Source organism: Candidatus Bathyarchaeia archaeon, assembly GCA_035283685.1.
GTDB lineage: Archaea > Thermoproteota > Bathyarchaeia > Bathyarchaeales > Bathyarchaeaceae > DATETJ01.
The window spans coordinates 457,842-573,184 of sequence record DATETJ010000009.1 but is presented as its reverse complement, the minus strand read 5'-3'; the positions used below and the strand labels follow the sequence as shown (position 1 = coordinate 573,184).

Annotated in this window: 114 protein-coding genes, 3 tRNA genes, 1 rRNA gene and 1 pseudogene (2 of these 119 cut by a window edge); 64 read left to right on the top strand and 55 right to left on the bottom strand. The window is 47.7% G+C overall.

Annotated elements, in window-relative coordinates; all coding sequences use genetic code 11:
* From VJ249_09625 to VJ249_09585, 9 genes are all read right to left on the bottom strand, one after another.
* Positions 1–738 carry the 5' portion of an acyl-CoA dehydratase activase gene (locus VJ249_09625; protein HKZ94818.1) on the bottom strand. Its footprint begins 153 nt before the window's first position, so 738 of the gene's 891 nt are visible here — the first part of the coding sequence; the start codon lies at positions 736–738; its stop codon lies beyond the left edge, outside the window.
* Positions 739–745: 7 nt separating this feature from the next.
* Positions 746–1,531, bottom strand: coding sequence for an acyl-CoA dehydratase activase (locus VJ249_09620; GenBank protein ID HKZ94817.1), 786 nt, complete (start codon positions 1,529–1,531; stop codon positions 746–748).
* 11 nt (positions 1,532–1,542) lie between these two features.
* Complete coding sequence (gene bzdO / locus VJ249_09615) at positions 1,543–2,892, bottom strand: benzoyl-CoA reductase, bzd-type, subunit O (GenBank protein HKZ94816.1); 1,350 nt, start codon at positions 2,890–2,892, stop codon at positions 1,543–1,545.
* Between the two features lies 1 nt (position 2,893).
* Entirely contained in the window at positions 2,894–4,033 is a 1,140-nt protein-coding gene (locus VJ249_09610) for a 2-hydroxyacyl-CoA dehydratase (protein HKZ94815.1), read from the bottom strand.
* A gap of 68 nt (positions 4,034–4,101) precedes the next feature.
* The gene (locus tag VJ249_09605) at positions 4,102–4,941 is read right to left on the bottom strand and encodes a nucleotidyltransferase domain-containing protein (GenBank protein HKZ94814.1); all 840 of its coding nucleotides are present in this window, start codon (positions 4,939–4,941) and stop codon (positions 4,102–4,104) included.
* Between the two features lie 10 nt (positions 4,942–4,951).
* Entirely contained in the window at positions 4,952–6,067 is a 1,116-nt protein-coding gene (locus VJ249_09600) for a DUF763 domain-containing protein (GenBank protein ID HKZ94813.1), read from the bottom strand.
* 48 nt (positions 6,068–6,115) lie between these two features.
* Positions 6,116–6,604 carry a pantetheine-phosphate adenylyltransferase gene (locus VJ249_09595; GenBank protein ID HKZ94812.1) on the bottom strand — a complete coding sequence of 163 codons (489 nt, stop codon included), beginning with the start codon at positions 6,602–6,604 and terminating at the stop codon, positions 6,116–6,118.
* 7 nt (positions 6,605–6,611) lie between these two features.
* Positions 6,612–7,544, bottom strand: coding sequence for a pantothenate kinase (locus tag VJ249_09590; GenBank protein HKZ94811.1), 933 nt, complete (start codon positions 7,542–7,544; stop codon positions 6,612–6,614).
* A 12-nt stretch (positions 7,545–7,556) separates the two neighbouring features.
* Complete coding sequence (locus tag VJ249_09585; protein ID HKZ94810.1) at positions 7,557–8,321, bottom strand: hypothetical protein; 765 nt, start codon at positions 8,319–8,321, stop codon at positions 7,557–7,559.
* A 203-nt stretch (positions 8,322–8,524) separates the two neighbouring features.
* Here VJ249_09585 and VJ249_09580 point away from each other — a divergent pair, with 203 nt between their 5' ends.
* The 5 genes from VJ249_09580 (at position 8,525) to VJ249_09560 (ending at position 12,677) form a co-directional block, all read left to right on the top strand.
* Positions 8,525–9,595: an aminopeptidase gene (locus VJ249_09580; GenBank protein ID HKZ94809.1), complete on the top strand. Its 1,071-nt coding sequence runs from the start codon at positions 8,525–8,527 to the stop codon at positions 9,593–9,595.
* A 147-nt stretch (positions 9,596–9,742) separates the two neighbouring features.
* Entirely contained in the window at positions 9,743–11,422 is a 1,680-nt protein-coding gene (locus VJ249_09575) for a methylmalonyl-CoA mutase family protein (GenBank protein HKZ94808.1), read from the top strand.
* A gap of 53 nt (positions 11,423–11,475) precedes the next feature.
* A complete protein-coding gene (locus tag VJ249_09570; protein ID HKZ94807.1) occupies positions 11,476–11,751 on the top strand; it encodes a peptidylprolyl isomerase in 276 nt (91 codons plus the stop codon).
* A 75-nt stretch (positions 11,752–11,826) separates the two neighbouring features.
* Positions 11,827–12,126 (top strand): glutaredoxin family protein, encoded by a 300-nt coding sequence (locus VJ249_09565; protein ID HKZ94806.1) that lies wholly within the window; start codon positions 11,827–11,829, stop codon positions 12,124–12,126.
* Positions 12,127–12,131: 5 nt separating this feature from the next.
* Positions 12,132–12,677 (top strand): ferredoxin-thioredoxin reductase catalytic domain-containing protein, encoded by a 546-nt coding sequence (locus VJ249_09560; protein HKZ94805.1) that lies wholly within the window; start codon positions 12,132–12,134, stop codon positions 12,675–12,677.
* Positions 12,678–12,693: 16 nt separating this feature from the next.
* On the opposite strand, the gene VJ249_09555 is transcribed toward VJ249_09560, so the two are convergent.
* Together VJ249_09555 and VJ249_09550 are read right to left on the bottom strand one after the other, a co-directional pair.
* A complete protein-coding gene (locus VJ249_09555; GenBank protein HKZ94804.1) occupies positions 12,694–13,233 on the bottom strand; it encodes a biotin/lipoyl-containing protein in 540 nt (179 codons plus the stop codon).
* Positions 13,234–13,263: 30 nt separating this feature from the next.
* Positions 13,264–14,805, bottom strand: a complete 1,542-nt coding sequence (locus VJ249_09550) for an oxaloacetate decarboxylase subunit alpha (GenBank protein HKZ94803.1) — start codon at positions 14,803–14,805, stop codon at positions 13,264–13,266.
* 502 nt (positions 14,806–15,307) lie between these two features.
* Here VJ249_09550 and VJ249_09545 point away from each other — a divergent pair.
* Both VJ249_09545 and VJ249_09540 read left to right on the top strand, forming a co-directional pair.
* Positions 15,308–15,457, top strand: coding sequence for a hypothetical protein (locus tag VJ249_09545; protein ID HKZ94802.1), 150 nt, complete (start codon positions 15,308–15,310; stop codon positions 15,455–15,457).
* A complete protein-coding gene (locus tag VJ249_09540; protein ID HKZ94801.1) occupies positions 15,454–15,840 on the top strand; it encodes a hypothetical protein in 387 nt (128 codons plus the stop codon). Before VJ249_09545 ends, VJ249_09540 begins: the two co-directional genes overlap by 4 nt.
* Here VJ249_09540 and VJ249_09535 read toward each other — a convergent pair.
* The 3 genes from VJ249_09535 to VJ249_09525 form a co-directional block, all read right to left on the bottom strand.
* Positions 15,837–17,396, bottom strand: coding sequence for a carboxyl transferase domain-containing protein (locus tag VJ249_09535; protein ID HKZ94800.1), 1,560 nt, complete (start codon positions 17,394–17,396; stop codon positions 15,837–15,839). The genes VJ249_09540 and VJ249_09535 overlap by 4 nt on opposite strands.
* A gap of 144 nt (positions 17,397–17,540) precedes the next feature.
* On the bottom strand, positions 17,541–17,831 hold the full coding sequence (locus VJ249_09530; protein ID HKZ94799.1) for a hypothetical protein: 291 nt from the start codon (positions 17,829–17,831) through the stop codon (positions 17,541–17,543).
* Positions 17,832–17,872: 41 nt separating this feature from the next.
* Positions 17,873–18,244: a hypothetical protein gene (locus tag VJ249_09525; GenBank protein ID HKZ94798.1), complete on the bottom strand. Its 372-nt coding sequence runs from the start codon at positions 18,242–18,244 to the stop codon at positions 17,873–17,875.
* Between the two features lie 140 nt (positions 18,245–18,384).
* Between VJ249_09525 and VJ249_09520 the strand changes: the two genes are divergently transcribed.
* Positions 18,385–18,699: a GIY-YIG nuclease family protein gene (locus VJ249_09520; protein HKZ94797.1), complete on the top strand. Its 315-nt coding sequence runs from the start codon at positions 18,385–18,387 to the stop codon at positions 18,697–18,699.
* Here the strand turns inward: VJ249_09520 and VJ249_09515 are convergent.
* Positions 18,700–18,777, bottom strand: a tRNA-Glu gene (locus VJ249_09515).
* A 113-nt stretch (positions 18,778–18,890) separates the two neighbouring features.
* Between VJ249_09515 and VJ249_09510 the strand changes: the two genes are divergently transcribed.
* A tRNA-Lys gene (locus VJ249_09510) sits at positions 18,891–18,990 on the top strand.
* A gap of 253 nt (positions 18,991–19,243) precedes the next feature.
* Here VJ249_09510 and VJ249_09505 read toward each other — a convergent pair.
* Entirely contained in the window at positions 19,244–19,690 is a 447-nt protein-coding gene (locus VJ249_09505; GenBank protein HKZ94796.1) for a hypothetical protein, read from the bottom strand.
* A 352-nt stretch (positions 19,691–20,042) separates the two neighbouring features.
* Here VJ249_09505 and VJ249_09500 point away from each other — a divergent pair, with 352 nt between their 5' ends.
* Positions 20,043–25,061, top strand: coding sequence for a S8 family serine peptidase (locus VJ249_09500; protein HKZ94795.1), 5,019 nt, complete (start codon positions 20,043–20,045; stop codon positions 25,059–25,061).
* A gap of 178 nt (positions 25,062–25,239) precedes the next feature.
* On the opposite strand, the gene fen is transcribed toward VJ249_09500, so the two are convergent.
* Positions 25,240–26,316 carry a flap endonuclease-1 gene (gene fen / locus VJ249_09495; protein HKZ94794.1) on the bottom strand — a complete coding sequence of 359 codons (1,077 nt, stop codon included), beginning with the start codon at positions 26,314–26,316 and terminating at the stop codon, positions 25,240–25,242.
* A 121-nt stretch (positions 26,317–26,437) separates the two neighbouring features.
* Positions 26,438–26,848 carry a GNAT family N-acetyltransferase gene (locus tag VJ249_09490; GenBank protein HKZ94793.1) on the bottom strand — a complete coding sequence of 137 codons (411 nt, stop codon included), beginning with the start codon at positions 26,846–26,848 and terminating at the stop codon, positions 26,438–26,440.
* A gap of 108 nt (positions 26,849–26,956) precedes the next feature.
* On the opposite strand from VJ249_09490, the gene VJ249_09485 reads away from it, so the two are divergent.
* The 5 genes from VJ249_09485 to VJ249_09465 all read left to right on the top strand — a co-directional run bounded on the left by VJ249_09485 (position 26,957) and on the right by VJ249_09465 (position 31,287).
* Positions 26,957–27,060: transfer RNA gene (locus tag VJ249_09485), tRNA-Gln, on the top strand.
* A gap of 56 nt (positions 27,061–27,116) precedes the next feature.
* Positions 27,117–27,662 (top strand): Lrp/AsnC family transcriptional regulator, encoded by a 546-nt coding sequence (locus VJ249_09480; protein HKZ94792.1) that lies wholly within the window; start codon positions 27,117–27,119, stop codon positions 27,660–27,662.
* Between the two features lie 127 nt (positions 27,663–27,789).
* Positions 27,790–27,966: a hypothetical protein gene (locus VJ249_09475; protein HKZ94791.1), complete on the top strand. Its 177-nt coding sequence runs from the start codon at positions 27,790–27,792 to the stop codon at positions 27,964–27,966.
* A 389-nt stretch (positions 27,967–28,355) separates the two neighbouring features.
* Positions 28,356–30,293, top strand: a complete 1,938-nt coding sequence (locus VJ249_09470; protein HKZ94790.1) for a 2-oxoacid:ferredoxin oxidoreductase subunit alpha — start codon at positions 28,356–28,358, stop codon at positions 30,291–30,293.
* Positions 30,283–31,287 carry a 2-oxoacid:ferredoxin oxidoreductase subunit beta gene (locus VJ249_09465; protein ID HKZ94789.1) on the top strand — a complete coding sequence of 335 codons (1,005 nt, stop codon included), beginning with the start codon at positions 30,283–30,285 and terminating at the stop codon, positions 31,285–31,287. Before VJ249_09470 ends, VJ249_09465 begins: the two co-directional genes overlap by 11 nt.
* Here the strand turns inward: VJ249_09465 and VJ249_09460 are convergent.
* Both VJ249_09460 and VJ249_09455 read right to left on the bottom strand, forming a co-directional pair.
* Complete coding sequence (locus VJ249_09460) at positions 31,271–32,641, bottom strand: radical SAM protein (protein ID HKZ94788.1); 1,371 nt, start codon at positions 32,639–32,641, stop codon at positions 31,271–31,273. The two genes, VJ249_09465 and VJ249_09460, sit on opposite strands and share 17 nt — an antisense overlap.
* Before the next feature lie 8 nt (positions 32,642–32,649).
* Complete coding sequence (locus VJ249_09455) at positions 32,650–33,483, bottom strand: hypothetical protein (protein HKZ94787.1); 834 nt, start codon at positions 33,481–33,483, stop codon at positions 32,650–32,652.
* 68 nt (positions 33,484–33,551) lie between these two features.
* On the opposite strand from VJ249_09455, the gene VJ249_09450 reads away from it, so the two are divergent.
* Both VJ249_09450 and VJ249_09445 read left to right on the top strand, forming a co-directional pair.
* Positions 33,552–34,001 (top strand): hypothetical protein, encoded by a 450-nt coding sequence (locus VJ249_09450; protein ID HKZ94786.1) that lies wholly within the window; start codon positions 33,552–33,554, stop codon positions 33,999–34,001.
* A gap of 135 nt (positions 34,002–34,136) precedes the next feature.
* Positions 34,137–34,526, top strand: a complete 390-nt coding sequence (locus VJ249_09445) for a hypothetical protein (GenBank protein HKZ94785.1) — start codon at positions 34,137–34,139, stop codon at positions 34,524–34,526.
* Positions 34,527–34,707: 181 nt separating this feature from the next.
* On the opposite strand, the gene VJ249_09440 is transcribed toward VJ249_09445, so the two are convergent.
* Complete coding sequence (locus VJ249_09440; protein HKZ94784.1) at positions 34,708–35,913, bottom strand: MFS transporter; 1,206 nt, start codon at positions 35,911–35,913, stop codon at positions 34,708–34,710.
* A 108-nt stretch (positions 35,914–36,021) separates the two neighbouring features.
* On the opposite strand from VJ249_09440, the gene VJ249_09435 reads away from it, so the two are divergent.
* The 3 genes from VJ249_09435 to VJ249_09425 all read left to right on the top strand — a co-directional run bounded on the left by VJ249_09435 (position 36,022) and on the right by VJ249_09425 (position 39,297).
* Positions 36,022–37,485, top strand: coding sequence for an FAD-binding oxidoreductase (locus tag VJ249_09435; protein ID HKZ94783.1), 1,464 nt, complete (start codon positions 36,022–36,024; stop codon positions 37,483–37,485).
* A 3-nt stretch (positions 37,486–37,488) separates the two neighbouring features.
* Positions 37,489–38,727: a (Fe-S)-binding protein gene (locus VJ249_09430; GenBank protein ID HKZ94782.1), complete on the top strand. Its 1,239-nt coding sequence runs from the start codon at positions 37,489–37,491 to the stop codon at positions 38,725–38,727.
* 105 nt (positions 38,728–38,832) lie between these two features.
* Positions 38,833–39,297 carry a flavodoxin domain-containing protein gene (locus tag VJ249_09425; protein ID HKZ94781.1) on the top strand — a complete coding sequence of 155 codons (465 nt, stop codon included), beginning with the start codon at positions 38,833–38,835 and terminating at the stop codon, positions 39,295–39,297.
* Here VJ249_09425 and VJ249_09420 read toward each other — a convergent pair.
* Complete coding sequence (locus VJ249_09420; protein ID HKZ94780.1) at positions 39,290–39,610, bottom strand: hypothetical protein; 321 nt, start codon at positions 39,608–39,610, stop codon at positions 39,290–39,292. The genes VJ249_09425 and VJ249_09420 overlap by 8 nt on opposite strands.
* Positions 39,611–39,770: 160 nt before the next feature.
* On the opposite strand from VJ249_09420, the gene VJ249_09415 reads away from it, so the two are divergent.
* Entirely contained in the window at positions 39,771–40,046 is a 276-nt protein-coding gene (locus VJ249_09415) for a hypothetical protein (protein ID HKZ94779.1), read from the top strand.
* 7 nt (positions 40,047–40,053) lie between these two features.
* Positions 40,054–40,461 (top strand): PIN domain-containing protein, encoded by a 408-nt coding sequence (locus tag VJ249_09410; GenBank protein ID HKZ94778.1) that lies wholly within the window; start codon positions 40,054–40,056, stop codon positions 40,459–40,461.
* 12 nt (positions 40,462–40,473) lie between these two features.
* Here VJ249_09410 and VJ249_09405 read toward each other — a convergent pair whose 3' ends face one another.
* Genes VJ249_09405 through VJ249_09390 form a run of 4 tightly spaced genes read right to left on the bottom strand, consistent with a single transcriptional unit; the run spans position 40,474 to position 43,560 of the window.
* Positions 40,474–41,100 carry a DUF116 domain-containing protein gene (locus VJ249_09405; GenBank protein HKZ94777.1) on the bottom strand — a complete coding sequence of 209 codons (627 nt, stop codon included), beginning with the start codon at positions 41,098–41,100 and terminating at the stop codon, positions 40,474–40,476.
* Between the two features lie 36 nt (positions 41,101–41,136).
* On the bottom strand, positions 41,137–41,550 hold the full coding sequence (locus tag VJ249_09400; GenBank protein HKZ94776.1) for a Zn-ribbon domain-containing OB-fold protein: 414 nt from the start codon (positions 41,548–41,550) through the stop codon (positions 41,137–41,139).
* Complete coding sequence (locus VJ249_09395) at positions 41,547–42,704, bottom strand: thiolase domain-containing protein (protein HKZ94775.1); 1,158 nt, start codon at positions 42,702–42,704, stop codon at positions 41,547–41,549. Before VJ249_09395 ends, VJ249_09400 begins: the two co-directional genes overlap by 4 nt.
* A 52-nt stretch (positions 42,705–42,756) precedes the next feature.
* Positions 42,757–43,560, bottom strand: coding sequence for an enoyl-CoA hydratase-related protein (locus VJ249_09390; GenBank protein ID HKZ94774.1), 804 nt, complete (start codon positions 43,558–43,560; stop codon positions 42,757–42,759).
* A 189-nt stretch (positions 43,561–43,749) separates the two neighbouring features.
* Here VJ249_09390 and VJ249_09385 point away from each other — a divergent pair, with 189 nt between their 5' ends.
* Positions 43,750–44,148 (top strand): YkgJ family cysteine cluster protein, encoded by a 399-nt coding sequence (locus VJ249_09385; protein HKZ94773.1) that lies wholly within the window; start codon positions 43,750–43,752, stop codon positions 44,146–44,148.
* 60 nt (positions 44,149–44,208) lie between these two features.
* On the opposite strand, the gene VJ249_09380 is transcribed toward VJ249_09385, so the two are convergent.
* Positions 44,209–45,492, bottom strand: coding sequence for an NDP-sugar synthase (locus tag VJ249_09380; GenBank protein HKZ94772.1), 1,284 nt, complete (start codon positions 45,490–45,492; stop codon positions 44,209–44,211).
* A gap of 279 nt (positions 45,493–45,771) precedes the next feature.
* Here VJ249_09380 and VJ249_09375 point away from each other — a divergent pair, with 279 nt between their 5' ends.
* A complete protein-coding gene (locus VJ249_09375) occupies positions 45,772–46,020 on the top strand; it encodes a hypothetical protein (protein HKZ94771.1) in 249 nt (82 codons plus the stop codon).
* Between the two features lie 128 nt (positions 46,021–46,148).
* Here VJ249_09375 and VJ249_09370 read toward each other — a convergent pair whose 3' ends face one another.
* Positions 46,149–46,619 carry a hypothetical protein gene (locus VJ249_09370; protein HKZ94770.1) on the bottom strand — a complete coding sequence of 157 codons (471 nt, stop codon included), beginning with the start codon at positions 46,617–46,619 and terminating at the stop codon, positions 46,149–46,151.
* 176 nt (positions 46,620–46,795) lie between these two features.
* On the opposite strand from VJ249_09370, the gene VJ249_09365 reads away from it, so the two are divergent.
* The 3 genes from VJ249_09365 to VJ249_09355 all read left to right on the top strand — a co-directional run bounded on the left by VJ249_09365 (position 46,796) and on the right by VJ249_09355 (position 47,596).
* Complete coding sequence (locus VJ249_09365; protein ID HKZ94769.1) at positions 46,796–47,011, top strand: hypothetical protein; 216 nt, start codon at positions 46,796–46,798, stop codon at positions 47,009–47,011.
* 72 nt (positions 47,012–47,083) lie between these two features.
* The gene (locus VJ249_09360; protein HKZ94768.1) at positions 47,084–47,290 is read left to right on the top strand and encodes a hypothetical protein; all 207 of its coding nucleotides are present in this window, start codon (positions 47,084–47,086) and stop codon (positions 47,288–47,290) included.
* Positions 47,291–47,452: 162 nt separating this feature from the next.
* Positions 47,453–47,596 (top strand): hypothetical protein, encoded by a 144-nt coding sequence (locus tag VJ249_09355; GenBank protein HKZ94767.1) that lies wholly within the window; start codon positions 47,453–47,455, stop codon positions 47,594–47,596.
* A 430-nt stretch (positions 47,597–48,026) separates the two neighbouring features.
* Here the strand turns inward: VJ249_09355 and VJ249_09350 are convergent, their stop codons facing one another.
* Positions 48,027–48,179, bottom strand: coding sequence for a ribbon-helix-helix domain-containing protein (locus tag VJ249_09350; protein ID HKZ94766.1), 153 nt, complete (start codon positions 48,177–48,179; stop codon positions 48,027–48,029).
* 305 nt (positions 48,180–48,484) lie between these two features.
* On the opposite strand from VJ249_09350, the gene VJ249_09345 reads away from it, so the two are divergent.
* Complete coding sequence (locus tag VJ249_09345) at positions 48,485–48,652, top strand: hypothetical protein (protein HKZ94765.1); 168 nt, start codon at positions 48,485–48,487, stop codon at positions 48,650–48,652.
* A gap of 98 nt (positions 48,653–48,750) precedes the next feature.
* Here the strand turns inward: VJ249_09345 and VJ249_09340 are convergent, their stop codons facing one another.
* Positions 48,751–48,921: a chorismate-binding protein gene (locus VJ249_09340; GenBank protein ID HKZ94764.1), complete on the bottom strand. Its 171-nt coding sequence runs from the start codon at positions 48,919–48,921 to the stop codon at positions 48,751–48,753.
* 470 nt (positions 48,922–49,391) lie between these two features.
* Between VJ249_09340 and VJ249_09335 the strand changes: the two genes are divergently transcribed.
* Positions 49,392–49,583, top strand: coding sequence for a hypothetical protein (locus VJ249_09335; GenBank protein HKZ94763.1), 192 nt, complete (start codon positions 49,392–49,394; stop codon positions 49,581–49,583).
* Positions 49,584–49,637: 54 nt separating this feature from the next.
* On the opposite strand, the gene VJ249_09330 is transcribed toward VJ249_09335, so the two are convergent.
* Positions 49,638–49,787 carry a hypothetical protein gene (locus VJ249_09330; protein ID HKZ94762.1) on the bottom strand — a complete coding sequence of 50 codons (150 nt, stop codon included), beginning with the start codon at positions 49,785–49,787 and terminating at the stop codon, positions 49,638–49,640.
* 366 nt (positions 49,788–50,153) lie between these two features.
* Between VJ249_09330 and VJ249_09325 the strand changes: the two genes are divergently transcribed.
* Positions 50,154–50,546 carry a zinc ribbon domain-containing protein gene (locus VJ249_09325; GenBank protein HKZ94761.1) on the top strand — a complete coding sequence of 131 codons (393 nt, stop codon included), beginning with the start codon at positions 50,154–50,156 and terminating at the stop codon, positions 50,544–50,546.
* Between the two features lie 166 nt (positions 50,547–50,712).
* Here VJ249_09325 and VJ249_09320 read toward each other — a convergent pair whose 3' ends face one another.
* From VJ249_09320 to VJ249_09310, 3 genes are all read right to left on the bottom strand, one after another.
* A complete protein-coding gene (locus VJ249_09320; protein ID HKZ94760.1) occupies positions 50,713–51,528 on the bottom strand; it encodes a hypothetical protein in 816 nt (271 codons plus the stop codon).
* A gap of 151 nt (positions 51,529–51,679) precedes the next feature.
* Positions 51,680–51,817: a hypothetical protein gene (locus tag VJ249_09315; protein ID HKZ94759.1), complete on the bottom strand. Its 138-nt coding sequence runs from the start codon at positions 51,815–51,817 to the stop codon at positions 51,680–51,682.
* Between the two features lie 11 nt (positions 51,818–51,828).
* Positions 51,829–52,155: a hypothetical protein gene (locus VJ249_09310; GenBank protein HKZ94758.1), complete on the bottom strand. Its 327-nt coding sequence runs from the start codon at positions 52,153–52,155 to the stop codon at positions 51,829–51,831.
* 917 nt (positions 52,156–53,072) lie between these two features.
* Here VJ249_09310 and VJ249_09305 point away from each other — a divergent pair.
* A complete protein-coding gene (locus tag VJ249_09305; protein HKZ94757.1) occupies positions 53,073–53,639 on the top strand; it encodes a hypothetical protein in 567 nt (188 codons plus the stop codon).
* 54 nt (positions 53,640–53,693) lie between these two features.
* Here VJ249_09305 and VJ249_09300 read toward each other — a convergent pair whose 3' ends face one another.
* Complete coding sequence (locus VJ249_09300; protein HKZ94756.1) at positions 53,694–54,089, bottom strand: hypothetical protein; 396 nt, start codon at positions 54,087–54,089, stop codon at positions 53,694–53,696.
* A gap of 463 nt (positions 54,090–54,552) precedes the next feature.
* Between VJ249_09300 and VJ249_09295 the strand changes: the two genes are divergently transcribed.
* Both VJ249_09295 and VJ249_09290 read left to right on the top strand, forming a co-directional pair.
* Complete coding sequence (locus VJ249_09295; GenBank protein HKZ94755.1) at positions 54,553–55,371, top strand: methyltransferase domain-containing protein; 819 nt, start codon at positions 54,553–54,555, stop codon at positions 55,369–55,371.
* Between the two features lie 963 nt (positions 55,372–56,334).
* Positions 56,335–57,833, top strand: a 16S ribosomal RNA gene (locus tag VJ249_09290).
* 622 nt (positions 57,834–58,455) lie between these two features.
* Here VJ249_09290 and VJ249_09285 read toward each other — a convergent pair.
* The 7 genes from VJ249_09285 to VJ249_09255 form a co-directional block, all read right to left on the bottom strand.
* Positions 58,456–58,866: a cytoplasmic protein gene (locus VJ249_09285; protein ID HKZ94754.1), complete on the bottom strand. Its 411-nt coding sequence runs from the start codon at positions 58,864–58,866 to the stop codon at positions 58,456–58,458.
* A gap of 58 nt (positions 58,867–58,924) precedes the next feature.
* A complete protein-coding gene (locus VJ249_09280) occupies positions 58,925–59,479 on the bottom strand; it encodes a DUF3368 domain-containing protein (protein HKZ94753.1) in 555 nt (184 codons plus the stop codon).
* A complete protein-coding gene (locus VJ249_09275; protein ID HKZ94752.1) occupies positions 59,476–59,796 on the bottom strand; it encodes a UPF0175 family protein in 321 nt (106 codons plus the stop codon). Before VJ249_09275 ends, VJ249_09280 begins: the two co-directional genes overlap by 4 nt.
* A 231-nt stretch (positions 59,797–60,027) precedes the next feature.
* The gene (locus tag VJ249_09270) at positions 60,028–60,543 is read right to left on the bottom strand and encodes a DUF4184 family protein (GenBank protein ID HKZ94751.1); all 516 of its coding nucleotides are present in this window, start codon (positions 60,541–60,543) and stop codon (positions 60,028–60,030) included.
* A gap of 398 nt (positions 60,544–60,941) precedes the next feature.
* Positions 60,942–62,216, bottom strand: a complete 1,275-nt coding sequence (locus VJ249_09265; GenBank protein HKZ94750.1) for a helicase C-terminal domain-containing protein — start codon at positions 62,214–62,216, stop codon at positions 60,942–60,944.
* An 88-nt stretch (positions 62,217–62,304) separates the two neighbouring features.
* Positions 62,305–64,587 carry a hypothetical protein gene (locus VJ249_09260; protein HKZ94749.1) on the bottom strand — a complete coding sequence of 761 codons (2,283 nt, stop codon included), beginning with the start codon at positions 64,585–64,587 and terminating at the stop codon, positions 62,305–62,307.
* On the bottom strand, positions 64,588–66,300 hold the full coding sequence (locus tag VJ249_09255) for a helicase C-terminal domain-containing protein (protein ID HKZ94748.1): 1,713 nt from the start codon (positions 66,298–66,300) through the stop codon (positions 64,588–64,590).
* A gap of 327 nt (positions 66,301–66,627) precedes the next feature.
* On the opposite strand from VJ249_09255, the gene VJ249_09250 reads away from it, so the two are divergent.
* The 4 genes from VJ249_09250 (at position 66,628) to VJ249_09235 (ending at position 72,375) form a co-directional block, all read left to right on the top strand.
* Positions 66,628–68,751: a hypothetical protein gene (locus VJ249_09250; GenBank protein ID HKZ94747.1), complete on the top strand. Its 2,124-nt coding sequence runs from the start codon at positions 66,628–66,630 to the stop codon at positions 68,749–68,751.
* A gap of 416 nt (positions 68,752–69,167) precedes the next feature.
* Positions 69,168–71,027 (top strand): beta-propeller domain-containing protein, encoded by a 1,860-nt coding sequence (locus VJ249_09245; protein HKZ94746.1) that lies wholly within the window; start codon positions 69,168–69,170, stop codon positions 71,025–71,027.
* Between the two features lie 18 nt (positions 71,028–71,045).
* The gene (locus VJ249_09240) at positions 71,046–71,186 is read left to right on the top strand and encodes a hypothetical protein (protein HKZ94745.1); all 141 of its coding nucleotides are present in this window, start codon (positions 71,046–71,048) and stop codon (positions 71,184–71,186) included.
* 133 nt (positions 71,187–71,319) lie between these two features.
* Positions 71,320–72,375, top strand: coding sequence for an NAD(P)-dependent glycerol-1-phosphate dehydrogenase (locus tag VJ249_09235; protein HKZ94744.1), 1,056 nt, complete (start codon positions 71,320–71,322; stop codon positions 72,373–72,375).
* A gap of 5 nt (positions 72,376–72,380) precedes the next feature.
* Here VJ249_09235 and VJ249_09230 read toward each other — a convergent pair whose 3' ends face one another.
* The 8 genes from VJ249_09230 to VJ249_09195 all read right to left on the bottom strand — a co-directional run bounded on the left by VJ249_09230 (position 72,381) and on the right by VJ249_09195 (position 82,928).
* Positions 72,381–74,393, bottom strand: a complete 2,013-nt coding sequence (locus VJ249_09230) for a sodium-translocating pyrophosphatase (GenBank protein HKZ94743.1) — start codon at positions 74,391–74,393, stop codon at positions 72,381–72,383.
* Positions 74,394–74,806: 413 nt separating this feature from the next.
* Positions 74,807–76,261 carry a Ni/Fe hydrogenase subunit alpha gene (locus tag VJ249_09225; GenBank protein HKZ94742.1) on the bottom strand — a complete coding sequence of 485 codons (1,455 nt, stop codon included), beginning with the start codon at positions 76,259–76,261 and terminating at the stop codon, positions 74,807–74,809.
* The gene (locus tag VJ249_09220; protein ID HKZ94741.1) at positions 76,258–77,238 is read right to left on the bottom strand and encodes an oxidoreductase; all 981 of its coding nucleotides are present in this window, start codon (positions 77,236–77,238) and stop codon (positions 76,258–76,260) included. Before VJ249_09220 ends, VJ249_09225 begins: the two co-directional genes overlap by 4 nt.
* Positions 77,235–78,113: a CoB--CoM heterodisulfide reductase iron-sulfur subunit B family protein gene (locus VJ249_09215; protein ID HKZ94740.1), complete on the bottom strand. Its 879-nt coding sequence runs from the start codon at positions 78,111–78,113 to the stop codon at positions 77,235–77,237. Before VJ249_09215 ends, VJ249_09220 begins: the two co-directional genes overlap by 4 nt.
* Complete coding sequence (locus tag VJ249_09210) at positions 78,110–78,649, bottom strand: 4Fe-4S dicluster domain-containing protein (protein ID HKZ94739.1); 540 nt, start codon at positions 78,647–78,649, stop codon at positions 78,110–78,112. Before VJ249_09210 ends, VJ249_09215 begins: the two co-directional genes overlap by 4 nt.
* Positions 78,642–79,079: a hydrogenase iron-sulfur subunit gene (locus VJ249_09205; GenBank protein HKZ94738.1), complete on the bottom strand. Its 438-nt coding sequence runs from the start codon at positions 79,077–79,079 to the stop codon at positions 78,642–78,644. Before VJ249_09205 ends, VJ249_09210 begins: the two co-directional genes overlap by 8 nt.
* Positions 79,072–82,089, bottom strand: coding sequence for a CoB--CoM heterodisulfide reductase iron-sulfur subunit A family protein (locus tag VJ249_09200; protein HKZ94737.1), 3,018 nt, complete (start codon positions 82,087–82,089; stop codon positions 79,072–79,074). Before VJ249_09200 ends, VJ249_09205 begins: the two co-directional genes overlap by 8 nt.
* A 32-nt stretch (positions 82,090–82,121) precedes the next feature.
* Entirely contained in the window at positions 82,122–82,928 is an 807-nt protein-coding gene (locus tag VJ249_09195) for a DUF2096 family protein (GenBank protein ID HKZ94736.1), read from the bottom strand.
* A gap of 112 nt (positions 82,929–83,040) precedes the next feature.
* Between VJ249_09195 and VJ249_09190 the strand changes: the two genes are divergently transcribed.
* The 16 genes and pseudogenes from VJ249_09190 to VJ249_09115 all read left to right on the top strand — a co-directional run bounded on the left by VJ249_09190 (position 83,041) and on the right by VJ249_09115 (position 100,368).
* On the top strand, positions 83,041–84,072 hold the full coding sequence (locus VJ249_09190) for a PhoU domain-containing protein (protein ID HKZ94735.1): 1,032 nt from the start codon (positions 83,041–83,043) through the stop codon (positions 84,070–84,072).
* 216 nt (positions 84,073–84,288) lie between these two features.
* Entirely contained in the window at positions 84,289–84,777 is a 489-nt protein-coding gene (locus VJ249_09185) for a 4Fe-4S dicluster domain-containing protein (protein HKZ94734.1), read from the top strand.
* 14 nt (positions 84,778–84,791) lie between these two features.
* Complete coding sequence (locus tag VJ249_09180) at positions 84,792–85,661, top strand: CoB--CoM heterodisulfide reductase iron-sulfur subunit B family protein (GenBank protein HKZ94733.1); 870 nt, start codon at positions 84,792–84,794, stop codon at positions 85,659–85,661.
* 13 nt (positions 85,662–85,674) lie between these two features.
* Positions 85,675–86,970, top strand: a complete 1,296-nt coding sequence (locus VJ249_09175; GenBank protein HKZ94732.1) for a CoB--CoM heterodisulfide reductase iron-sulfur subunit A family protein — start codon at positions 85,675–85,677, stop codon at positions 86,968–86,970.
* A 3-nt stretch (positions 86,971–86,973) separates the two neighbouring features.
* The gene (locus VJ249_09170) at positions 86,974–88,755 is read left to right on the top strand and encodes a CoB--CoM heterodisulfide reductase iron-sulfur subunit A family protein (GenBank protein HKZ94731.1); all 1,782 of its coding nucleotides are present in this window, start codon (positions 86,974–86,976) and stop codon (positions 88,753–88,755) included.
* A gap of 1 nt (position 88,756) precedes the next feature.
* Complete coding sequence (locus tag VJ249_09165) at positions 88,757–89,188, top strand: hydrogenase iron-sulfur subunit (GenBank protein ID HKZ94730.1); 432 nt, start codon at positions 88,757–88,759, stop codon at positions 89,186–89,188.
* A 20-nt stretch (positions 89,189–89,208) separates the two neighbouring features.
* Positions 89,209–89,634 carry a hydrogenase iron-sulfur subunit gene (locus tag VJ249_09160; GenBank protein ID HKZ94729.1) on the top strand — a complete coding sequence of 142 codons (426 nt, stop codon included), beginning with the start codon at positions 89,209–89,211 and terminating at the stop codon, positions 89,632–89,634.
* Positions 89,635–89,638: 4 nt separating this feature from the next.
* A complete protein-coding gene (locus tag VJ249_09155; GenBank protein ID HKZ94728.1) occupies positions 89,639–91,552 on the top strand; it encodes a CoB--CoM heterodisulfide reductase iron-sulfur subunit A family protein in 1,914 nt (637 codons plus the stop codon).
* 19 nt (positions 91,553–91,571) lie between these two features.
* Positions 91,572–91,973, top strand: a pseudogene (locus tag VJ249_09150) (hydrogenase iron-sulfur subunit).
* Positions 91,974–93,200, top strand: a complete 1,227-nt coding sequence (locus tag VJ249_09145; protein ID HKZ94727.1) for a (Fe-S)-binding protein — start codon at positions 91,974–91,976, stop codon at positions 93,198–93,200.
* Positions 93,197–94,516, top strand: coding sequence for a CoB--CoM heterodisulfide reductase iron-sulfur subunit A family protein (locus tag VJ249_09140; protein HKZ94726.1), 1,320 nt, complete (start codon positions 93,197–93,199; stop codon positions 94,514–94,516). The genes VJ249_09145 and VJ249_09140 overlap by 4 nt, the downstream gene beginning before the upstream one ends.
* Before the next feature lie 2 nt (positions 94,517–94,518).
* On the top strand, positions 94,519–96,282 hold the full coding sequence (locus tag VJ249_09135) for a CoB--CoM heterodisulfide reductase iron-sulfur subunit A family protein (GenBank protein HKZ94725.1): 1,764 nt from the start codon (positions 94,519–94,521) through the stop codon (positions 96,280–96,282).
* Between the two features lies 1 nt (position 96,283).
* Positions 96,284–96,721 carry a hydrogenase iron-sulfur subunit gene (locus VJ249_09130; GenBank protein ID HKZ94724.1) on the top strand — a complete coding sequence of 146 codons (438 nt, stop codon included), beginning with the start codon at positions 96,284–96,286 and terminating at the stop codon, positions 96,719–96,721.
* Positions 96,718–97,995, top strand: a complete 1,278-nt coding sequence (locus VJ249_09125) for a CoB--CoM heterodisulfide reductase iron-sulfur subunit A family protein (GenBank protein HKZ94723.1) — start codon at positions 96,718–96,720, stop codon at positions 97,993–97,995. The genes VJ249_09130 and VJ249_09125 overlap by 4 nt, the downstream gene beginning before the upstream one ends.
* A 13-nt stretch (positions 97,996–98,008) precedes the next feature.
* Positions 98,009–100,009 carry a CoB--CoM heterodisulfide reductase iron-sulfur subunit A family protein gene (locus VJ249_09120; protein ID HKZ94722.1) on the top strand — a complete coding sequence of 667 codons (2,001 nt, stop codon included), beginning with the start codon at positions 98,009–98,011 and terminating at the stop codon, positions 100,007–100,009.
* A gap of 20 nt (positions 100,010–100,029) precedes the next feature.
* Positions 100,030–100,368 (top strand): winged helix-turn-helix transcriptional regulator, encoded by a 339-nt coding sequence (locus VJ249_09115; protein ID HKZ94721.1) that lies wholly within the window; start codon positions 100,030–100,032, stop codon positions 100,366–100,368.
* A gap of 10 nt (positions 100,369–100,378) precedes the next feature.
* Here VJ249_09115 and VJ249_09110 read toward each other — a convergent pair whose 3' ends face one another.
* A complete protein-coding gene (locus VJ249_09110; GenBank protein HKZ94720.1) occupies positions 100,379–100,663 on the bottom strand; it encodes a hypothetical protein in 285 nt (94 codons plus the stop codon).
* 36 nt (positions 100,664–100,699) lie between these two features.
* Positions 100,700–101,221, bottom strand: coding sequence for a hydrogenase maturation protease (locus VJ249_09105; protein ID HKZ94719.1), 522 nt, complete (start codon positions 101,219–101,221; stop codon positions 100,700–100,702).
* A gap of 105 nt (positions 101,222–101,326) precedes the next feature.
* On the opposite strand from VJ249_09105, the gene VJ249_09100 reads away from it, so the two are divergent.
* The 5 genes from VJ249_09100 (at position 101,327) to VJ249_09080 (ending at position 106,307) form a co-directional block, all read left to right on the top strand.
* On the top strand, positions 101,327–102,178 hold the full coding sequence (locus VJ249_09100; protein ID HKZ94718.1) for a CBS domain-containing protein: 852 nt from the start codon (positions 101,327–101,329) through the stop codon (positions 102,176–102,178).
* A gap of 218 nt (positions 102,179–102,396) precedes the next feature.
* Complete coding sequence (locus VJ249_09095; protein ID HKZ94717.1) at positions 102,397–102,744, top strand: hypothetical protein; 348 nt, start codon at positions 102,397–102,399, stop codon at positions 102,742–102,744.
* A gap of 145 nt (positions 102,745–102,889) precedes the next feature.
* Entirely contained in the window at positions 102,890–103,291 is a 402-nt protein-coding gene (locus VJ249_09090) for a hypothetical protein (GenBank protein ID HKZ94716.1), read from the top strand.
* Between the two features lie 12 nt (positions 103,292–103,303).
* A complete protein-coding gene (locus tag VJ249_09085; GenBank protein HKZ94715.1) occupies positions 103,304–105,853 on the top strand; it encodes a PAS domain S-box protein in 2,550 nt (849 codons plus the stop codon).
* Positions 105,840–106,307, top strand: a complete 468-nt coding sequence (locus VJ249_09080) for a response regulator (protein ID HKZ94714.1) — start codon at positions 105,840–105,842, stop codon at positions 106,305–106,307. Before VJ249_09085 ends, VJ249_09080 begins: the two co-directional genes overlap by 14 nt.
* Before the next feature lie 69 nt (positions 106,308–106,376).
* On the opposite strand, the gene VJ249_09075 is transcribed toward VJ249_09080, so the two are convergent.
* Complete coding sequence (locus VJ249_09075; protein HKZ94713.1) at positions 106,377–106,634, bottom strand: hypothetical protein; 258 nt, start codon at positions 106,632–106,634, stop codon at positions 106,377–106,379.
* A gap of 122 nt (positions 106,635–106,756) precedes the next feature.
* Between VJ249_09075 and VJ249_09070 the strand changes: the two genes are divergently transcribed.
* Entirely contained in the window at positions 106,757–106,996 is a 240-nt protein-coding gene (locus VJ249_09070) for an Lrp/AsnC ligand binding domain-containing protein (protein HKZ94712.1), read from the top strand.
* Here the strand turns inward: VJ249_09070 and VJ249_09065 are convergent.
* Positions 106,993–107,310 carry a hypothetical protein gene (locus VJ249_09065; protein HKZ94711.1) on the bottom strand — a complete coding sequence of 106 codons (318 nt, stop codon included), beginning with the start codon at positions 107,308–107,310 and terminating at the stop codon, positions 106,993–106,995. The two genes, VJ249_09070 and VJ249_09065, sit on opposite strands and share 4 nt — an antisense overlap.
* A gap of 259 nt (positions 107,311–107,569) precedes the next feature.
* Here VJ249_09065 and VJ249_09060 point away from each other — a divergent pair, with 259 nt between their 5' ends.
* On the top strand, positions 107,570–108,472 hold the full coding sequence (locus VJ249_09060; GenBank protein ID HKZ94710.1) for a methyl viologen-reducing hydrogenase: 903 nt from the start codon (positions 107,570–107,572) through the stop codon (positions 108,470–108,472).
* Positions 108,473–108,485: 13 nt separating this feature from the next.
* Positions 108,486–109,931, top strand: a complete 1,446-nt coding sequence (locus tag VJ249_09055; GenBank protein HKZ94709.1) for a Ni/Fe hydrogenase subunit alpha — start codon at positions 108,486–108,488, stop codon at positions 109,929–109,931.
* A gap of 22 nt (positions 109,932–109,953) precedes the next feature.
* Here the strand turns inward: VJ249_09055 and VJ249_09050 are convergent, their stop codons facing one another.
* The gene (locus VJ249_09050; protein ID HKZ94708.1) at positions 109,954–112,326 is read right to left on the bottom strand and encodes a hydrogenase iron-sulfur subunit; all 2,373 of its coding nucleotides are present in this window, start codon (positions 112,324–112,326) and stop codon (positions 109,954–109,956) included.
* Positions 112,327–112,537: 211 nt separating this feature from the next.
* Between VJ249_09050 and hdrC the strand changes: the two genes are divergently transcribed.
* From hdrC to hypF, 3 genes are all read left to right on the top strand, one after another.
* Positions 112,538–113,074 carry a CoB--CoM heterodisulfide reductase subunit C gene (gene hdrC / locus VJ249_09045; protein ID HKZ94707.1) on the top strand — a complete coding sequence of 179 codons (537 nt, stop codon included), beginning with the start codon at positions 112,538–112,540 and terminating at the stop codon, positions 113,072–113,074.
* A 16-nt stretch (positions 113,075–113,090) separates the two neighbouring features.
* Positions 113,091–113,972, top strand: coding sequence for a CoB--CoM heterodisulfide reductase subunit B (gene hdrB, locus VJ249_09040; protein ID HKZ94706.1), 882 nt, complete (start codon positions 113,091–113,093; stop codon positions 113,970–113,972).
* A gap of 92 nt (positions 113,973–114,064) precedes the next feature.
* Positions 114,065–115,343, top strand: partial view of a carbamoyltransferase HypF gene (hypF, locus tag VJ249_09035; protein ID HKZ94705.1) — the 5' portion only. It continues 1,016 nt past the right edge of the window; 1,279 of the gene's 2,295 nt are visible here — the first part of the coding sequence; it begins with the start codon at positions 114,065–114,067; its stop codon lies off the right edge, out of view.

The window sequence follows — 115,343 nt, the reverse complement described above, 5'->3', positions numbered from 1 at the left end:
GCCTGTGATGACAAAATCCTTTTCAACGCCAACTCGACTCAGCAGGTCAACGATTCGGTCAGCCATAGCCGCGTGATAGGCAGCTGCAACCTTCTCTTTAGACCAGCCTTGGCGTAAGAGTGCAAGCGCCTCGGCTTTAGCGAATATGACGCATGTATTGCTTACGGGCGGCGGCTCTTGGTCAACGTTCAGTGAAACCTTGCCCACATCTTGAATGGGCACGCTGATTAGATCGGCGAAGACTTCCAAACCTCGACCTGTACCCGCAGCGCATTTGTCATTCATGAGAAACGATACCACTTTACCTTTGTCGTCGCAGCGTATCGCTTTGCAGTCCTGTCCACCTATGTCGAGGACAGTGCGCACGGTTGAACCGTAAATGTAGTGTGCTCCTCTTGCGTGGCAGGCTATTTCGGTGATGGTCTTCTTGGCAAACGGAACATTAACTCGACCGTAGCCTGTTCCTACAACGTAATTTAGCTTTCCTACCTCCAATCCAGTGCCTTCCAGAGCCCAAGCGATTGCTTTGACCGCTGTTGCTTCGCTTACGCCGCCCGTTCTCATTGCAGCGTAGGCATAGAGTTCACCGTCGGCAAGAACTGCTGCTTTGCTTCCAACTGAGCCGATGTCCACGCCAGCTGTCAACGCGCTTGCGTTGCGCCAATCTCTATCAGGAATAGTCTGTCTGTACTCGGGCCACCGCCAATACTCTTGCGACTTTGCTTCAGTTTGTGCCATCTGGCTTTCACCTTGCTGTGTTAGCCGCTATTGCGGCAGCTCCTAGCGCGCTCACGTACTCAGGATAGTCGGGAACTATTATGTTGGCTTTAAGCTCCTTCTCTAACGGTGGTTTGAACCCTGGGTCCAGCGCGACGCCGCCGATGAGGACAACATCCTTTTCCACCCCAACTCTCAAGACCATTGAGCTGATTCGTCCCGCAACGGCGTCATGAATAGCCTTCGAAATGTCTTCTTTGGAAATCTTTGAATGAATGAGCGATACTACTTCCGACTCGGCGAAGACACAGCACTGCGCATTCATGGGTATGGTGTTAGCTGACTTCAGTGCCAGCGGTCCCATTTCTTCAACCTTGACTTCTAGGGCTCGGGCCATAGCCTCGATGAAGGTTCCAGCTCCTGCTGCGCAGCGTTCGTTGATAACGAAGTCTCTAACTTTGCCGCCTTCAACTTTGATTCCTCTGCCTTCTTCGGCACCTACATCGATAACAGTCTTTGTCGTGGGCACAATGTAGTATGCGCCTGCAGCAGCGGACACTACTTCTGAAACCGCCTCATCCGCGTTAATTGGCGGCTTCTGAACAACAGTATTTCTGCCCATGCCAGTAGCCACAACTCTCTGTATGTCTCCTCGTGAGACTCCTGCTTCTTTCAAAGCAGTCTCAAAAACATCTGTGGCGGACTTTAGAAGGTCAAATCCCACAAGCGCCTTAGTTCTAGCCACTACTTGCCCGTCCTTGAGAACTACGACTTTGGCGTATTTTGCTCCGACATCAACTCCAGCAGTTATCATTGCTTTTCAATTCACTCCTTTAGTTTCTTCAGTCCCATGCTTTCAAAGAACGTTGTCAACCGCGCCATGGTTCCTGTCAAATCGAAGTCCCGTTCGTCGCCCATGTTGCCCTCAAACGGAAACACTGGAACCCTTCCTTGCATTAGGCCAAGTCTGTTTTCCGCTATGTGCACGCTCAAGCCTTCACAACCTCGGTTGTAATGAAGCAGTACTGCGTCAACTTTCCACTGCTTGGCAATGCTCTCCATCATCTTAGTCTTCAATTCAGGCTGGTAGAAATGCGCCCACTCCGGCTTGTGCATTGTCCAACGCACAATGGCTTGCAGAGCTTCATCTCGTGTTAGAGGCTTCTTAGGCGGCACGGGTTTGGGTGTCCATGTACCGTCTGGCAAGTATTGCCACATGCCTATCAAGCCGAATGTGTATAGAGAGCCGACTGACACGGCGCCGTATTTCTCCATTTCCCTGAAGATTTTTAAGAAACCCCATGGAGGCTGCGTATCAGTTATGACTCTGAACCGTTCCGTTGAAACTGCAGCGATGCCGCGTTTAATGCGATCTTTGACTTCGTCGCGTAAAGTCTGATAGAAAGCTGCGCATTCAGGTCTGTGCTTCATCAATGTACCCATAACATACAACGAGTACATGGTTTTCTCGTCTAGCGGTGCGGGCACAGCTTGGTTCAAAGCGCAGACTTCAGCCCACAAAGCTGTTGAGTTCATTTCGTTCCAGACGGCATCACAGAGCAAGTGGTCGTCGTATTTGCGTCCAGTCACTTTTTCAAGCCATTCAATGCCATCGCTGAGTTGCCCCACAATGTAGTCCACTTTGTAGTCTTCTTCAGGTGTGAAATCTGATGGATAGCCTACTGAAACGTCTACGCAGTACATTGGCACGTCTTTGCCTCTTTTCTTCTCTAGCCATTTGACAAGCTGATACCACTTGCCGTGACTGCAGCAGATGTGGTCTTGCCAGATGAAGTCTGGCGGCGGATAGCCGTCAATCACTGTGCCATCTGTTAGTACGTATTTGTCGAGTAGGATTGAGCCCCAATAGTTGCGCATGTAAGCACACAAAGTGCGCGGAAAACCCGCGGCTTCAGTCGCGTCATGGCATTTAGCCGCGAAGTCTTTAAAGAAAGCAATCGTCGCACCATAGGGTTCACCTGTTAAGCAGTAAACGTCTTCACCTAACCCTGCTGGTATGCTGCTGAACGACCAAGCGCCTCCAGCCCAACGCAGGCCACCCTTCTCGTGCGCGTGCAAGTAATCCTCGTAGTAATTTTTGCGCAAGTTCTTGGCTTGGTCCCAGCATTTCAAGGGTTCGCTTGGGTATTCTTTCACACTGACTGTTGATGCCAATTTAGAACAACTCCTCCAATCCAGTTAATGTTTCAAGAAACGCTTCCACTCGAGTTCGGAACTGGCCCCACGGCACGGTGACATCGAACTCCAGCGGATATGTTTGCACTCCAACCTCGTCTAAAGCATCTTTCAATGGCGGAATCTCGATGCCATGGGGGTCGCAGAATTTGTTCTGAATAATCAACGCGCCATTAACGTTGTATTCTTTTGCCAAGTTAACTGCATGCTGAATTCGAGTGAGTTCAGGCCAATCTTTGCTCGGACAGGGCACACGATTGACGTATCGCGTTGCGATTGCTGCAAGCCGGTCTTCCTGTGGTGTAACATTGTCCCAATAGTAGCGAGTGCCTGTGCAGTGTTCATCCACGACAAAGGTAGCGCCCAGAGCTTCTACGTTCTTCATAAAAACACGATCATCGTCTTCGCTGCCAATTATCATAAGGCGGATGTCTGACTTGCGGTCAAGCTGACGGTTTGGAAGCTCCTGCAGAAGCTGCTCCAAAAGCTTATTGTGCTCTCTTTTGTCAACCATTTGGCTGGCAAGCGTCATCTCCATGGCTTCTAAACCGGTCAGTTTCGGCGGGTTCAACTTTCTGAACTCAGTGATTTTTCTCATTAGTTCTCGGTTGCGGTTGAGAATCTGAATCCCTTTGTCTAAATCGTCATTTGTGATGGCTTTGCCTGTCCATTTCTCAAGGCCCTGCTTGAATTTGTCCAGCTCCTTTGTGAAATATGGTATGGCGCGCTTTGTCTGGATCCCATGAGGCACGTAAATGTAGTAAGCATAGTCGATGGGTATGTGTAGCCGCCAAGCGTTGAAAGCCTGCCGCAGGTGAAGACACGACTGACCCTCGATTATTCCGTCTAAGTACTCGAATCTGCCCTTGAGTCCTTGGGCTAAGCAGTCGCGGCAAAAGTGACAGTACATGGCAAATATGTAGGGCTCCGTTACCGTCGGCGGCTCGTGGCTGCCTAAGATTCTAACAGGCAGAACATCTGCTGCGTAAAGGATTTCCTCGGGCACATAAGTGCACAAATAGCCAGTGACCTTGCCTTGATTCTTCTCTTTCCAGGCTTTTGCGTACTCATGCCTCTTGTCAATCCACTCTCTGAATTGCTGAAATATCCCATCAATCACGGTGAAGCCTTCTTCGTCACATATATATTTGGTATATAACTCATCGGACTTCAAATATAAAAGACTTCTCACTTATATTTGGCGGCACGGACACGAAGTATCTTTTCAACGAAATACTCAGACAGTTCCTCCATCGTCAACCCAGTTACATCTCTAATCTTGGGCACAACACCATGCCACAACTCTCGTAAGGCTCTTAACCTGAATTCCAGCTCATCCGTCGAGAAATCCGTGGCTTTCATCGCATCTTTGATGAGCTTCGAAAATCCCTTTGGCAACCACTTCAGATTATATGAGTAGAAAAGTCGCCATTTTGGAGCAGGTAAATGCTCCTTATTCAACGTAAAGACAACCTTCAGCACAAGATCGACAGCATAATTCAGGCAATAATGTGCAGAAAGCAAGTCGCCTCTGTCAACCCAAGTTTGGGCAACGGTTCCCACGTTTTCTTTGGGTGGGCAACAGTACCATTTCATATACTCGGCGAGCAGTGCAATTCGTTTGGTCCAAAAATCCTTGGGCTGCTTCAGCTTCTCTCTAAAGACTCTTTGGACCACTCCCTCGGGATCGAACACGATTTTGACTTTGGAAAACTCCCATCTGTCGATCTCGTCCCATTTCTGCCCTTTGAAATCATCGATGAAATGAACCTCTAGGTCCACGTCTACGCCAGACACTCTTGCCACATCTGAGCTCAAATCATAAAATTGCCTTCTAAGCTGCTCATCTCTCCTAGCCAGCAAAACTATGATGTCCAAATCGGAGTATTTGTCAGCAAAGCCTCTTACCAAGCCCCCGATGAAAGCGATGCCAAGTACACCCTCAAATGAGGATAGTCTGGAAGTCAGTTTTTTGGCAACTTGCTTGAATTCCCTAATTCGATTTTCTCCGCGCAGTTTTTCTGTCATCTTCGCTCGCTCAGACCGAATTATATCTATGAAGTCTCTGAAGCGACTTCAGCCTCTCGTCGCTGCCCATCTTGGCGTTTCTTATAGCGTTCTCGAGGATTTCTATGGATTGGTCCATGGCTTTTCGATCAACGGGATAAGGGGCACCGTCTTTTCCACCGTAAGCGAATGAATACTTGACTGGATCTTTCCAGCTGGGAGATGCTCCGTAGACAAGTTCAGCTATGAGAGCCAAGCCTCGAACTGTGGCAGGACCAACCCGTCTCAAGCTAAGCAGTTCCTCATAGTCCTTGGGATGGAACTCGTAGAGCCTTTTTGCCAGTTTCCAGTTGAGAGTTTTCGGCATCGAAATCCATTCTACAGAATGGCTCTTAGTCCTATCCTCTGACATCCATTTGTGCAGCGATGTTTGACGGGCAGGTCTGATCGACCCTAGCAACCGCATAAGTTTTTCAGGCTTCTCCTTAGCAAGATCGGTTGAGACTTTTCTGCAGTTTTCGCTCTCTTTAGCTGTCATGTTCAAAGCCGCGTCTCGTTTGGCGTCACCCACAATGGCGTCATGCGGTTCCGCCACAAAGCTCTGAACATGTTCACTGAGCCAGTGATAACGCCTCGCAGTTCTGTCGTGGGCGCTCATGCCCTGTTGCACAACTGCCCACTCGCTGCTTTCAGCCACAAAAAAAGCGTGATGATACAACTGATAGCCAGCTTGAATCGCCGTGTTGTCCACTTTGGCACTCATTCGACTCGCGTACTGCAATGCTTCAGCAGTGCTTGTTAGTAAGTTAAAGAGATCGCTAACTTGAGCGATTTCCTCTGGTGCCTTGCGCGAGGTTTTGCCCTTGCCGCCGCACACAGCCAATCCGTGCGTGTCGGGCTTCATCGCGCTTTTGAGAACTCCTGTCAAAACCGTTGTGACACCTGAGGAGTGCCAATCATAGCCAAGTACACAGCCCAAAGCTTGAAACCAATAGGGATCGGAGATCCGCCGAAGAAGCTCGGCTCGGCCGTATTCATCGATGATTATTGTTGTGATTTCGTCGGCTAGCTTGATCATTCGTTTTACGAGCCAATGTGGTGCCCGTCCATGATGCAGCGGAAGCTGTGCAACGCCTGTTTTCTGCACTCCTGTGCACCTGTAATAAAGGGTATAGTATGGAGTCCCCAAACTGTATTAAAGATGCTCTTTGTGCAGTTTCAAGTGGCCTTCTCGGTCGATTTCTCCGCGTCGAATCCTAGTTGTTGAAATGGGAACGCGGTCTTCAGCTGGCACCATGTTGATGACGATTAGCTCTAACGGTTTTAGTCCGCTTGCTTTTCGCTTCCTGTTAATGTCTATGCCAACAGGCTCGGTTTCTTGGCTCAAAACCAATGCGTCGGCTATGGTTGTTGACAAGGTTACGCCATAGGATGTGTCCAACGGGACGATTTTGGCTCGCTCAAACACACCCAATTTCTTCAAGAACCTTCTCAATTCCTTGAGCCGCACTTCGTAGGTCGCGATTTCATGGTTTTTCCTCAACTCTCGAGCCAGCGGATCAGAGGACAAGCCGATCATGACGCGTTCTGCCGCTTCAAAAGCAGTTGTAATCAAGGCTCTGTGCCCTTTGTGAAATTCGTCGAAGGTTCCGCCTACGAGCACCGTGCTGAATTTTCTAGCCATGCTAGGTTCACGTTACCAGTTGAGCGCCGCTCAGGCTGACTTCCGCCACAACGATTTTGTCGGGTGGAAGAACCCTTTCAAAAGCAGAAAGAACACTTTTAACCTTATCCCTTTCAACCAAAGCATGTACAGCTTCACCAAGCATGTTTTGAGCCGCGCCGACAGCACCAGCGTTTTCCGCCGCATGCATGAGCTTAATGACTCGTTTTGTCGCCAAACCTGTTTTTTGGGCAAATTCCTTGCAAGAGTGAAGAAAATTCTCCAGTGAGGGTTCAGCAAGAATGCGCTCTAAAGTTTTCTGGCCCACCTTGTTGATTATCACTCGTCTTTTTGTTGATTTGAGAAACTCGCTGGTTAGGCGAGGCTCGAAAACACCTGCGACTACGTGATGGTCAGGTGGGATGGGTATGGAGTCAACTGATCCATGATTTGGCGCGCCTGGCTCTAAGACGATGACGCATCCGCCTCCATACAGAATGCCGCTAACCGTGCCAAGTCCGGTCTTACATTTCACTTCTGCCACATGAGCGATGCGACCAATCTCATGAAGGGTGAGATTTACGTCCAGAGCTTTGGACAAAGCTAGTCCGGTGGTTAAGGCGCCGCCTGCACTTGCTCCAAAGCCGGCTCCAATCGGCACTTCAACCCTGTGCTGAACTGTGACAGTGCACGGCTTGTCAACCTTTTCCAGTAACATGTCTACAACTGTATGTGTCGTCAGTGCCTCAGGTGCAAGTTTTCCATTTATGAAAATCTCTATAGTCATCCGTCTTGATCTGGCAACAGTCACGTTTGTGAGCACGCCTTTCTTTAAGCCGAAGCCGCCGCCGCGAGCCCCAACTCTCTTCAGATCTGTGATTGGTGCTCCATCAGGTTCAGTGTCGCAAATCTGAAAGAAACTCGATATGCCCGCTGGGCTGAAAGCACTGGCTTTTCTCACGAAAGTTTTGCCTCATTGCTCTTTAGGCTTCAAAGATGGGAAAGCTCGATAACAGGCTTTGAGTATTGGCGGACCAAGTATCATTAGGAAGGGAATCTCTGTCGTGAATGTCCAGACGAACCAGAGTGCACTGAAGTAGAAGGGAACCTTAGACAAGCCGAATATTGTGAAGAGCTGTGTGAACGCCCATAGCCCTATGCCAATTATGGCGCTTCCAACCGCTAAGCCGATAACTGAGGCGACTTCGTAGCTTTTCCATTCAGGCCACAGGGCAACTGCGACTATTATGAGCGCGTAGCTTCCGCCTACTGCCCCCAGAAAAAGAATGGCGCTATCGGTTTGTGACAATCCTGTGAATCCGAAGTTCTCCGGCAGGAACATGATTGAATAAAGGCCTATCACGATGATCAGAACGCCCAATATGAGAACTGGCGCAAGTTTCCTCAAGTCTAGCCTTTTCTGCGCGATGTAACCCACTAAATAGAAGCCGATGAAGTTTGAAGTAACACCGACCGTTACGCTGAGAAGTGCATTGCCGTGGACAAACATGTCGCTTACGAAGATGCCAACAGCCGCACCTATTCCGCCAACCAACGGGCCAAAAAGCGCAGCGAAGACGCCTGGGATAATCACCACAGGCCAAAATCGAACTGTTCCTATTGGTGGTGGTGCAAAGATGCCCAGACTGGTAGCCAATCCAATAACTGCATAAAGAGCAGCGTTAATAGCCGTCATTGCGATCTGTAAAGGACCGAATCGGATTCTAGGCTTTTCCATGATGTATTTCACGCCTCTATTTGGGAATTCTCAACATCAACGAGGCTATGGTTAAATAAGAATTTCGTATATTTTGTCTAAACTCCTATAAATCCCAGAGAAACGCCTCGGAAAGTTTCATTTCAGAAAATTTAATAGGCACACGCTATGCTTAAATGCCTAGCTTATGTTTTATCCACAAAGTATCTGCGGGTGCATCTGAAATGGTGGACGAGAGAACGGTTGAAGTGGCCAAGCTTCTCATCGATTACTCTACTAAGACCAAGAGAGGCGACCGTGTTTTAATTCGAGCGGATGCTTCTGCAAGAGATCTCGCTCTAGAAATCTATAAGCAGGCTCTTTTACGTGGCGCGCATCCATGGATTCGACCTGAACTGCCAGGAGCAAGGTATGCTTTCTTTAAGCACGCCAGCGATGAGCAGTTGAGTTTTGTCCCTGAACATGACATGGTTGAGATAAAGAGCACTGATGTCTACATTTCGTTGGGTGCGCCGTCGAACGTTAAAGAACTTTCAAGCATCGACCCGACAAGAATCAGCGCCAGAATGAAAGCATTGAAGGCGGTGAACGACTGGAGAGTTGAAAAAACGCGCTGGGTCATTTTTGCTTATCCAACTGAAGCCTTCGCTCAGGAGGCTGAAATGTCGTTGCCGGAGTTTGAAGACTTTGTGTATAACGCGTGCCTGATCGATTGGTCAGAAGTGTCAAAGAAGCTTCACATCCTCAAAGAGAACGTGGATGCCGCGGATAAGGTTGAAATAGTGAGTTCCGACACTCGGCTGGAATTCAACGTTAAAGGCAGAAAAGGCGTGGCTGCCAGCGGTGACAAGAACATGCCTGATGGTGAGTTTTTCACAAGCGTTGTTGAAGACAGCGTTAGCGGCAGTATCCATTTTGACGTGCCAGCGGTGTGGTTTGGAAACGTGGTTGAAGACATCACCCTGACTTTTGAAAAGGGAAGAGTCGTAAACGCCAAAGCAGCCAAGAATCAGGCTTTCTTGGAGAAAATACTATCAACGGATGAAGGCGCTAAGAGAATCGGCGAGTTCGGCATAGGTCTCAACTACGGCATCGCAAGAGCAATCAAACTCATACTGTTCGACGAGAAGATCGGCGGCACAGTGCACTTTGCCTTGGGGAGAGGCTATAAGGAGACATTGAGCCAAAACGACTCAGCGGTTCACTGGGACATGATCAAAGACCTGCGCAGAGACGGCGAAATCTACTTCGACGGCAAACTGGTCATGAAGCACGGAAAATGGCTAGACATTTGACTTCTATTGTTCAGCACTCGACATCCTAAGCATGGGGCAACCACTTCCTTGGCGCATTAAGACCCGAGTTACGTTGTTGACAACATTTTAAAGCACAGCCGAGCACTACAAACGCTCAGTATTCCACTCACGAAGAGATGGATCAGTATGTTCAACGAAGAGCAATTTAGACGTATTCAGGTGCAGGAAGAAAAATGGAAACGAGAGATACTCGCCAAGACTCTTGAAAGGTTTGCTGAACGCAAGAAACAGTTCGAAACGGATTCTAAGTTGCCGTTGGAACGGGTTTACTCTCCCCTACACATCGAAAAAGTCAATTACACGAAAGAAGTGGCTTTTCCGGGCGAGTATCCGTTCACGCGTGGCATTTACCCGACTATGTATCGCGGTCGACTCTGGACCATGAGGCAGTACGCTGGTTTTGGAACGGCTCAGCAGACGAACAAGCGGTTCAAGTATCTGCTTCACCATGGGCAGACAGGGCTTAGCGTGGCTTTCGACTTACCCACTCAGATGGGTTTCGATTGCGACCAAGCTCTCGCTCGGGGTGAGGTCGGTAAGGTGGGCGTCAGCGTAAGCAGCCTCAGAGACATGGAAATCCTGTTCAACGGCATTCCATTGGACAAGGTTACAACTTCAATGACGATTAATGCGCCTGCCACGGTGTTGCTAGCCATGTACGCAGCTGTGGGTGAAAAGCAAGGAGTGCCACAAGCGAAACTGGATGGAACGGTTCAAAACGACATATTGAAAGAGTATGTTGCCCGCGGCTTGTACATCTTTCCACCAAAAGCTTCGATGAAGTTGGTCACGGACATTTTCGAATACTGCGCCAAAAACATGCCGAAATGGAACACCATAAGCATAAGTGGCTACCACATTCGCGAAGCAGGCGCCACAGCGCCCCAAGAGATAGCTTTCACATTAGCCAACGGCATAGCTTATGTTGGCGCAGCGACAGAGCGAGGGCTAAACTTGGACGAGTTTGCTGGTCGCTTGTCCTTCTTTTTTGCAGCCCAGAACAATTTCTTGGAAGAGATAGCGAAGTTTCGTGCGGCTCGTCGTTTATGGGCAAAAATAATGCATGAGAGATTCAAGGCTAAGAATCTGGCTTCGTGGCAACTGCGTTTTCACACCCAGACTTCAGGAGTGGCTCTGACCGCCCAGCAGCCACTTAACAACGTGATACGCGTGACGTTGCAAGCATTAGCTGCTGTTCTGGGCGGGACTCAGTCTCTGCACACGAATTCGTTTGATGAAGCTTATGCCACGCCTACTGAAGAAGCCGTAACGATCGCTTTAAGAACACAGCAGATCATAGGCTACGAAAGCGGTGTAACGGACACTGTTGACCCCCTAGCTGGCTCTTACTGCATCGAGTCTATGACCAATCGAATTGAGGAAGAAGCGGTTAAGTACATCGACAAAATCGATGAAATGGGAGGCGCTGTTGCAGCCATCGAAAAGGGGTACATGCAAAGGGAAATTGTTGAAAGCGCATATCGACATCAGCGAGAAATTGAAGCAAACGAGCGAGTGGTAGTGGGCTTGAATCAGTTCGCAACTGAGAGGAAGACACTCCTAAAGACTCTGCGGGTCAACCCAGTAGTGGAGGAGAAACAGGTGGAAACGCTGAAGACGCTAAGACGAAAAAGGGATAACCGAAAGGTTGACGCCGCTTTGGATCGATTGCAAAAAGCAGTGAACCGTGACGATAACCTAATGCCGATTATAATCGGGGCAGTTAGAGAATACGCCACCTTAGGAGAGATTTGCGAAGTATTGCGTCAAGTCTATGGAGACTATCGAGCACCTACAATTTTCTAGCCTTCGCCCATCAAGGGAAACGTTATAAAGAGTCTGGGCTTTCATTCTGCGGTATGCCCGACAAAGTTCATTGTTCCCACATACTTGTGAAGACCGAGACAGAAGCAAGGAAAATACTAGAACGCTTGGGGAAAGGCGAGAAATTTGCCAACATTGCTCGGGAAGTTTCATTGTGTCCTTCTGGGAAACGTGGCGGCGATCTTAGCACTTTTGGCAGGGGACAGATGGTGAAAGAGTTTGAGACAGTTGCCTTTGCGTTGCAGAAGGGTCAGCTTTCATCCATTGTTAAGACGAAGTTTGGTTATCATGTCATCAAGCGGCTGGAATAGCCGTCTTTTGAGTTTAGTGTGGCAAGCCGAAGACCTTTAATAACAAATACCTTGGTTATACGTGAGGTTCAGTCTATGACGCCTGCCAAGCTGAAGACCGTCAAAGTTTCGGGCACAAACAAGAAGCACAAGATCCTTCTCTACGCCTTAAGCACATGCGCTTGGTGTAGACTCGCAAAGCGCTACTTAAGCGAAAACAAGATTGAGTACGAGTACGTTGATGTTGACCTCTGCACCGAAAAAAACCGTCAAAACATCAGAAACGACATTTCAGAGCGAGGCGGCGAACCAAGCTATCCCACCATTATCGTCGACGATAGGATTGTGATCACCGGATTTCGCAAAGACAAGCTAAGCGAGGCTTTAGGCGTTTGATCACCTTGGAGCAAGCGCGAACACGGGCTGAAGCCGACGCAAGAACTAGCGGCTGCTTTCTAAATCCGGACAAGGAATTCCTCAACAACCTTCTCGAAGGACTCAAAACCAACGAGGAACGCTACGGCTACCCATCATGCCCATGCAGACTTGCCTCTGGAAAATTCGAGTTTGACAGAGACATAATCTGTCCCTGCGATTACCGAGACCCAGACGTTGCCCAATACGGATGCTGCTACTGCGCGCTTTTCGTGAGAAAAGACGTTTATGAAGGCAAGACGGCTGTACAGCCAGTTCCAGAGAGGAGGCCTGTAGAGAAACAAAACAGAGCCTACCAAGCCAGCGCAGACGCCACGACTACTGAAGCACGTGCGGCAACTACTCCCAAAGTGGTCAAGGCGCCTTCTCAGGTACGGATGAAAATGTGGTATTGCAAGCAATGCGGCTACGTCTGCTTCCGCGAGGAGCCGCCATACATCTGTCCAATATGCAAGGCTAAACGGGAATTCTTCTCAGAAATAACCATACACTCTGAGCCGAGAACATCATAGCGACGGCTTTCATGCCTTATTTCAGAATCACTAACGCGTCGCCTTCGTTGACGGCTTTGCCTGCTTGAACCAGAATCTCTTGAACCGTTCCGCTTTTTGGCGCTGTAATCTCGTTTTCCATTTTCATGGCTTCAAGCACGCAGAGAATCGTGCCCATCTTGACTTGGTCGCCTTTCCTGACTTTAACCGACACGATCTTGCCCGCCATAGGCGCGACAACAGCTCCTTCCACAGCGGTCCTTGTTGATTTCGGAATTTCCATCATAACAGGATGGGGAGATGCAACAGTGATTCTCGGCGCTGAGGATTTTATTTCAACCTTGAAAGGTATGTTGTTCACTTTGACTGAAAAAGGCGTGTTTCTCAGAAGGGTCGGCAGCTCAATCAAGTAAGATTCCTTGTCGATTCTCAAATTGAAACTTTTCTGGTTGAGTTCATGTTCCAGAAGCACTTCACGGCTCTTGTCGTTGACCTTAACCTTAAATGGCGAGCCAATTGGACAATCGGTTACTTCAACTTCGTACCGTCTTCCATCAACTGTAATTTCGCGTTTCAAATTGCGGGCACCTGTTTCTGTCTCTCAGCCCTAGCCTCGCAGGTTCGTCAGTTCTTGTCTCCCTGCAAGGCTCCACGGGGAGGATCTGCCACTCTTTCTGGTCGGAATTACTGCTGCTATTTCCTCTCTGCCCTTCAGATAAGATGCAATCACGGTTGACACTGCGGCGATTTCCTCGAGTTCTTGGCGTAGCTGAGGAGGTAGCAAACTTGCGGGGCTTTCTTTGATCATGGTTTTTCTCTTCCTGAAAAATTCGAGCGCTGCCTGAGGAAATAGCACGTAGGTTAGGGCGTCCTCCTCTTTCTCAAAGAACTGCTTTGTCTCTTCAGATATGGTGTTGAGTTCTGGTTTGAGCAGGTCTGCTGGTCGCTGGGTTATGACCTCCTCGTCTCCAATAATCTTCTTCTTAACTTCCTCGTCGATGTGTGCAGGTGATTTGCCGTACAATCCTCTTACGTAGTCCTTGACTTCTTTGGGCACGATGCTGTAGCGTTTCCCAGATAAGACGTTGAACACTGCTTGGGTTCCAACAATCTGGCTTGTAGGCGTAACCAGCGGCGGGTAACCCAGTTCTTTGCGCACTCGGGGCACCTCTTTCAAAACTTTTTCAAGCTTGTCCGATGCGTTTTGATCTCTTAATTGCGAGATCAGATTGGAGAACATGCCACCGGGAATCTGATGCACCAGAATTCCCGTGTCGATGCGCTCAGCCATCGGATCTATCAAGCGAATTGGGTCAAAATACTTCTCGCGCAATCCTCTGAAATAATCTGCGACTTCGACCAAAATTTCCATGTCAAGTTTCGGGTCACACGACGTGTTGCGCAACGCAGCAACAATAGTTTCAACCGGAGGCTGAGACGTGCCACCCGCGAGGGAAGAAAAAGCGGTGTCAAGCACATCAACATCAGCGTCGCAGGCGCGCAGATAAGTCATCAGCGCCATCCCGCTTGTGTAATGACAGTGCAGCTGTACAGGTAGGCCTGCTTCCTTCTTGAAAGCCTTGATCAAATCGAAAGCATCCTTGGGAGAAAGCAAGCCAGCCATATCTTTAATGCAAATGGAATCACATTCAAGTTCAGCCAAGCGCTGCACGATTCCCAGATAATGCTTCACTGTGTGAACAGGACTAAGCGTGTAGCAGACAGTGCCTTGCGCGTGCGCGCCTACCTTCCTGACCATCTTAACAGCTGTTTCCAGATTGCGGGTGTCATTTAATGCGTCGAACACTCGGAATATGTCGACTCCGTTCTTTGCGGCTTTTTCAACGAATTTTCTGACTACATCGTCCGGGTAGTTGCGGTAGCCCACGAGGTTTTGCCCGCGTAGAAGCATCTGCAATGGCGTTTTCTTGATGTACTTCTTTAGTTGGCGCAAGCGTTCCCACGGGTCTTCATTCAAGAAGCGAATGCAAACGTCGAATGTGGCGCCTCCCCACGCTTCTAGGCTGTGAAAGCCTACTTGATCTATTTTTTCAGCGATGGGCAGCATGGAATCTGTGCGCATGCGTGTTGCCATCAAAGACTGATGGGCGTCTCGAAACGTTGTGTCGGTTATCTTGACAGATTTCATGGGCGTTCGTGGCTCGCTGGGTTGAAGATGTAAAGAAGCATTTTGAGGCTCTATTTTAAGTTAGCTCATAATCAGTTTAGACTGCGTAATAATGTCAGCATTGAGGAGGTTTCCTTAGCTGTCCCGTTTTTAGCTTTTTCTTGGGGTTTCAGATACTCGTATACAATCATAGAGCCGGGGATCATGATGGCGGCAAGAAATAGCAGCGCAATCTCAGTGTTTCCCATTGAAGCAAAACTAACGAAGGCAAAACCACAGCACGCGCCAGCCAAAACGAGCAGACTTTTCGCGACGCATCCCAGAAAACCCAAAACTCCCCCTTCCTGCCAACTGATTGCGTCATGTTATGAAAAGTGTTGTGAACAAGGAATATTGATTGTAGGATTAGACCTGACGCTTGCTCTACTGCTGACTGTTGCTTAAATGCTTGGTTCCCAATAATAGAGCCTCAAAGCGAAGGAGATCGCTCTCAGATGAATGAACAATGCTTTTGTGATTGTGGATGCGGTTCACATCAACGCCCAAGAGGAGTGGGGGCACGTGCAGCGAAGACGCTCTTGACAAAGCGGAGAAGATTGGGAAACTGCAAAACTATGCTGAGGAAATCAAGAAAGAGCCTGTCGCGGAAACCTTAGGAACTGCTCTGAAATGAAACGAATAAAAATGATTATTCACGAGCCTTCAGTTAACAAGATCATAGGGAGAGAACTTGAACTCTCGCTTCCCGATAATGCTAACATTATCGATGCTATAGGCGAAGCTGACAGGTTGCTAAAATGCAAAGGCGGCTTTCCCATACCAGATTATGGAAGTCTCGCACACATGGTCTACAATCCAATTGAAAACCGATTCTACAAACAGGTCGCGGTCTTGACCTATGATGAAAAGAACCAGATGTTTCACGTACGGAGTGAACCCAAGACAGCGCTTCCTGATAGAACAACTGTTGTCCTTATACCCGCTGGTGGCTGCATCAGCGAGTGGGAAGAAGCCATAGACTTCGAAAGGTTTTCCAGAGCAATGCAAGGCGGTTAGAGCGGAATATTTGCGTGCTTCTTGCCCGGTCTAGGCTCCCGTTTAGTGCTGAGCATTTCCAATGCTGATATCAGTTTGGGTCTCGTGTGACTAGGCTCGATTACGTCATCGATGTAAGCCTTCTGCTGTGCAATGTAAGGATTAGCGAACTTCTCCCTGTACTCTCTGACTAGCTCGGCACGTTTCCCAGCTGGATTCTTGGCGGCTCGTATCTCTTTTCGGAATATTATGTTAATGGCGCCTTCAGGCCCCATAACCGCGATTTCAGCTGTTGGCCAAGCATAATTGATGTCACCGCCTGAATGCTTGCTGCCCATAACGACGTAAGCTCCGCCATACGCCTTACGCGTGATAATCGTGATTTTTGGCACTGTGGCTTCGATGTAAGCATAGAGGAGTTTTGAACCGTGGCGGATGATGCCACCGTGTTCCTGATCAACGCCTGGCAGGAAGCCTGGGACATCGACAAAAGTGATGACGGGAATGTTAAAACAGTCGCAGAAACGCACAAAACGTCCAGCTTTCGTTGACGAATGAATATCTAGGGTGCCCGCATAGTATTTTGGCTGGTTTGCCACGATGCCTATTGAGCGTCCGTTCAATCTTGCCAAGCCTATGACGATGTTTGGCGCCCACAAAGGCTGAACTTCTAAGAAGTCTCCGATGTCAACTACGCTGAGTATGATTTCCTTAATGTCATATGGCTTGTCTGGATCGTCTGGTATGACTTCAGCTAGGTGTTCGTCCACACGACTCGGATCGTCCCCTGTCTCGACTATTGGAGGGTCTTCCAAGTTGTTGCTGGGCAAGTAGCTGAACAGTTTCTTGATTATGTGAATTCCCTCTTCCTCGTTGCTTGCCATGAAATGCGCGACCCCGCTGGTTTGATTGTGCACTCTCGCTCCGCCTAACTCCTCAAACGAGACCTCTTGAGCCAAGACTGTCTTGATGACCTCTGGACCAGTTATGAACATGTGACTTGTCTTATCAACCATAACAATGAAGTCAGTTAAGGCCGGAGAATAGACCGCGCCGCCAGCACAAGGACCCATAATGGCTGAGATTTGCGGAACAACGCCCGACGCCAGCACATTGCGGAAGAAGATGTCGCCGTAACCTGCAAGACTGGCCACGCCTTCTTGAATACGTGCGCCGCCAGAATCGTTTATTCCAATAACTGGCGCGCCTGCCTTCATGGCCAAATCCATGATTTTGCAGACTTTTTTGGCAAACATTTCACCTAATGAACCGCCGAACACCGTGAAGTCTTGGCTGAAAACGTAAACGAGTCTGCCGTCAATCGTTCCGTAGCCCGTGACTACGCCGTCGCCTGGGGTTTTTCTCTCACCCATGCCGAAGTCGGCGCAGATATGAACAACGTATGGGTCGAGTTCCACAAACGTGTTGGGGTCAAGCAGCTTTTCTATTCGTTCACGCGCGGTTAACTTGCCCCTTTTATGTTGTTCTTCAATGCGTTCTTTTCCGCCGCCTAACCTTGCTTGATCACGTAATTGGCGCAGTTTCTGAATCTTATCCTTGACTGTGGGTTCCCGCATCTTAACCATGTTGAAACTGTCCGCTCCACGCTCTGTTCCACGAGGCTTCATTGTGGTAGAATACATTACATAGTAGAATCTTTCGGTTGAAGGACCCTGAACATCGAACATTTGCAGGAAAGATAGCAAAGAAGACAGGTTCAACTACTGTTTAATAGCCCGTTTCTTATTGCCTCGTTGACTGCGACCTTTTCTGTTTTTGTAATCAGAAACACCTGATTCATCTAGCCTTCTAGTAGCCAAGAAGAAAACAAGCCACACGATCAAGCCGTAAGTTATTCCATTAGCTAATGCGCTGACAAAAGGCGCGTAGGAATCCACGGTCAAGCCGAACAAAGTGTGAATTATGCTGCCGGGAAAGAGAGGAACTGGCACAGCCAGAGACGCTAGTGTAAACAGTAGGAAGAACGCCAGAAATACTGCTCCGCCTCGCACCCACATCCCTCCCTTAACTCATTTTCAATCTTGTAATCGCGCTATACTATGCATTGCAGAATCTTCGGGCATGTTAGGCAAGTATCGGGAACAGCTTGATCTTTAGAGCGGGTTTTCAAGTAGCCCACTTGATGAGGACAATCCGTGGCAGGAGCTTCTTTGCCAATCTCCTTCAGAGCTGCGCTTTTCGTGTTCCTGCGTAGGCTGTCGTCAAGGGCGATTTCATGGCTTCCATGTCTGAGTCGTAGCCCTCCAGCGACATCATGTTCACACTCGTCCATTTTGGAGAAGCAGTATGGGCATGCGTAATAGGTTTCTGAGCGAGGCCTGTGGGACAGATCGGTTAGGCGTACAGGTGCAGTGAATGATTTGCCGCACCTTTCATAAATGCACACGTGAAGACTTTCAATCAAGGTTGCTCAAGCCTCTGGCCATCAAGACTATATGGAATATTAATATTTAATAAGTTTTTTCGTACTATTGTCCTACACTCATACACATTGAAACCCCACATGAAAAATCTAAAGAAGTGATGGCGCTCTAGTTCTGCTGGATGCCCTACTACGTCTACGTCATTCAATGCGACGACGGCAGCTTCTACACAGGGTACTCCAAAAACTTGGACAAGCGAGTGAAACTGCACACGAATGGAAAAGGCGCTCGCTACCTGAAAATTCACAAACCGCTAAGGGTTGTTCACGTTGAGGAATTCGATTCAAGAGCTGAAGCTATGAGAAGAGAACGAAAAATCAAACTGTTAAGCCACGTTCAGAAACTCAAACTGAAGAAATCTAGGCTACGCTCAAGGCGCCATACAACACAGATCAGAACGAACAAGAAGAAAGCAAAGAAGAATACGGTTGTTTGATGGTGCTCCGGGCGGGATTCGGACCCGCGTCTCCGGCTCGAAAGGCCGGAATACTTGACCGGGCTATACTACCGGAGCGCTCAATTCGGGTAACACTGCAGATATTTGTTCTTGTGTTTTAAGCTTTCCACCAGCTGCGAGAGCTTTAAGAAATAGTCTTAAATCATGCTTCTTAAACCAGAGTAGGCGGAGGGTCCGTAGCTCAGCAAGGACAGAGCACCGGGCTTTTACGCATAGTGCTATCTTTGCGAAGAAACCCGGGGGTCCCGGGTTCAATTCCCGGCGGACCCGCCTTCTACTGAGCGGATTTGCACAGCTGTTTCTTGGCGTATGAGGTCTCTGAGAGCTCTGCTTAGGATTTCGAGTTGGCTGTTTTTTCTTTCTTGGAAATCAATTATGGTTTTGTGTGGTTCGGTCAGGGCTTCTCTTGTTAGAATTTTCTCTGGGTTGAGTCCCCGAGTTCGGATTATTTCTTTTAGGGCTTCTAGAATAGCGCGCTCTATTGGCTTGTGAACGTAAAAGAAGAATAGTTGATTGCCATATACTACGGGATGTAAGGTAGCTCTATGATGGCGGTGATAGGTAAGACTTGTTCGCGAGTGTTCGCAGCCTGCAACCTAACAGAAATTGTGTAGTTACCCACCCGTACATTACTGGTCACTTCTAGACTTAGGGTGTCTCCTCTGCTCTCCCCGCCTCTAATGGCTCCGTACTCCTTTTGCCATTGAGTTGTGCTCCCAGAAGCCGAGAAGCCTTCAGGCAGTTCAATTGTCACACGAACATCCTTTGCCGTTGCAAGGGTCCAAGCGTTGTTTTCAACTCCTAGGTCTATTTCAAGAGCTTCCAAGGGCCTTAGACGCCACGGAGGCGCAGGTTCAAAAGCAAGCTTGAGGTCGGGTTCTCCGAGTGAGATGAGACCAGAGTAGGCGACAGCAACCACGGTCCCAATGGTCAAAAACGTGACAATAGCGATTATCAGAATTCTTCTCATGGATGCCCCCGCATATCTTGCAACTAGAATTCGTTCGCTCTTATATTATCGCTGATTGTTTGCGAATCTGCAATAAAGCATTTCAAATTGCCTTTTTTAAATCGTGTTGCTGCTTTGACTTCAAAATCCAGTTTACGATTGTCTGATTTTGGACATTTTCAATGTTTAAATGATGCGTTTTCTCTTGGCGAGATGGACTCCTTGCAATTCTACGGATAGATGTATGAATTGAATGGTTAGGTCGCGTTTTTCGACGTGTATCTGTTAAAGGCAATCTTATTTCTTATGTTTCACTCTGACGATTATTGACACCCTTTAAGGTGTCTTATACGCAATCGAGGAGAGAAGAAAAGTGGAATCTAAGAGGTTAACAGGGGCTATTGTTATTGCCATTTTATTCGCATCGATTCTGGTGACGCTACAACCTCAACAGTCTATTTCAGCTGAAGCTTTGGCTAAAATTGATCCAAACTTGGTAAAGCAAATGGAAGCTGGAAAAGCAAACGAGGATGGAAGTTTCACAGCCTTGGTTAAGGTTGCATGGGACGTGGACCTTGGATCCATCAAATTTGATCGTGATAACGTGATTAGCCTGCTTCAAACTGAGGCTGCCCGAACTCAGGAGCCCGTGATAACTTACCTCAGGCTGAAAAGGAACACTGAAATCCTTAACACTTTCTGGCTTGCCAACTTGATTCTGGTCAAAGCTGACGTGGACACGATAAAAGAAGTAGCAACATTGTCAACTGTTGAAAAGGTTCTTATGAACTTTAGGATAACTGTGCCAGAGGATCAAGGTACAAGGCAGATTGACACCAACAATCCAGCCATGGCGACTTGGAACATCGAAAAAGTAAGAGCGCCAGACGTATGGGAACAACTGGGAATCACTGGTGAGGGCATGAAGTTTGCAACAGAGGATACAGGCGTCGACATTACCCATCAGGATTTGGCTGACACCCTATTCACGGCTGACCCAAATGACCCGACCTATCCGGGTGGATGGGCGGAATTCGACAGCAATGGGTACTGGGTGTCAGGGTCGGTTCCACACGACACTTGGATTCATGGAACGGCAACCTACGGTCTTATTGTAGGCGATTCTAAAGGACCATTTGGCGCTGTGGGAATGGCTCCAGGCGCTAAAGGTCTCGGCATGCACGCTCTAAGCTTGCCCGGAGGCGGCGGATCATTCCCGCAAGTGCTAGCGGGACTCGAATGGATTCTCGACCCGTACGATGAATATGGTAACCATTACCCGATGCCACGAGTTAGTAGCCACAGTTGGGGTGCATTCGGATATCGCACTGAACTGATTGATGTTGTGCGAAACATATACTTTGCAGGACACTTCATCATTGCGTCAATCGGTAACGGCGGCGAAGGATCAAGTGGCAGCCCAGGTAACTATCCTGAGACGTTCGGTATCGGTGCCACAGATGTAAATGATTATGTTCCAAGCTGGAGCAGCGGCGAAGTCATTCAAAAGACCGATTTTCCAACAGCCCCAGACGACTGGCCTGACCAATGGGTAAAGCCGGATGTTTCGGCTCCAGGAGAGAATGTGATAGTTCCAGTCCCTGGAAATCAATACATCTACTGGGGAGGGACGAGCTTTTCGTCGCCTCATGTTGGAGGTGCAGCCGTTCTGATGCTGTCTGGAAACCCAACGCTCAATCCTGATGAATTGAGAACAGCCTTGCAAGACACTTCGGTTTGGTATGACACCTACTATCCGAGCAAGCCTGACACTCGATACGGCTGGGGCAGAATAGACGCATTTGAAGCCACGGTTATGGTAGCTCTTCCTCAGGGCATTGTGGGAACAGTAACTGATACGACCACTGGTCAACCTGTCTACAAGGCGCAAGTACAGGTTGGCACTCGCAAAGTATTGACAGACGCAAACGGCTACTATCAGATTCGTCTGCAGCCGGGAACATATGGTGTAACCTTCTCAAGATTCGGCTACTACGATAACATTGTGACAAACGTTGTTGTGAACCCCGATCAGTTCACAACACTCAATGCTGCATTGACGCCGGTCCCGCCTGGATACGTTGCAGGTCACGTTCGCTTTGAACCAACTGGAATCGGCATCCCAGGAGCATTAGTTGAAGCGCTCGATGTTCCTGTTCCAATCAGAGATGAAACCGACTACGACGGCTACTACATGATCACGATTCCGCCTGGCACCTACGACTTCAAAGCATCAGTCTATGGATTCGCAGGTCAGACTGCAACCAGCATAGCGGTTCTTGAAGGACAAACAACAACGTTAGACTTCAGCCTGGAACAGCCACCCGCAGTCGCAGTTGTCGGAGACTACAATAATAAGGTTTCAGACTTCCTGACACAGAGAGGTTACCTGGTAACCGCCTTCGATAGGATGTCGCAGATAATTTCAGACGTGCCAAACTATCAAACAATAGTTGTGAACTTCCCTGGCTACTGGGAATATGTTGACTTCATGACGTTCCAAGACTTCATCACGGCAACTGACACTAATGGTGTGGGCGTCGTATGGCTCGATCAAGGCTGGGTGTCGCAGACAGGAGGCTATCTGCTTTGGAATTATCTAGGATGGCCAACAATGAGATTCGAATCCTATGCTTGGGACGCCGAATACAATTACTACAAACTAACAGCAACTGACGATGATCTCGCGCCCGGCAGGAACATAGGAGACCAAATCATCCATGATACAGGCAGTTACTATAAGACGCACGCGTACTACATGGGCGTGACCGACGGCTACACAGCAAACATAGGAACAGTCAAAACGGTGGCTGGGGTCGGGTACCGTGCGTGGGGATTCGACAACGACTACATGGATTCTCAAGGTATAGTGAAAGTCAACAGGGACGCAGGCAACAAATGGGTTCTGCTCTCAATGCACGCAAACACTTACTACACTGACTTTTCCTACTGGCACGATGATGCTGAAGCCATGCTTGTCAACTCAGTCAACTGGGTAGCTAAGATTCAAGTTCCTCATCCCAAGTTCGTTGCCTGGGACTTGACGGTTGACCCAGTGGTTGGTTTATGGTACGTTGATCGCACTGTTTCAGCTGGCATAAAGAACGTAGGCTGGATGCCAGGAACAACAACTGTGCAAATGTATGTCAGTGGAGCCCTCGAAGGTTTAAGCGATGTTACACTGGCGCCGGGAGAGTACACTTACCTATCGTGGATAGTGAGACGGTTCGATGTTGGCACATACAAAGCGACTGTCAAGAACCTACAGGCATCCTTCAGGGTGAGAGCTCCAACAATAACACTAGATGTTTATGAGTACAACAGCAATAAACCGTTGGCAGGAGCAGATGTCTACGGCTTCTACAGAAAATACATGGGACCTGGCTGGCAGGCACAGTGGAGCCAAACCTATGGAGGCTACGGACATTCACAGATGGCGCAGCCCATAGGAGACCTTGACAAAGACGGGATAAACGAGGTCATAGTTGGTGGCTACGAAACCCCTGGCAACGGCAGAGCGCGCATCTTATCGTACAACCGCGCATTAGGCACCTACATCGAAGAGTTCAGCTGGACCGAAGGAGGAGGCTCGATGAACTCGCCATCGGGAGCAACCATGCTGGACCTTGATGGAGACGGCCAACTTGAACTGGTTATGTCATGGGCTTATTCAGGGTCAAACGATGGAGTCTGGGCATACAAATGGGATGGCACAAACCTCTCGAAGCTTGAGCATTGGTTCGGCGGCTTTGTCTTTGACGTATACACGGGTGATTACGATGACGATGGAGTCGGCGAGGTGCTTGTGGCAAATGCTCCTTGGGGAGGCACACCGTATCATGTCATAGCGCTCGGTTGGCAGGCTGGTCATTTCGTCGAAGAGGCTCGATGGGCTCTCTCAGGCTTCGAATGGATGGAGAATCCGATGGTGTGGAGCGGAGACATCGACAACGACGGAAAAACTGAAGTTGTGGCAGTGATTTCAAGCAGCGCTTACAACACGTCTGGAGTCTGGGCACTGCACTGGGATGCACTGCTTGGACAATGGCAGCAGGAGCTGGTTTACGGTGGTCCATTCTATGGCACTCCTTATGGCGTTGTTGTCGGAGACCTCAATGGTAACGGCACTCCAGAAATCGGCGTAGGCAACAACTACCCAGGCTACGTTGGAGCAGCAGCATATCTGTTCGAATGGGATGGACTGATGTACAAGAAAGTCTGGGAAGGCAAATGGCCCGCGGAGTACAGCGTCATAGAGGCGGTGGACATGGGCGATGCTGACAATGACGGAACCGTGGAATTCGTGGCTGGAGGCGGCAACGTACACATTATCACATGGACCGGGACAGGATACGCTGAAGAAGCGACGATAACTGAGACAAAAGGCATGTTGGCGGGAACAATAATCGGAGACACTGATACTGATGGCAAGAATGAGATAAAGTCATGCGACATCATAGGTCTTGGACCGGGCAGCGAATGGATATTCAAGCATTCACCAGCGCCAACACCCGAACCCCAGTGGAGGTTCAAGAAGCTTGGCACAACAAACGCCGAAGGCAAGCTGGTATTCGACTTTCCAGTCTCAGTAGCAGATGTGTACCTGTTTGTACACCGCGGCGACAAGACAATGCTAGGCTACCAGTACTTACTAACAAAATACGAGTACGTCTGGACCGACACCTCAGTAGCCTACGCACCAAGGTCCACAACAGAAGCAATTGTGAGCGCCAAGCCAAACTCACGCGGACTTGAACTACTTCAACACCTAGGAGTTGTGTGGCTGCAGGAAAATGGACTGCCGATACTTTGGCCATTCTCAGCATTCAAGACTAACCCAACTAAGATAGTGGTCACACCAGAAACCTATGCTTTCAGACACATGCTAAACCAGATTGACGCATTCGGCTCATGGTGGTACTACTTCATGCAACCAGACCGAGTAGCAATGCTGACCGCAGGACAAACCTACACGTACTCGTTTGCAGGCGCGATAACAGGATACATAAAACACACGCAGACTGAAAGCTTAGTGAAACTAGACTGGAACGTCTGGGACAGCTATGGCCACCAGATAACAGGAATCAGCCTCGACGAAGTAAGCTGGCTCAGCAAAGGAACCACACTCTACACACCAGTATCCATAAAACCATCAATGCTGGACGACGTAGTCGCCGAAGCAGGCCAGTCAGTTAACTATTGGCCGGTAATTGTGCTCTATGACACCAAGAAGAAGATGATACTATCAGGCTACGTGCAGTGGTATGAGAAATCCGCCCACACATCAACCACAAAAGCAGTCTACTATGCTGAACTAAGCTTCGTGTCTGGACCCTACGGCAACCCGAACACCAAAATGGCAGTCACAGTGATAGTTGAGCCTACGGCATAAAACAGATGCAGCTTCGCCCCCCTATCTTCCCTTTTTTTGCCTGGTCATCAAATCAGGAGTTTCACGTATTCTGAACCCTTATCTTCAGGTGAACCAACCACTGACGATGGATCCGTCGTTGGATTCTAAACAGAAAAAAGGGAGTTTGTTGAGGCGAATCGAATTCATCGCGAGGGGCTTAATTCCCGGTGGAGCCGCCAAAAATCAAGTTCTTAGGCTGACTTGTCTTGAACCACTCTCTCAGGTCTGCTTGCCTTTTCCTCGTGTAGAATGCTTTCATTCTTTGAATTACTGTTTCGACTCGGCTTGGTGAAAAGTCTCTTTGTTCGCAGAGAAACTTGTGCAACCCGTGTTCGTCCATTTCAGTGTATTTCAAATCGTAGTCCGAGGTGACCTCTGGTTGCTGGAAGAAGCTTCGGGCAGCTTGGTAGTTCTGTTCATTTAGCTTCAGTTTGATGTCATCTGGAAGGTGCTCTATGGTGCCGTGTTTTTGGATTAGGCTCAGAGCCGTCTTGGGTCCGATGCCTTTGACTCCTGCGTTAAAGTCAGTGCCGATTAGAAGCGCAGCGTCGATGAGTTGTTCACGGTTTATGCCATAGCCGCCTAGAAACTTGTCGAGTTCAATGAGTTCGGGTTTCAAGGGGCGGCTTATGCCCTTGCTTGGGAGGAACTCGCGACCTGAGATGGTCAAGTACCGTAGTAGGCGTGGCGCGCCAAACAAGAGTGAATCGTAGTCTTTGCTACTTGCGGCCCAGACGTCACCTTTCATCGCCATGTCTGCAGTTTGCGCTTCGGCTTCGCTTGGGGCTTGCACAAATGGTATGCCCAGCAGCGATAGCAGGTGTTTGGCATCTTCGACTAGTGGCTGAGTTAGACGGCTTGTCATAACTGCCTTGGAGAAGGCTGTTGCATAGTCGCCTTTTTTCAGCGCGTCCTGCCATTCAATAGTTGCCTTTTCTCGCATCTTGCGGCGTTTCACGATTTCGTTGTGCTTAAGTTTGGGCGGAAGCCCGTCGAAAACGAAGATTAACCGCATGTCGTAGTCGTGCATGAGGCGAGTTGAACGAAACATGAGTCCCGTTAAATGCGATGTGATGTTGCCATGCGAATCCTGCAGAGGCGTGCCATCCGGCATGCGGATCAACGATAAGAACTGGTAGAGGTAGTTGTTGGCGTCAACTGCGAAGCTTCTGCCTCTCAAATCATCCAATCTGAGCACTGTCTTAACGATAATCGGCGTGAGATTGACTCCCAAACATGAAACCTACGCAATAGTCTACGCTAAGGTGGAAATTATAAACCGTTCCAACCGGTCAGGCACATAGAAGTTACGGTAACTTGGTTGTGGCGACAACTTTCACGTAGAAATGCTGCGGTTAAGATGGCTTCTGCATTGTGACTAGGCTTTCGCCAGTCTCGGTCACTTCAAAACCGAACAGTTTGAAGAAGGCTATGTTGCCAAGCCCGGTGCACAGTGTTACTGTCTTGGTTTGGTCTAGGCTGAGCACGGCTTCCATCAAGCTGCGTGCGTGGCCTCTTCCCCTGTGCTCTGGCTTCACGAATATGCCATGCAATCGAATTCCGCCTTCGCATTCAGAGACTACGGCTTCGCCTAGCACCTCGCCTAGCTCATTGTCGGTCAATCTGTACACGGTTTGCACGCCCTGAGTCTCTTTCTGCATGTGCAAAGGCTTGGGTCTCCATGGCGAAGATTCGGCAAACAGAAGCCTCCGACTGCTATAAAGGTTTCCGAAACAGTCTTCTATATTCAAAATCCATGTGTTCACGATGGAGTTGAAGCTTGATCAAAATCCGATCACCCGATCCAGTGACAGAAACGAAAAGCTAAAACCATAAGAACGAGACAACCCATTTTCGTTTGGCTAGCCCGGGAAAGCCCGGTGGAGGGAAGAGGAAAAACCTTTCCGCCGACTGTAGTGGACAAGCATGGCGGGCTTTGGACCCGCCGACGGGAGTTCGAATCTCCCCCGGGCTACCAATACGAAAAACATAAGTTCGTCAGTTCTCATGGAGCACGAAAATGAGGGCTTCAGAATGAAAGAAAGAGTTAGGGATATTGCGCTGAGGGTTCTCTCCGAACTTATGATTAATGGGCGGATAAGCGATAGGGCGCTTGCCAAGAAGATCGGTGTCTCTCAACCCACAGTAAGCAGAATCAGGACGAAACTGGAGAAAGAGGGATACATTAGGGAATATACGGCTATGCCTGATCTTGCCAAACTTGGATACGAGCTTCTTGCATTGACTTTCGTCAAAATCAAGAATGTATCAGATGAGAAGACTGAGTTAGCCAGAAAGGTGGTTGAGGAAAGCTTTGGGAAAGGTCCCTTCAACGTTGTTATGTTTGAACGAGGAACTGGCTTAGCTTATGATGGAATGCTCGTTTCATATCACGAAGACTATTCGTCCTACGTGGCGTTAGTTAAATATTTGAAGCAAACTGAGTTCTTGGAAGTTGACAAAATCGAACACTACCTCATAAGTCTTCGGGACCCAGTTCGCTACAGGCCTTTGACTTTCAAAACCTTGGCTAAGCACATATTGACACGTGGGAAAGCCTCGGAGAAGGATGCAAGATGAGCAAGGCAGTCAATATTGAAAATGGGAGTTCGAATCCCCTCGGGCTACCAAGACCTCTTCGACTTTTCTAGACGGAACAGAGATAAAGGCAAAATCGTCATACTTGATCTAAAGAAAGGAGTTTTCATTGGTTAAAGAAAGGAAGGTCGATAGTAAGACCATATACCTCTGTGAGGAATGTGGTCTCGGCTATTCAGACAGAGAAACCGCTGTGAAATGCGAAGAATGGTGCAGAAAAACTGGAACCTGCTCAGTTGAAATCACCAAGAAAGCCGTATTTTTTCCAGAGCCGTTCAAGAAATAAGCCACAGAAATTATAGTCAACCCAGCTAATTATGAGTAACAGATCAAGGAGCGAGTGACGCGGTATTTTGAAAGACCCGACTTTGGCTGTTTGAGAGAAAGGGGCACTTGAACCTCTTGTCTGACCGATGCTATGATACGATTTGAAGGTTGGGAAAACTATTTAACCAATGTATGTTGTTGAGAAATTGTTGAGGAGGAACTTGGGTTGTCTGAAGTTGAATGCGAGCTTTGCGGTTATCCCATTGACAACTGCGAGTGTCGATGTCCTTACTGTGGCGAAACGACTAGTTGCGAGTGCTGCATTGGAAGTCGAGTTACCACAGGTGGATAAAGGGTTCGCCACTCCTCGTTTCAGTGAAAAATGCGTATAGGTGTTGATGCGATGTGTTGAAGGACGAGTTAGTATGGATGGCGGGTGGACCGCAGGGAAGCGGCGTTGACTCTGCAGCTAATATTTTTGGCAGAGCGTGTTGTTACGGTGGACTCCATGTTTATGGAAAAAGGGAATACCATAGCAACATCAAAGGGTTGCACAGTTACTTCCACATTAGAGTTTCTAAGAAAGAAGTCGTGGCTGATGTCGACCGTGTTGATTTGCTTTGCGCTTTTGACGCTGAAAGCGTTGTTCGCCATATTTGGGAGGTAGCACCCGGCGGAGGCGTAATCTGTGATGCAGAAGCGTTGAGCACAAGGATATTTGATATACCAACATGGCCTCAGCCATTTATAGATGAATTCAGGAGAACTCTCGACGCAAAGGGCATTAAACCTGAAACAGTGGGCGACCTTCTCAAAGAAGCTGCAAAAAGCAATGTGCGCACTTACGCGGTTCCGTATATGGATTTGCTGAAGGAAGTCGCCTCAGAAGTTGGGGAGGAGAAACTTAGCAGACTAACGCGCATGATAAACGTTCTCGCCTTAGGCGCATCTTTCGGATTGATCAGCTTCGACAAAGCACCCGTTGAGAAAGCTATCAGAATGATATTCGGCGACAAACCAAAAATAATCTCGATGAACTTGCTAGCCTTGAACAAGGTCTACGAATACGCCACACAGAAGTTTGATGACTTCGGGCTCAAACTGGAAGCAGTTCCTACTCACGAGAAGCGCATTTTCTTACAGGGCACTCAGGCTGCTGCCTTAGGCAAGCTTGTAGGCGGCTGTCGACTGCAAACATATTATCCTATTACGCCCGCAGCTGATGAAAGCGAATACTTGGAAGAAAACGAAAACCTTCAACTTGAACAGTCTGGGGTTGGACAGGCAGGCGGCTCGATACTAATAATGCAGACAGAAGATGAAATTTCAGCCATCAACATGGCGTCAGGCGCAGCTTTAACAGGCGTTAGGGCTGCAACAGCCACCTCTGGTCCAGGCTTTTCGTTGATGGTTGAAGGGCTGGGCTGGGCTGGCAACAGCGAGGTCCCGGTTGTAGTCACATACTATCAGCGAGGCGCTCCAGCAACAGGTTTGCCTACTCGCCATGGACAAGGTGACCTTCGATTTGCACTTCATGCGGCTCACGGCGAATTCCCGCGCATCATTTTGAGTTCAGGAGACATCGAGGAATGCTTCTATGACGCTGCGCGAGCCTTCAACTACGCCGAACGCTACCAGACACCTGTCATACACTTGATTGACAAAGCTTTGGCTAACAGTAACAAGAGCTGCAAAGTGTTCGACCAGAGCCTTATCAAGATAGAGCGAGGGCAACTGCTCGCCGAAGCCGACGTTCAAGGAAAAGAGTACAAGAGGTATCTGATTACAGAGTCAGGCGTGTCTGACAGGTTGCCGCTGGGGACTCCAAACATAGTCTTCTGGAACACAGGCGACGAACATGACGAACTCGGGCATATCAGTGAAGAGCCAGTGATGAGAGCCCGCATGTACGAAAAACGCATGAGAAAACTGGAAACCGCAGACAAAGAGATTCCTGTGCATGAGCGAGTCAGCCTCTTCGGAGACGCAGAAGCAACTACGACCGTCGTTAGCTGGGGTTCACCCAAAGGCGCAGTATTAGAAGCTATGGAAAGATTGCGTCAAGAAGGATACAAAATGAGTTTCCTCCAAGTGCGCATGCCTCACCCATTGCCCAAAGAATACATTGCTGAAGGGCTGAATAAAGCCAAGAAAAAAATCATGGTTGAAGGCAATTACACCGCTCAGTTGGCTGGCATCATCGCAGAAAACACCGGCATAAACATGGATTATTTTGTGCTCAAGTGGAACGGCAGACCAATGTCCAGCGACGAGGTGTACGAGGCTCTGAAGCTAATTATGCAGGATAAAGCGCCCAAAAGGCAGGTGCTAACTAATGGCACTTAAACTCACAGATTACCGCACTCCGGTCTTTGTTGATTGGTGCCCAGGCTGCGGAGACTTCGGCATCCTTTCAGCGCTTCAAATGGCGCTGGTTGACTTGCAGTTGCCACCTTCGAAGGTAGCCGTATTTTCAGGAATTGGATGCCACGCCAAAACACCCCACTTCGTTAATGCCTACGGCGTACACACATTGCACGGACGAACACTGCCCTTCGCCATCGGAGCCAAACTAGCCAGACCTGACTTGGAAGTTATCGCTGTCATGGGCGACGGAGACGGCCTCGGCATAGGCGCTGGACACTTTGTCAACACTGGCAGAAGAAACATCGACATGACCGTGCTAATTCACGACAACGGTGTGTACGGTTTGACAAAAGGGCAAGCATCACCCACATTAAAGCTTAACCTACGAACGAAGTCACTTCCGAAACCGAATATAAACGAAGGCATAAACCCGATCGCTTTGGCACTGGCAGCAGGCTACACCTTCATTGCCCGAAGCTACGCTTACGATGTTCGCCATCTAAAAGACACGATCAAAAAGGCAATTCAGCACCATGGTCTAGCCGTCCTCATCATTCAGCAGCCCTGCCCCACCTACAATGATATCAACACCAAAGAATGGTACGGAGGCGAAGACCGCGTCGACCCGCAGACCGGCAAACCCACGCCCAGACTATACAAGCTTGAAGACACGGGCTACGATGGAATGGTGCATAAACCAGAAGAAGCCTTCGAAAAGTACATCTCAGCGTTGACCAAGGCACAGGAATGGGATGACAAGATACCAATGGGCGTTTTCTACCAAAACGAGCTGGTGTCCACCTACGAAGAAAGGATATCCAAACGAATCCCGACATACATGCAAAGTCCACCTGCAAAGCAACCCATCAGCGACGCCGAAGACAGACCTATTACAAGCATAAGAAAAATGCTCGAAGAACTCCAAGTAACAGGCTTCGAAACTGAGAAGAAACCGGTCACCGCAAAAGCCTGAAAGCATAATCTGTCAAATGCTCAAGAGGCGCCCCAAGAAACCTGTAGCCTCTATCGCCTAACTTTTTTCTCAGTTTAAACTGCGCCGAACCCTTAACAATCGCCAACTTCAACTTTGCCTCGGAAAAAGAAGATCTGTAGATCAATTTGTGATCGGTCACGCTTAGATGCTTTGGCTGATTTAGATCTTCAAATTCAATGCTGTCTTTCACCCTATCGTAAAGAGATGTACCCGGGATAGGGTAGGGCACGCTGAATGACAGATAGTCCAGGGGTAAAGAAGAAGCAAAACGTAAAGTATCCAGAATTGTCTCGTCGGTTTCCCCTGGGTAGCCGACTATGAAGAAGGCTCCAACTTTTATTCCTGCGGTCTTTGATGTCAGCACCGCCCTTTTTGCTTCCTTGACTGAGGCCCGCTTATGCATCAGCTTCAACACAGCGTCATTTCCAGATTCAAGTCCGAAGAACACGCGGACGCAGCCAGCACGTTTCATCTTCTGCGCTGTTTCCATGTCTATTGTGTCAACTCTTGACAAGCATTCCCACTCGATGTCCAATCGGCGGCGAATTAATTCGTCGCATATGCTCAGCAACCGCTTCTTGTTGAGAGTAAAACAGTCATCGGAGAACCATATTCGCTCATAGCCGAGCGACTTTACATCTTCCATCTCGTTAACAACGTTCGCCGCGGATCGTGTCCTGAATTTGTGTCCAAAAACAGCTCTGCTGCAGAAGTCGCATTGAAAAGGGCAGCCGCGAGAAGTTATTACCGATGTTACAGTGTAGCCGAATTTCTCCTTGTAGTGTTTCATATAAGCGTCGTTGTCAAACTGGTCCCTAGCTGGAAAGGGAAGCCCATCCAAGTGTTGAATGAACGCTCTTGCTGACATGTGCACAATGCTGCTTTCGCTGGCTCTTTCTTTCTTGTAGACAATTCCCTTGATAGTTGAAAGAGAACGACCCCCCTCAACTGCTTCAGCTAACTCTAGCATAGTTTTCTCACCCTCGCCGACTCCGGCAATGTCAAATTCCTCCATGAAGTCTTCTGGGCGAAGAGTTGGAAGAGGACCACCAGCCACAAGCATCTGACAGTGATCCCTCAGAAGTCTGGCCATACGCAACGCCGGAGTCTTCATTGAAAACATGGAGTAAATGCCAACAATCTTCGGCTCTGAGTTTCGTACACGATCAACAGCTTCATTCTCTGTAAGGAACGTGCAGTCAACAAGACTAGCTGAGACTCCGTGGTGTCTAAGATACGACACAATATATGCCGGACCTAAGGGAGGAAACCTGAAAATCGACTTGTCAGGGCTTGGACGAAAAAAAGGATACACCAACGTGACAGTAGTCATTGTTCAGGCTACCTCCTGACCAGCTCGATATCGTATTCAAAACACGTAGTTCCAGGGTTTGCCTCATAATCCAAGCCGACCCAATCAAAAATGCCATCAAGGAACTCTCTTCCTTTGTACAAGGTGGCTTCTTCAAGTTTCCACAAACGAAAGCCAACTTTGTCTTCAACGCTGTGAACGCATGCCCAGTCTGCGTTGACGATTTCCCAAGCGCCTATAGCTTTATCAAATAGAACTGTGCCAGTTGAATCCGAGTATTTTCTAAAGTGCTTTGAACCCTGTTCATTTAGGAGGTAGATTTTCTGAAGCCCACTTTGATGGGGAAGCTCGAACTCAGCCTTTATTTTGATGCGTGACCGGGCAATTCGGTATGTCATCGTGGCAGTTCCCGCCGGCGTGGTGTGCACAAAATCTGTCTTCACACCAATGTGCCTGAGCAGGTTTTCAATCATTAACAGTCTGAGATGTTTATGTTTCTTGTACAACTCTGCGAAACTTCTTCCTATTCTGCGATAGGTCGCAGTTTCAACATGGGTGCTTCTGAGGATTCTCTCAGAAATCAAGTCTAGGGTGAACTTCTTTATTGCTGTTGCATGAGTGCGTGTCTGCTCGAACTTCACTGAAGACGAGCCTGAGAAGTAAGTTCTATTTCGGTACCGTACCGCGGGAACTCCGAGTCCGATTCCTTCGCCTACTAGTTCTTTTCGGTTTGACACAAGAATTAAGCCCTTCTGGAGGTTGGTTATTAAATGGTGACGGGGCCTTGTGTCGGCATACAGACGCACCCAAACCTCGTCTGAAATGGGCGTTGTCCACCCTGCGTCTACAGTTTGAATCTGCAACCCTTTCACCATTTCAAGATCAGATGACTGAAGTGACATGAAAGCAGCGAAGATAACGGAAATATTTTATGACAATGAGGCTTATATCGATAGTTATGTCAGGGCTGTTCGGAACTCGTGCATCTGTTCTTTCCGACTTGAACTTGCTGCTTCAAATTGCTCTCCTAGTAATCTTGCTTGCTGGATTCAGATCTGGAAAGAAGAAAACTGGAAGCAGTCTGAAGTTTCATGGTCGTCTTATGACTGTTCTTGTTGCATTGAATGCAGTGTCACTCTTGCTCGTTATGGGTCCCTCGTTATTCTTGAACTGGGGTGCCGCCGTTAACGAAGCTTCTGCCATTGGCTTTCCTTTGACGTTGGTTCATCATTCTATTGGCTTGGTTGCCCAAGTGCTAGGCGTTGTGCTTGTGTTCCGCAAGTTTGGCAGTGTGCGCACTTGGATGCGGATAACATTCATGTTGTGGTTGATTGCTTTGGTGACTGGAATAGGTTTCTACATTAGGTATTTTGTCGCTTAGCCTTTAGCCTCGAGAGCCGGGGAGGGGCTCACAAAGTTTTTATGGGTTTTGAGAGCTGTAGTGTTGTCTTAACAAAAGGGGAAAATGATCATGAAAACAGGAATATCTGTCAACGAGCTTGTTAGGAGACAGAAATTGTCTGAAGAAAGCATGGTGAAAGCTGTTCAGGCTTTGGAAGAGAAAGTGCACAACGAAGCTGCTAGACTTCTGTTGTCAGAATTGCGCCTTGACTCAACTAAACATGCGCAGATTTGCGAGCTGATCTTGAAGATGGTTGGAAGTGAGAAGCCAGAGAGACTTTGGGATGCCAGAATTGAAAGTTACGTTGACATGCAGGTTATGCGAAAGGAGCTTGAGAGACACATCAAGCTGGAGGAAGTCATGCTGAAGGATGTTGAGAAAGTCATAGCCACAACCAACGATGAAGCCATAAAACTGCTGTTTACTCACATTGCTGAAGACGAGAAGAAGCATCACAAGAACGTGAAGCTTGTAATCCAAAAGTCTTATGCGTTGACTCCGTAGGCAAAGAGCAACGCAACTTTCCCTTTTCTCTCAATAATACTTAGGGCGTGGGACGACGTGCCGTGTTCTTGTGCCATGACGTATGGCATAAAGCTTAAGTATGCCGCATGACATAGTTTCAACGCTCAGATATCACGGCACTGTAACAACCGCGAGTAAAAACTCGTCAACAATTATTAAATCATTTTGAGGATCTACTGCTTTCCTTAACGAACAAGAGTAAGAGACTTGCAGTTGCTGTTAGAACTAAGGAGAGGTAGAACGGAGCAAAATTGCTGACGGTAACCCACAGCAAGCCTGCCACGAACGAGGCAGGAAGTGCAAACAAACCAGTGGTCATCTGAAAAGCGCCCAAAGTACTTGCTCGGTATTGAGTAGGCGACAGTTCAGAAACCAAGGCTTTCTGCGACGGTTCAATTGCGCCTTTGTGTAAGCCGTAGAGCGCAAACAACGCTGCAAAAGTGATGAGCGATGTCGCATAGGGAAAGCCGAAGCAAACTACAGCCCAGAAAACGAAAGAAAAGAGTAACACAGTTTTTCTGCCCATTTTGTCTGCTAGCCATCCAAAAGGCAGGGAGGCAATTGAGGCTACCACAGTAAACAGTAGATAGAGCAGAATTTGGATAGTGAATAACGGTAGAAACGGTGTTTCCAAGCTGCGGCTTCCAACATAGATTAGAAGAAATGAGTAGCTGAATGAGCCAAGCGAAAAAACAGCGCTCAAGAATAGGAAGAGTCTGAAATTGAAACTGAAGTCCTTCAGTGATAGTCCCTTGAAGATCTTGTTGGTCTTCCTGTCCTTGATGAATACGAACACGAGTGTGGCGCCGATGAGAGACGGCACTGAAGCGATCAGGAGCAGGTTTGGCAGGAATTCCAGGCCGTAAAGGCTCACTAGGATGAGACATGTTACTATGCCGAAGACTGCGCCTAAATTGTCCATTGCTCTGAGTAAGCCGAAGTTTCGTCCTCTATTTTGGTTTGTGGAGACGTCGGCGATTATGGCGTCTCTGGGCGCGCCGCGCATTTTCCCTGACCTGTCTAAGACGCGAAACGGAATCAGATACTGCCACGCACTGATCACTCTGGATAGGGCGTATCCGAGGCGGCTGGTTCCTCCGAACAAGTAGCCTAGCCACACAAACACTTTCCTCTTCCCAATCTTGTCAGATAAGTAGCCTGAGCCCGCTTGAGAAATTGAGACAATGGCGTCGCCTAGGCCGTCGATGAAGCCAAGGATCGCCATGTTTACTCCGGGGAAGCCGATTACGAACAGTGGCCAGATCGGGTAGAGCATGTCTGAGCCGAAGTCGTTTAGGAACGACGCTGCAGAGAATACCGCCATGAATCTTCGAGTTTCAGTTGGGCTTGATTCTGGCGATGCCATTGATGACACGCTCTTTGAAACCTTGTTTCAGTTGCGTTTTTAAGTAACATTCACCACATAAAAACTCTTCACACTGTCATCAAAGCCCTATTTGGGGAATCGTTGAAAATGGATCCGAGCATTGTTAAAGCCTTAGTCGACGTTGTGGGCACAGAGAATGTTTCTGACGCCAATCCCGTTATGCAAGCTTATGTGACTCGAGCCATAATGGACGTGAGTTCGCAGGCGCCTGCGGTTGTGGTCCGCCCGAAAAACGTTGAGGAAATCCAGCAGATTCTTAAACTTGCCAATCAGCGTAGGATTCCTGTGGTGCCTCACTCGGGCGGCTTAAGCGGAGGCGAAGCCACACCAACGGTTGAAAACGCGATTCTGATCGATCTTAGACGCATGAACCAAATCATCGAAGTCAACGTCAACGCTCGTTACATTGTTGTGGAGCCAGGCGTAACGAGTGCTCAAGCTTGGAAGCACATGCAAGATAATTATCCTGATTATCGACCCGGTGTTCCTGATGGGGCGCCACCTTCAGCCACTATTGTGGGCGATCATCTTGACCGAGGCTTTCACTTCATGTCCACGAAGTATGGGCCTGCGGCAGACGCTGTACTCGGTTTAGAAGTTGTTCTGCCGACCGGTGAAGTGGTGCGCACAGGCGCTGGGGCTTTGCCCGCATCCAAGTGGTTTTATAAGTGGATGTTTGGTCCCGACTTGACCGGCTTGTTCCTAGGGGCACAGGGCACACTGGGCGTTGTCACGAAGATGGCTGTGAAGATTTATCCGTTGCCCAAGTTCAGGGATGTTATGGCTTTTGGCGCCAGCAGCTGGAACTACTTGATCGAACCGTGCCTCGAGGTTTTGAAGACTGAGCTGGTGGATTTGGCGCAGGGAGGCAACTACACTTTGGCAACTACTCGCAGGGCGAGGTATCAGTGGCCGCCAGCGCCGAAGCCGAAGTTCCTGCCCAACGTGTGGATGAATTTTGAGTTAGGTGCCGACTCACCTGAGCAGCTGAGCCACATCAAAGAGAGGATTATTGAGATCCTCAGAAAACATCAGCAGAACTATGGAGAGCAGAACCTGTTTGAGTGGAAGCTGGACATGAAGAATATTATTGCTCGGTTGACTAAGCCGAACAGGATTTCTGTGCCATATGCAGGGCATAAAGGCGGCGGCTTACTCTTCATTACTTGGTACATGCCGTGGCAGGAGTCGGGCAAATTCTGTGAGGCAGCTGAGAAGCTGATGGAGAGCTACAAGGTTTCGCCTGTTGTTTGGTTGGCTGCGGTTGACCACGGGCGTCAAGCCTTAGTCATGCCCATTGTGCTGTTTGATCCCAAAGAGCCTGAGGAGTTCAAGACGGTTGAGGAACTTGATCGAAAGATGACTGAGGAGTTTTTGGGCATGGGTGGCATTCCATACCGTCCTAACTTGAAGATTCATGCGCCTATGGCTATGGCTAAGGCTGAAGGTTACTTTGACTTGCTCAAGAAGGTTAAGCGGGCGCTTGATCCCAACGGCATTATGCATCCTGGCAGGCTTGGGCTTCTTGCGTCTGGGGAGGAGTTGAAGTAGACGATGGCGCCTCGAAATATTGCGAAGTATAAGGAAGATGCCTACAACTGCTTGCATTGCCGTCTCTGTACTTTCACGTGGGCTTGGCCGAATCAGAAAGGCGTCTGGCCGAAGGGCAGTTTTCAAGCTACGTGTCCATCCGGTGAGAAGTACAAGTTTGAAGCATTTTTTGGGGGCGGCAGATCATGGCTGGCTAGGGCAGTGTTAGAGGGCAAGGTTGACATTAAGGATCCAGCGATTCTTGATGTTATCTTTGCGTGTCCAACGTGTGGTAGTTGTCAGCAGCAGTGCACGTTGGAGGAGCCTGAAGTTGGCTACCGGCATCGCATCATGAATCTGATTGAGGCTATGAGAGCTGACGCTGTGCAGGCTGGAGTCGGTCCTCTAGGCAAGCACAAGGTTTTTGGAGAGTCCATCGGCAAGGAGCACAACCCGTATTTGGGGCAGCATAAGGATCGGCTGAGCTGGTTGCCACCAGACGTCAAATTGCCAGAGAAGTCAGAGACGGTTTACTATGTGGGTTGCACTTCGTCTTATCGGGAGAAGCAGCTGGCAAAATCCACGGTTGAAGTGTTCAGGAAGATAGGTTTGGACTTCACAATAATGCAGGATGAGTGGTGTTGCACGTCGCCGCTTCTGCGCACGGGACAGTGGGAAACAGGCTGGGTTTCAGCTAAAGACGTGGCTCAGCATAACGTCAAAGAAGCAGAGAAACTGGGAGCGAAGACAATTGTTACAACGTGCTCGGGCTGCTACCGCGCTTGGAAGAAAGACTACATGGAAGAGTACGAGGATATTTTAGGCGCGAAGCACGGCTTCGAAATCTTGCACACGACGCAGTTGCTTGAACGCCTGCTGAAAGAGGGAAAACTGAAGCCGACTAAAGAGGTTAAGATGCGGGTGACGTATCATGATCCGTGCCATCTTGGACGCCACATGGGCGTTTATGATGCGCCTCGAGCGTTGCTTCAAGCTATTCCAGGCATAGAGCTGGTTGAGATGCCGCGTAACAGAGAGAACGCGTGGTGTTGCGGTGCAGGCGGGGGCGTCAAATCGGGCTATCCAGAGTGGGCGGTGGAGATCGCATCTGAGCGCGTGAAGGAAGCTGAAGATTTAGGCGTTGAAGCCACAGTTTCAACGTGTCCTTTCTGTGAGCGCAACCTAACCGATGCTATGACGAAATGCGGCTCTAAGCTGAAAATATACGATGTGACGGAGCTGTTGAATCTGTCTCTCGAATGAGTTGGCTTCCCATATTTGTCGCATCGGCATCGTGGCGTGTCTGGTTAATGATGTGAAACGATATTAGCTGCTAGGTAAAGGATTTGATGGAGAGGGTGTCTCTTGGTGAAGGTTTTCGTTGTTTATGACACGAAGTATGGCAACACGAAGCTTGTGGCAGAGAAGATCGTGGAGGGTTTGAAAGAGGTCGAAGGAATAGAGGTTGCTATTAGCGATGTCGAGGGGGTTGACCTTGCGAAGGTAGCTGGTTCTGATGCGATTTTGATTGGGACGCCGAATCATGTGGGTAGACCTGCTCGCCCTATTACCAAGTTTATCGATCAGTTGGGTGAGCTTGAATTGAAGGCGAAGTGGGTTGCTGTTTTCGACACTTATATGGGGCGAGATTTTGAGAAGGCCGTGAAGAATATGGAGACGCAGTTGGGTGAAAAGGTTCCTAGGCTGAAGCTGATCACTTCTGGTTTGTCAGTGAGGGTTGGGGGAATGGAAGGTCCTATCGTTGAAGGGGAGCTTCCGAAGTGCAAGGATTTCGGGAAGAAAATAACTGCTCAACTTGTGCGGGCTAGATGAGTTCTTCTGTTTTCAGCCATCTTCGTGTTGAGTTGAGTAGGTTTTTGCAGTCGTTGCGGGTGAAGTCGTAGTCATCGGTGTCAGGTTGTAGGTTTTTGAGTTTTGTTGAGTCTTGTTTGAGGTGTTTCATGGCTTGTTCCAGTACTTCGATGTCGTGTGAGGATGGGGTGTTTTCTTTCTCTTTTTGGATGGCTTTGAGCGCTTCGGATGCGAATTGTTCCAGTGCGTTTGGGTCTAGTTGGTCAAGGCTGTGCTTTTTTTTAGAGTATAGTTCGGCGACTTTTTTCTTGAATTCTTTTGATAAGGTGGCCATTTTTGGTTTCTCCTTGTAGTAGAGGCAATGGTGTTGAGGGCTTTTATGTTTTCTGAGTTGATGTCTTTTCACTTCTTGCGATATTTCATGGTTTTCATGAGGGGAGTCTGGGTGGAAAGGTATATTAGTAGACTTTTATACTTGTATATTGGTGGCGTAGTTGACTACAACCATTAAGATGGAGGATGCCAAGAAAGAAAAGCTGGACAAGTTTCTCGCTTCTCTGTTGCTTAAGGAAGGAGTGAAAATAACTCTGCAGGAAGCCGTGGGTTTGATGGTTGATTACGCCTTGGAAAACGAAGAAGACATAGTTAGGAGGCTTAAGGAGTTGCCTGCCTTAGAAGATGATCCCGCATGGAAACGCCTGAAGAATCCGATGCATTGGGGTGTGAAAGACTCTTCGAAGAGGATAGACGAATATCTCTACGGGGGATAATAGCGCCGTGGCTGTGTTTGTCGACACCGGCGTTTTTGTTGCGTTGCGAAACGCTGACGACGAGTTGCATGCTAGAAGTAAGGATTTGATGAGTCGGGCGTTGAAAGGTGATTTCGGCAGAATCTATACATCGGATTATGTGATAGACGAGGCAGTAACCACTGCTTTGGTTAGGACAAGAAGGCATGACCTCGCCGTCGACGTTGGTCGCTACATCATAGATTCTCCGCGGATTACGAAGCTTTGGACGACGAAAGACATTTTCGACGTTGCTTGGGACAAGTTCAAAACGTTCAAGGATCATCCACTGAGTTTTTCAGACTGCATATCGCTGGCGCACGTAAAGAAAAATGGTATAAAGCAGATGATGAGTTTCGACTCGGGTTTCGATGGGCTAGCTGAAAGACTGTATTAGATGCTGAGGTCCTTACCGATTTGTTGATAGAACGGTTTCTAGGCTTTTCAAGCTGAAGCTGGTGTTGCTGCATCCGTTCTTGATTAGCGGTATTGCTTGGCCGCTCCAGTCTGCCTTCTTGATTGCTTCTCCGCCGAGTTTGAGTTCTTGTCCGCAGGCTACTCCTACTGCGCCTTCATAATGGTACTTCTTCATTATTTGGTGGATGCATGAGCCTCCGGGTACTACGTAGACGTCGTAGCCTTTTTTCTCGCCTATTGTTGTGGCTAGGTTGACTTGGCAGTCTTCTGAGCAATGCCCACATTTGTAGGATGGGATGTCTGGGTTGAAGACCGCGTGGCATCGGTTGTCCATGTACTTTCGTGAGCAGTGGGGCAGGAAGAGGGCTCGGTTTTGTGTTTTTTCGAATCGTGCCCGTTCGGAAGCGTTTCTGACCTGAACGTCAACTAGGTCTTCGACTAATTGTAGGGCGTCGGGTACGTCTAAGCCTGTTATTTCGCTTAGGTGAAATTTTTCTGCCAGATGTCTGGCGCTGACGCCTAAGCGCTTGTGGAGTTCTTTTTCTCTGGAGATTCTGGCTAGTTCTCGGAAGAAGGATTTGCTGATTTTTGTTAGGTCGAAGCTGAATCCGTAGGGCATGGGAGTATTCTGATTCAAACGGCATAATAAAGGTGACTACAAGGGTTTGAATTTGTAGGCGATGCGGTCTTCTGCTATTTGATGCGGCACGACTTGGACTGGTAAGCCAACCTTGAGTGTTGTTGGGGTTACGCCTGTGATTTGGGCTAGTAGGCGTGTGCCGTCTTCCAGTTCAGCTACAGCCACGATGTAGGGGGCGTATTTTGCCATGCTGTCCGGTGGATAAGTAATCATGGTGTATGTGAAGAGTTTGCCTCTGGTGGGGGCTTCGTACCATTCGATTTCGGTTGAGCCACATTTACAGTGTTGCCTAGGTGGCAGGTGTTTGGTGCCGCATTTCGGGCATTTTGTGCCCATCAGTTTTCCCTGTTTCAATGCTTTGAGGAATTTTGCTATGAATTCTGTTTCGGGTAGCCATGATACGTAGCCGAATTTCACTTTGCTTTTCACCTCTTGTAGATGTGCACCATGCAGTATTGTCCGGTTTCGCCTACGTTGTGTGTGAGTCCGATTTCGGCGTTGGGCACTTGGCGTTTTCCTGCTTCGCCGCGTAGCTGCCTAGTTATCTCGACGGTCATGGAGACGCCTGTGGCGCCTAATGGATGTCCTTTTGATTTCAGTCCGCCGTCCACGTTGACTGGTACCTTGCCGCCTATGTAGCTTTGTCCTTGTTCGATGTATTTGCCGCCTTCGCCTTTTTTGCAGAAGCCTAGGTCTTCGTAGCTCATGATTTCGGCGATGCTGAAGCAGTCGTGCGTGCACGCGACGTCGATGTCGTTCGGTGCTACAGCTGCCATTTTGTATGCTTGTTCTGCGGCTGTGGTGGTTGCGGCTAGTCCGACTAGGCTGGGTCTCTCAGCTATCATCATGGTGTCTGAGCCTGCGCCTAAGCCTTCCATCCAGACGGGTGTGTCTGTTATTTTTTTGGCTTTTTCTTCGCTGGCTACGATGGCTGCGGCTGCGCCGTCGCTGATGAGGCAGCAGTCGTATAAGTTAAGCGGCTGACAAACGGGCACGGATTTCATTGCTTCTTCTAATGTGACTTCTTTTTGTAGGTGGGCGTAGGGGTTCATGGCGCCGTATTTGTGGCTCTTCACCGATACTGCGGACATTTGCATGCGTGTGGTGCCGAATTCATGCATGTGCCGAGTAGCCATGAGCGCGTAGAAGCCTGGAAACGTGATGCCGAACGGGTATTCCCAGCGTGTGTCTCCAGCTCTCGCCATCCATTCTGTGGCTACTGGCGTGCCGACCCATGTCATTGTTTCTGCGCCTACTACGAGGACTACCTCAGCTAGTCCTGCTTTGATTAATGACCATGCGGTTCGGATGCCTGCGCTTCCCGTGGCGCATGCGGCTTCTACTCGGAATGTGGGTTTGTTGCCCATGCCCACGTACTCGTGGATGAGTGCGCCTGGCGAGCCTTGAGCGGCCCAAACATCTGCGGCGACTCCTACGACTGAAGCGTCTATTTCAGCTGTTGTGAGTTTGGCGTCTTCCAAAGCTGGCTTGACCGCTTCAAAGGCTAGTTCTCTTATTGTGACGTCGGTTCGTTTGCCGAATTTGGCGTGTCCGATGCCAACAACGCCTATTCTACCGGTCAAGTTTGGAGTATCTCCTTGATTGAAAAAGAAATGAAAGGAAAGGTGGTCTTATTTATTTTCCCTTGAATTGCGCTGCTCGTTTCTCGAATATGGCTTTGACGCCTTCTTGAATGTCTTCGCTCTTGTAGCAGATCAGGCAGCTTTCTAGCATCATTTTGTTTCCTTCTTCCATGCCCATCTCCATAGCCCTGCTCAAGATTTTCTTAGCCTCTTTAACCGCAATGGGCGCTCGACTGGCGATTGTGCCCGCTGCCCACATGACAGTTGAATTCAGCTCGTCCGCTGGAACCGTCTTGTTGACCAAGCCGATGCGTTCTGCTTCTTTGGCGTCGATTTGCCCACCTGTGAGTATAAGTTCGGCTGCTTTGCCTTTGCCCACGATTTTTGGTAGCCTAACGGTTCCGCCCCACGCTGGAATCAAGCCTACTGCGACTTCGGGGTTGCCGATGCGGGCGTCTTCAGAAGCTATTCGTAGGTCGCACGCCAAAGCCAGTTCAACGCCGCCGCCCAAAGTGAAACCATTAAGCGCAGCAATCACAGGCTTGTCAAAATTCTCAATCTTGTCGAATAAGCGTTGTCCGGATTCAATGAAGCTCTGAACTCCAGCTGGGTCAAGTTTCTGTGCTTCGCGTAGGTCGGCGCCGACGCTGAAGGCTCTTCCTGCGCCTGTGATGACGGCGACGCGGATTTTTTCGTCTTTGGCTACTTCGTCGAGTAGAGTGTTGAGTTCGTTTATGAGTTCGAGGTTGAGGGCGTTTAAGGCGTCGGGTCGGTTCAGGGTTATGACGCCTATGTTGGCTTCTTCAGGCGCCAAGAAACTTGCTTCCTTGCTATACGTGAGGGTCTTATGAGACACGCACACATCACCAGACCCAATATTACGCTTCAGAGCGTTTTTATCATTTTCCAGAGAGAAGCCGTTCCTTGTCAGCCTCTCATTTCTGACCTTGTTCGCTGCGAGACTCTTAGAGGAAGTGTGCGGGAAGTCTTCTTAATCTGCGAGCTTGAAGCCACCAAAACAACTATAATTTAGCCGTCTTTTGTTATGACTCGCACGGGGAAGTTTGCTTCTTATCGTTGTTCCAATTGTGGAAAGTGCTGTGAGGATACTGAGATGGAGCTTTCAAGTGACGACGTCAGAAGACTAGAGGGAGCGGGTTATCACCGAGACCAGTTTTCGGTTTTGGACAATCTTGTGATTCGACTCATGAACGTTGGCGGATGGTGCTATTTCTACAGTCTCGCTGAGAGGAATTGCCGAGTCTATAGGAAAAGACCCTTGGGATGCTATCTTTATCCGGTTGTGTATCAGGTAAATGAGGGTCCAGTAGCTGATGAATTACGCCTGATGGGACACACGGTTTCAGAACGGGAATTGAGAACAAAAGGAAAAACCCTTGCCAAACTCTTGAAAAAGATGGATAGTGAAAGAAAGTGTGAATAGAACCCTGTTTTTTTTGTCTCTCTCCTCCTCTAATACTTCTGAGCCATTTTGCAAGCTCTGTTAGGATGCCAATTTAGCGACGTCTTCGTAGTTTTGCAGGAACTTATCAATGTATGTCATGCCTGGTGGAATTGCTAAACCATAGTTGACCCTAGTTCTTATGAGCCTGCAACCCTTCCTGATGTGGACAGCGTTGCCAATCACCGAAGTTGATTCAATGCGTACGGGGTTCTCACGGGTTGATTCAACAACAACCTTCCTGCCTAGAATGCTGTCTGACACATGGGCGTAATCTCCAATCTTTGCAGCGTCCATAATCGCTGACCTTTCTACGTTTGCGTGTTCACCGAGGATGCAGAAATTGTCGATGTTTGAATCCGCAATCTTGGAATAATCGCCTATTCTGGGGTATCTACCAATCAGAACGGCGCCATCTAGTGACAACCTATTTTCTTTATATTTTTTAGCAATCTCTTTCCGTCTCTTAACAGACTCCTCGCTGAATCCCTGAACCCAAACGTTTCTGTCCGGTAGAATTCTTTCTTCTAGGACTCTTATGTTCAGCTTTCCATAGAGAACGTCATGCATAGCCTTAAGATAGCTTTCTGGATCTCCGACATCGTACCATACTTTCAGTTCATAACCATAGACGGGAAATCCTTTATCCACTAGGTAAGGAATGAGATCAAAACCGAAATCGAGCCTCCTCCTTTCCTCCATTATCTCCTTTACTTCTTCGCTTTCAACTATCCTTCTCACTTCTGGAGAAAGCAAATAGATGCCAGCGTTGGCAAAATTGCTTGGTGCTCTTTCCGCTGGAGGCTTTTCGACAAACCTCTTAATTCTCAGATCTTTATCTAACTCGGCTATGCCATATTCTTCTACCCTTTGCACCCTCGTTAAGGCAATGGTCATTATTGCCCCCTTTTCCTCATGTCTTTTGACGAAGTCGTTTAGATTGATGTCGAAGAGGCTGTCTCCCTGTACAACAAGGACCGGATCATGGACATCATAGTATTCCACGTTTAGCCTATAAGAATCGGCGCTTCCCAAGTCGTCAAGGTTGGGCTGATGTTTGATGTGCACCCTCGGCTCGATCCTATACTTTGCTGAGAACCCAACCCCTTCTCCATACTGATCGAAAAGGTTCAGATAGTTGGTATAACCGTACTCTCCGAAAATGAAGTCCCTCACACCTTGCTCAGCCAGCGGCGCCATTGAGAATTCGATTAACGGCCTGTTCAAGAACCTAACACAAGGCTTTGATACGTCGTGCGTCAGAGGTCTTAACCTTTTAGCCTGACCACCGACTGGAATAAAACATCTCAGTTTGTCTATATTCACGCTTCAGTTTAAACTGAAACGAGAATTTATATTTATGTCATTTACCGTACGATTCTGCAACCACAACGGTTGAAACGGAACAAAAATTGAAGTCATCAATAAGTTGCGCGCCTCTCTCCTCCTCAATTTGCGCGCGTACATCTTGGCTTATTGAATCACTCAAGCTTTATTATGAAAGAAAAGACTTAAACTCATTGTTTGTTGACAATTGAATCTAAAACAATATGCAATGTGTGAGAGCGCTCGTCAGCTACCACAAAAGGAAGGCGTCGTAAAAGGTTGGTGAAATATAGAATTCCAGAACCACGTCAATGCCTCAACTGTGGCGCAAAAGCATATGCTCGGAAATGGTTCTCAAGCACCACGCCTGGGCGCGACTACGGCGGAGATGTGGTCAAGGTTTCTTGGCAGTGTTCTCAATGCGGGAGACGCTTTGAATCCGTAGAACACCTAGACTCCATCATGATTGAAGTCGACAAACTGCCTGAGATCAGCTACCCAATTACATACCGTGAAGTGGAAGAATGACTTCTTCTGCAACTTCCCAAACGTGCTTGCATGGGCTTGTCAGCTTTTATGGAACAAGGCTTTGACTACGTAACGGAAATGGAAGGGCTAAAGCTGTTTCGAAAATGCCAGCAACTGGTTCAAATCCATCATTTCTTTGGATGATAACGCGAGTTGGTACAATCAGCGCAGATTTCTTTATTCGGTCCGCTGTCTTCATGACCCAGCTTACAAGGTTGATATTCTTCATTATTCGTTACAACATGAAAGTTACAGGGTTCACAGCATCCTTTAGAGTGCGTCGACGCTTGGCTCAAAACTTCTTCGAATATTCTAGCGCGCTCGCTCTGTCTAGCGCTCTCAACCCTACCTTTTTCAGCTATTTCAGCCTTATCTTGAACTTTTCTAGCTTTCTCAGCCCTATCTTTCTCAGTCCTATCAGTCTTCTCTTGGACTTTTCTAGCCGTCTTAGCCCTGTCTCCTTCAGCCTTCTCAGCTTTCTCCTGAACCTTTCTAGCGGTCTTAACCCTATCTTTTTCAACCTTTTCAGCCTTTTCTTGGACTTTTCTAGCTTTCTTAACCCTATCTTTTTCGTTCTTCTCAGCCTTTTCCCTACTCATTTAATCACCCAATCTTATCTTAGTAGAAGAAGGTTTTAAAACCATTGTTTATTGGCAATCAAACTAAGAAGGGTATGCAATATGTGGGCGAGATAGAAAGCGGCAAATATGGTCGGCAGGTAAACATAAACGGCTTGAAAAGAGTCAATTTGTTGACGTTATTGATAATGTAGGTTATGGATTTGGATCGGTTTTCGGTTAGAAAGGAGATTTTGGTAGATGATGCTGGGTGGGGGGACTTTATCTTAGGCGTGGTGATAGGCGTCCTCAAACTTCCAGACCGCAGGTATCTGGAACATAGGATTCCGGTTTCCTCTTTCCAGCCGCCTAATTTTGAGAATAAGCAGTATTTGGATGACGCCGTGAAGATTGCCGATGACCCGCACGCATAAAGACAATTGAAACCAAAATCCCTGCAGAGCTTTTTAATAAGTACTTAGTATAACTGAAAAGAGGGAATTTGAATGGCCAAATGTCCTAACTGCAAGGAAGAGCTCACTAGACCCAAGAAAACATGGAAATACAGCCAATTTACGGTCCAAGCTTACTTATGCAGCAACTGCGGCACAGACTTCAGAGAATACTTCAAGGCGGGAAAACACAGTTTCACCCTGAAAAGGGCAAAGAGAGCTGGAGGCAGATTCGTCAAAGTCCATTTCAAGACTAACTGAATAGCGCACGCTCCTCGCCCGTAAGAAGCCAGAGACAATCGGATAAGCGATCGTAAACCTGCATAATAGAAAACCCCTCACAGCAGGAGGAGCTCGCGTTATGATTTCGTGGCAAGTTTTATTCGGCAGTGAAAGCAATAGGAAATTGAGTGTGAAAAGTACTTGTCGGAAATAGAAAAATCGATTAAAGCCTTCGTGGAGACAGCTTCAGAAAAGGAAAAGAAGCAGTTGAAGTTGCTTCTTGAACATTCAACGGGGAAGATTTCAACCGAAGAGTATTTTAAGGAATCCAAAGCATTGGGGTAGGAAGCACATGATTTCTATACCGCTTGCATTCTCGCTGTTCTAACGAAATCCGTTGTTTCGCTCGAAAAGAAACTAACAGGAATTGAGAGCAAATTAGAGAAACAGGCGGGTTTCTCCGGTGAAAAAAAGGCTTAGAAGATAATGCTCGAAAGCTCTTTCTCCGCTTGCAATGCTATCGCGCTCGTTGGCCTTTCCATTAAAAACACCCAGACAATGATCGAACAATAAACTTTCTAAGAGGGGTGATTCTAGGAAAGGCATAGTCATTCCATACCTTGCTTACAAAAAACAAGTGGCCATGATGCCCAAACGGTCGGGCTCTCCGGGCGCTTCGGTGAATCGCGGCTAATCGCCGACTGCAAAGCGACCTTGAGCCACCCCGCGCGCTATACCGAAAAAAGAGAGGCGGCGCGCGCTCTTGTTCACGCATCTATTTTTCTTCGGCAACCCATGTTTTCACGGCTTCTTCGACAGCTCTGGATAGGTCGCCCTTTTTCCCGCCAAATCTCTCAATCGTCTTGAACCTGAGCTTCTTTTCCAGTTCATCTGACAGCTCTACGCTGATTCGTCCCATTTCAATCATCAACTATTGTCATACACGATTCGCACGTGTTAGACGTTTTTCCAATAAGCAAATTCTCTGACGCCACGCGTCACTTTTGTCTTTGTTGTCATTTTCCATCCACCTTAAATTTGCTTATCCACATAACATGTTATATGCTTACCGACTTATAAGTGTATTGGCGTATTGGTGTAAGCATTTAATCGCTTAAATGCTTAAGTGCTAAAGATATGATCGGTGCGCGACTATTTGGACAATAGGTTTTTTTGGAAAGGCCACTATTGACAATTGAGAGGTGAAATGATAGAAAATGAGTACAAGAGAAGATGCCCGTAGAAAAACGGAATGGAAAAAACAGAGGGGCCATCAAACAAGAAGAACTCGTGGCGGAAAGAAACAGAAAAGAAGGTAATGCGCGCTACGCTAAATTACTAATGCGGGTTGATACAAATAGGAATCAAGGCAAACCAAAAGAGTCAATCAAAAAATGGTAGCTGCCTAGATTTCCAGGCGCCCATGCGCTTGGGTAAAGCGGAATGAAAAAAGGAGATGAGTGCTGCTAGAATTCCTTTGTTATCAGGGCGCGTCGGACTCATATTTTTCGTTTGCTTAAAGCGACTCTGAACTTACTGTGACATTTTGGACACTCGAAGAGACCGATTTCCAGCTGCATTCTCTTGCCTGTCTTGTCGGGTCGTCCAGTCATTTTCCATCTTTTCTTCGGTGAGCCAACTTCTGCTCCACACTTAATGCATTTAGCCATGTAGTTTACTCACTACCGTTCATTGCGTTGCGAACTTGGTGGATAAAAGGTTTATGATGGAAGCGCAGGCATGCACACCGTGCGTGTATTGGAACTTCGCAGTATGGGGCAAAGCTGAAATCTTCAAAAGACTAAGACTTAACTGGGCAATGAAGAAATCGAGGTAATTTGACTGGGGACATTTGGATGATGTCTGTACCCCCGACTGAGTCCGACTTTTTCTGAAACAAGGACAGGCTAGATGAGACAAAACAAGCTGTCATACGGGCGCAGACTAGAGTTCTCGCCGACTGTTTCAGCAGCTGCGCGCCCCTATTGTAGACGTGCTCACATATCTTAATATGCGGCGAAGCGCATTATATCAGCAGGTAGAATTCTCGTAGAGAAGAATACTGACAAAACGGGTTCTGAACGTTCTTTGTCATTTTTTCTTGATCATTCTACTGCAAACAAAATGAGAGGTGAAAGGTATGGAATTAGTAGAAAAGCAGATGAGCACCGCGGCCCAATCGTGGAGCAACAGAGTGGACCGAAGACAGCCGACGAAAACGGATTATTCTTATGAACTGAGAAGCTGGGTGCAACGTGCCATATTAGAAGCGGAAGAGATGAAAGACTTCAGCAAGAAGGGTAAGCTCTTGAGCCTTCTGAAAGATCTTTAGACTTGTCCATGTGTGGATGCCCGCCTGTGTTGGCTTCTTCAGGCGCCAAGAAACTCACTTCCTTGCTAGTGCGCGCTCTTTGCATATGTCGTAGGTTGCTTGTGGGTCTTGGAGGACGGGTGTGTGGAATATGGCTTTGTTGAGTTTGGCTTCACGTCCCTTGAACACTTGTAGCTTGATGGCTGAGGGTTTGCTCTTGGGCACATGCAGCCTCGCCTAAAAGCCGGTAAAAACCCTCTAATTCCCCAGAAGCAGTTTATCACGTTAATCAACACGTTCCTGTACTTCTAAACCTCGGCGATAACGTTTAAGGGACTCCTAAACGTGCTAGTCGCGAAATTTTGCTGAGGCATCTATTTAAACGGAATCTGCATTTTCATGAATAAAACGGGGGCTGAAGGTCGCTTAAGGCAGGTGTTTTTGCGAGGGTTTTTAGGGCGACCTAAACGTTTTCACGGGGGGGGCCTTTCGGCGGTTTAGCTTCCTTTCCGGATAGTGCGCGGATCCATATTTCAGATTCATAACCAATAATAGAAGATCAGATCCATTGAGGAAATTCAGGTGCAATAAATGGGGCATATTAGCAGTTACCGTAGAATGCTCGTTTGGGGCATAGGAACTGTAATGGCTATTGCAGGGGCAGCCAAAATTTCGCTATTGTTGTTCGCGCCTGCAGCTTTCACCCAAGGTGAAAGCCCAACTAACATGTTGTTGTACATATTTCTGTTTTTTGGCGGTGTCGTTGCTATCGTAGTCAATGAAACTGTTTTCAGTGTCAGGAAAACAGGGTTGGAAATAGACAGAGATGAAATAATCAAAGGCGTAGGTGAAAGACATCCGCATACGCCAATGGTTCTGGCCATTTGTCCACAGTGTAAGAAACGAGTTCCCTCTGATTCAAAATACTGCCTAGAATGTGGAGCAGACCTTCAACTCCAGACACCAACACCAAGTGTCCCCTAAACGTAACGGCTTTCTCACTTACGTTCTCTTTACATCCAGCGTGAGCCCTAAAGGTTCTTGCAGACTCGGGCTTATTTCATCGCTTGTCTTTTTCTGTTGGCGCTGGGTATTCATATTGTGAACAGAAAGAAAGGTGTGTTCGATTCTAGGCGGCTTTCGCCCCGGGTTATCTAGCCGCAAAGAAGACAGTTGTAGCTACGAATATCAACGTTGTTGTAATGAATATGTAGCTCAAGTTCCTAGTGGAAACCAGTTCACCGACTAGAGCATCATAACTTGTTGTCAGGTTGCTGTTGTTTGATTTCAGCGAATTATAGTCTGACTCCAATCTATCAAAGTTTGTTTTCAGAGAATCGTAGCTTGCTTGTAAACCGCCATAGTTGTCTGTCAGCTCATCATAAGTAGAATTGAGAGAACTATAGTGTTTTGCCAAGGAATCATAGCTTTTGAAGAGATTATTGTAGTTTGTCGATAATGAATTGTAATCAGCTAGTAAGGCAGTATAATTGACAAACAGCGAATTGTAGTTGGCTAAAAGATTGGTGTAGTTGCCAAGTAGCTCATAGTACGTAGCATTCATAGCAAGATATTCAGGGCAAGGAAGATACTCTGTAATTGTGAAGTCAAATGTTGCATTGATAAACATCGTGCCTCTACCAGCATTCCAAACTTCGAAGTAGACGGTATGGTTTCCTAGTGCAGAATAACTTCCGCTGTTCGGTGGGGAAAAATGAGTGTCAAAGTAATGATTGTAAGTTTGAGAATTGTCAGGGAATGTTCCAAGCAAAATATCATCCCAGAAAATATAGAGATAGTAAACCTCGTAGAAACCAGTACCAGGTAACCCTCTTATTTGTAGAAATATATCTGTATTAACATTGCCTTCAGTAGGATAAACTGCGAAATACGGTTGCGCATTAACCCTAGGCACAGTGAGAACCAAACTCAACAAAACGAAAATTCCAACAAATATTGCTTTCATCGCACTACACCACAAACTCAACTGTAGTCTTCTAAGATTTAAAAGACATGCAGCCTGTGAAGCGCGCGCCATCCACTATCCATGCACACGCGTTAATCGTTTCGCCCTTCATTCTGTTGGTTTTGCTTCTATGATTAGGTTGTTTGCGCGCTCATTTGAGAACCTTTTTTCCTCCGTGTTCGTTGTTCTCATGGTCAATAACAACCCTGTAGTCTTCATGCGTGAAGTAGCACCAACTGCAGTGCCACCTGCCATCCATAGATGTTCTGTAAACCACGAACACAACCACTCGTTGAGAACCTACAAGTTTTCTCCAAATCTTTCTGCAGGCTTAGCCCTTATGATCAACGTGTTATCTTCTTGTTTTGCTTCGACTTGTAGGTCTTTGTTCATGAAGGCTTCAACCAAATCTTTGTATTTGGCGGGTATGGTTAGTTCGTAGCGACTGCACTTGTAAACGGCCTTGTTGAGGTAGCGGGATCTCGTCACTTTGCGCCTGATTCTTACGATGTGGTGTTCGGGGTATGGGTTCATGTTAGTCTTTCTCCGCATTTGGGGCATTTCCAACTCGTGTAGTAAGCGCAGGTGAAGCAGTAATGCACCCCACATTTCTGGCACGTGTAGCATATGCCGTTGATTTCCTTAGCACATTCGCCAGCGCATAACTAGCCAATAGCAAACTCGCCCAACAAACACAGCTCCTAAGACAGCAAAAGCAAGCCCTTAGGCTTCACCGCATTTAACGTTGGTTCCGCAAAAGAGGGGAGAAAGCAGGGAGACAAGAACGAAAGTAATCAACAACAAAGAAGCGGAAGGCGGTCTGGTAAATATAGCGTGCGCGTTTCCGCGACACGCCTAGAGTTCAAATGATGTGCTCGACCGTGCTATCCTGTCGCTGAAAACCTAGACACCTTGGTCATCGAGAACAACAATGGACTCGAATCTGGTTTGTGATTATAGGTCACTAGTCTATATAGGGCAGCTAGGCAATGGAGTGCCGCTCTCAAGTTTGCGCTTTCTTTGGCTTTGTATTTGTCATGTTTAAGAGAGTTGTAGACATACCAAGATGTTTGACAGTTTCCCGAGGAGCAGCTACCCAGGTCTCAAGACAATCGAGGATTTGCTCACAAACATCAGTAATCAACGATGACAGTTTGGGTGAGAACACAGTGAGGTTCTTCTTGACCAAAGGTACGTATCCAAGAAAATCAAAGAAATCGTCTTTGAACCTGCAATATTCGGTATATGCGAAATGACGGCGTTCCTCAAAATCATTCGTTCCGAGAGTGCCCAAAACACAAACCACAACTGTAGATTACCCAAGAAATATTAAAGCAATCGGCTCTTCGGCAGTGACCACTTCTGGTGGCGCAGCTACTCGCCACAACCCATGATGATTAGTCGCATCCTAAAGCAGTTTGCACCCCCGTTTCTTTAAGGTAACGGGAAGATTCTCTGATCAAGCTGTGTGCTAGTAACACGCATATATAGAGAAAACAATCTACTAACGTCGGTAGGATTGCGGAGAAACTGGGGAGTTACCTTTGAATGAAAACAACGCTCTAGTTTCGAAAGTTTCCAAAACCATCAGTGAACTTGAGAATAAAGAAATATTGCGTGATATAGAGCTTACTCAAAAAGCCAAGAACCTGATTATACAATCAAAAGGTGACAAGGAGAGGACAGAAAAACTTCAACTGGGCTTGGACGATATTGAAAAGCGACTTTTAGGTAATCTGCAAACAAGAATTCCCGGATATAGCGAACTCAAAAGTGACAAAGACGCTCTCGATGAAAAGAGAGAGCGAATTAGAACTCAAATAAAGACATGGGAGGGTTTAGCCTTAATCAAAGAAACAAGCGAGTACATAGAAAGAATTCAAGCCTCCGAGGCACAGCTAAAGGAGTTAGACGAGCTTGTTCAAAAGACCAAATCAGCAATAGAGGCTTTTGAGGAACGTGCTGGAAAGCTCTCTAATCTGCCTCCGCAAGTGTGCGAGAACCTGAAGCACCCGGGGAAAAAGAAGAGGCCTGTGCAGGGCAAACGGGGAGAAACGTTTGACCGCTGGTATTGCGACATCTGCAAGAAATTTGTGGATAACCCTATTTAACTGTGCAAGGTGTGCGCGTACGCTCTAAATGAGAATTTTAGCGCGCGCGAAACTCTATTCGGAACACCAGAAGAGATAGACTTTTTTCTGAAGTAGCATACCGCAGATGCCAGTCAGTTTAGAGAGTTTTTCAAGGTCTGCGTTTTCAACCGCCCTTCTGTAGAACTTGCTTCTGCCGCAAGAATCGTGGAAGCTGAATTCCTTCATGAAGCGTGGATGCTTGTTTTCCAAGAAGGTTGTCTTGAGCATGCTTAGCTCTTGGGTGTTCAGATTGGCGAGTTTCCTCAGCACGTATTTTGGGCTGCATAAATAGGTGGCGTTGAAACTTAGTTTATTGAGCACTTCTATGATTCTTAGAGTCTCTCTGACCGGTTTGCTTTCAGCTATTTTGCGCATGCCTGCTCTCTCGAAGAAGGGATTGTACTTGGCCATGACGGCTACTGTTTCCACGTATGGTGTGCCAGCATGCGCTAGGGTCTCTCGGGCGAGTTTGTGACTAGTCCGATTGTCCTATACCTAGGATGAACTACTACTCGGCTGATAATGCTGAGTTTCTCATTCAGCTCTCGCATGCTCATTCTTGGCAGGACCATTCTTCGTCCAAAGCATGCTGCAGGCAGATAAGAATAGACAACTACTCCGCAGAGTTCTTCGCCGCGTTTAAGAGAGAAGATCTTGCAGATGCCTGCTACTTTGTAGCTGCGGTAATGGAAGCCTGCGAGCGATAGTAGTCTTGCCTTGAGCCCTCTAAAACGTGCATTTCTTTAACTAGGGAACATTCTTTGTTGATTTCGTTGGGATAGTATTTGACTTCATTTCTTTGCCTATTCTCTTGCGCACATCACTTAAGGCTCCTCAACAGTGTTCACATCACTTAAGAGCCAACCAAACATATTTTCCCGATGTGACCGATATGCCGAAGACTAGTGTTGAAGAGATCTTCGACAAGTATGCGAAGGGTTATTCTTCTAATGCCTTTGCGCCAACGAGATATGACACTGCACGGGCTGCCATGAGCTTCGCCGACGACATCACATGGCACTTCCTAACCAAATATTTGCCAAAACGCAAATCCATCACGATACTAGACGCAGGCGGCGGAGACGGCTACTGGGCACAAAAGCTAGTAGAACTAGGCTACAAAAACATCGTAATAGCCGACATCTCACAAGGAATGCTAGACGAAGCAGCAAAACGCTTCGCCAAACTCAAAACAAACCACAACGCCACATTCGTAAAGTCTGACATCACCAACATGAAAGAATTCCAAACTGCCCACTTTGATTATGTCTTCTCTCAATATGACGCAGTTTCGCTCTGCATGAAACCAGCCCAAGCCATAAAAGAACTAGCCAGAGTTGCCAAAAAAGGCGCCTACGTAATCGCAAGCTTGGACACCAAATTCAGACGCGTACCCGAACTAATCCAAGCAGGCAAAATAAACGAAGCAGAACAACTGCTCAAAACAAACATATCATACGACTGCGACTTCCCACAACACAACCTCACTTATCAAGAACTAACAGAATACTTCACAATAGCAGGACTAACCGTCATCGAAATCATCGGCGCACCAGTCTTCATGCACCAAGTCGACCAGCAAATCCTACAAAAACTCGAAGCAGACCCAAAAATCCGCAACAAACTACTCAAGATGGAACTCGCCCACTGCACAAACACGTCACTAGTAAACTTCGCAGGACACCTCCAAATAGTACGTCAAAAACCATAACATTGTCAACCCTCTTCTATTCAGCCACGCACCGACGCACACACACCATAGAAGTAGTAGTCAACGTACACGCGGCGCAGACAACTACTTCTAAAGCAGAACCCCCCTTCGGTGTTATTACTCGTTCTAAGCGGAATTTAATAACATCTGAAACAGAAACCGCTCTCACATAATCACGTCCAACATTCAAGTAGTTGTTGTGGTAAACCCTTCAACGTCAACAACAACTTCAAAACAGCCACAGCCCCTTTTCAACGACCACAAACAGTCTGCGCTTCCATGTTCAGCCTGCAACTGTCCAAGCCAACAAAACCATACCGGGCGTTGATGTCACTCGGGAACACTCCTATGACGATGTCCACACAGCTTTCAGCCTGCTAAACCCAACCGCACCAATTGTAGAAGAAGGCGCTAAGCGATTGTTTCCTTCTTCTTTTGAAATTTCTTTTCCCGCAGAGTCCCGTCAACATACGCAAACACCACGCATGCCAACATTAAACTTCACGCTAAACTATGTTGAAGCGCACCACAAACCAAAAGTAAACAGCGCCAGAAACACCATACAGAAACTAAAACAAACCCACAAAAACACACAGAAAAGCCCAACTTCCACCTTGAAAAAATTTTTCTGCACCCATACTAACCCTCACCCAGATCACCACACAGCAACCCTTATATCAAACGAAACCGCCTCAAGAATAAATTGGCTACAAAGCCGTCCGTAACTAAAAAAGGCGGCGTCAACCACGACAAAACGGCGCGTAACGCCTAAGGATGACCATAACGGTTGACCTCCAGATACGGACACAAAAAATGTAGACCCGAAAAAAGCACAGACTCTCTCGGGTCAAAAAAGGGCTTGAACAAATCTTTCCCCAATTCCAGTCTAGCCAAATGCGGCAAAGTTATGGGAAAACAGAACAGTACTCCCAAACAAAGTGCCGAAAAATCATCCAAACAACAAATCCGGTTGATCCTGCCGGACCCTACTGCTATCGGGGTGGGACTAAGACATGCGAGTCGAACGCTTCACAGCCATGAGTGAAGCGTGGCATACGGCTCAGTAACACGTGGCTAACCTACCCTCGAGACAGGGACAACCCCGGGAAACTGGGGCTAATCCCCGATAGATGAGAACACCTGGAACGGGTTCTCGTCCAAAAGGCGCCAGGATCATGCTTCTTGGCGTCGCTCAAGGATGGGGCCGCGTCCGATCAGGCTGTTGGTGAGGTAACGGCTCACCAAACCTATAACCGGTACGGGCCGTGGGAGCGGGAGCCCGGAGATGGGAACTGAGACAAGGTCCCAGGCCCTACGGGGCGCAGCAGTTACGAAAACTTGTCAATGCACGAAAGTGTGAACGGGCTACCCCGAGTGCCGTCCGCTGAGGATGGCTTTTCTCCGCTGTAAGAAAGCGGAGGAATAAGGAGAGGGCAAGTCTGGTGTCAGCCGCCGCGGTAATACCAGCTCTCCGAGTGGTAGGGATGATTATTGGGCTTAAAGCGTCCGTAGCCGGCCTTCCAAGTCTCGTGTTAAATCCAGCGATTCAATCGTTGGACTGCAGGAGATACTGTAAGGCTAGGAGGCGGGAGAAGCCGACGGTATTTTCGGGGTAGGGGTAAAATCCTATAATCCCGGGAAGACCACCAGTGGCGTAGGCGGTCGGCTAGCACGCGCTCGACGGTGAGGGACGAAAGCTGGGGGAGCGAACCGGATTAGATACCCGGGTAGTCCCAGCTGTAAACGATGCGGGCTAGGTGTTGGAGCGGCTACGAGCCGCTCCAGTGCCGCAGGGAAACCATTAAGCCTGCCGCCTGGGGAGTACGGCCGCAAGGCTGAAACTTAAAGGAATTGGCGGGGGAGCACCACAAGGGGTGAAGCTTGCGGTTTAATTGGAGTCAACGCCGGGAACCTTACCGGGCGCGACAGCAGGATGAAAGCCAGATTGAAGGTCTTGCTGGACGAGCTGAGAGGAGGTGCATGGCCGTCGCCAGTTCGTGCCGTGAGGTGTCCTGTTAAGTCAGGCAACGATCGAGACCCACACCCTCTGTTGCTACCGAGGAGTTTTCCAAGGAGCACTCTGAGGGGACTGCCGCCGATAAGGTGGAGGAAGGAGTGGGCCACGGCAGGTCAGTATGCCCCGAATCGCCCGGGCCACACGCGAGCTGCAATGGCTGGGACAGTGGGTTCCGACCCCGAAAGGGGTAGGTAATCCCGAAACCTGGCCTCAGTTTGGATCGAGGGCTGAAACCCGCCCTCGTGAAAATGGAATCCCTAGTAATCGCGCGTCATCAGCGCGCGGTGAATACGTCCCTGCTCCTTGCACACACCGCCCGTCGTTCCACTCGAGTGGGTTTAGGATGAGGCGTGGTCCTTTGTGGCTGTGTCGAATCCTAGGTTCGCGAGAGGGGAAAAGTCGTAACAAGGTGGCCGTAGGGGAACCTGCGGCCGGATCACCTCCTATGTAATCAGCTTTTGGCTGTGTGATTGGGTTGGGGAAAGGTTGGTTCAAGCCCACCATTATTCATTATCGTGTTCTTCGTTTGGTTCGTCAATTTGATAGTTTAGTGTGCTTTAGCGTTACTTAGCGTGACGTAGGGTTACTTAGCGTTATTCTGTGTGATGTGAATTCATGAGTTTGAGGCTGTTGGGTGTGGTGTAGATGGTTAGTATGAGTGCTGAAAATTTTTCTTGCGGTGAAAGTCGGGTTTTTCAGGTTGTGGTTTAGGGTTTGTTGCGGGTTCTGAATGGTGTCTTAGGCTCTGTTTGCTGGTGTTTTAATGGTACTTTCAATGTTGTTAATCGTGACGTTTGCGTATGTTGCCGGTTTTGTGGGAAGAGAGATTTCAAAATAAGAAGGAGACAATCGCTTAGCGCCTTCTTACTATGTTGGAAGTAGTTTTTGGGGCTGTTGACCTTTGGGGCGTGTTAGTGTTGAAGTTGTCTCAGAAACACTAACATCTGATGTTGCTCTGGGTGGGCGGGTTTTGTTTCAGATGTTATTAACTTCCGCTTAGAATGAGTAATAATACCGAGGCGCTTTAGGTTCAGAAGTAGTTGTCTGTGCGGCGTGTACGTTGACTACTACTTCTTGTGTTTGGGTGGGGGTTCTTTTAGTTCGATGATAAGGACGTGTGTGTTTGTGTCTCCGATGTTTTCTCCGATGTGTGCTTGTTCGTCTGACCACAGTGTTTCGCCTTGCTTGAGTTCTCGTGTTGTGGTTTTGCCGTTGGTGAAGGTCATTTTTCGTTTGAATGGGCTGAGCGCGTATAGTAGGAAGTCTTTGTGGTGGTGGAGTTTTGTTTTGTCGCCGGGTTCGTCTTTGTAGTCGTAGACTCGTACGCGGTTGTTTTCGAAGATAACTTTGTACTTATCATGGTCGGTTTTTGCTGGGTCTATTGCATGTGCAGTTAGCTCGTCTTTGGTAGTGAACGGGGTTACTCCTTTCATAACGCCGAAGCCTTTTTTCCTGATTTTCTTGATGGCTGTTTCCATGGCTTTGTCCTCTTTGACGTTCTTGCTTTGATCAACTCCTTTGTTAAGTGGCTAGGAGTTATTTCTTTGGTTTTTCGATTCGTGTTCTTCCTTGCCGCTTGTCGCATCTTTCTAGGGCTTCCATTATTTTTGAGTAGCTTTCTAGGCTGCATCTCCAGCCTTGGAGGGTCATTTCGTTTATGGCTTGTTTTGCTCTTTCTTTTGTAATCAGCCCGTGACAGACAGCTCTCATCAGGATACAAGGTGTGCCTACATACGATATTGCGAATATCCGTGCGGTTTTTCTTGCTACCTCATCGTCGATAACTGCTATGCCGTTTTGTTCTCGTGCAATGACTAGGACTTCTGCATCGGTTATGTGGAGCCCTTTTGTCTCCAGTAGACTTGCGAGGAGTCTCTTGTTCTTGACTTCGGTAACTTTGAAAACGTGGTCAGTGAACATTTTGTCCAGAATGATGGCGTCTGGAATACCTTTGCGCTTTCCTTTGTCTACGACTTCTCTTTTGACGTGTGGTGAAGTTAGTTTTTCATCTTTTAATTGTTCGAGGATCTTTGCTAGTCCGACTTTGGTTATGTAGATTAATGGTGTGGCGTTGAAGACGAGTGGCTTCACTCGGAGTCCGCCACAGTGGCTTCTTTTAGTTCTTTTTCGATCTCTTCAGGTGTGTACCTGACCCATTCTACGTTGCGTTGTTTCACTAGGTCAGCGAGTTCCCAGAGTGAGAGTTTGGCCATTTCTGCGGCTTTGGCAAACGTTACTTTTCCGTTTCGTAACAGTTCTAGAGCAGTTTGTTTTCTCCATTCCTCGATTCCCATTTCGAGGAGTGTTCTAACCACTGTGGCTTTGTCGAGTTTCATGCGGTCAACTGCTTCTAGAATTTCTTTCTCAATCTCTTCAGGTATCCTTACTGCCAGTGGCTTGAGTGTCAAAGGGTTCACCGTATACAAATGATACCAAATGCATACATAAATACGTTGTGATAGGGTTTCTTTGTTGGCGGGCTACCGCATCACGATTGACTTGGCTTTGGTTAAAAGGTCCTCGGCAAACCGCAGGTTCTCTTTGAGTTCTTGAGGTTGAAGGTTTTGCTAGGCTGGTATTGTTTTCCGAAATGTATTTCGGTTTTCCGAAAATAGAATCTTGCGGCATAACCTAAGGTGTCAATTCTTTGTCTGGCTCGGCGGGTTGTGTTTTTTCCACAGGTATAAGCCGTACATGGCTACGGCTATGATGAAGCTGATTGTGCAGATTGTGTAGATTTCGAAGTATCGGAACGTGCTTGGGTTGAGGAGTGGGTTCTGGTCTAGTGGGTAGAAGGGTTGGATGTCGGTGTAGAGGTAGGCGTCTAGTAGGATGTGTGAGTAGATGCCGATCAATGCGCCAGCTAGGATTCTTTGAAATGATTGTTTTTGGCTTAGCTTTAGAAGAGACATTATGTTTTCTATGGGTTTCCGCAGTATGAACGTGAGTGTTGTGAGTAGCAGTGCTAGTAGTGTGCCTCCGATTAGGGTGTGTAGGAAGCCGTGGAGAGGGTAGGGCAAGTTGAAATATAGTATGATCATGGGTTCTATGTCGGGTGCGATGCTTCCTAGTAGGAGGGCTGGCAGATACACGTAGGATAATAGGGTTAGGGCAAGGATGGATGCGGGACCTAGGTGGAATGGAGTAAAAGGCATACGATATACAGAAAGCTTGTGCAGTGTTAAAAGCCTTGTCGCTGCTTTGTTTTTCTAGCATTGAACTATAGTTTGCGGGAAGGGCTGTGTGAAAGAAGAAGGCAACTGACCCTTAAGGTCGTCTTCTGCCATGTTGGAGCTAGTTTTGCGGCTGTGGCTGTATGGATGTCGTCATCAGTATGTTCCTAGTGACATCAACGCCCCGAATATTGTGGCTGCGGGCAGTAGCTTGGACAGTTGCAGTTGGACACGCAGGCGCAGGCTGTTTGTGGGGGTTTCTGTTTCAGATGTTATTAACTTCCGCTTAGAACAAGTAATAATACCGAGTGGTTTTTTGTTTAGAAGTAGTCTGCGCTGCGTGTCTGTTGACTTCTACCAGAATCCCTCTTAAGTTGCACTCAGCCCAAATCGGTGATCAGATGTATCGCTTTATATTTTGTAGTAGCCTTGATATGACTCGCCAGATTTCGTGAACGAAATAAGAGAAGGCATATTCCATTCTCTTGAGGTGATCTCCCCACCCTGCCCATACCTTGAATGAGCCGCCTCTTGGCTATCTTGCTATACTGAGTGTGCTTTCCTTCAGCTATCTCCAGAAGACTCGGCTGGGGAAACGGAGGGTTAGGAATTATCAGGAGTCTCAGATCCTTAATCGATATCCCTTCCCAGTAAACGTTGGAAGAAGTCAGCAGAATGGGATTTGGGTGACACACGAATTTCCTATAGACATTAAGCCTCTCTGTGTAATGAAGACCTGACCCTATCGTCATGACTCTGTTTCCCAGTTTCCGTGAGAGTGCTTTGTCCCATTTGAGACACATCGAATTGCTGTTAACAAGAATCAAGGTTCGCAGTCTTGTATTTTTCAGCAAGAATACTACTAGATTCTTCTTCTCACCATTCGAATTGCATGAGATGTAACGATATGCAACATTCTTTTTCGGTACGAAGTCGTTCTGGCTGTCGCCTATATTTTGAACCATTTCATTTGGGATATTACAGTAGAACTGAAGTTCCTTCGGATCCAAAAGAGTCGCAGAAAAAAGAAATAATTTTCCCTTGGGTACAAGTCCTCTTCTGTCAGGGTCAGCAAGCAGAAACTTCAGGTCACAAGTAGTATCACAAACAATGCAGAAACCACGCCATTGAGATAAGGTTTTCAGAATTTGCGTAACACTACTTTTATACTTGCTTTCAATCATCCCCTCGAGTATATCATGGGCACTTTCAGCACTTAGTTCTTTTGTGGTATAACCTTCACCTTTTTCCAGAGAGGATACGATAGCCTCGTAAAGCGGTTCTCCTTTTTCCAAGTGAATGGACTTGACGATGTCTCTGTCCAACTCGATCGCGGATCGTAGGTTGTGAGCTTCATCAATAAACGCAAATTCATAGTCATGCCTCTTCTTGACATAGGCGCCAACATTGATTACTGGCGGAGACTCTTCTGATCTGCAATTGACTTCGGCTAGCTCTTTCTGAAATTCGAATCTGAGTTCGTTGTTAGGAGTTACAATACACGTTGATATGTCATGATCATGGAAATAAGATGCACAGAGGGCGATTACATGTGTCTTTCCAGATGCTGGAGGTGCTGTGAAAGTAACAACTTTGAATTCAGGGCGGGTAATTGCGTAATGAATTTGTTTAAGAAGCTCCTTTTGAGAGTGCAAAAAAGAGCCATGCTTCTGACATTTTTTCGAATAAACCTGAAGTGCTTGTAACCAACTTCTAAATGGAGGAAGTCGAATAGTCGATAGTTTATATGAAGAAGATTCGTTGCCTGATTTTTTCATCTTTTGGGACACCAAATCTGTTCCAGTAGTAAGCATAAGACTGAAGGTAATAGAGCGGAGATGGTAATCTAGTCATGTGTCCGCTTGCTCGTCCCATCATAGACAAAGCGAATACGTGATTCACAATATCGGAACTTTCCCATGTCTTGCCTTTCCTTTTCTTGATTAGAAGTCTGATTGGCATCGGGCACCCACGCTTGGTTGCATCTTTCTCTATTGTCTTACCTGTAAGCAGGAAAAAGGTGTCATCATCAGACTTCAATGCAACGCCTTGGGGAGCGCTTTCATAGGCTTCGATTGGTGGTCTTTCACGTACAGAAACAATCTTGCCAAACCTAGGCGCTTTTCTAGGCAGCCATGTTTCAAAGAATCGAACGTAATCTTGATCGTCTATCTCTGCGATGCAGTATTCAACTTTCTTGCCCGTGCTTCCTAAAATGCCTTCTAGCTTCTCAAAAATATTGAATCGATCATATGAAAGAACGTAGAGAATCCGACCGTAGTCTTCATTTAAGCCCAGTAGTTCTTGAGCTAGGTTTTCGAAGTCCGTTGGTTGTACTGGGTCGAACTGCTTCAGCAACGCGCCTCTGCCGTCAAGTGCTAAAGCGAATATAGCTTGTTTTCCAGAGTATGGATTGGAGTAACTATGGATTCCCACCGTGCATGGAATGTTTTCTTGGTCAGGAAGTAGCCAAGGGTCACCTCCGAACTTAAGGTTAATCTCCATAACCAACGCCATTACAGAGTCTTCATTCGCATGTTCTTCAGTAACATGTTGATGGATTATTCCTAATGAATTCTGGAGTATCTCCTTGCATCTGTCGTATTTTTCATCTCCTTCGCCTGTGTCGCTTCCTATAGTGATCACTGCGTCATAACCAGAGTAATCAGTTCTGTCAAAATCCAGTGTCCCATAGTCAAAACTCAACTCAGAATTGTTCCTGAGTTTGAATTCCTTTGCAAGCGCGGTCAAGAAGACCTTGATCTTCTGCGACCTATCAGGTCCGCAGACTAGTGCACGAATGTTTTCGATTGGTCTTGCGAATGAGAGCTTCTTGTCTGTATAACTATGATAGAAGTTTACGTCATACGGTGTCTTTATCAACATATCCTTATTTCCAAACTTGAGTTTCAACTCAGCTGGCTTGGAAACAAGTGAGGTCACATCCATCGCTTCGGTTGAGATCTCCACGAGTTTTGGATAGATCTCAGGAAGGTATGTTCGAAGCATTCGATCCACTTCAAGCAGAACCCCATAAATCTTTTGCAGCTGGTTCTTGCAGTCGGGATGGATCACTCCCCAAACCTGCGTTCTCTGCCAACGAGGTATTCGCTTCTCCAGATCACTGAATGTGTGTCCAATTGACAACACTTCTGGAACATGGTACTGTATTCGCTTCGTGTCCAGTCCGATTTCGTATACAACTAAGGGCTGCTTTGGATCAAGTTCTTGGACGCCATAGGTATCGCGCAAGTATTCGACATGAGACGCTGTAGAACCTGGTGTTATGTCGCATGCACGGTGCTGCCAGGTTACCTCCTTGATTTCCTTAACACTTGGCCCTGGATAACTAATGACCTCGGCAACTTTACCCCTCAGCAGGAAATTCACGTAATCGACGAATTCCTTCGGTGGATTGTAGAAATCCGCATTGGTCTTTCTTGTCAATTCGTAATACTTCATTAGACTCTTGATTTCGTTGAGCAAGTTCTTATGAGATCTCAGTTCAGTTTCACGGTTGAGTACAAAGACAGGCAAATTATTGAATTCATGAAGCCCTCGATAGTACTTTTTCGAATCTATAATACCGGTCTTCTCTATAAGATCTGCATCAAAGTAGGGTTCGTCGCGGAGTATGTAAGGAGCTTCCGGGTGAAACTTGTAATATTCAGAGGAAAGCATTGTGAGAGCTATGTCTGCGAGTCTATTCACCAAAAGTCGGTATTGATCGAACTGATCCAATCCCACAGAAGAACTGCCAGCGTCGACTAGCGTGACGTTAAACCTACCAACTTCAGGAATCTCGGCAACGTGTCCAGTAAGTTTGGAGATAGGAGACAACGACATAATTTGCTGTCCGCTTGAGACAGAAGGCTTTCTTTCCCGATACAGGATTTGCTTCGCAACAATACCGAGGATCTGATACTGCTGTGGCTTGTTAATTGGTTTGGGGTCAATGCTGGGCGTGTACCAACATACTGGAAGAGGCTCGTGCCTTGTCAACGGAAACAGATTTGCATGATACATTTACGATGCCCCCCATTGAGAGAACAAATCGTTGATTCTAGAGACAACTTTGTCCGATTTCAGAAACTCAACTCGCTCACGCAATTTCTGATTGAACATGCGTCTATTAATGTATCTTTTGAAGCGGTTGTCTGTTAATACCGCGACTCCAAAGTCTGCAGGGCTTCTGATGATTCTGCCTATGCCTTGTTGAAGCCGAATCAACATTCTCCGTTCGAAGTATGGATAGTTCAGTGCATGGCCTACGTGCGGACGAATGAATGGAGGTGAGATTATGATAGCCAGACCTAACTTCTTGATGTTGATTCCCTCCCACAAGGTCGAAGAAGCAGAAGCCAATGATATTTTCTTCTTGCTAGCTATCTCTTCAATTACATCACTATCCTGCAGTGAAACGTCTATGAAAAAAAGCTTGTCCGAAGGAAATTTCTTCGAGAGGATATTATAGGCCGATCTCTGGTCCCTGTAGTTCTTAAAGAGCACGAGTGCCCTCTCTTTTCGGTTCTCGAGTATGTCCGTCGTCAGACCAATGGCTTTTTCAAAGTAACTCTGTTGCCTAGTGTCGCCTATATTGTCGACTATTATAATTGCGAGTTTTCGAAACCAGTTATCGATCTCTGGATAATGAGAGTCCTTTGGAGGTGCAATTTCAAGTCTAATGCTATCGTAGTCTCTCAGAGTGCAGGAATTAGCGTGCAGATTCACATCGCCGGGTGTCGCCGTAACAAAGATCACTCTGCTGTCATTGAAACGGTTACGAATAATATACTCAACTATGTCGTCCCTTCTTGAGATTAGTTCGCTCGAATCCCAATCTTGAGGATCATAAAAATCCTTTCTGACATAGAACTGGTATTTGCTTGATTCCTTACATCTTCGTATGAAATAGTAGATGCTCCAACACATTGAACGCTTGGGTTCTGAAAGCCTCATGATCTCTTGCTTAAGTTGTTCTTCATTCTTGCTGTTGACAAGTTCTGCTAAACGCTTTATGTACTCTATAGTTATGATTCCTTCCTTGTCTTCTGGATTCACGCATCGTTCGAAGATTTCGCTAAAAAGGTTCAGGAAACCCTGAACCATGACGGAGAGTGATGGCTGTTGTATCCCTTCCTCATAGAAAATTCTAACAGGCGCATAGTGTATGATGATCTGATATGCTTGTTCCTTCGTATTTTCAAAGCTGTGGGAATCGTCCAAAACTATAATGTCGTACTTCCTATTTGCTGACGCCAAAAGAAACTTTGAGAAATTCGTGACAACCAGATTGGAGGTTTTATAATTTTTTTCGGATTGGATTACGGCGCAGTCTACACCCTTTGGTTTGCAGAGTTCCTCCTTAAGCTCTCCACAGCACCAATTCTGAGCTTTTGAATCTAAAACGGGGCAGTCATACTCCTGAATCCCATAGATGAGAACTGGCTGCGATTTTCTCTGAAACTGTCTTATCTCAGAATTCACACGCCTCTGTGCTTGTTTCGTTGCTGTTAAAACAAGTGCACTCCTCCCATTATCTGATACGTCAGCAACGATAGGAGCATACACCAGTGTTTTACCTGCCCCTGTCGGTAGATCAATTACTACATCTGCGCCGTTGTTGATGCTTTCAACCGCACCCTTTATACAGGCTACTTGATACTCCCGATGCTCCACTTTCTGATACCGTTCAAGAACCGACTGTAGGCTAAGGTTAAGATTTTGATTATTGCCCAAGCCAGTTTTCCCTCTGCGCTAGATTACAAACGGTATCCTTGATTTGTGCTTATTTCAGTTGCGCTCGTTTCGTGCAAGCGAATTGAGTTTATGATTTTCGCAGTCGCTTGATTGAAAAATCACCTCTGGGCTGAGTTTTGCCTTTCGGTCGTGCCATGGTCGTGAGTCTTAGCCTCCATCTCACATCAGCTGCAATAGATAACCCAAGTCCTTGAAGAGCACAAGGTGAGTCTCGTTGCCAGTGGATGCTTCAGATATTTAGATGCAACTGTAGAAAAACTATTCAAGTAGCGTTTTACAAATCCGACTGATAGAGAAGGTCGAATTATGCAAGAACTGACAGCAATGGTAGGTACCCTCGAGTTCGAAATCTTGTCTCATAAGGTCCTGAATCGCATAATTGATGATCACAATGCGCGTGTTAATCTTCAAGCGAAGCCTCCTACGGACGACGACGTTGACGTGTTAGGATCTATGCTACTTCACGGGCATGTTGGGTGTTACCTTCCGACAGCCTTTTTTTATGCCTCTTTCAAACTACTGTTTCCATCATTTAACCTTGACGCCAAAGTCGTCAGGAAAATCAAGAAATCGAGAAATCACTCTGAGATTGAGTGGCAGACGATGACCGCGGCGAATACGATATCAGCTGTGTGTCAGGATTTTCACCAAGTCCTTTTTGGAGAATATCCGAAATGCAATCAATGTAGCCAAAGCGAGCATTTCTCAGCGCTTGGGCGGTTCTGGTCACGGCAGCGGAAGAAAGGGAAAAGCAAGGTTGAAAAGGAGATTCTGGACATCTCTTTGCTGAAGCTGAGAGCTTATGAAGATATTCATAGGGGCAGGATAGGGAAAGCGATTGCGAAATTACTTAAATTGTCGCGATGTCTAAAATCTAAAGGTAGCGAAAGGGGCTCAGAATTTTATGAAGCTTTGAGTTTGAGATACAAGGCTCTCAATTCTGATTCCTCTCAAAAGGCTAGAGAATATCTCCTTAGAGAAAGTTTGATGCTGAGGAAAATCAACCTCGAAGCGGAGGCAAGTCGCGCTTTGGCAGATTATTTCCGTGTTCTGGCTGAGGTCGAACCAAGCAGTTATCGATGTGCACTCTACGATTTTTTTGCATATGCATTACGAAAGAGGGACGTATTCGGCTGTATTGCTTATGCATGGGATCTTTTTGAATATCATAAGCATTTGATGTGCCACTATGCCCTGTTAAACGATGACGCATCGGCTTTGAGGCATGCTGACACAGCAGAAAAACTTGCGATAGAATTCAACATGAAAGACGAACTTGAAGAGATCAAGAGCATATCATCTCTTTTGAGGCGAAACGACAATGGGAGATCCTCCCAAAGAAGGCTTAGAAAACTCCACATTGACGAGGGTTATACAGGGGAATTAGATGATACTATGTTGTACTACATGTCTCTCAAGACATCCGATTTTAGAATCAAGTCTCAGATTCTGCACAAGATTTCCAAGAATTTGCTGAGACATAAAGAGGCTGAAATAGGCCGCTACTATTCATTCCTTGCTGAAATCTGTGACTACATACCGTTAAGCAAGGCCCATCGTCGTCAGGACATTCTCAGACTGAAAGGTATAGCCGCAAAGTATCGTTTCGAAGACCTTGCTGGGGCTGAGATCCACAAGGAGCTGGTAGAAGTCTTACTCAGCTTGTCTGAAGACCCCGGCTCCATCAAGAAATCCGATCTTAAGGAAATAGAGAAGAAGCTGAAGACCATCAATAATCAATGTAAATCATTACTTAATGACGAATTAATGTCAAACGTCGTAGAAACTACGTCATCTATTGTTTCCGAGCTAAAACATTACTTGTCTCTTTCCCAAAGTGAATCTATAAAAATCGCTGATGTTGCTTACCGGTTGATTCGAGTGTACGAAGAGAGAGTTCCTGGGCTACTGAAATATATGGAATATCCGGAGCTGGTCGAGCTCTTATGTGAAGGCACAGCGATGTTCAAGCCGCTTCTAACAGACCTAGCATCTCCGATCGCGGCGCAGAGAATACAAGGCAAAACAAGCTACATCAAAGGTTTGTCGTTGGAACAGGATCTGTATTCCGCAGCTGTCAAAGGTCTTTGGAAGAAAATAGCTCCTTTGAAACAATTCGAAACGGTTTTCCCACGACTCAGAGATAGGGAAGGCACTAGGGAAAAAGACTTGGTATTGCATCTTAAATCTGAAAAGGAAGAAGCCATCGCTATCTTCACAGCCAAGAATCACAAACGACCGTGTGGGATTGGTCTGGTTGATGAATTTAGGACAGTTGTTGAAGAAGAGAAAAGGTTGCGGGGAAAAGACGTTTTTGGTTTCTTTGTTGCAAGAGCCTTCAGCCGTAAGGCAATAGAAAGATGTAAGAGTTATGGAATATATCATTACACGATTGCGGAAATGCAAGATCTTGCAAAGGGGCTTCAATGAACAATTATCCCAAGTGGGTCAACAAGCTCAAATGCCTAAAGAATGTTTTTGATCTGCTCGTGCATTGTTTACGCCAAAATGCTAGACCCTGCAGCTGTTGATTTCAAACCAGCTTGGCTTTCATGCTGGAATCGAGGTTCATCACCAGATTCCATCAGACCGTTAAGCGGTTTGCCGCTGCCCACCCAGCCTAGGACAGCTACAAGTGGTATATTACGCGTGCGAACACAACACGTGCGCGCACAGAATAGACGAAACTGCTTAAAGCGAAGCAAGAAGCAAAACACCATAGTCTTGCATATTCATCAACTTATGAACACAGTAGCGTTCTGTTTTTAGTACATGGTGTTCTAGTGCATGGCATTAAGTCTCCCTTAGGCTATATTACTGGTTTGAAAGATGGAGTGTTACATGTGATGAATGACACTAAGATTCATGCTTTGATGGTTGCGTCAATTATCATGTCTTTGGCAGTTATTGCAGCAGTTGTTCCAGACTATCCTATCCAATCTGAAGCTCGGCTGAACTCGTTCACTTCTTATGAGGAGCTCAGAGACTTTGTCGCTGCAAGCACGCAGTATCAGAGCCAATATTACCTTGAAGGTTCGAGGCAACAGTGGAATTTCTTCGGTTCGACAACAATGCAAGCGAAAAGCGAGGACTCATCCATGCTTCCTCAATACTCAACAACGAATGTTCAAGTTGCAGGCGTGGACGAAGCCGACATAGTCAAGACTGATGGCACATACATTTACGTCATCTCAAACCAAAGCATAGTCATATTGAAGGCTTACCCGCCTGAAAACATCGAAATCCTCTCCCGCATCAGGTCTAACGGTGGCATAAGAGGCATCTTCATAAACGATGACAAACTCGCCATGTTCGAAGACACAAGCTACTACAACGAGTACAGAACAATGATTGAGCCCGGCTTCTACTACCCATACACACAGAAGACTACGATTAAAGTCTACGACATAGGCGACAGGGCAAATCCAACGTTGACCCGAAACATCTCAGTAGAAGGCAGCTACCTCAACAGCCGCATGATAGGCAACTACGTCTACGTCTTGGCCAACCAACCAATCTACATAACAGAAAACGAAGTCACGGTCCCAACAATAACTTACCCAGACCGAACCGAAGAAATCCCCGCAACTGAGATCTACTACTCAAACGTCACAGACAGCTTCAGCAACTACCTCAACGTGTTCGCCGTGAACATTCTCAACGATCAGCAAGAACCCACGCACAAGACTTTCCTGCTGGGATGGGCAAGCACCATGTACGTTTCCCCGGGCAACATCTACGTAACCTACTCCTCCTACCAAAACCAGGGTGAAGCCACAAAAATCCATCGAATACGCATAGACGAAGGAGAAATAGACTACCAAGCAAGCGGCGAGGTGCCCGGCTACGTGCTCAACCAGTTCAGCATGGACGAACACAACGGCTACTTCCGAATAGCCACCACAGAAGGCCAAGTATGGGCAAGAGGCGAATCCGCATCACGAAACAACGTGTACATCCTAGACATGGAACTAGACACGGTTGGAGCGCTTGAAGACTTGGCGCCGGGCGAAACCATCTACTCCGCCCGCTTCATGGGCAACCGATGCTACCTAGTCACCTTCAAGAAAATTGACCCACTCTTCGTCATAGACCTCAGCAACCCAACCAGCCCACAAGTTCTCGGTCAACTCAAAATCACCGGCTACTCCGACTACCTGCACCCCTACGACGAAACCCACATAATAGGCATAGGCAAAGAAACCATTGAAGGCGAAGGCGGCAACTTCGCATGGTACCAAGGAATAAAAATCAGCCTCTTCGACGTCAGTGATGTTTCAACGCCGAGAGAAGTCGCCAAATACGAAATAGGAGACAGAGGCACAGACTCGCCAATTCTGCGAGACCACAAAGCCTTCCTATTCGACAGAGAGAAAAACCTGCTCGTCATACCCGTCACTGTGGCAGAAATCGACCCGTCAAAGTACCCCGGCGAACTTCCACCATGGGCTTACGGCGACTTCGTGTGGGACGGAGCCTACGTCTTCAACATCTCCCTCGAACAAGGACTAGAACTCAAAGGCACAATAACCCACCTGAGCGACAACTCGGATCTACTCAAAAGCGGATACTATTATCAGTCGCCCTACTCAATACAGCGCTCACTTTACATAGACAACGTCCTCTACACAGTTTCAGAGATGAAAATCGAAATGAACTCCCTAACTGACCTCAGCCCAATCGGCGAAATAGCCTTAGGCGCATAAAAGGAGCACAGGGGCAACATGGCTTTAAGCGACTTCGTCAGACTCGTTGAAGACTTTGCCCAAATAGCTGTCACCGTACTCTTAGCCTACGTAGCCTACAAGATCGCTGTTCTCGTTGACTCTGTGAACGCCAAGATCAAAGCCGAAAAACCCGCTTAATCAGCAGACAACCATCATCCCATTGTCTCTTTCTTTTTGTCTGTTCATGGAGCTGCGCCGTTTTACCGACTGATTTAAGAGCCTCTAACATCAGATTTAGGAGGGTTCAAAACGGTAACAACCGTGGTCCATGATGGTCCTAAACCTACACCGCATGCAGTTGCCCCGCGAAGTCGTCGTTGGAAACGGCACACTCGACCAGATTGGCCCAATATGTAAGCGGCTGGGCTTCTCCAAATCCGCCATGATCGTTATGGGTCCAAAAACCATGGAAGTTGCTGGACGCAAAGTCATGGACATGCTTAAGGACGCAGGACTAAAAATCGACCATCTCGTGGTCACCTCCTGCAACATCAAAGACATTGTCTTTGTCGAAGACAAGATTGAAGAGTTAAAACCTCAAGTGGTTCTGGGCATAGGCGGCGGCACAAAAATCGACGTGGCAAAAATCAGCGCGTCACACAAGGAAACTCCATTCATAAGCGTGCCCACAACAGCCTCGCATGACGGCATCGCTAGTCCGCTTGTGTCGCTGAAAGGACTGGATAAACCGTATTCGTTGATGGCGCAGTCGCCCATGGCTATCGTAGCCGACACAAACATCATCATCAACTCATCTTATCGCTTTACGGCGAGCGGATGCGCCGACGTCATATCAAAACTCACATCAGTACGCGACTGGAGACTTGCCCACGAAGTCAAAGATGAGTATTATGGCGAGTACGCCGCTGACCTCGCCTCGATGAGTGCTCGACTCATGATCAAGAACGCTCGCCTACTGAAAACCAACATGGAAGAAGGTTTGCGTGTACTGCTTGAGGCGTTGATCAGCTGCGGCGTAGCCATGAGCATAGCTGGCAGCAGTCGTCCCTGCAGCGGTTCAGAGCATTTGTTCGGTCACGCGCTGGATCAAGTGGCGCCTAAACCTGCTCTGCACGGTGAACAGTGTGGTGTGGGCACGATTATGATGGCGCGGCTGCACAACATCAACTGGAGACAGGTAAGAGACACGTTGAAGCGTGTGGAGGCGCCCACAACCGCAGAGGAATTAGGTGTTGAACCCGACCACATTGTGGAATCCTTGATTCGTGCGGCTGAAATTCGTCCTGATCGTTACACTATTCTTGATGAACGCACTTTGACACCTGAAACTGCTAAGAGCTTAGCCAAGACAACGGGCGTGATTTGACAGCCTTACGGGTACAGCGTAAGCAGCACTGGCACGATTAGCAGCGCTGTCATGTTTGTCAGCTTCATGAATATGTTGAGCGATGGACCTGCAACGTCTTTTAACGGGTCACCGACTGTGTCTCCTGTCACAGCGGCTGCGTGTGTCGGCGTGCCCTTCATCCAGAATTTCTGTTCGATCAGTTTCTTGGCGTTGTCCCAAATGCCTCCGCCAAAGGTGAAGAACGGAGACAGCAGAGCAGAAGTGGCCAATGCGCCGAGCAGCATGGCGCCCAAAGCGTATTTTCCCCACGATCCAAACGCGAACCCTACTATTATTGGGGAGGCGACTGCCAGCAGTCCAGGCGCAATCATCTGTTTCAAAGCGTTTTTTGTACCTATATCCACGCATCGAGCGTAGTCGGGCTTAGCTTTTCCTTCAATGATGCTTGGGTTTTCGCGAAGTTGTCGTCTGACTTCATCCACCATTAGGTAAGCTGTTTTCCCAGTGGCTCCGATGGCTAGCGAAGAGAACAGGAACGGAAGCATCGCGCCGAGTAGAAGTCCAACGATTATGATAGGGTTTAGGAGTCCTAGGCTCATTTCATAAAGTCTGACGTTCTCGGCGTATGCAAGGAATATGACCACTGTTGAAACCGTGCCTGACGCCGTGGCAAACGCTTTAGTGTACGCTTTGGTTGTGTTTCCAGTGGTGTCCAGTTCTTCGAGTGAGCCGCCGTCCGATGGACGTGACTGAGCCATTTCTGATATGCCCAGTGCGTTGTCGCTTATTGGACCGAAGGCGTCGCTGGACATGATTATGCCTATGGCTAGGTCAGTGCCTATGTTGGCGGCTACTATGCCGTAGAGTGGAGGCATTGAGCCGTCTGTTATGAAATACGAGAACAAGATGGCTGTCAAGACTGATATGAAGGGCAGGATGGGGCTTTGAAGCGCGTAGGATAAGCCAGTTAAAATGTTAATGGCTGCTCCCCGTTCCGAAGATTCAGCTACGTTCTTGACTGGTTTGCTGTTTATGCCTATGTAATACTGCACTGCTATTCCCACTGCAAGGCTGGCTGCCAGTCCGCTTACAGCAGCATAGAATATGGTTAGGTTGTTTAGGAGGATTGTTGATGCGAGGAATGCGCCAATTATACTTACAGCCGACGAAGTTAGCAGGCCCACGTTGAATGACATGATGGGCTTTGTTTTCTTGTATCCTCTTATGACGAACACTCCGACTATTGTGGCTATTACGCCTGTGGCTCCGAGCATGAGCGGAAACATGAAGGCGTTAATGCCGTAACCTAATGGTATGAGCAAAGTTGCTCCCAAAATCATGGCTGTTATGTAGTCGTCACTTATGGATTCGAACAGATCGCTGCCTCGACCCGCACAGTCACCCACATTATCTCCCACAAGATCCGCAATTACCGCTGGGTTGCGCGGGTCATCTTCGGGAATCCGCTGCTCAATCTTGCCAACTAGATCAGCGCCTATGTCAGCGCCTTTGGTGAATATGCCTCCGCCCAACTGCGCGAATAGGGCGGCAAGGCTGGCGCCGAACCCAAAGCCCACGATCAACGCTGGGTCTTGATAGAACTGGAAAAGGAGGCTGACACCTATGAGGCTAAGTCCCACAACTGAGAGACCCATCACCGCCCCTCCTCGAAAAGCAATAGTAAAAGCCTTTGCAGATGATGTTCTGGCAGCGTTGGCGGTTCTAATGTTAGCTTTGACGGCTACGCGCAGACCAATGTATGCCGCCAACAAGGACAGGAACGCCCCAAAGGCAAATGCAACTCCCACTCTCAAGTCTCTGAAAATAACCGTGATGGGAATGAGCGAGACAGCGGCGAAAATTCCTATAGTTGTGTATTGCCGTTTTATGAAGGCTTTAGCGCCTTCTTCGATAAAGTCAGCGTATTTTTCGAGTTGTCGTGGTCCACGCGGTTCCTTCAGTATGGACCATGATAAGTAAACCACGACCAACATGGCAAGGACTCCGATTGACAACGCAAGCCATGTGAGGTCCAATTGCCACCGCGCACCTTCTCCCTAAAGATTGGATTCATGATTCCAATGAAATTGGTCTTACAGCAATTATAGACGCTAACTTATAAACGTACCATGTTAGCGTGGAATACCGAGAGTCATGGTGTCATCTTCCTGTGTCCAACTGTGATATCTTCCCAGTTTGCTCGAAAGCAAAATCTAAAACGCTAGAAAGAACATCTGCATATTAGTTTAGACAGAGGGAAATTTATGAAAGCTTTGAGGAAAAAGAACATCAAAAAGAAGAAGAAACATCTGGAAAAAGTCGGAAAAGTCTAACTGGCGCAGCCTCAGGAAATTCAGCTTTGAATTTTCCGTTTTTTCTGTCCTTAAGAATCCTCAATAATTCCTCAGCGTTGTTGAATGAAAGGGGCACATGCGTTTTACTGAGATGGTTACCTTTGTATTGTTTTGAGCAGGTTTTTGTCGTGGTCGTAGATTTTGACTTCTAGTGGCATCTGTCCAACTGCGTAGTGTGTGGCACATCCGAAGCATGGGTCATATGCTCTGAAAGCCATCTCCACCATGTTGAGCAAGCCGTCGTTGACTACGCCGCCTTTGATCAAGCCTTTCGCCGCGTCTCTAATCGACATGCAAATGGCTGGAGCATTGTTAACCGTTGCAACTATCAAGTTTACCTTCTTAACTAAGCCTTCATCATCGAGCGTGTAGTGGTGAATCAAGGTTCCGCGTGGAGCCTCAACTATGCCGACGCCCTCGCCGGGTTCCCCAGGCTTGCCGCGTATGTCTTTGCTTGTCACTTCTTTGTCTCGGCTTAATTCCAGTGTTCGTTCAGCCGCGTACAGGAGCTCTACGAGCCGCGCCCAGTGGAATGCAAGTGTTGAGTGAACTGGTTTGCCGCCTAAGGTTTCGTACATGCGTTTGAATTCTTCCTGCGCAAGCGGTGTTGCCATGCCTTCTGAAGCGTTCAATCGTCCGAGTGGTCCAACCCTGTAGATGCCGCTGCCCGGTCCGTCAACCAAGCCTTTCCACCCGATTCTCTTGAGATAGGGCAGTTTAACGTAAGTCCACGGTTCCACATGCTCTTCAACATTACTCAAGTAGTCAGCTGGCGCCCACTTAGCGAATTCTCTGCCCTCCGGGTTAACTACCCGAATCTTGCCGTCGTAAAAATTCACCTTATTGTTCTGGTCCACTTGACCCATATAGTAAGTGCGATGCTTGTACGCGTCGCTGAGTATGACATCGACATACTGCTTATTCTTCAAAACAACATCGTTAAACACCTGCAAAGTGAACTGGGCAAACTTAACGGAGGATTCACCCATCTTCTCAATCTGTTGGCGCTCTTCCTCCGACAACGGTTTTGACATGCCGCCTGGCAACCCACAGACAGGATGGGTAGCCTTGCCACCGATCATTGCAGTAATCTTCTGTCCAAACGCTCTATGCTTAATCACTTCTTTAGCAACGTCCAAGCCGACTTTGTTTATCACGCCGAGAATGTTTCGTTCTGCAGCAGGAGCAGTTGGACCCACCACGAAGTCAGGCCCACCCAAGAAATAGAAGTGCAACGTGTGGTCATAGACGTAGTAGCCACTGTACATGAGCTCCCGCAGTTTCTTTGCTGCTGGAGGCGGGTCAACATGAAAAGCTGCATCTAGGGTCTTGGTAGAAGCCATGTGATGGGCAACTGGGCAGACGCCACATATGCGAGGCGTAATAAGCGGCAAATCCTCGGCTTTTCTACCTACGCAGAACCGCTCAAAGCCTCGTAACTCTGGTATCTGCAGGTAAGCATTTGCTACGTCTCCTTGGTCATTCAAGAAGATCTGAATCCTTCCGTGCCCCTCAAGCCTAGTAATGGGGTCAATACTTATCTCCTTCACTTCTTCATCACCTTCCTCTGCAAAATTGATGCTGGTAAAGCGTACCTGTAAAACGTGCCCAACGGGTCCTTAACTTGGGCAATCAGCTTATCGGGATTAAACTCCTTGTTCTTCTCCTCTTCCACCCCTAGTATAGAGGCTAAAGCACTAATCATAGCAGCGCCCTGCTCAGCCACTTTCGGACATGGTCCCCCGCAACCTGTACACGGCATGTTAGCGCTTATGCACTGAGCATCGCAGCCGCCTCTAGTTGCAGGCCCCATACAGATTATTCCCTGCTCTAGAAGGCATTTTTCTAGCTCAGGCGTAATCTCGTAAACCCGGTAGATGTGATGAATCTTCTTGTCCTCTTTCTTCCTCGGGCATTCATCACAGACAGATTTCAAAGGTCCTAATACTGTGCCCTTTGGCGGTAGCTGACCCTTAGCTATGGCTAAGACTGCTTCCACAATTCTCTTTGGTGTGGGTGGACAGCCTGGCAGATAGTAGTCGACATCTACAACTTGATTCAGCGCTTTGACAGTGTCGTGAAACTCTGGCAATTTCAACTCTCCTTCTGGAACCTTGAATCTGGTCTGCGGCACAACTCCCTCCGGGTTGCAGGTAGATGGATTGTTGAGGTAGACAGTTGTGAAGATCTCTTTTTTGTCAGATACGTTGGCTAATCCGGGAACTCCACCCAAGTGAGCACATGAACCAAACGCAACCAACACTTTGGCTTTGCCACGCAACAGCTTCGCCAAATACTCCTGCTCTTCGTTTCTGACCGCGCCGTTGAAGAAGCACACATCTATGCTCTTATCTGGCATGGCTTCGACATCCTTGTACTTGATGTCAATGGCAACAGGCCAGAACACTATGTCCGCTAATGCTACAACATCCAGTATTGCCTCGTCTACGTCGAGCACTGCTATTTCGCAGCCGCCGCAACTCGCCGCCCAATAGAAAGCAAACTTCAGCTTTGGCTGTGTGCTCATGCTAGACTCACGACTTTTGAAGCGTCAACCCGCAAATCTTTGAGCGCCAGCTCGTCAGGAGTGAAACCCATAGCCAAACCAAGAAGCTGAGAATAGTGCAAGACAGGCATGCCATACGTTTCGTTAAACATTCTCTCAATCCGACTCTGATTCGTGTCGAACATCATGTGACAGAACGGACAAACTGTGATGACCGCCTGAGCGCTGACTGCTTTCATGTGAGACAGTTTGTCTCTAGCCAACGAAAGAGGAATCTTATCGTTGACGCCAATCACAGGCGCTCCACAACACTCGGTCTCATCCATATAATCGAGGCATTTGGCACCAGTCACTTCAATTAAGCTCTTGAGAATCTTGGGATCTTCCGGATCATCAAAGCCTATGTACTTCTGAGGACGCACAACGTGACACCCATTGTGCTCTGCAACCGCAAGCTTGGTCAAGGGCTTTTGAACGGTTTCCTTGATCTTCTCCAACCCAACGTCTTCGGCTAGAACCTGCATCAAGTGTTTGACTTCGATTGTTCCCTTAAATTGAAGCCCAACTTCCTTGAGGAAACCGTTGATTCTTTCTCTCTCGTGCTTATCTTCTTTGAGCAGTCTGTTCACTTTGCGTAGCGTGCCAGCGCATCCTGGACACAATGTCATGATAGGCAGTCCTTGCTGTTCGGCGATGCAAAGGTTTCGCGCTGCAAGAGTCAACATAACATCGTGGCTTGCGGGATCAAGTGGAAGTCCACAACAGTTGTAGTCAGGCATCTCAACCAGTTCTAAACCAAGTTTGGCAGCCACTTTCCTCGATGAGACTTCGTAGCTTAAGACTCTGTATGGGATGGCGCATCCGAGGAACAACAGGTACTTTTTGTTTGCCATCATTTACTTCCTCCTTTTTCGATTAACTTTTGGAAACCCGTTTGATTGATGAGCTTCGCTACGCTGTCTACGCTGGCTTTAGGTAAGGGCGGCAACCCCACTTCTTGTCTTCTTCTCAGTCTTAATTCAGGAATCTTGTAGGCTAGACCAGACTCCAAGATGGCTCCTGCAAGTTCCTTGAACACGAATGGCATATGTCCCTCTTGCACCGCCATGTTTCTCAAAGCCCTGATAACGCTGGATATTTCCACATCCTGTGGACAATGATCAACGCACGTGTAGCATGCTGCACAGAGCCATAGCTGGTCACTGGAGAGAACCCTGTCTTTTAGTCCCAACTGAGCCATTCGTAACAGTTTTCTCGGTCGGTACGTGTCGCTGAATCTAGCGATTGGACAGTCAGCCGTGCATGTCCCGCATTGGAAACACATCATCATGCGTTCGCCGCCGTGAATCTTCTGAACCTCTCTCTTGAATTTCATGTCAATGTCGGAGATTCTCAATGTCTGTTTGGCTTCAGCTTCTTTCTTTTCACTCATGACTTATTCCTCCATTTTTTAATGGATTTGGTCCAAGCTTTCGAATTTCCTCTACCATTTGCTTTATAACCATAGCGAATTTGTCTCCCTCAGAGGCAGAAACCCATTCCACCCTCAGCCGTTCAGGCTCAATGCCGAACTGCTCCAAAACCTTCTTTGTGAGAAACACTCTTCTCAAAGCCTTAAAGTTGCCGGAAAGATAGTGACAATCAGACGGCACATGGCAACCAGCAACTAAAACGCCGTCAGCGCCATCTTTAAACGCCTCAAAAACAAACGCTGGGTCAATTCGTCCGCTGCACATCAACCTAACAATCCTCACGTTGGGCGGGTATTGAATTCTGCTGACTCCAGCCAAATCCGCGCCGGCGTAGGCACACCAGACGCATAGGAATCCTATGATTTTTGGCTCAAACCCGTCCTCAGTCATGCTTCGACTCCTCCACTAATACTGCCTTGACCTGCGCCAGAATCTGCTCGTTTGTAAAGTGTCCAAGCGTAATCGCCTTGGTAGGACACGATGAACCGCAAACGCCGCAGCCCTTGCACAGCGCCTCAATAACTTTGGCAACCGGTTTCTCGCTGTTCATCCTCATTTCAATGGCGTTGTAGACACACAAAGACTCGCAGATTTTGCACCCGCTGCAGAGATTCTCGTCAACGTTCGCTATGCTTCCCTCCATCTCTAAGGTGCTCTTCGAAAGCACGGTTGCAGCCCTAGCTGCTGCTGCACAAGCTTGGGCAATGCTCTCATCGATAAACTTCGGCGAATGCGCCATGCCGCAAAGAAACACGCCATCGGTTGCGAAATCAACTGGGCGCAGTTTCATGTGCGCTTCTAGGAAGAATCCATCTTTTGACAAGGGCACCTTCAACATTTCAGCCAAATGCTTGTTGTCAGGCTGCGGAACAGTGGCCACGCTTAAGATCAGGAGGTCAGGTTCTATTGGAACCCATTCTTTAAGAACAGGCTCCCAAGCTGCTACAGTCAGTTTTCCCTCTTTCTTAGTTACATTGGGTTTGTGTTCATCGTCGTAGCGGATGAAAATGACGCCTTTGTCAGATGCTTCTCGATAATAGTCCTCCATGAACCCAAAGGTCCGCATATCCTTGTACAAAACGTAAACGTCAGTATCAGGGCTGAGTTCTTTGACTTTCAAAGCATTTTTGACCGCTTGACCGCAACATATTCGTGAACAGTTGGGGCGCTCAGGATTTCTTGAGCCCACGCACTGTATCATGGCTACCGTTCTTGCGTTTAAATCGCCCTTGGCAAGTTTCTTTTCTAATTCATGTTGCGTCAGCACTCTTTGGTCAGTTCCGTAGAGATACTCATTTGGCTTGTACTCTGCTGCGCCTGTCGCCACAATCACGACGCCATGTTCAATCTCTTTCTTTTCGCCACCATTGTCTATCGTGGTCTTGAAATTTCCAATGTACCCTTCAATGTCCTCTATGTCCGAGTTCAGGTGAACGTGAATCTTGTTGTCGCTCTCAACTTCCCTGATTATTGATTCGAGTTGCTTCTGTGGATCTTGTGGATCAAGTAAATAGTAAATCTCACGCGCGTGTCCACCGAGCGCTCTTTTTCTTTCCACTAGGTGAACATCGAAGCCCTGATTCGCCAACTCTAGCGAAGCAACCATTCCGGACAAGCCGCCGCCTATGACCAAAGCAGATTGAGCCACGTTGATAACAGGCTTTTTCAGGGGCTTCAATAGCCGAGCTTTGGCCACAGCCGCCCTCACCAAGTCCTTAGCCTTGACAGTAGCCTCTTTGGGTTCATGCATGTGCACCCAAGAACATTGGTCCCTGATGTTTGCCATTTCAAAAAGATAGATGTTCAGCCCAGCTTCGCGAACAGTTTCTCTAAAGAGCGGTTCATGTGTCCTAGGCGTGCATGACGCTACAATAACTCGGTTGAGTTCATGTTCCTTGATCTTTTCCCTAATTCCCTTTTGAGTATCCTGCGAACAGGTGTAAAGGTTATGCTCTGCGTACATGACATTCGGCAGCGTTCTGGCGTAGTCCACAACGGCTGGAACGTTTACCACGCCGCCAATGTTGATGCCACAGTGGCAAACGAACACTCCGATGCGAGGTTCCTCGCCGGAGACGTCTCTTTCAGGTGGATACACTTTTCCGGTTGCGAATTTGCCTCGCTCCGTCGCTATGATACTGCCTGCTTTAGCAGCCGCTCCACTTGCTTGAGCCACGCTTTCAGGAATGTCCTTTGGAGCAGCAAACGCGCCGCAAACGTATATTCCTGGCTGCGATGTTTCCACCGGTGAAAACGGCTTTGTTTCGCAGAAATTGTACTTGTTTAATTCTATGTCAGCAATCTTAGCCAGTTCTTGCGCTCGTTTTGGCGGTCTCATGCCCACGGATAATACGACAAGGTCGAATTCCTCGTCCTTTGGAGTCTCATCATCCACGTGTCTTACTATAAGGTTCTGTGTCTCCGGAATCTCGTGTACGCTTGAAACTCTTGATCGTACGAATCTGACCTTGTATTCGTCCACAGCTCGGTTGTAGTAAGAGTCAAATTCCTTTCCAAATGCCCGCATATCCATGAAAAAGATAGTGCAGCTAACGCCTGGAGAGTGTTCCCTAGCTATGACCGATTCTTTGATTGCGTACATGCAGCAGGCGGAGGAGCAGTAGTTGTTTCCAACTAGGGCATCGCGTGAACCCACACACTGTACGAAAGCTATTCTCCATGGAATTTTTCCGTCAGAGGGTCGAACGACCCTTCCACCGTATGGTCCAGATGCGCTCAAGATTCGTTCAAACTCAATGCTGGAAACGACGTTGGCATATCGTCCATAACCATACATGCTTTTTAGTCGAGGGTCAAATTCCTCAAAGCCAGGTGCGAGAATAACAGCTCCAACGTTAAGGGTTAAAACCTCTGGTTTCTGATCGAAGTCCACGGCTCCAGCTCTGCAAACGTTTCTGCACAGTTCACATTTGATGCAGTTTTCCTCATCAATTGCGTATTTCAAAGGAACTGCTTGCGGGAATGGAACGTAAATCGCCTTTCGAATGTTCAGTTTCTCGTCGAATTCGTTGGGAACTTCAACGGGGCAGTGCTGGGCGCAAATGCCGCAACCGTTGCAGGTTTCCTCATTCACATATCTCGGTTTTCTAGTTACTTTAACTTGAAAGTTTCCAGCTTGACCGCTAAGTTCTTCCAACCTTGCGTTGGTGATCAACTGGATGTTTGGATGTCTTCCCACGCCTACAAGTTTAGGCGCAAGAATACACATTGAACAGTCGTTTGTTGGAAAAGTCTTGTCCAGCTGCGCCATCGTCCCTCCGATACTTGGAGACTCGTCTAGCACGTAAACTTTGAATCCAGCGTCTGCTAAATCAAGCGCAGCTTGTATTCCAGCGATGCCGCCGCCCACGACGAGTGTTGCGCCGACCTTGTTGCTCATTTTTCGCCCTCTCAGTAAAGGTTTACCTAGGTTCAGCTTGATTGGAGCTGATACAACATTTCAATGGCTCTTCTGACCGTTCTTTTCTCGCCCCGAACAACGAAATGCAGGCTGTTCTCGGGCTTGACCATCACATTGAGCATTCTAGCGATTTGATCTACTCTTTCTCGGGGAACGGCTTTAGACAACGTGATCCTTGTCCACCCAATACTGTTGCTCTTCGGCAACCCAGGCACAAATCTGGGTCCAACAGTTGGAATCTCTCCAAGTTCTCCCCTCTCGGCCTTGTCAAGTTCACTTATCCAATCTCGTGCGTAGTCGTTACAAACGCAGATGGCTGTCGCCATAAGATCGCGCTTAACTTTCTCCAGACTGTTTTGTAGATCTGGCAAGCGCTCATTTGCCAGCTCTATGTCACATTCAGGGCACGTGTGTGAACGGACAAAATTGATAAGGGTTCGACAATTTCGGAGTTCTCGTGTGATTTGCGCGTCAACCTTAGTGTCTTTTCGAACGAGATCTCCAAAAAGCCTTACTAGAACCCACCAGATCTGATCGGACCGTTGTAGCTGAACGTTGATGTGGTCTCTTGTCCCATGCGCTACTGGCACTGTCAACGAAATAGGGGCTATCGGGAAAGATTGTTTATGTGAAACAGTTTCTGCAAGTAGTTCTTTCTCAAAGTCTGGTTCGTCCTTGCTACCGAGTTCTTCCAAGCGCAGCCGAATTGATTCGGCAACAAACTCTGAAATACTTCGGTACCTTCCGGTTCTCTTAAGGATTTTTCTGATTTCCTCAATCAGTTCTTCTCGGAGGCTTATAGTTGCCCATTCTGGCATGTGATTTCCTCTTCTGGGATCTTTCTTATGGTATCTGTAACTCAAACATAACATATATATACTTCGCAAATAATTAATTTACATCTATTTACAAGTAAGTAGAGTATCTAGAATGGAAAGCAGAAAAGTTCAGCGGGTCGGTTACTCCACATTTAGCGTATCTCTACCTAAGAACTGGGTAAGAGAATCTGGCCTGAAGCAAGGCGACCTCGTCATGCTGCTTCCGGAAAAAGATGGCTCGCTAAAACTTGTGCCAAGCAGTATGGTCGAGCGCAAGAAGCAATCAGAAGAATACACGATTAACTCTGACCTCTGCAATGAGCCTGGACTCTTGGAGAGACTGATCGTGGGGAGTTACATTCTCGGGCGAGACGTCCTGAGGATAGTTTCTTCAACGCGAATAAGCAGAGCGCAGATCGACGAAGTCCGCGGGATTACGCACAGACTCATGGGGCTAGGCATAGTTCAAGAGACACCACAGCAAATAGACCTTCAATGTTCCATAGAGCCTACAAGATTCAAGATAGATATGCTTCTGCGCAGGTTGTCCGTTATTGCTTCAACCATTCACACTGAGGCGTTACAGGCGTTGACTGAATCCAATCGGGATTTGGCAGAGGATGCAATTCGACGAGAAGATGAAGCTGACATGATGTACTGGCTCGCTTTGAGGCTGATGCTCTCAGCTCAACGTGACCGAGTGATAGGGGACAAGATTGGATTAGACGATCCTTCTCAAATCCTGTATTACGGGTTAATCACAAGGTACCTGGAATTGATTGCGGATCGCGCCGAGTCCATTGCGAGAATGGCACGTGATCTTCACACTCTTGGCAAAGAGAAAGCGAGTAAAAACTTGATGGCTAGGATAGCAAGCATGGGAGAGTTAGCGCACAACCTGTTCCTGAAAGCCATGGACTGCGTCTTCACCGGAGACATCGAACTGTCCAACAATCTCTTAGAGATGGCGAGGGATATCAGAAGCGAACATGAGCGACTACTGAAAGAGCTTCCAGAAAACCCAATTTTGAGAACAGTCGTCTTAGAGCTAGATAGAATCTCAGACCATGGCGCAAGCATCGCCGTGATCGCTATAAACAAGGCGCTTGAAAAACCAAGCAAAATATGTTATACAAGGGACTAGATTTCGTAACGCCTAGGCATTTTTATCCATTCTTATAATAGGAAATACCAATTTTACAATTTTGGATCCAGAGGAAATAGATTTCACGAACTGCTCAAAATGGCGCTGAATTATTCCTTTTACGCTAAAATTGGCATAAACTGCACAAAAACATATTAGGCTCCACTCACACGTGCATATTTTCCTAACCTCGAGTATAGTCAGGAGAGAGTTTGCTTGAGCGAGCTTGACTTCGGTTTCATGGGAAAAGTAGCGAACACTCCACGCGGTAAGGGCATTCTTCTATGTATTCAGTGCGGAAGATGCTCCAGCAGCTGCCCAGTGGCAAGACTGACCAGTGAGCACAACCCCCGACGTCTAATGGAAATGATCATTTTGGGCTTCAAAAAGGAGGTTCTGCCAACTCAACTGCCATGGTATTGCTTGTCATGTTTCACATGTCTCGACCGTTGTCCTCAAGGCGGGGATGTAGGCGAAGTGATGTTTGCCATAAGGAATTTGGCCGTCAGCGATGGCAACGTGCCGCCAGGGGTCTTCGCGCAGGCCAAAAGCCTCTACGAAACAACGCGCGTTATCAATCCTGTGCGATCTGTTTCAGATAAAAGAGAAAGCCTCGGTTTGGGCAAAATCACGAACGATGGATTGGACGAAGTGCAGAAGATTCTGAAGAGAACGGGAATGGAGAAAATCGTCAAGTCAAGATAGGAAACGTGGGAAAAATGAAGTACGCGTTTTTCTTGGGCTGCCTCATACCCGCAAGAGAACCCAGCTACGAGGTTTCAGTTAGAAAAGTTATGCCCGAATTAGGAATAGAGCTAGTTGACATGAAAGGAGCAAACTGTTGTGCCCCTTTCAGCGTACAGTCAGTTGACTATTCAAGCTGGGTGGCGTTGGCTGCACGCGACCTTTGCATAGCTGAAGAAATGGGTCTGGACATCATGACTCTTTGCAATGACTGCTATGAATCATTGTTGATGGTGAATACCATGCTAAAGAGAAACCCTAAGCTCAAAGATCAGACGAACCAAATCCTCTCGGAAGTAGGCAAAGAGTACAAAGGAAAGGTTGATGTCAAGAATCTCGTTGATGTTCTCCATGGAGACTTGGGAATCGGCAAGGTCAAGAACGCCATTAAAGAGCCCATCAACGGATTGAAGGTTGGAGCCCAGCCAGGATGCCACTTGACCAAGCCCAAACGTATACACTTTGAGCTTTTAAGAGGGTTCAACGAATTAGACGCGCTTGTCAAAGCCACCGGTGCTGAGTCAATTCCCTACGAACGCAAGGAAATGTGTTGCGGAGGTCCTTTAAGAGACATAAACGATGACTTGGCCCGACAGATATCGCGGCAAAAGCTCATGGCTCTCCGAGACGCCGAAGCGCAGGCTGTAGTCACGGTTTGCCCATTCTGCTTCTTACAGCTTGACTTGGGGCAGTTAGAGATCAAGAGGCACTTCAATGAGGAATACAATTTGCCGGTTGTTCATTTCATTGAATTGTTGAGAATGGGCATGGGCATGAAACTTGAAGACTGGGAAGTAAGAGCGCACAGGATTCCGATAACTGATCTATTCAAGGAGAGATTTTGAAGGAGGAAAAAAGATGACAGAGATAGCCGTTATGGTTATAGGCGGCGGAATATCTGGCATACAAGCTTCATTAGACATGGCGAGTAGAGGGTACAAGGTTTACTTGTTGGAGAAGTCGCCTAGCATCGGCGGCAGAATGGCTCAGTTGGACAAGACATTTCCGACTATGGACTGCTCAATGTGCATTCTGGCACCCAAAATGATAGAATGCTCCCATCATCACAACGTTCAACTACTGACATACTCTGAAATGAAAGCCGTTAAAGGCTCCGTAGGAGACTTTGTTGTCACAGTTCTCAGAAAGCCACGGTACGTAGACGAAACGAAATGCACTGGCTGTGGAACATGCGCTGATCACTGTCCCGTTGAAGTACCAAACGAATTCGACGAGCAACTAGGTCTACGCAAAGCCATCTACATGCCATTTCCACAAGCAGTGCCCAGGGCTATGACGATTGACAAAGTCAACTGCATCGATTGTGGACTCTGCCAAAAAATGTGCACAGCAGGCGCGGTTGACCTTAAGCAACAGCCTGAAGAAGTTGACTTAAACGTCGGCGCGATTGTTGTGGCTACTGGCTTCGACCTTTTTGACTCGGCTCAAATTCCAACATATGGGTACGGACGCTACAGAAACGTTGTCACGGCGCTGGAACTGGAGCGTTTACTTTGCGCCTCAGGACCAACTGGCGGGCATTTGATAAGGCCTTCTGATGGAAAAATCCCTAGAAAAATTGCTTTCATACAGTGCGTTGGCTCCAGAGATAGAAGATTTGGAACCAGCTACTGTTCCAGCATATGTTGCAAATACTCGGTCAAAGACGCGGTTCTCATAAGAGAACACGAGCCTCATTCAACTGTTAGCATATTCTACATTGACCTCAGAGCGTTTGGCAAAGGCTTTCAAGAGTTCGTCAATAGAGCAAAGAGTGAATATGGAGTGAGATTCATACGGAGCAGCCCAGGCGAAATCATGGAAGACCCGAGCACCAAGGATCTTAAGATATGGTATGAGGACACGGTTGCGGGTCGAATAGAGAATGCAATTTTTGATTTGGTTGTGCTCTGTCCAGCTCTTGTACCACGGGCTGACGCAAAGGAGCTTGCCAAAGTCTTGGGCACAGCTGTTGACCCGTCTGGGTTCTTCCAAGCTGCAAATATTCTGACAAGTCCGGTGGACACCACCGTTCCGGGAATCTTTGTGTGCGGTTACGCTCTTGGACCAAAGACCGGGGACATCCCAGACTCCATCATGCAGGGCAGTGCGACAGCATCTAGAGTGGCTGAAGTCTTGGAGAAGAGAGTGTAGTTTATGGCAGAAGAGGAGCCACGGATTGGAGTATTCATCTGCCAATGCGGCGTTAACATAGGCGGTGTCGTAAAAGTCCCAGAGGTTACGAAATATGCAAGGACTCTTCAAAATGTTGCCTACGCTGAAGACAACATCTACACGTGCTCTGAAGCAGGATTAGCCTCCATAAAGAAAGCCATAAACGAGCACAAACTCAATCGGGTCATCGTTGCGTCCTGCACTCCTAGAACCCATGAACCACTGTTCAGGTCAGCGTGTGAAGAGGCGGGATTGAACAAGTATCTCTTTGAGATGGCGAACATCCGTGAACATTGCAGCTGGGTTCACAAACATCAACCGGAAAAAGCAACGAAAAAGGCAAAAGACATAGTACGGATGGCAGTGGCAAGAGCTGCGTGGCTCAGTTCCCAAGATGAACCAGAGTTGGAAATTAAGGACTCATCTCTGGTCATTGGCGGTGGCATCGCGGGAATGATAGCTGCTTTGACACTTGCTGAACAAGGTTTCAAGGTTTACTTGGTTGAAAAAGAACCCGAACTTGGCGGCAACCTGCGAAGACTGCACAAGCTGTATCCAACTATGCAGGACACGTCTGAAATTCTAGAGCCAATCATAAAGGCAGTGAACGAACACAAGAACATAGAAACTTTGACTTCAACCACAGTGACAGATGCCAAGGGTTATGTGGGCAGTTTTAAGACCGCACTCGCCAAAAATGGCGGTGACAAGAGAGAAATTGATGTTGGAACCATAATTGTTACCTGCGGCGCATCCAGCTACACGCCTCCAAAAGGACTCTATCAGTACGGCACTCACCCAAACATTGTGACACAGTTGGAAATGGATGAGCTACTGGGAAGCGGAAAGATAGAGAAACCGCCTGAAAGAGTCGTCATGATCCAGTGCGTGGGAGCTAGAAAGGGCGAAATACGCGCGATGGATCTTGCTGGCTTTCCAAAATCCGACACAGCACGATTGTTGGCGAAGATTCTCAAAGCCAAGAAGGAGGAAGGGTGGCCGTATTGCTCAAAGATTTGCTGCATGAACGCCATCAAAAACGCCATACTCATAAAGGAGAGGTTTCCTGAGACAGACGTCATAATACTCTACGGAGACGTCAGAGTATACAAGGAATACGAAGACTTCTATTCAATGGCTCGAGAGCACCAAGTAAAATTCGTTAAACACATCGAGGAAGTGACACCAGAGATAAAGCAGGAATCAGATGGACGACTAACTGTTTCAGCTTACGATGCATTGTCAGGCCAGGAAATTCACCTGCCCTGCGACTGGATTGTGCTCTCAACGCCTTTGATACCGCGCAAAGAAGAGGTCATTCTCGCAAGACTGCTCAAAATCCCAATAAGCCAAGACGGCTTCTTGATGGAGGCTCACCTAAAGCTTAGGCCAGTTGACACTCAGACAGATGGGATATTCTTAGCAGGTACGGCTTCAGGTCCAAAAGATGTTCCAGAATCCGTGGTCTCAGCCAAGGCAGCAGCCGCCCGAGCTGGTACGCTCATGGCTAACAAGAAAATGAGAACGGAAGCATTGACCTCAGTTGTAGACGAGGAACAGTGTATTGGCTGCGGGCTCTGCGAAGAAATCTGTACATATAGTGCCCATTACTTGGAGGAAGGAAAGTCTCACACAATAGCCGCCCTTTGCCGCGGATGTGGCGCGTGCGCGGCTGAGTGTCCTAGAAGGGCAATCACGATGCAGCACTATACGGATGATCAAGTTTTAGCGCAGGTGAAGGCTGCTTTGACGGAGGAAGCATAGGATGGAAGAAGTGAAAGTTGAGGAAGAATTCGAACCTGTGATCTTGGCCTTCTGCTGCAACTGGTGCTCTTATGCTGGCGCAGACTTGGCCGGGACGAGCCGCTTCGAATATCCCACCAATGTGAAAATCATCCGTGTTATGTGCAGCGGGCGACTGGACCCAACATTCATTCTCTCAGCGTTCAGATGGGGAGCTGATGGCGTGCTCATAACTGGTTGTCATCCAGGCGACTGTCATTATGTTCAAGGAAACTACATGATGGAAAGGCGATTCGCATTTCTTAAAGATGCGCTTGGTCACCTGGGAATTGAAGCAGAAAGGCTAAGATTGGAATGGATTTCTGCGGGTGAAGGTGAAAAATTCGCGGCTCTTATTCGAGACACGACGCAGAGAATCAAACAACTCGGTCCGAATCCGTTAAGAAAAGCATGAATGATAAGCTGGGAACTTGTATGACAGAAGCCGAATCGGAGTTCGAGCCTCTAATTCTGGCTTTCTGCTGCAACTGGTGCTCTTATGCCGGCGCTGACCTGGCTGGCACGGCTCGAATCTCATACCCCACCAACATACGGATAATACGTGTCATGTGCTCAGGCATGGTTCATCCAGCTTTGGTTATGGACGCGTTGTCCAAGGGTATCGATGGCGTGCTCATAGCAGGTTGCCATCCGGGAGACTGCCACTACACTGACGGAAACTTGAAAACAGAACGACGCGCTGAAGCCCTTCGAGTAATGATGGAAGACATGGGCATCGAAGTTGATCGCCTGCGTCTGGAGTGGGTTTCAAGCGGCGAGGGAGAGAAGTTCGCCAGAGTCGTTCGGGAAATGACCGAGGAACTCAAGAAGATAGGTCCGAACCCGTTCAAGCCGAGGTAGAAACATGTCACAAACGAGTCGGCGCGAACGAAAACGAGCTGCCAAACCTAGAAAGCGCACTGCAAAGAAACCAGTTCTTGTTCCCGAGCCACCTAGGCGGCTGCCTACGCCTTTTAAGCCTGTGCCAAAAGCCTGGAAAGAGGGAGAAGAGCCGAGAATCGGAGTTTTCGTTTGTCACTGTGGCATTAACATTGGCGGTGTGGTCAACGTTCCAGCCGTTGTGGACTACGCCAGAACGTTGCCGAACGTGGCTTACAGCGAAGACAACATCTATACGTGCTCAGAGGCAGGGTTAGCCAAAATAAAAGAAGCAGTAAAGATTCACAATCTAAACCGAGTTATTGTAGCGTCATGCACGCCTAGGACACATGAACCGTTATTCAGATCGGCCTGCGTTGAAGCAGGATTGAACAAGTATCTTTTCGAGATGGCCAACATCCGCGAGCAGTGCAGCTGGGTTCACGCTCACGAACCGGAAGCAGCAACAGAAAAGGCTAAAGACATTGTTCGGATGGCTGTCGCAAGGGCGGCTTGGCTACTCCCTCAGGAAGAGCCGGAGATAGACATAAAGGACTCATGCCTCGTCATCGGCGGTGGCATAGCAGGGTTAACTGCGACGCTCAGCCTAGCAGATCAAGGCTTCAAGGTTTATTTGGTTGAAAAAGAACCCGAACTTGGCGGCAACCTACGAAGGTTACACCAGCTTTATCCTACCATGCAGAACACGTCAGATATTCTGAATCCAACCCGTGAAGCCGCGAAAACTCACAAGAATGTTCAGCTGTTGACTTCAACAACAGTAACTGATGTCAAGGGTTACGTTGGAAACTTCAAAGTTACAGCGGCTCGAAACGGAGAGAACTTCGGGTTCGAAGTGGGCACAATTATTGTTGCCTGCGGCGCCTTAAACTATCGACCGCCTGAAGGTCTCTACCAATATGGACTTTATGATAGAGTTGTAACACAATTAGAAATGGATCAGCTACTCAGCAAAGGGGCAATTGAGAATCCCGAACGAGTAGTAATGATACAGTGTGTCGGCTCAAGGAAGGGCGAAATCAGGGCTTACGAACTCGAAGCCTTCGCCATGTCTGACACCTCGCGCATATTGAGAAAGATTCTCAAGGCGAGGAAGGAGGAGGGCTGGCCCTACTGCTCCCGAATCTGTTGCATGAATGCTATCAAGAACGCTATACTAATCAAGGAAATGTCGCCTAAGACCGATGTCATCATATTGTACAGCGACCTCCGAGTTTACAAGGAATACGAAGACTTCTACTCAAAGGCAAGAGACCTCGAAGTCAAATTCATAAAGTTCATTGAAGAAGCAGGACCAGAGATCTCAGAAACTCCCGATAAGAAGTTGCTGGTTGCCGTTTACGACATGCTTGCAGCTCACGAGGTAAAGCTTATCAGCGACTGGGTAGTGTTGTCAACACCGCTTATCCCACATAAGGACTCCGTCATACTGGCGCGAACCCTGAAAATACCATTGAGCCAAGACGGCTTCTTGATGGAGGCTCACCTGAAGCTTAGGCCAGTTGACACTCAGATGGATGGCATTTTCTTGGCTGGAGCGGCAACGGGGCCAAAGGATGTTCCCGAGTCCATAGTTTCCGCCAAGGCAGCAGCCGCTCGAGCCGCAATACTCATGGCCAACAAAAAGATGAGAACCGAAGCCATTACAGCCTGGGTCAACCCCGACTTGTGCCGTGGATGCGGCAGATGTGAGGAAGTTTGCGAGTTCAAGGCCATCGAACTCGTGGAAGTCGCTCCTCGGGTTGTGAGCGCCAGAATAAACGAAATCTCCTGCAAAGGATGCGGAACGTGTTCAGTCACATGCCCGACAGGAGCCATTACCATGAAGCACTTCACTGAGGGACAGGTCAACGCCATGGTGGAGGCTGCAATAGGCTAGAAGGATCAGGAGGAATTGACTGGTGCCAGAGTACAACCCCAAAATCGTTGGATTTCTCTGTAACTGGTGTGGCTACGCAGGCGCCGACCTAGCTGGAACCAGCCGACTATCCTACCCAACAAATATCAGAATAATCCGAGTTATGTGTAGCGGCAGAGTAGAACCAGTCTTCATACTGAACGCTTTCGAGAACGGCGCAGACGGAGTTTTAGTCGCGGGCTGCCATCCAGGCGACTGTCATTACAGGTCTGGAAACCAGCATGCTGAGAAGAGAATTGACAAAACTAAGAAATTGTTAGACCTGCTTGGAATTGGCTCTGACCGACTTCGATTGGAATGGATTTCTGCAGCTGAAGGAGAAAAATTTGCATCCGTAATCAAGGATTTCACTGAAAAATTAAGAAGCAAGGGACCAAGCCAGATCGGCAAAGAAGCCCATCTTGTCCCTCTGCAGCCCAATGAAGTCGAATCGGTCCATGATCTCCTAAAGAGAACAAAAGCGCTCTATTGCCAAGAATGCGGCAAATGCTCAAGCAGCTGCCCAATAACGCGGCTCGACCCCGCCTATTCTCCGCGTTTGGCAGTAGAAAAAGCATTGATGGGCCTCGAAGACACGGTGCTGACAGACAAAGGCTTATGGTCCTGCCTGACATGCTATCTCTGCCGCCAACGCTGCCCATTAGACATAGAGTACGACGAACTCATTCGCAGCTGCAGGGCGAAAGCAGCCACCAAAGGCATTTTTGGCAAATGCTCCCATGAAGGAGTCTTGCATTCTCTGTCAAGATTAATGGCAAACCCCAAAACAAAACAGAATCGCCTTGGCTGGATTCCCCAAGAAGCAGAAATTGCCAAGACAGGAGACATTCTGTACTACGTCGGCTGCCTACCTTACTTCAACGCCATCTTCGACGACATCGGCGTACGGAACATCGAAATCGCCCAAAGCATGATGAAGGTCATGAACGCAGTGGGAATAAAACCAGTGGTCTTAGAGAACGAGAAATGCTGCGGACACGACCTATCATTTGCAGGCGACTTGGCCAGCTTTGCCCAGTTAGCCAAGATAAATGCGGCTGACATCACAAAGAGCGGCGTATCCACAGTTGTGACAACCTGCCCAGAATGCTACAGAACACTCAAACAGGGTTACACAGAATTCTTGGGCACGCAAAAATTCGAGGTCTTGCACGCATCTGAATTTCTCGCCGACTTAATTGACAAGGACAGGATTAAGTTTGCTGTGAAGCTGGACAAAAAAGTATCTTATCAGGACCCGTGTAGGCTTGGCAGACACATGGGCGTATATGATTCTCCTCGCAAAGTTCTAACACGTATTCCAGGCATCGAACTTGTTGAGATGGAGAGAAACCGAGAAAACGCCATCTGCTGCGGTGTGAGCACTTGGATGGGCTGCGGCAGACATTCAAAACAGATGCAGATAGAGAGACTGACCGAGGCGAAGAACACCAAGGCCGATATGCTGGTCACAGCGTGTCCAAAATGCCAGATCCACTTGAACTGCGCCCTAAGCGAGAAACTGCCCGTGGACAGAAAAGAAGTGGACATAGAAACCATAGATCTCTCCGTCCTAGTCGCCAAGGCAATGAATCTAATGCCCACGTCAATGGAGATGGTTAAGAAATGAGTGAAAAGCCCTCAGTCTTAGTCATAGGCGGCGGAATCGCCGGGATACAGTCCTCACTTGATCTCGCTGGGCGAGGGTTCCAAGTTTACCTTTTGGAGGAGACGCCTACAATTGGCGGAAGAATGGCTCAGTTGGACAAGACTTTTCCAACAATGGACTGTTCAATCTGTATCCTAGCGCCCAAGATGATGGAATGCTTCCGTCACCCAAACATCAAGTTGCTCACCTTCAGTGAACTCAAGGAAGTCAAGGGATCAGTCGGCAATTTTCACGTGAAAATCCTGAAAAAGCCCAGATACGTTGACGAAACAAAATGCACTGGCTGCGCCTCTTGCGCTGAGCACTGTCCCGTCGAGGTTCCCAGCGAGTTTGACATGAACTTGGGCATGCGAAAGGCAATCTACATGCCGATGCCTCAAGCCGTGCCCAGATGTATGACAGTCGACAGAGAAAATTGCATCGACTGCAAGCTTTGCGCGAAGGTGTGCAGGGCAGGAGCAGTTGACTTTTCTCAACAACCATCAGACGTTGAGTTGAACGTTGGTGCTATAATTGTTGCCACGGGGTTCGATCAATACGACCCGTCGGAGATAGTCGAATACGGTTACAAGAAGCACAAAAACGTGTTGACCGCGTTGGAGTTCGAGCGTTGGGTCTGCGCGTCTGGTCCAGTGGGCGGTCATCTCTTGAGGCCTGCTGACGGTTGCATACCCAAAAAGATAGCGTTCATTCAGTGTGTGGGTTCTAGAACCAGAAAATTTGGTGCACCGTTCTGTTCGAGTGTTTGCTGCATGTACGCCACAAAAGAGGCGCTAATTATTAGAGAACACGCCCCAGACGTTGACGTTTACATTTTCTATAATGAAATGAGAGCCTTTGGAAAAGGCTTCCAAGAATTCGTTAACAGAGCACGAGAGGAGTATGGTGTCAAATATATAAGAAGTCGACCGGGCGAAATCCGGGAAGCACTCGATACAAAGAACCTTGCGATATGGTACGATGACACACTCACTAGGGAGATCAAATCACTCAACGATGTAGATTTGGTCGTCTTGTGCCCAGCTTTGCTTCCGAGAAAAGGCAACAAAAAACTGGCTGAAATCATGGGACTCGAACTTGACGACTGCGGCTTCTTCAAGGTTGTCCATCCGCTGCTCGCCCCCGTAGATTCCGCTGTCCCAGGAATATACGTGTGTGGGTATTGTCAATCTCCAAAGGACATCCCTGACTCGGTGGCACAGGCAAGCGCAGCGGCGGCAAGAGCAGCCGAAGCCTTAGCGATTGCTCAGCTGCAACGCATTGAAGGAAGAAACTGAGCATGGCCGAGCAAGAAGAAGAACCGAGAATCGGGGTTTTCATCTGTCAATGCGGCATTAACATAGGGGGCGTGGTTAATGTTCCCCAGGTTACAAAATACGCCAAATCCTTGCCCAACGTGGCATACGCTGAAGACAACATCTACACGTGTTCAGCTGAAGGAATAGACAAGATTAAGGCAGCGATTAAGGAACACAAGTTGAACCGCGTTGTTGTTGCCTCATGCACCCCGCGAACTCATGAGCCATTGTTTCGTGGGGCATGCATTGACGCGGGCGTCAACCCATACCTATTCGAGTTAGCCAATATTCGTGAACACTGTTCATGGGTTCACATGCGTGAGCCAGAGAAAGCAACTGAAAAGGCTAAGGACATAGTTCGGATGTCTGTGGCTAGGGCTTCTTTTCTCAAGCCTCAACAAGAGTCCGAGTTGCCAGTTGATCCCTCAGCTTTGGTGATAGGCGGAGGCATCTCAGGCATCACTTCGGCTCAATGCTTGGCGAATCAAGGTTTCAAAGTGTATTTGGTGGAAACTGAACCTGAACTGGGCGGTATGTTAAGGAAAATCTACAAGTTGTATCCAACAGATGAAGATGCTTCAAAGGTTTTGGAAGCTTCCATAAATGCTGTAACAAGAAACAAGAACGTCCAAATACTGACCTCCACAAAAATAAAAGATGTTGAAGGATACATTGGCAACTTTGAAGTAACCGCCTCTAGAAACGGTGAGGAAAGCAAGTTCAAAGTTGGCACAGTCATCGTTGCCACAGGTGCTACTGAATTCAAACCCACAGGCTACTATGGCTATGACGAATATGACCGCCTTTTAACGCAAGTGGACTTGGAGAAGGTTTTTCAAAGTGGCAAGGCGGCTATGGACCGATACTTTAAGCCGCAGAGAGTCGCCATGATTCAGTGTGTGGGTTCTAGAGAGGAGAAGCCGCCAAGGGCCTATTGCTCAAGAATATGCTGCATGGTTGCCGTCAAGAACGCTGGCATCATAAAACAATGGTACCCCGACTCTGAGGTTTACATTATTTATCAGGATATGCAAACTTATGGAAAAGACTACGAAGAACACAACCGAAGGGCCAGAGAAACCGACATCAAATTCATAAACTACGTCAAGGAGAGACCCCCCGAAGTGATGCCTCTACCCGACAACAGACTAAGAGTGAGCGTTTATCATGCGCTATTGGGCGAAAAAAAGGAACTCGACTGCGACTTGGTTGTGCTCTCCACACCTCTTGTACAGCACGAGAGCGCCAAAGAACTGCAAAAAATACTTAAGGTGCCCTTGGGACAAGACGAGTTCTTCCTTGAAGCTCACGTCAAACTAAGGCCTGTTGACTTCGCAACAGACGGAATATACGTCTGCGGCACGGCTCACGGTCCAAAGGACATCGGAGAAAGCGTATCGCAGGCTTATGCGGTTTCATCCAGAGCCGCGGCTCCGATGGCGAACAGAAAAGTCAGAACCGAAGCCATAACGGCAGTGGTGGACACAGATCGATGCGTGGGCTGCCGCATGTGTGAGAAGCTCTGTCCGTACGGTGCGCACAGAATCGAAGAGGGAAAATCAACTGTGGTAGACGCGCTCTGCAAGGGATGTGGCGTTTGCGCTGCTGCTTGCTTGCGCCGAGCCATATCAATGAGGCACTTCACTGACGATCAGATAATGGCTGAAGTGAAAACGGCCTTCTTGATGGAGCCTACCAGTCCTTCCGTAGCCCTTGCCGAAAAAGAACGAAAGGGAGGGATATGAAGTGACAGAGAAGTTTGAGCCTCGCATCCTCGGATTCCTATGTAACTGGTGCAGCTATGCAGGTGCAGATTTGGCTGGCGTGGGCAGGATGTCCTATCCAACAAACATAAGGATTATCCGTACAATGTGCAGTGGGAGAATCGATCCCCTTCATGTTCTGGAGGCGTTTCGACAGGGCATAGACGGCGTTCTCATAACAGGATGTCACCCGGGTGACTGTCACTACATAACTGGAAACTATGCGTGCGAGAAGAGGATCAAGTTTCTCAAGGAAGTCTTGGCACAGATAGGCATAGAGCCCCAAAGACTTCGTTTGGAGTGGGTTTCCGCCTCTGAAGGAGGCAAGTTCGCCAGAATTGTGAAAGAGATGATTGAGGGAGTTAGAAAACTGGGGCCAAGCCCGTTGAGAAGAGAGGTTCAGGAGCCTTTGTCCACATGAGTAGGGCTGGATTAGTAGTGGGCGCCGGCATCGCCGGGATTCAAGCCGCGGTGGACTTGGCAGACCAAGGTTTTGTGGTCTACGTTGTGGAGAAAAATCCAAGCATAGGAGGCAGAATGGCGCAGTTAGACAAGACCTTCCCAACGCTTGACTGCGCGGCCTGCATCATGACGCCTAAGATGGTGGACGCTGGAAGGCATCCCAACATAAAGTTGCTCACTTATTCTGAAGTCAAAGAGATTCGCCGTGAAGGAAAAGGGTTCAAGGTTAAGATTCTTAAGAAGCCAAGATACGTGGACGAAAAGAAGTGTACAGGATGTGGGGCGTGTGCTCAACTTTGCCCTGTTGAGATTCCCAATGAATTCGACGAGAGGATGGGCGTTAGAAACGCCATTTATGTTCCTTTTCCTCAAGCTGTTCCGCTCATATACACTATTGACAAGGAGCACTGCCTTGAGTGTGAGCTGTGCCAGAATGTCTGTATGGCCAGTGCCATCAATTTGCAGCAGAAACCAGAAGAGATGGAAATCACGGTTGGAGCCATTATTGTCACGACAGGTTTCAATCTATTTGACGCCACAAAGAAAGAGGAATATGGGTTCGGTCTTTATGACAACGTGATTACAGGTTTGGCTTTGGAGCGTCTCTTGAGCGCTTCGGGACCAACAGGAGGACACGTGGTTAGGCCGTCTGATGGAAAAATACCAAAGAAGGTTGCTTTTATTCAGTGTGTGGGTTCTCGAGATGAGAAGTCTGGGAACCTCTATTGTTCGAGAGTGTGTTGCATGTACGCCACCAAAGAGGCTGAGCTGGTCAAGGAGCATGTTCCAGGCGTAGACGTGACCATCTATTACATGGACATTCGAGCCTTCGGAAAGGCGTTTGAAGAATTCTATCAAAGAGCCAAAACCGAATTCAACGTAAAGTACGTCAAAGGAAGAGTGGCAGAAGTCACAGAAAACCCACTGAACAACAACTTGTTCATACGCGCGGAAAACATTGAATCCGGAGAACTTCTGAACGAGGAGGTTGACATGGTTATTCTGTCAACGGGCATCGTTCCAGCCGCGACAAACGAATTTGAGAAAATTCTTCAGCTCCAAAGAAGCGACGACAGCTTCTTCATGAGTGCCAATCCAAAAATCGATCCGGTAACAACGAGTATGGATGGCATATTCATAGCTGGCGTAGCTGAGGGTCCTAAAGACATTCCAGACTCTGTGACTCAAGCTAGTGCAGCGGCAATGAAGGCTTCAATGGTTCTCAAGGAGTAAAGGAGGCAAGCTCATGTCTGGCGCAGATGAACCTAAAATTGGCGTGTACATATGCCATTGCGGCGTCAACATTTCGGCAACCGTGGACGTCGAAGACGTAGCCAAATACGCTTCATCACTGCCCAATGTTGCTCTTGCAAAGCACTACATGTACATGTGTTCAGCCCCGGCTCAAGCAATGATTAGGAATGACATAAAGGAGCATGGACTTACCCGGGTCATAGTGGCTTCTTGTTCGCCTCGTATGCATGAGCTCACGTTTAGAAGGGTTGTAGAAGAAGGTGGACTGAATCCATACCTCTTTGACATGACGAATATTCGAGAGCACTGTTCGTGGGTTCACCCCGAGGAGCCACAGAAAGCTACAAAAAAGGCTAAAGACCTTATTCGTATGTCTGTGGCTCGAGCTGCGCTGTTAGAACCTTTGCAGAAGAGAATAGTTGAGGTCACTGTTAGAGCCCTAGTCGTAGGCGCAGGCATTGCGGGTTTGAGGTCAGCCCTTGACTTGGCTGAGAGAGGGTTCGAAGTCTACCTTGTGGAGAAGGAACCCGTTCTTGGCGGCAGAATGACGCAGTTGAACAAAGTGTATCCAACCGGTGACTATGCGCTGGACCTTTTGAAACCGTTGATTGGAGCGGTTGTGCCCAATCCCAAAATCACGGTACTGACAAGTTCAAAGCTGACCGCCGTTGATGGGTACATAGGAAACTTCAAGGCGAAAATCTTCACAAACCCACGGCACGTCAACGAAAAATGCGACGCCTGCGGCAAGTGCGTAGCTGTCTGTCCCGTTGAGGTCTCGAACGATTTCGACTTCGGCCTTGGCAAACGCAAAGCCATATACCTTCCATTTCCCGACGCTGTGCCTCACAGATACACCGTTGATCATGTCAACTGCAATAAATGTGGAAAGTGTGTGGAGACATGCGACAAGGGTGCCATAGACCTGAACCAGCAGCCGACTGAGTCAGAAGTTGATGTGGGTACAATCATTGTGGCTATTGGGCACGATTTGTATGAGCCTTCAAAGGGTGAATTTGGCTACAAAGCCTATGACAACGTCATAACAACCGGGCAATTGGAAAGACTTCTCAACCAAAACGGTCCGACAAGAGGGCAGCTACTCCGAAGTGGAGCCCCGCCAGAGACTGTAGTATTCATTTCCTGTGTGGGCGGGCGACAGGAGCCAGGAATCTATCTGCCGATTGATAAGGATCGACAGCTCAACCGATACTGTTCCCGAGCTTGCTGCATGACTGGGCTGAATAACGCTCTTGAAATAAAGGAGAAGTATCCTAAGGCAAGGGTTTACTACCTTTACCGAGACATTCGAACTTTTGGAAAGGGACATGAAGACTTTTATCGAAAGGCTGGAGAAGCCGGCGTAGTTTTCATGAGGTACAGACCCGAAGCGCCTCCAGTGGTGTCCAATGAACTCGGTTCCACCGTGGTTACAGTTCAGGACATGCTTACTAGTAATGAGACAATCTCTATCCCTGCAGACTATGTGGTGCTGAACGTGAGTATGGTTCCGCGGGCAGAGGCTCTTGAAGTGCAGGGGTTACTTAAGATCGCCAAAGGCGTTGAAGGCTTCTTTACAGAGGCTCATGCCAAGCTCAGACCGCTGGACACGCCTACGGACGGCATTTTCTTAGCTGGCACCGCACAGGGTCCTAAGGACATAACTGACAGTGCAGCTATGGGAAGCGCTGCGGCAGCAAGAGCGTCTGTGCCTTTAGCCAAAGGTAAGGTTGAATTAGAGCCAGTTGTTGCCTATGTGGAACTGGACAAGTGTGACGGATGTGCCATGTGCGTGGAGCCGTGTACATTCAAAGCTATCACGATTGTAGAGCACAAGGAGGGGGAAGAGGTGAAGAAGCGCGCATTTGTGAACGAGGCTTTGTGTAAGGGTTGTGGTGCTTGTGCTGCTACGTGTCCGCCTAAAGCAATATATGTAAAGCATTTTACATTAGAGCAGATAGCTGCCATGATAAACGCGTTGTTAGCGGAGTAGCGTTAGGAGGGTAACTAAGCTTGAGTGAAAAGAAGAAACTTGCCAAAAAGACCGATGCAGCCATTGAAGCCTTCAGGACTGAACGACTTAGATGGGTTCTCGGGATATCGCAGGTTGGGCCAAAAGTAGATGAGCAAAAGTACAAGGTTACGTCTGCAAAGATAATGAAAGATGAGATTGAACGTCAACAAATTCTTGGCGAGATAAAGGAAACAGGGTCATTAACCATAAAGGAAATCTCAGAAGCCACAAAAATCGGTCCGAAGGAAGTGCTTAGGCATATTATTGCGTTGAGAAAGATTGGTGCGGTTTCTGAGGCTGGCGAGAAAGAGGGCGGATACCTCTACAAGACTGGTTAGAAAAATTTTTTTACAGTTTTTCTATGCAGCTCGGGTGGATTTCGCCTGGGTAGTCGTGGTGGTAAACGTAGATTTTGTTCTCTTCTAGGTCAACTTCCACACGATCGTGGGCTTTTTGACGGGTTAGCAGGTTTGAGTAGCGTTCGTAATCCGTGATTTCAATAGTCTTAACCGTCTTCTCTTCAGCCCTGATTGGTTTGTCGCACACTTCGCAGAGTTTTTCGTCAACTCTTATCTCTGTGAAGTTTTTGCCCTTCATCTCTTCGTAATCCACAGTTGCTAATGATCTACGCATGCACGTCACTTCTCATTAACGTGAAGATGGCTAGGGCTAATCAGTTTTTCTCTCAGAACGAGTCGTCTGGGCAAGCTCCAGCGCCTTCTCTGCTGCTCTTAGCAAAGCCTCCTTCACAGAGTCTGAGAGCCCAGGGTTGACATCGTCTGGTATTCGCTCTGCTTGACAGGCTAGAATGACGATGTCGATGCCCATTTGATCCCTCAGTTCCTTCAAGAGGTTTGCGGCTGGAAATAGGTGCATTGAGAAATCTGTGATCTTGTTCGCTGGCAAGTCGTCTAGTGACAACTCGAATATTTCTCCGGGTTTTCTTTTTACATCAACTGCGTCCAGAACAATGATTTTCTTGGGTTTCTTTGGGCTTAGGCCCACGGTGAATAGCACGTCGCCCGCTCCGATTCCCACATCCATGACATAAACTTCGTCTGGAATCTTGCAGTTTCTTAGCATGTAGTCAACGACGGCTGGACCGAAACCGTCGTCTCCGAAGAGCAAGTTGCCAACACCTAAAATGAGCACAGGTTTCTTGACGTACTCTGGCAGGGTTTCCTCAGACATACCAAGACACTCCTACACTGTTCCTTGTTTGAACTCGTTGATTATGTGTGTAGGAAACTAGTAAATCATATATTTGCATATTGTTCTCGTATCTATGGTGTGCGTATGAGTTTTACTGTTAAGGGAACCCAGTATCGTGTGAGCACGCCTAACCTCGAAAGCATCCAAGACTTTCCTTACGTTTTCAAATGGGCTAAGTTGCCGGGCAAGACCATTGCCATTTCCAGGGTGATTGTGACGCTCATAAACCCCATTGAAAAGAATGAGGCTGAGATAGTTTTCAGCGTGTTCAGCGCTGCCGAAAGCTTCAGCAGAACCTTCAGGTCAGTGAGCGACCTCGTGAGGACGTGCGACCAAGTTGAGACACAGAGCATAGTCAAAGAATCCGTTTCAAAGTTTTATTTCGACATCAAGCCTCCTGTGACTTTGGCGAACAAGAATGACCGCATTGAACTCCTTGTTAAGAGAAAACCAAAGCTTGCCGAAGAGAACTACGTCATGTCCGAGGGCTGGATGAGCGATACGGAAGAGGTTACGGTGAAGGAGATCCTGCGTCCAGCTATCGATGTTAAACAGGGTATGTTGGTGAGCGAAGCTGCGAAGTTGATGGCTAAGCATAAGGTTGGCTCACTATTGGTTAGAAAGGATGAAGACGTTCTGCTTGGTCCAACTGCGGGCATAGTTACTGAAGCCGATCTGCTTGAAAAGGTTCTTAGCAGAGGGTTAAACCCAAAGAGAATCACTGTGGAAGGCATTATGACCACTCCGATAGTCACGGTTAACAGTCAAACAAGCCTAGACGAAGCAATAGAAGTCATGGTTAAGAAGAATATTCGGAGGCTTCCTATTGAAGAGAAAGGCAAGATTATTGGGATAATTGTCGATCAGGACATAGTTAGGGCTATACCAATTTACTTTCGGGGTGCTTCAAAGAAACGCATTTTCTTCTCGGAGTAATGTAAATAAATTTTTAGGTTCGCAGTTTTTGCTAACAGCTTTAGCTTATTTTGTGTCGGCATTGTTCGTTGTGCTTCATAAAGCACTTAGATGTTTGAAAGAAAGATTTCGGTTTTTGTGTTCGGAATCCAAATTCGACTGAGAACACAAAGAATATTTGTTTATGTTCTGAGTCTGAGTCTACTGAGACTAGAGAGCTGCGAAAGGAGTGAGGCGAGTTGAAAGAATTTGATGAGTTGATGTCGGAGATCTTGGACGTTACTTTCAGGCAAGTATTTGGTGATTTTGCTTGGGAGTTGATTTGCAAACTCGTGGAAAGCCATGTGTTTTTGAATAGAGACGATATTGGCAAGCGATTCGAGGCTTTTTATGCCTATTTAGAACAGTTGCTTGGTTCAGAAAGAGCGCAGATTTTGCAAGCCGCTAGTCCTAGATGTTTATGCTCCCAAGTGCGGCAGGAAAATGCGGAGGTCGAAAAGTATTTTTCATTTCTAGATAAACTCTATGAGATCAAGTTCAGGCTTTCAGTTTCAACTTTAAAGCGAGAACGTTCACGAAGTAATTGATATGTTTCAGACAGGTCGCGTGTCTGCTTGCGTATTAGGTTTGCCTCGGATTCCGAATGTGAACGGTTACTCACGATTCAGACTTCACTTTCATACAAGCTAAATCTGAGAGTTGTGCGAACATTTGGTAGGACAAAGTCGAGTAGTGGCAGAAGTTGTTCGAATGACTGGACCGTTTGGCACGGTTGAGAGCCTTGGTCTATCCTCTAGTACGAGACGTGATGGAAAGGTCAGCAAAAGAACCGAAAGTCTAGATGATTTGTTGCTTGCTGCTGTGGATGATTCATTGAGGCAGGTTTTCCGAGAAGAAGGTGTGGACGTGATTTATAATTTTGTGGAGAATAAGTGTCATTTGAGGAGAGAGGAGATTGTTGAGAAGCCTGAGGCTTTTTCTGCTGGTTTGAGGAAGTTGCTGGTTTCGGGGGCGCCACTTGTTGAGAAAATGATTCTTGAGAACTTGTATTCTAAGCTTGAGTTGAAATTTGAGGAAAGGGAAGGTTACGAGTTTTCAGATTACATAGGAGAGTTAAAGAAAATCCTTGCTTGAGAGATGGTAATTTTGATTAACACGAAACCAATCAGCTCCGAATATCACTCACAATTGAAACGTGAAGCGAAAATCAAAGACGAACATGAAGTAATCATTCTTTCCATTATTGCCGGGCTTTCGGCTTACCCAATAGATGCGGCAATCGATACTTTTGTTTTCCGTGAAAAAGCATTTTTGGATCAGCTAATATTTGAAGTGCCCGGGGAGGAGATCTATTTTCGATCGATCATTCTGGCGATGTTTATCATTTTTGGGATAGCCATCTCCAAAATCTTAACAAGGCGCAAACTGGCTGAAAGAGCGTTAGGAACCTCTGAGGAAATGTATCGGAGTATTGTTGAGCTGGCTTCAGACGCCATTGTTACTGTTGATATGAAAGGCATCGTCACATCATGCAATGCCGCAACTACGAGAATGTTAGGCTGTTCAAAGGATGACATTATTGGTAAACACTTTAGGAAACTAGGCTTCTTGCGAACGAGAGATATCCCAAAATACTTAACGATATTCAGCTCCGCTTTAATGGGAAAAGTACCCAAACCTTTTGAAGCGGTTGGACAACGTATGGATGGAACTCCATTTTTAGCTGAAGTCCTTGTTAGTTTGCTTAGAAAAGACGGAAAGATAACAGGTGTTCAGGCAATCGCAAGAGATATTACTGAACGCAAAGAGGCTGAAAAAGCTGTTCGAGAGAGTCAAAGGAAGTTTGAACGGTTGTTTATGAGTAATCCTGAGGCCGCTGTCTATTCCGATCTAGATGACCGCGTTCTAGACATTAACCCTCGTTTCAGTGAGCTTTTCGGATACTCCCCTGATGAAGCCAAAGGGCAATTGCTCGATGATCTAATAGTGCCAGATGACTTAAAGGAAGAAGCAAGGAAACTGACCGCCATCAGGGAAGGATACGTTTACCATGACTCCGTTAGGCAGAAGAAAGATGGGTCACTGGTTCCAGTGTCAATCTCTAGTGCCTCAATAATATCTGAAAACCAAAATCTAGGCAATGTGGTACAGTACAAAGACATCTCAGAAAGAAAAAAGATGGAAAAGAAACTGCAGGAAAACACAGAGCATCTGGAGGAACTCGTGGAGGAGAGAACCGGGGAATTAAGAAAAAGTGAAGCTAAAAATAGGACTATCGTAAACGCGATACCGGATTTGATGTTACAAATCGGTGAAGATGGCACCTTTCTGGGTGTCAGTGGCGCAAAAGATGTCCCTTCGGCGTTGCCTCCAAGTGAATTTTTAGGTAAAAAGATTCATGAGGTGATGCCGTCGGAGTTCGCTCAAAAGACTATGCACTACATAAAGCAGGCATTGCAAACGGACAAAACACAAATCTTTGAGTATCAGCTCCCAATTCCGTTACCCAACGGCAACATACATGATTATGAGGCTCGAATAGTTCCCAGCAGTAGAGATGAAGTCCTCGCTCTTGTGCGCGACATCACCGAGCGCAAGCAAGCCGAAGAGAAAATAAGAGAATTGGAAAATAGATACAGGGCGATTTTTGAAGGTTCAACTGAAGGAATTGTAGTTGCCGACCCAAAGACTGCAAGATTTGTTTTTGTGAACCCGAGAATTTGCAAGTTAACAGGGTATGACGAGAAGGAACTGCTCAAGCGGGGAGTGGCAGATATTCATCCAAAAAAAGATTTGCCCTATGTGATGCAAGAGTTCAAAAAAGCGACTGAAGGAAAAATAGCTCCTTCTATGGATATTCCTGTTCTAAGGAAAGATGGAAGCGTGATTTATTGTAATATTGGTGGTGCCCATCTGAAGATAGGAAAACAAGACTTGTTGGTGGGGTTTTTCCGCGACATTACTGAACACAAACGGATGGAACAACAACTTCTGATGTCTGAGAGGCTTGCTGTTATCGGAGAACTTGCCACTATGGTGGGACATGACCTTAGGAATCCTCTGCAATCAATAGAAAATGCAACGTACTACCTCAAAAATGAGTATGAGCTCAAACACTCGTATCCAGTTGGATCAAAAACAAAGGAAATGCTTCAGGTCATCGGCGATTCAATAAACTACGCCGACAAAATACTAAGAGATTTGCAGGATTTCTCATCGGTCAGAAAACTCACACTCAAAAAGACAGACATCAACACAATAGTCAAGGAGGCTCTCACTCAAGTCAGGGCATCTGGAAACGTGGAACTCCGCACAGAGCTGAGTCTCCTTCCTGAGATAGAGGTTGATGAAGATCAAATGAAACGAGTCTTCCTGAACTTCATCACGAACGGAATGCAAGCGATGGAAAACGGAGGCAAACTAACTATCGCCACCAAGAAAACAGCGGACTTTATTGAAGTCAGTTTCAGAGACACAGGCATAGGCATACCAAAAGAAAACATGGATAAAATCTTCAAGCCTTTATTCACAACCAAGGCTAAGGGCATGGGCATGGGTCTAGCGATCTGCAAGAAGTTTGTTGAAAGCCACGCCGGCAGCATCGATGTTGAGAGCCAGGTGGGTAAGGGAACGACTTTCACGGTTAAACTGCCTGTCCAACATGAAATGGAGGTGACAGCAATTGCCAGAGAGTAAGTCTAGCATCCTTATAGTGGAAGACGACGCAAGCATACGTGCAACCCTAAGCGCCATTCTGCAGTACAAGGGTTACAACACCGACACAGCCGAAACTGGACGAGAAGCGATGCAGAAGTCAAAAACCAATTTCTACAACATTGCGCTCTTAGACATCAAACTACCAGATATGGAAGGCACAAAACTGCTCACCCTGATACACGAGGACCTGCCAAAAATGGTAAAAATCATTATCACCGGGTATCCCTCACTCGAAAATGCAGCTGAAGCCCTAAACAAAGGAGCAAACGCCTACATCATAAAACCAGTCGACCCAGAAAAACTCCTAGCCCTCATTGAAGAGAAACTAGAAGAACAAAGTCACGACGAGAAGATGACAGAAGAAAAAGTGACAGAATGGATCAAGACACGGGCACGCAAACTTGAAGACGCTGATCTGAAACCGCTGGTGTAAAGACCAGCCGTCTTCGCTCTCTCGTAAACTCTAAAAAATAAAAAAAAATGATTCTTTCCTCTCTGTGACCTAGGCTTGCTCTCCTTCGGGCAAGCCGTAAACGAGTTGGTTGTCACGTTCGCCTGCGATGGCTATTTTTCCAAACTGCCTCATCGCGATGACGTGCTTCAATAGTTTCTCTTTCTCTATGCTAGTAACCTTTGAGAGTTCATCCAAGGTTGATGGACCATGATGCTTTATCTTTTCAAGAATGAGGTTCCTCTCTTTGACACGTTCCTGCATCTCTTTCTGCTTCTCTGGTGACATCCTTGGCTTATCAACGGACATGTCTCGCAACCTCTGCTAGAAACTAATGTGCATGGGTAAAGCTGTATATAAAAATAATCATAAGGTCTGCAAAAACCTTATTAGCATTCAAACAAGCATAGCTGAACGCTTAGTGATAACATTTGGTTTCAGCGTACATAATGATGAAGATGCAGGTTGGAATGGACGACCAAGTGATAGAAGAAATAAAAAAGCTGGAACAGATCGAAGTCGCTGACGCCACTTACGGGTCATATGACCTCGTAATCAAAGTTAAATTCAGAACCATTGAAGAACTTGACAGATTCATTTTTGAAAAAATAAGAAGGGTCAAAGGAATAACAGAAACTTCAAGCATGATAGTAGCAAAGGAAATATTCTAAGCGCCATTCCGACTGATATCTAGCGGTTCGAAAGTGTGGTGTTCAAAACCCTCTTTTTCACAGACCTCAACGATTTTTGAAACAACCTTCAAGTCTAGGCTTCTTATTCCTTCTTCCTCTGGTCCCGTAATCTCCACAATGACGCCGCTGCCTGAAACCCCGCAGCAAGCATAAATATTTTTGTAGACGTTTATGTGATACTTTGGTGGAACACCGGTCTCATCCAGAGCGGACTTGACCACTCGAACTACATGATCTATATCTGCACCCGTTGCCTTGATGAAGTAGCATTCTCTACAACTGACTTTAGTCATCAGCCCACACTCTGCATTAGGTGACGCTATGGTCTTTCAATTAGGTATATTCGTTGTTTCCCTAATAAGATTGACTGAGCGGAACACACCGTCGACAGTAATCATCCCATATAAGGCAAATGTGACAGATGAGTGACCACGGAATTGGGAAAGAGTTTTCCTATTTTTCGCCGATATATAGAAGATAATTATCAAAAAGATTAAAAGGAAATCCGTTATCATTCTAGTATTCTACAGATTTAACATGGAGAGAGGAAAAATGACTGTGAAAGTCTTAGAAGAATGGCTCAACATGTGCGGAGGATGCGAATGCAGCATACTCGACGTGGGCGAAGCTCTCTTAGACGTACTGCCGAAACTCGAGTTTGTTCACATGCCCGTTCTTATGGACCACAAATACTATGGTCAAACCGGTGAGGGCCAAAAACTTGAGCTTCCACAAGCTGACATTGGAATAATCACAGGCGGCGTCAGAACTGAAGAACACAAAGAAGTTGCTAAAGAGATTAGAAACAGGTGTAAAACAGTCATAGCCTACGGCTCATGTGCTTGTTTCGGGGGACTGCCAGCCCTCGCCAACATGTACACCAAAGATGAAGTGTTCAACAAAGTCTACAAAACCACGAGAAGCACCGAACCCGGAGAATTTCCAACAGCCAAAATCACACCATGGACCGACCGAGTGTACGCTGTGGATGAGGTGATAAAAGTCGACCTCATGATACCTGGATGCGCGCCTTCTCCAGACGTTTTCGTTGATGCCGTGACTGCGCTGTTGACAGGCCAACCGTTCAAACTCTCGGAGAAGGCGGTTTGCGAGGACTGTCCTTTGAAGCGTGAGAAAAAGGCTATTGCAACTATTAAGCGTCCTTTGGAATCTCCGCCGAGCAGAGAACGATGTCTGTTGGAGCAGGGTTATCTGTGCCTTGGACCCGCCACGAGAACAGGCTGTGGAGGTCACGAGAAAGTTCCACGTTGCATTGCCGGCATGTTTCCATGTCGAGGGTGCATGGGACCATTAAAATTCGGTGCAAACCAAATGGTAGACATGATGGGTGCGTTGGCAACCATTGGCTTGGATGTCAAAGTCATACCTGACCGCCTAGCAACCTTCAATCGATTCGTCGGAGGACACAACGTTCTAAGACCACGCAAAGTGTGATGAGGTGACTGAAATGACAAAAGAATTAGTTATTCAACCCATAACCCGAATCGAAGGCGACGGCAAAGTCGTCATTCAACTCGACGACAACGGAAATGTCCTCGACGCTCGAATGCACGTGATGGAGCTGCGAGGATTTGAAATGTTCTGCATTGGTCGACCAGTGGAAGAACTGCCGGTCATCACAACTCGAATCTGCGGAGTTTGCCCTTGGGCGCATCACATAGCTTCAGCAAAGGCTACAGACGGAGTATTTGGCGTAACCCCGCCGCCGGCTGGAAGAAAACTGCGTGAACTAGCGTACCTTGGCGACAAGACTATGGACTTCATCTTACACTTCTACATCCTTTCAGGACCAGACTTCGTTATGGGTCCAGACGCAGACTACACAACGCGAAATGTCCTAGGAATCATAAAAGCGAATCCAGACTTGGCAAAGAAGGTGATCCATCATCATCACTTGGCACATCAGATGGTCGAGATGATAAGTGGCAGAAGAATACACCCTGTCGCTGCTGTGCCAGGCGGCTGGACAAAACCACTGAAACCCGAGGAGAGAGACAAAGCGCTTCCAATGGCTAAGGAAATACTCGACTTTGCATTGTTTACCATGAAGTTGGCAAAGGAGAATATATTTCCGAAATATCTGGACTTGGTCAAGAGTCTGGCGGTCATCAAAACTGGATTCTTGGGACTCGTCACACCCGAGGGAACGCATTCTTTCACCGAAGGCAACTTAAGGATGATGCAGCCCGACGGCTCGCATGAAGATTATGCGCCAGAAAACTATCTAGATGTCATAGCTGAGCACGTGGAGCCTTGGACCTACCTGAAATTCCCATACTACAAGAAAGCTGGCAAGCTTGTCATGGATCCAGACAACCCTGTTGGAGTGTACAGAGTCAACACGTTGGCGAGAATTAACGTCAGCGACAGAATGGCTACACCGTTGGCGCAGAAAGAACTTGACGAATTCAGAAAACTGTTTGGCAGACCCGCGCAGCAAACGCTGCTGTACCACTGGGCAAGACTGATTGAGTTGGTTGAATGCGCCGAAAGAACTGTTAACCTTCTCGAAGACCCTGAAATCACGGATGAGAACACAAGGGTTCCAGTCAAGCCGAGGGCAGGTCGCGGCATAGGCGTAGTTGAAGCCTCACGCGGCACATTGATCCACGACTATGAGACTGATGAAAACGGCATCGTGAAAGACTGCAACCTAATCGTGGCAACGGGTCAAAACAACGCTGCAATCAACATGTCGATCACGAAGGCGGCAAAAGATCTCATCAAAGGCGGAAAATACGACCAAGGCATACTTAACAGAATTGAGATGGTGATTCGACCCTACGACCCGTGCCTAAGTTGCGCCACCCACGACATGTCAGGCAGAGTGCCACTTCGATTAGACATAGTAGACGCAGACGGAAGAGTCATAGACACGCTGGTTAACCATTAACCTTCTCTTTCTTTTTTCAAGCCTAAGCTGTTGAAAGTTTTTCTTGAATCTTTGTCCTTGTTTCAGGTTTGAGTGATCCGATTTTTGTGATTCTTGCGTTTGTGGTTTCGAATATGTTGAGGATTTTGTCGTATTGCGGAAGCGTGGTGGTTATTGAGATCAACCTCAGCGGTTCAACCCCGTACTGTGCCAGTTCCTTCTTCAGCTGTGTTAGGTAGTCTCTGACTTGGTCTTCCTTGAATAGGCTGTCGTCGCCCTCAACAAATATTACGCCATCAGCCCCAGAAGCAAAAGCTTGCATCATGTGTTTCAAGCCAACTCGTCCGACACTTGGCACGCTTATGACGCGGACGTTCGGCGTGTAACTCGACCGCGTTTGACCGGCGAGGTCAGCTGACCCGTAGGCTGTGTTCTTTTCAATGAACGCCACGAGTTTGGGATGTGTGTCGCCTTCGCTTACTCCTTTGATCTGCGCCATCAACTGTTCATCTGTGCTGTGCAACAAATCCATAGCCTGTTTGGGACAGCGGGGCACACACAAGCCGCAGCCAATGCAAGAAATCGGGTTAATCGACACTCCGCCGGGAACAGATGCTATAGCCCCAACTGGACAGACCCTAATGCAAACGCCGCAGCCGTCGCATTTTTCAGCTATGATGTAGGCAACTTCAGGTGAAACCGAGATTTCGCCCTTGCCCACAAAGGTTGCCACGCGGGAAGCTGTTGCCATAGCTTCAAGAGTTGTCTCCCGCACGTCTTTGGGGCTCAGGGCGCAACCGGCTAGGAAAACTCCTTCACGATGGCTATCGACGGGTCTGAGCTTAAAGTGTCGTTCTGAATAGAAGCTGTCTCCGCTTAACTGAATGCCCAGTTTCTTGGATAACTCAGCCGCCGTGGGATGTGGGTTGACAGCCACACTTAATACGACTAGGTCGAATAAGCCTTCCAAGTCTTCGCCAAGCATGGTGTCCTCTGCCCTAACCAGCAGTTTGTCTTCGCCAGCTGGCGTAACCTCTGCAACTCTTCCCCGCACGAACTTCACGTGATGATCCAATGCTTTGGCGTAGAACTCTTCGTATCCTTTGCCATCAGCCCGAATATCCACGTAGAATATCCATGGTTCAGCGTCTGGAAATGACTTTTGAAGCAATAACGCCTGCTTGATCGCTGCCATACAGCCAATCTTGCAGCAGTGTTCCTCGCCTTTGCCATTCGTGGTTATCATGCGGCTGCCAACACAGAGTACGAAGGCGACTTTTTTGGGCGGTTTCCCGTTCGAAGGCTTATGTAATCCCTGCAGCATCAAACGTTCAAACTGCATGTTGGTAACGATGTCTGGGTGCAACCCGTAACTATACTCCTCTATTGTGGATGGGTCTATTTGTTCAAAGCCTGTGGCAGCCACGATGGCGCCCACGTCAAGTTCAATCGTCTCTTCCTTCTGGTCGAAGTTGACCACATGCGCCTTGCAGAATTTCTCGCAGACTCGGCAAACTCCCTTTGTGAACCATAAACAGTGTTCCTTGTCAATCGCATAAGTGCGGGGAACAGCTTGCCTAAACGGAGAATAAATCGCTTTTCGCTCAAGCGTGTCAGCCTCAAACTCGCTTGGAACCTTGATGGGACATTTTTTGGCGCATTCGCCGCAGGCAGTGCAGCCGGTGTCTACATAACGCGGTTTCTTCGTAATCAGGACTCGGTAGTTGCCAGGTGTGCCCTCAATTGCCATTGTCTCAGCCATAGTTATGACTTTGATATTTGGATGCTGAGCAGCATAAACCATCTTAGGCGTGAGGATGCACTGGGAACAGTCTAGCGTTGGGAAGGTCTTGCTCAACTGCGCCATGTGTCCGCCGATGCTTGGACTTCGTTCAACAAGGAACACCTTGAAGCCTTTGTCAGCCAGTTCAATTGAAGACATGATGCCCGCAACTCCGCCGCCAATAACCAGAGCATCTCGGTTCACAGGCATTGTCTTAACGGTTAGAGGTTGAAGGTTTTTGGCGCGTTCAACTGCTCCGCGCACAAGGTCAATTGCCTTGGCTGTCGCTGTCTCTTTGTCGCCGTGAACCCAGCTGCATTGTTCCCGGATGTTTGCCATTTCCAAGAAATATGGGTTTAGTCCAGCTGACTTTATGTTCTGCCTAAAGGTGTCTAGGTGCATCTTGGGCGTGCAGGCGGCTACAACTACTCTGTTCGCGCCTTTCTCGGTGATGCTTTTGGCGATGAGTTCTTGGCCCGGATCACTGCACACGTATTCATAGGTTTCGGCGATTTCCACTCCCGGTATCTTGGCTACTGCTTCCTTGACCTTTGCCACATCGACTGTGTCACTTATGTTTCCGCCACAGTGGCATATGTAGACGCTGACTTTCTTTTCTTTATGCTGCTCCATAAAATTAAGGACACTCCATGGATACTAGGTAATTCTGATCTTGGTGTAGAATCAAGCATAGTTGTAAAACTGCCTTTTAAGAGTCACGTTTACGAGCAGGACTTAAAGCAAGCTTAACGCATACGTAAAAGAAGATTTATTAGGTTCAAACATTACAAAACTCTTCTCTCAAATTCGAGCCTTGTGCCACAAAAATTAGAGGCTAACCGTCATGACAGAGCCGCAGAAAAAGGTTGTTCGACTAGACGAACTTGATCCGGGTTTCTCTGAAGCGGTGGCAAAAGCTGGGGGCGAGAAAATCAATTTGTGCATTCAATGCGGCACGTGTACAGCCAGTTGCCCCTCAGGCCGTAGAACAGCCTTTCGAACACGCCAGCTCATCAGACGGGCGGTCTTAGGTTTTAGGGAGCCTGTGCTTTCGGACAAAGACTTGTGGCTTTGCACTACATGCTACACGTGCTTGGAGCGCTGTCCGCGTGGTGTTGATCCCACTGATGTCATATTAGCTATGCGCACGTTGGCGGTTCAGTCTGGTCATATGCTGGACAGGCATAGGCTTGTGGCAAGCCTTGTTTTGAAAAGTGGTCATGCTGTTCCAATTGACGATGCGAATCGAAAAGCGAGATTAGGCTTTGGTTTATCGGAGTTGCCTCCAACCACCCATGCATTTACCAACGCACTGGCTGAGGTTCAGGCGTTGGTTAAGAAAACAGGCTTTGATAAGCTAACGGGTTATGAATGGAAATAGTGAGGTTACGACGGTCATGTCTAAGCCCTACGCGTTCTTCCTTGGTTGCATGATTCCCAACCGGTATCCCGGGATTGAATTGGCTATGCGCAATGTTGCTCCGCTCTTGGACATGGAGCTGAGAGACATGGAGGGTGCCTCCTGTTGCCCAGCGCCGGGGGTTTTCAAGTCATTTGACAAGACAACGTGGTTGGCGTTGGCTGCGCGCAATTTGACAATCGCTGAGTCGATGAGTTGCGACATCGTAACATTATGTAGTGGCTGTTATGGCACGTTGAAAGAGGCTAACGACATTCTGAAAGGTGATGCAGAGCAACGTGACAAGGTTAACAATGTTCTGAAGGAAGTTCAACGAGAATATCATGGCAACATTCAGGTGAGGCACTTTGCCGAGTTATTGTACCGAGACTTTGGACCTGAGAAACTGATGGGCATGGTTCAAAGGAAGCTGCCTCTGAACGTTGCTGTCCACTACGGTTGCCACCTGCTGAAACCCACGAAACATCGTGATATGAAGAGTGTTGAACGCCCCAAGTTTCTCGATGAAATGGCTGAAGCGCTAGGCGCCAAAAGCATCCCCTACCGGGATAAAATGATGTGTTGTGGTGCAGGCGGAGGCGTCAGGACAGCAGCTTTGGATGTTTCGTTAGACATGACGCGGGAAAAGCTTGAAAACGTTAGGAACGTGGGCGCGGACGTGATAGTAACGCCGTGCGGCTTCTGCCACTTCCAGTACGACCGCGGACAAATCGAAATCAGAGACAAAACTGGGGTATTCTACAACATTCCAGTGTTGCATTTCGTGCAGCTTCTTGGCTTAGCTTTAGGTTTGTCGCCTGAGAAGCTAGGCATGTACAATAACGTTGTTCCAACTGACGTGTTGCTCAGCAAGATTTGAGTCGGTTGGCTTCGACAAGCAGGTTTTTGTGTCAAGTCTGTGTCTCTTCAATCAAGTAGCAACATGCGAAGGGTAACTGGAGACAGCCAGTTTTGAGAGCTGAGATTAAAGTAAGCGGCATCGTTCAGGGTGTGGGCTTCCGACCTTTCGTCTACCGAATTGCAGTTGAGAATGAACTGGATGGCTTCGTGCGCAACCGGGGCGACGCCTACGTTGAAATAGTGGTTGAGGGAGAGAAGCACAGAGTTGAACAGTTTCTTAGGGATCTGAGGGAGAAGAAGCCGCCTCTAGCAAAGATTCACGATGTAGTTACTCAATTTGGCGACGACAGAAAGGAATTCGTCAATTTCAAGATTCTGGGCAGCTCTGAGACTGTGGAGTTTTCTGGTTCGGTTGTTCCGCCTGATGTTGCGATTTGTGATGCGTGCTTGCGTGAGCTGCGAGAGCCGTCTGATAAGCGGCATGATTATTTTTTCATAACGTGCACTGACTGTGGTCCGCGTTACACGACGATTGAAAGTTTGCCTTACGATCGACCGAACACTACGATGAAACAGTTTAAGATGTGCTCTTTCTGTCTCGGAGAATACGTTGATCCTGCGAATCGCAGGTTTCACGCTCAGACTGTTGCTTGCCCAGAATGTGGTCCTAAAGCTTACTTAGCCAGCAAGAATGGGGAACTCCTAAGTAGTAGAGACCCGATTCGTGAAGCGGGCAAATTGCTCGAAGAGGGCAATGTGTTAGCTGTCAAGGGTTACGGTGGGTTTCATGTGGCAGCCCCGACTACGCGGGATGAGCCTATTGCTCGTCTAAGATCTGTAAAGCATCGTTCGCAGAAGCCGTTTGCCGTTATGGCGCGTGACATTGAGACTGTTTGGAGCTTTGCCGATGTTAGCTGGAAAGAGGCTGAGCTGCTAGCGTCTTATGTTAAGCCTATTGTTTTGTTGAGGAAGAGCCCTGAGTATTTCCTGTCGGGTTTGATTGCGCCGGACTTGCATAATGTTGGCGTCATGTTGCCTTACACGGGTTTGCATTTCATGTTGTTTGATGGTGTGCGTGAACCAGCTTTCGTTATGACTAGTGCGAATCCGCCAGATGAGCCGATAGTGACGGATAATGATGAGGCTGTCAAGAAGCTGGGAAGTGTGGTTGATTACTTTCTTTTTCATGACCGGCTTATTGCTCAACGGTGTGATGACTCGGTTGTCCGTGTTCATGGAGAGGATGTCAGCTTTGTTCGTAGGTCTCGGGGGTTTGCGCCTGAGCCTATTCGGCTGAAGCAGACGGTTGATGAGTGTGTGTTGGCTTTGGGCGGCGAGCTCAATTCGACTTCGTGTGTCTTGCTTGGGAACAAGGCTTTCTTGTCTCAGC

What these genes read in the sequence shown, in the direction of transcription:
- VJ249_09205 (HKZ94738.1), bottom strand. Translation starts at nt 79,079, where the DNA reads ATGACTGAGGACGGGTTTGAGCCAAAAATCATAGGATTCCTATGCGTC.
- VJ249_09450 (HKZ94786.1), top strand. Translation starts at nt 33,552, where the DNA reads ATGACAATGAGGCTTATATCGATAGTTATGTCAGGGCTGTTCGGAACT.
- VJ249_09550 (HKZ94803.1), bottom strand. Translation starts at nt 14,805, where the DNA reads ATGAAATCTGTCAAGATAACCGACACAACGTTTCGAGACGCCCATCAG.
- VJ249_09100 (HKZ94718.1), top strand. Translation starts at nt 101,327, where the DNA reads ATGAGTTTTACTGTTAAGGGAACCCAGTATCGTGTGAGCACGCCTAAC.
- VJ249_09190 (HKZ94735.1), top strand. Translation starts at nt 83,041, where the DNA reads ATGGAAAGCAGAAAAGTTCAGCGGGTCGGTTACTCCACATTTAGCGTA.
- VJ249_09175 (HKZ94732.1), top strand. Translation starts at nt 85,675, where the DNA reads ATGACAGAGATAGCCGTTATGGTTATAGGCGGCGGAATATCTGGCATA.
- VJ249_09270 (HKZ94751.1), bottom strand. Translation starts at nt 60,543, where the DNA reads ATGCCTTTTACTCCATTCCACCTAGGTCCCGCATCCATCCTTGCCCTA.
- VJ249_09240 (HKZ94745.1), top strand. Translation starts at nt 71,046, where the DNA reads ATGGCTTTAAGCGACTTCGTCAGACTCGTTGAAGACTTTGCCCAAATA.
- VJ249_09435 (HKZ94783.1), top strand. Translation starts at nt 36,022, where the DNA reads ATGGATCCGAGCATTGTTAAAGCCTTAGTCGACGTTGTGGGCACAGAG.
- VJ249_09320 (HKZ94760.1), bottom strand. Translation starts at nt 51,528, where the DNA reads ATGAAAGCAATATTTGTTGGAATTTTCGTTTTGTTGAGTTTGGTTCTC.
- VJ249_09120 (HKZ94722.1), top strand. Translation starts at nt 98,009, where the DNA reads ATGTCTGGCGCAGATGAACCTAAAATTGGCGTGTACATATGCCATTGC.
- VJ249_09605 (HKZ94814.1), bottom strand. Translation starts at nt 4,941, where the DNA reads ATGACAGAAAAACTGCGCGGAGAAAATCGAATTAGGGAATTCAAGCAA.
- VJ249_09170 (HKZ94731.1), top strand. Translation starts at nt 86,974, where the DNA reads ATGGCAGAAGAGGAGCCACGGATTGGAGTATTCATCTGCCAATGCGGC.
- hdrB (HKZ94706.1), top strand. Translation starts at nt 113,091, where the DNA reads ATGTCTAAGCCCTACGCGTTCTTCCTTGGTTGCATGATTCCCAACCGG.
- VJ249_09195 (HKZ94736.1), bottom strand. Translation starts at nt 82,928, where the DNA reads ATGCCAGAATGGGCAACTATAAGCCTCCGAGAAGAACTGATTGAGGAA.
- VJ249_09285 (HKZ94754.1), bottom strand. Translation starts at nt 58,866, where the DNA reads ATGGAAACAGCCATCAAGAAAATCAGGAAAAAAGGCTTCGGCGTTATG.
- VJ249_09385 (HKZ94773.1), top strand. Translation starts at nt 43,750, where the DNA reads ATGACTCGCACGGGGAAGTTTGCTTCTTATCGTTGTTCCAATTGTGGA.
- VJ249_09050 (HKZ94708.1), bottom strand. Translation starts at nt 112,326, where the DNA reads ATGGAGCAGCATAAAGAAAAGAAAGTCAGCGTCTACATATGCCACTGT.
- VJ249_09155 (HKZ94728.1), top strand. Translation starts at nt 89,639, where the DNA reads ATGTCACAAACGAGTCGGCGCGAACGAAAACGAGCTGCCAAACCTAGA.
- VJ249_09295 (HKZ94755.1), top strand. Translation starts at nt 54,553, where the DNA reads ATGCCGAAGACTAGTGTTGAAGAGATCTTCGACAAGTATGCGAAGGGT.
- VJ249_09540 (HKZ94801.1), top strand. Translation starts at nt 15,454, where the DNA reads ATGAAACGAATAAAAATGATTATTCACGAGCCTTCAGTTAACAAGATC.
- VJ249_09520 (HKZ94797.1), top strand. Translation starts at nt 18,385, where the DNA reads ATGCCCTACTACGTCTACGTCATTCAATGCGACGACGGCAGCTTCTAC.
- VJ249_09620 (HKZ94817.1), bottom strand. Translation starts at nt 1,531, where the DNA reads ATGATAACTGCTGGAGTTGATGTCGGAGCAAAATACGCCAAAGTCGTA.
- VJ249_09235 (HKZ94744.1), top strand. Translation starts at nt 71,320, where the DNA reads ATGGTCCTAAACCTACACCGCATGCAGTTGCCCCGCGAAGTCGTCGTT.
- VJ249_09075 (HKZ94713.1), bottom strand. Translation starts at nt 106,634, where the DNA reads ATGTCCGTTGATAAGCCAAGGATGTCACCAGAGAAGCAGAAAGAGATG.
- VJ249_09365 (HKZ94769.1), top strand. Translation starts at nt 46,796, where the DNA reads ATGGATTTGGATCGGTTTTCGGTTAGAAAGGAGATTTTGGTAGATGAT.
- VJ249_09340 (HKZ94764.1), bottom strand. Translation starts at nt 48,921, where the DNA reads ATGGCTAAATGCATTAAGTGTGGAGCAGAAGTTGGCTCACCGAAGAAA.
- VJ249_09135 (HKZ94725.1), top strand. Translation starts at nt 94,519, where the DNA reads ATGGCCGAGCAAGAAGAAGAACCGAGAATCGGGGTTTTCATCTGTCAA.
- VJ249_09350 (HKZ94766.1), bottom strand. Translation starts at nt 48,179, where the DNA reads ATGATTGAAATGGGACGAATCAGCGTAGAGCTGTCAGATGAACTGGAA.
- VJ249_09105 (HKZ94719.1), bottom strand. Translation starts at nt 101,221, where the DNA reads ATGTCTGAGGAAACCCTGCCAGAGTACGTCAAGAAACCTGTGCTCATT.
- VJ249_09335 (HKZ94763.1), top strand. Translation starts at nt 49,392, where the DNA reads ATGGAATTAGTAGAAAAGCAGATGAGCACCGCGGCCCAATCGTGGAGC.
- VJ249_09465 (HKZ94789.1), top strand. Translation starts at nt 30,283, where the DNA reads ATGGCACTTAAACTCACAGATTACCGCACTCCGGTCTTTGTTGATTGG.
- VJ249_09215 (HKZ94740.1), bottom strand. Translation starts at nt 78,113, where the DNA reads ATGATGGCAAACAAAAAGTACCTGTTGTTCCTCGGATGCGCCATCCCA.
- VJ249_09160 (HKZ94729.1), top strand. Translation starts at nt 89,209, where the DNA reads ATGACAGAAGCCGAATCGGAGTTCGAGCCTCTAATTCTGGCTTTCTGC.
- VJ249_09250 (HKZ94747.1), top strand. Translation starts at nt 66,628, where the DNA reads ATGCAAGAACTGACAGCAATGGTAGGTACCCTCGAGTTCGAAATCTTG.
- VJ249_09570 (HKZ94807.1), top strand. Translation starts at nt 11,476, where the DNA reads ATGCCCGACAAAGTTCATTGTTCCCACATACTTGTGAAGACCGAGACA.
- VJ249_09440 (HKZ94784.1), bottom strand. Translation starts at nt 35,913, where the DNA reads ATGGCATCGCCAGAATCAAGCCCAACTGAAACTCGAAGATTCATGGCG.
- VJ249_09260 (HKZ94749.1), bottom strand. Translation starts at nt 64,587, where the DNA reads ATGTATCATGCAAATCTGTTTCCGTTGACAAGGCACGAGCCTCTTCCA.
- VJ249_09420 (HKZ94780.1), bottom strand. Translation starts at nt 39,610, where the DNA reads ATGGCCACCTTATCAAAAGAATTCAAGAAAAAAGTCGCCGAACTATAC.
- VJ249_09565 (HKZ94806.1), top strand. Translation starts at nt 11,827, where the DNA reads ATGACGCCTGCCAAGCTGAAGACCGTCAAAGTTTCGGGCACAAACAAG.
- VJ249_09125 (HKZ94723.1), top strand. Translation starts at nt 96,718, where the DNA reads ATGAGTAGGGCTGGATTAGTAGTGGGCGCCGGCATCGCCGGGATTCAA.
- VJ249_09480 (HKZ94792.1), top strand. Translation starts at nt 27,117, where the DNA reads ATGAAAGAAAGAGTTAGGGATATTGCGCTGAGGGTTCTCTCCGAACTT.
- VJ249_09110 (HKZ94720.1), bottom strand. Translation starts at nt 100,663, where the DNA reads ATGCGTAGATCATTAGCAACTGTGGATTACGAAGAGATGAAGGGCAAA.
- VJ249_09220 (HKZ94741.1), bottom strand. Translation starts at nt 77,238, where the DNA reads ATGAGCACACAGCCAAAGCTGAAGTTTGCTTTCTATTGGGCGGCGAGT.
- VJ249_09325 (HKZ94761.1), top strand. Translation starts at nt 50,154, where the DNA reads ATGGGGCATATTAGCAGTTACCGTAGAATGCTCGTTTGGGGCATAGGA.
- VJ249_09505 (HKZ94796.1), bottom strand. Translation starts at nt 19,690, where the DNA reads ATGAGAAGAATTCTGATAATCGCTATTGTCACGTTTTTGACCATTGGG.
- VJ249_09055 (HKZ94709.1), top strand. Translation starts at nt 108,486, where the DNA reads ATGACAAAAGAATTAGTTATTCAACCCATAACCCGAATCGAAGGCGAC.
- VJ249_09060 (HKZ94710.1), top strand. Translation starts at nt 107,570, where the DNA reads ATGACTGTGAAAGTCTTAGAAGAATGGCTCAACATGTGCGGAGGATGC.
- VJ249_09245 (HKZ94746.1), top strand. Translation starts at nt 69,168, where the DNA reads ATGAATGACACTAAGATTCATGCTTTGATGGTTGCGTCAATTATCATG.
- VJ249_09165 (HKZ94730.1), top strand. Translation starts at nt 88,757, where the DNA reads ATGGAAGAAGTGAAAGTTGAGGAAGAATTCGAACCTGTGATCTTGGCC.
- VJ249_09360 (HKZ94768.1), top strand. Translation starts at nt 47,084, where the DNA reads ATGGCCAAATGTCCTAACTGCAAGGAAGAGCTCACTAGACCCAAGAAA.
- VJ249_09140 (HKZ94726.1), top strand. Translation starts at nt 93,197, where the DNA reads ATGAGTGAAAAGCCCTCAGTCTTAGTCATAGGCGGCGGAATCGCCGGG.
- VJ249_09595 (HKZ94812.1), bottom strand. Translation starts at nt 6,604, where the DNA reads ATGGCTAGAAAATTCAGCACGGTGCTCGTAGGCGGAACCTTCGACGAA.
- VJ249_09345 (HKZ94765.1), top strand. Translation starts at nt 48,485, where the DNA reads ATGCCCGTAGAAAAACGGAATGGAAAAAACAGAGGGGCCATCAAACAA.
- VJ249_09405 (HKZ94777.1), bottom strand. Translation starts at nt 41,100, where the DNA reads ATGCCCTACGGATTCAGCTTCGACCTAACAAAAATCAGCAAATCCTTC.
- VJ249_09460 (HKZ94788.1), bottom strand. Translation starts at nt 32,641, where the DNA reads ATGACTACTGTCACGTTGGTGTATCCTTTTTTTCGTCCAAGCCCTGAC.
- VJ249_09180 (HKZ94733.1), top strand. Translation starts at nt 84,792, where the DNA reads ATGAAGTACGCGTTTTTCTTGGGCTGCCTCATACCCGCAAGAGAACCC.
- VJ249_09430 (HKZ94782.1), top strand. Translation starts at nt 37,489, where the DNA reads ATGGCGCCTCGAAATATTGCGAAGTATAAGGAAGATGCCTACAACTGC.
- VJ249_09310 (HKZ94758.1), bottom strand. Translation starts at nt 52,155, where the DNA reads ATGCTACACGTGCCAGAAATGTGGGGTGCATTACTGCTTCACCTGCGC.
- VJ249_09065 (HKZ94711.1), bottom strand. Translation starts at nt 107,310, where the DNA reads ATGACTAAAGTCAGTTGTAGAGAATGCTACTTCATCAAGGCAACGGGT.
- VJ249_09210 (HKZ94739.1), bottom strand. Translation starts at nt 78,649, where the DNA reads ATGAGTGAAAAGAAAGAAGCTGAAGCCAAACAGACATTGAGAATCTCC.
- VJ249_09535 (HKZ94800.1), bottom strand. Translation starts at nt 17,396, where the DNA reads ATGCGGGAACCCACAGTCAAGGATAAGATTCAGAAACTGCGCCAATTA.
- VJ249_09545 (HKZ94802.1), top strand. Translation starts at nt 15,308, where the DNA reads ATGCGGTTCACATCAACGCCCAAGAGGAGTGGGGGCACGTGCAGCGAA.
- VJ249_09200 (HKZ94737.1), bottom strand. Translation starts at nt 82,089, where the DNA reads ATGAGCAACAAGGTCGGCGCAACACTCGTCGTGGGCGGCGGCATCGCT.
- VJ249_09575 (HKZ94808.1), top strand. Translation starts at nt 9,743, where the DNA reads ATGTTCAACGAAGAGCAATTTAGACGTATTCAGGTGCAGGAAGAAAAA.
- VJ249_09585 (HKZ94810.1), bottom strand. Translation starts at nt 8,321, where the DNA reads ATGGAAAAGCCTAGAATCCGATTCGGTCCTTTACAGATCGCAATGACG.
- VJ249_09580 (HKZ94809.1), top strand. Translation starts at nt 8,525, where the DNA reads ATGGTGGACGAGAGAACGGTTGAAGTGGCCAAGCTTCTCATCGATTAC.
- VJ249_09370 (HKZ94770.1), bottom strand. Translation starts at nt 46,619, where the DNA reads ATGAGTAGGGAAAAGGCTGAGAAGAACGAAAAAGATAGGGTTAAGAAA.
- hdrC (HKZ94707.1), top strand. Translation starts at nt 112,538, where the DNA reads ATGACAGAGCCGCAGAAAAAGGTTGTTCGACTAGACGAACTTGATCCG.